At 71.8% G+C, this 102,139-nt stretch carries 94 protein-coding genes and 1 pseudogene; 52 read left to right on the forward strand and 43 right to left on the reverse strand.

Annotated elements, in window-relative coordinates:
- Positions 1-52 precede the first annotated feature (52 nt).
- The 6 genes from ABZW17_RS32765 to ABZW17_RS32790 form a co-directional block, all read right to left on the reverse strand.
- Complete coding sequence (locus ABZW17_RS32765; RefSeq protein WP_354822857.1) at positions 53-949, reverse strand: TauD/TfdA family dioxygenase; 897 nt, start codon at positions 947-949, stop codon at positions 53-55.
- Positions 946-2,259, reverse strand: coding sequence for an LLM class flavin-dependent oxidoreductase (locus ABZW17_RS32770; RefSeq protein ID WP_354822859.1), 1,314 nt, complete (start codon positions 2,257-2,259; stop codon positions 946-948). The genes ABZW17_RS32765 and ABZW17_RS32770 overlap by 4 nt, the downstream gene beginning before the upstream one ends.
- Positions 2,256-3,098, reverse strand: a complete 843-nt coding sequence (locus tag ABZW17_RS32775; protein ID WP_354822861.1) for an ABC transporter permease — start codon at positions 3,096-3,098, stop codon at positions 2,256-2,258. The genes ABZW17_RS32770 and ABZW17_RS32775 overlap by 4 nt, the downstream gene beginning before the upstream one ends.
- On the reverse strand, positions 3,095-3,868 hold the full coding sequence (locus ABZW17_RS32780; RefSeq protein WP_354822863.1) for an ABC transporter ATP-binding protein: 774 nt from the start codon (positions 3,866-3,868) through the stop codon (positions 3,095-3,097). Before ABZW17_RS32780 ends, ABZW17_RS32775 begins: the two co-directional genes overlap by 4 nt.
- On the reverse strand, positions 3,865-4,881 hold the full coding sequence (locus ABZW17_RS32785) for an ABC transporter substrate-binding protein (protein WP_354822865.1): 1,017 nt from the start codon (positions 4,879-4,881) through the stop codon (positions 3,865-3,867). Before ABZW17_RS32785 ends, ABZW17_RS32780 begins: the two co-directional genes overlap by 4 nt.
- Positions 4,882-4,979: 98 nt before the next feature.
- A complete protein-coding gene (locus ABZW17_RS32790; RefSeq protein ID WP_354823033.1) occupies positions 4,980-6,212 on the reverse strand; it encodes an ROK family transcriptional regulator in 1,233 nt (410 codons plus the stop codon).
- A gap of 89 nt (positions 6,213-6,301) precedes the next feature.
- On the opposite strand from ABZW17_RS32790, the gene ABZW17_RS32795 reads away from it, so the two are divergent.
- Both ABZW17_RS32795 and ABZW17_RS32800 read left to right on the forward strand, forming a co-directional pair.
- Positions 6,302-6,637 (forward strand): metalloregulator ArsR/SmtB family transcription factor, encoded by a 336-nt coding sequence (locus ABZW17_RS32795; protein WP_354822867.1) that lies wholly within the window; start codon positions 6,302-6,304, stop codon positions 6,635-6,637.
- A 1-nt stretch (position 6,638) separates the two neighbouring features.
- On the forward strand, positions 6,639-7,118 hold the full coding sequence (locus ABZW17_RS32800) for an SRPBCC domain-containing protein (RefSeq protein WP_354822869.1): 480 nt from the start codon (positions 6,639-6,641) through the stop codon (positions 7,116-7,118).
- Here the strand turns inward: ABZW17_RS32800 and ABZW17_RS32805 are convergent.
- Positions 7,087-8,055, reverse strand: a complete 969-nt coding sequence (locus ABZW17_RS32805) for a transcriptional regulator (protein ID WP_354822871.1) — start codon at positions 8,053-8,055, stop codon at positions 7,087-7,089. The genes ABZW17_RS32800 and ABZW17_RS32805 overlap by 32 nt on opposite strands.
- Before the next feature lie 62 nt (positions 8,056-8,117).
- Here ABZW17_RS32805 and ABZW17_RS32810 point away from each other — a divergent pair, with 62 nt between their 5' ends.
- The 3 genes from ABZW17_RS32810 to ABZW17_RS32820 all read left to right on the forward strand — a co-directional run bounded on the left by ABZW17_RS32810 (position 8,118) and on the right by ABZW17_RS32820 (position 13,543).
- Complete coding sequence (locus ABZW17_RS32810) at positions 8,118-9,251, forward strand: epoxide hydrolase family protein (RefSeq protein ID WP_354822873.1); 1,134 nt, start codon at positions 8,118-8,120, stop codon at positions 9,249-9,251.
- 66 nt (positions 9,252-9,317) lie between these two features.
- Entirely contained in the window at positions 9,318-11,840 is a 2,523-nt protein-coding gene (locus tag ABZW17_RS32815) for a BTAD domain-containing putative transcriptional regulator (RefSeq protein ID WP_354822875.1), read from the forward strand.
- A gap of 506 nt (positions 11,841-12,346) precedes the next feature.
- Complete coding sequence (locus tag ABZW17_RS32820) at positions 12,347-13,543, forward strand: FAD-dependent monooxygenase (RefSeq protein WP_354822877.1); 1,197 nt, start codon at positions 12,347-12,349, stop codon at positions 13,541-13,543.
- On the opposite strand, the gene ABZW17_RS32825 is transcribed toward ABZW17_RS32820, so the two are convergent.
- The 3 genes and pseudogenes from ABZW17_RS32825 to ABZW17_RS32835 form a co-directional block, all read right to left on the reverse strand.
- Positions 13,525-16,881 (reverse strand): tetratricopeptide repeat protein, encoded by a 3,357-nt coding sequence (locus ABZW17_RS32825; RefSeq protein ID WP_354822879.1) that lies wholly within the window; start codon positions 16,879-16,881, stop codon positions 13,525-13,527. The genes ABZW17_RS32820 and ABZW17_RS32825 overlap by 19 nt on opposite strands.
- A 56-nt stretch (positions 16,882-16,937) precedes the next feature.
- Positions 16,938-17,261 (reverse strand): DUF3140 domain-containing protein, encoded by a 324-nt coding sequence (locus ABZW17_RS32830; RefSeq protein WP_354823035.1) that lies wholly within the window; start codon positions 17,259-17,261, stop codon positions 16,938-16,940.
- A gap of 330 nt (positions 17,262-17,591) precedes the next feature.
- Positions 17,592-17,825, reverse strand: a pseudogene (locus ABZW17_RS32835) (class I SAM-dependent methyltransferase); the annotation flags it as partial.
- A gap of 66 nt (positions 17,826-17,891) precedes the next feature.
- On the opposite strand from ABZW17_RS32835, the gene ABZW17_RS32840 reads away from it, so the two are divergent.
- The gene (locus tag ABZW17_RS32840; protein ID WP_354822881.1) at positions 17,892-18,101 is read left to right on the forward strand and encodes a DUF2945 domain-containing protein; all 210 of its coding nucleotides are present in this window, start codon (positions 17,892-17,894) and stop codon (positions 18,099-18,101) included.
- 58 nt (positions 18,102-18,159) lie between these two features.
- Here ABZW17_RS32840 and ABZW17_RS32845 read toward each other — a convergent pair whose 3' ends face one another.
- Positions 18,160-19,290, reverse strand: coding sequence for a helix-turn-helix domain-containing protein (locus tag ABZW17_RS32845; RefSeq protein ID WP_354822883.1), 1,131 nt, complete (start codon positions 19,288-19,290; stop codon positions 18,160-18,162).
- Between the two features lie 162 nt (positions 19,291-19,452).
- Between ABZW17_RS32845 and ABZW17_RS32850 the strand changes: the two genes are divergently transcribed.
- Entirely contained in the window at positions 19,453-20,703 is a 1,251-nt protein-coding gene (locus ABZW17_RS32850) for a YncE family protein (protein ID WP_354822885.1), read from the forward strand.
- Positions 20,704-20,761: 58 nt separating this feature from the next.
- On the opposite strand, the gene ABZW17_RS32855 is transcribed toward ABZW17_RS32850, so the two are convergent.
- Entirely contained in the window at positions 20,762-21,175 is a 414-nt protein-coding gene (locus ABZW17_RS32855) for a DUF5655 domain-containing protein (protein ID WP_354822887.1), read from the reverse strand.
- A gap of 17 nt (positions 21,176-21,192) precedes the next feature.
- A complete protein-coding gene (locus tag ABZW17_RS32860; RefSeq protein ID WP_354822889.1) occupies positions 21,193-21,669 on the reverse strand; it encodes a MarR family transcriptional regulator in 477 nt (158 codons plus the stop codon).
- Between the two features lie 222 nt (positions 21,670-21,891).
- Here ABZW17_RS32860 and ABZW17_RS32865 point away from each other — a divergent pair, with 222 nt between their 5' ends.
- Positions 21,892-22,599 carry a DUF4142 domain-containing protein gene (locus ABZW17_RS32865; protein ID WP_354822891.1) on the forward strand — a complete coding sequence of 236 codons (708 nt, stop codon included), beginning with the start codon at positions 21,892-21,894 and terminating at the stop codon, positions 22,597-22,599.
- A 1-nt stretch (position 22,600) separates the two neighbouring features.
- On the opposite strand, the gene ABZW17_RS32870 is transcribed toward ABZW17_RS32865, so the two are convergent.
- Positions 22,601-24,385, reverse strand: coding sequence for a helix-turn-helix domain-containing protein (locus ABZW17_RS32870; RefSeq protein ID WP_354822893.1), 1,785 nt, complete (start codon positions 24,383-24,385; stop codon positions 22,601-22,603).
- Positions 24,386-24,523: 138 nt separating this feature from the next.
- Here ABZW17_RS32870 and ABZW17_RS32875 point away from each other — a divergent pair, with 138 nt between their 5' ends.
- The 9 genes from ABZW17_RS32875 (at position 24,524) to groL (ending at position 33,649) form a co-directional block, all read left to right on the forward strand.
- A complete protein-coding gene (locus ABZW17_RS32875) occupies positions 24,524-24,754 on the forward strand; it encodes a hypothetical protein (RefSeq protein WP_354822895.1) in 231 nt (76 codons plus the stop codon).
- A 106-nt stretch (positions 24,755-24,860) separates the two neighbouring features.
- Positions 24,861-26,510: a methane monooxygenase gene (locus tag ABZW17_RS32880; protein WP_354822897.1), complete on the forward strand. Its 1,650-nt coding sequence runs from the start codon at positions 24,861-24,863 to the stop codon at positions 26,508-26,510.
- A gap of 84 nt (positions 26,511-26,594) precedes the next feature.
- On the forward strand, positions 26,595-27,623 hold the full coding sequence (locus tag ABZW17_RS32885) for a 2Fe-2S iron-sulfur cluster binding domain-containing protein (RefSeq protein ID WP_354822899.1): 1,029 nt from the start codon (positions 26,595-26,597) through the stop codon (positions 27,621-27,623).
- A gap of 7 nt (positions 27,624-27,630) precedes the next feature.
- The gene (locus ABZW17_RS32890; RefSeq protein ID WP_354822901.1) at positions 27,631-28,800 is read left to right on the forward strand and encodes a toluene hydroxylase; all 1,170 of its coding nucleotides are present in this window, start codon (positions 27,631-27,633) and stop codon (positions 28,798-28,800) included.
- Positions 28,797-29,168: a propane 2-monooxygenase effector subunit MimD gene (gene mimD / locus ABZW17_RS32895; RefSeq protein ID WP_354822903.1), complete on the forward strand. Its 372-nt coding sequence runs from the start codon at positions 28,797-28,799 to the stop codon at positions 29,166-29,168. Before ABZW17_RS32890 ends, mimD begins: the two co-directional genes overlap by 4 nt.
- Before the next feature lie 35 nt (positions 29,169-29,203).
- Positions 29,204-30,241, forward strand: a complete 1,038-nt coding sequence (locus ABZW17_RS32900) for an amidohydrolase family protein (RefSeq protein WP_354822905.1) — start codon at positions 29,204-29,206, stop codon at positions 30,239-30,241.
- On the forward strand, positions 30,238-30,927 hold the full coding sequence (locus tag ABZW17_RS32905) for an iron-sulfur cluster assembly protein (protein WP_354822907.1): 690 nt from the start codon (positions 30,238-30,240) through the stop codon (positions 30,925-30,927). The genes ABZW17_RS32900 and ABZW17_RS32905 overlap by 4 nt, the downstream gene beginning before the upstream one ends.
- The gene (locus ABZW17_RS32910; protein WP_354822909.1) at positions 30,924-31,949 is read left to right on the forward strand and encodes an NAD(P)-dependent alcohol dehydrogenase; all 1,026 of its coding nucleotides are present in this window, start codon (positions 30,924-30,926) and stop codon (positions 31,947-31,949) included. The genes ABZW17_RS32905 and ABZW17_RS32910 overlap by 4 nt, the downstream gene beginning before the upstream one ends.
- A gap of 8 nt (positions 31,950-31,957) precedes the next feature.
- Positions 31,958-33,649 (forward strand): chaperonin GroEL, encoded by a 1,692-nt coding sequence (groL, locus tag ABZW17_RS32915; RefSeq protein ID WP_354822911.1) that lies wholly within the window; start codon positions 31,958-31,960, stop codon positions 33,647-33,649.
- 70 nt (positions 33,650-33,719) lie between these two features.
- Here the strand turns inward: groL and ABZW17_RS32920 are convergent, their stop codons facing one another.
- Positions 33,720-34,319 carry a hypothetical protein gene (locus tag ABZW17_RS32920; protein ID WP_354822913.1) on the reverse strand — a complete coding sequence of 200 codons (600 nt, stop codon included), beginning with the start codon at positions 34,317-34,319 and terminating at the stop codon, positions 33,720-33,722.
- Between the two features lie 128 nt (positions 34,320-34,447).
- Here ABZW17_RS32920 and ABZW17_RS32925 point away from each other — a divergent pair, with 128 nt between their 5' ends.
- The 12 genes from ABZW17_RS32925 (at position 34,448) to ABZW17_RS32980 (ending at position 48,425) form a co-directional block, all read left to right on the forward strand.
- Positions 34,448-35,089, forward strand: coding sequence for a GNAT family N-acetyltransferase (locus ABZW17_RS32925; protein WP_354822915.1), 642 nt, complete (start codon positions 34,448-34,450; stop codon positions 35,087-35,089).
- Positions 35,031-35,540, forward strand: a complete 510-nt coding sequence (locus ABZW17_RS32930; protein ID WP_354823037.1) for a TetR family transcriptional regulator C-terminal domain-containing protein — start codon at positions 35,031-35,033, stop codon at positions 35,538-35,540. The genes ABZW17_RS32925 and ABZW17_RS32930 overlap by 59 nt, the downstream gene beginning before the upstream one ends.
- A 159-nt stretch (positions 35,541-35,699) precedes the next feature.
- Positions 35,700-36,596 carry a DUF222 domain-containing protein gene (locus ABZW17_RS32935; RefSeq protein ID WP_354823039.1) on the forward strand — a complete coding sequence of 299 codons (897 nt, stop codon included), beginning with the start codon at positions 35,700-35,702 and terminating at the stop codon, positions 36,594-36,596.
- 372 nt (positions 36,597-36,968) lie between these two features.
- On the forward strand, positions 36,969-37,811 hold the full coding sequence (locus ABZW17_RS32940) for an ESX secretion-associated protein EspG (RefSeq protein WP_354822917.1): 843 nt from the start codon (positions 36,969-36,971) through the stop codon (positions 37,809-37,811).
- Between the two features lie 16 nt (positions 37,812-37,827).
- A complete protein-coding gene (locus ABZW17_RS32945) occupies positions 37,828-38,298 on the forward strand; it encodes a hypothetical protein (protein ID WP_354822919.1) in 471 nt (156 codons plus the stop codon).
- A gap of 8 nt (positions 38,299-38,306) precedes the next feature.
- Positions 38,307-40,307 (forward strand): hypothetical protein, encoded by a 2,001-nt coding sequence (locus tag ABZW17_RS32950; protein WP_354822921.1) that lies wholly within the window; start codon positions 38,307-38,309, stop codon positions 40,305-40,307.
- Between the two features lie 4 nt (positions 40,308-40,311).
- Positions 40,312-40,659 (forward strand): type VII secretion target, encoded by a 348-nt coding sequence (locus ABZW17_RS32955; RefSeq protein ID WP_354822923.1) that lies wholly within the window; start codon positions 40,312-40,314, stop codon positions 40,657-40,659.
- Positions 40,656-41,201: a YbaB/EbfC family nucleoid-associated protein gene (locus ABZW17_RS32960; protein WP_354822925.1), complete on the forward strand. Its 546-nt coding sequence runs from the start codon at positions 40,656-40,658 to the stop codon at positions 41,199-41,201. The genes ABZW17_RS32955 and ABZW17_RS32960 overlap by 4 nt, the downstream gene beginning before the upstream one ends.
- Positions 41,195-46,033: an RHS repeat-associated core domain-containing protein gene (locus ABZW17_RS32965; protein ID WP_354822927.1), complete on the forward strand. Its 4,839-nt coding sequence runs from the start codon at positions 41,195-41,197 to the stop codon at positions 46,031-46,033. The genes ABZW17_RS32960 and ABZW17_RS32965 overlap by 7 nt, the downstream gene beginning before the upstream one ends.
- 3 nt (positions 46,034-46,036) lie before the next feature.
- Positions 46,037-46,513, forward strand: a complete 477-nt coding sequence (locus ABZW17_RS32970; RefSeq protein WP_354822929.1) for a hypothetical protein — start codon at positions 46,037-46,039, stop codon at positions 46,511-46,513.
- A gap of 53 nt (positions 46,514-46,566) precedes the next feature.
- The gene (locus tag ABZW17_RS32975; RefSeq protein WP_354822931.1) at positions 46,567-47,121 is read left to right on the forward strand and encodes a GNAT family protein; all 555 of its coding nucleotides are present in this window, start codon (positions 46,567-46,569) and stop codon (positions 47,119-47,121) included.
- Complete coding sequence (locus ABZW17_RS32980) at positions 47,118-48,425, forward strand: MFS transporter (protein WP_354822933.1); 1,308 nt, start codon at positions 47,118-47,120, stop codon at positions 48,423-48,425. Before ABZW17_RS32975 ends, ABZW17_RS32980 begins: the two co-directional genes overlap by 4 nt.
- On the opposite strand, the gene ABZW17_RS32985 is transcribed toward ABZW17_RS32980, so the two are convergent.
- Both ABZW17_RS32985 and ABZW17_RS32990 read right to left on the reverse strand, forming a co-directional pair.
- A complete protein-coding gene (locus tag ABZW17_RS32985; RefSeq protein WP_354822935.1) occupies positions 48,383-49,603 on the reverse strand; it encodes an SGNH/GDSL hydrolase family protein in 1,221 nt (406 codons plus the stop codon). The genes ABZW17_RS32980 and ABZW17_RS32985 overlap by 43 nt on opposite strands.
- A 372-nt stretch (positions 49,604-49,975) precedes the next feature.
- Positions 49,976-50,242 carry a hypothetical protein gene (locus tag ABZW17_RS32990; protein ID WP_354822937.1) on the reverse strand — a complete coding sequence of 89 codons (267 nt, stop codon included), beginning with the start codon at positions 50,240-50,242 and terminating at the stop codon, positions 49,976-49,978.
- Positions 50,243-50,477: 235 nt separating this feature from the next.
- Here ABZW17_RS32990 and ABZW17_RS32995 point away from each other — a divergent pair, with 235 nt between their 5' ends.
- Complete coding sequence (locus ABZW17_RS32995) at positions 50,478-52,829, forward strand: alpha-L-fucosidase (RefSeq protein ID WP_354822939.1); 2,352 nt, start codon at positions 50,478-50,480, stop codon at positions 52,827-52,829.
- On the opposite strand, the gene ABZW17_RS33000 is transcribed toward ABZW17_RS32995, so the two are convergent.
- The 3 genes from ABZW17_RS33000 to ABZW17_RS33010 all read right to left on the reverse strand — a co-directional run bounded on the left by ABZW17_RS33000 (position 52,810) and on the right by ABZW17_RS33010 (position 57,717).
- Positions 52,810-54,795, reverse strand: a complete 1,986-nt coding sequence (locus tag ABZW17_RS33000; protein WP_354822941.1) for a UvrD-helicase domain-containing protein — start codon at positions 54,793-54,795, stop codon at positions 52,810-52,812. The genes ABZW17_RS32995 and ABZW17_RS33000 overlap by 20 nt on opposite strands.
- Positions 54,796-54,863: 68 nt before the next feature.
- Positions 54,864-56,348 (reverse strand): glycosyltransferase family 39 protein, encoded by a 1,485-nt coding sequence (locus tag ABZW17_RS33005; RefSeq protein ID WP_354822943.1) that lies wholly within the window; start codon positions 56,346-56,348, stop codon positions 54,864-54,866.
- Between the two features lie 40 nt (positions 56,349-56,388).
- Positions 56,389-57,717: a diaminopimelate decarboxylase gene (locus tag ABZW17_RS33010; protein ID WP_354822945.1), complete on the reverse strand. Its 1,329-nt coding sequence runs from the start codon at positions 57,715-57,717 to the stop codon at positions 56,389-56,391.
- 81 nt (positions 57,718-57,798) lie between these two features.
- Between ABZW17_RS33010 and ABZW17_RS33015 the strand changes: the two genes are divergently transcribed.
- On the forward strand, positions 57,799-58,701 hold the full coding sequence (locus ABZW17_RS33015) for a LysR family transcriptional regulator (RefSeq protein ID WP_354822947.1): 903 nt from the start codon (positions 57,799-57,801) through the stop codon (positions 58,699-58,701).
- On the opposite strand, the gene ABZW17_RS33020 is transcribed toward ABZW17_RS33015, so the two are convergent.
- Positions 58,667-59,221, reverse strand: a complete 555-nt coding sequence (locus tag ABZW17_RS33020; protein ID WP_354822949.1) for a hypothetical protein — start codon at positions 59,219-59,221, stop codon at positions 58,667-58,669. The genes ABZW17_RS33015 and ABZW17_RS33020 overlap by 35 nt on opposite strands.
- Before the next feature lie 16 nt (positions 59,222-59,237).
- A complete protein-coding gene (locus ABZW17_RS33025) occupies positions 59,238-60,527 on the reverse strand; it encodes an NAD(P)/FAD-dependent oxidoreductase (protein WP_354822951.1) in 1,290 nt (429 codons plus the stop codon).
- Positions 60,528-60,696: 169 nt separating this feature from the next.
- Between ABZW17_RS33025 and ABZW17_RS33030 the strand changes: the two genes are divergently transcribed.
- Complete coding sequence (locus ABZW17_RS33030; protein WP_354822953.1) at positions 60,697-61,062, forward strand: STAS domain-containing protein; 366 nt, start codon at positions 60,697-60,699, stop codon at positions 61,060-61,062.
- Positions 61,063-61,111: 49 nt separating this feature from the next.
- On the opposite strand, the gene ABZW17_RS33035 is transcribed toward ABZW17_RS33030, so the two are convergent.
- Genes ABZW17_RS33035 through ABZW17_RS33045 form a run of 3 tightly spaced genes read right to left on the reverse strand, consistent with a single transcriptional unit; the run spans position 61,112 to position 62,090 of the window.
- On the reverse strand, positions 61,112-61,378 hold the full coding sequence (locus tag ABZW17_RS33035; RefSeq protein WP_354822955.1) for a DUF4235 domain-containing protein: 267 nt from the start codon (positions 61,376-61,378) through the stop codon (positions 61,112-61,114).
- Positions 61,375-61,680 (reverse strand): DUF3618 domain-containing protein, encoded by a 306-nt coding sequence (locus ABZW17_RS33040; protein WP_354822957.1) that lies wholly within the window; start codon positions 61,678-61,680, stop codon positions 61,375-61,377. Before ABZW17_RS33040 ends, ABZW17_RS33035 begins: the two co-directional genes overlap by 4 nt.
- A complete protein-coding gene (locus ABZW17_RS33045; protein ID WP_354822959.1) occupies positions 61,677-62,090 on the reverse strand; it encodes a phage holin family protein in 414 nt (137 codons plus the stop codon). The genes ABZW17_RS33040 and ABZW17_RS33045 overlap by 4 nt, the downstream gene beginning before the upstream one ends.
- A 117-nt stretch (positions 62,091-62,207) precedes the next feature.
- Here ABZW17_RS33045 and ABZW17_RS33050 point away from each other — a divergent pair, with 117 nt between their 5' ends.
- The 3 genes from ABZW17_RS33050 to ABZW17_RS33060 all read left to right on the forward strand — a co-directional run bounded on the left by ABZW17_RS33050 (position 62,208) and on the right by ABZW17_RS33060 (position 64,129).
- Positions 62,208-62,669, forward strand: a complete 462-nt coding sequence (locus ABZW17_RS33050) for an SRPBCC family protein (RefSeq protein ID WP_354822961.1) — start codon at positions 62,208-62,210, stop codon at positions 62,667-62,669.
- Positions 62,670-62,756: 87 nt separating this feature from the next.
- Positions 62,757-63,596 (forward strand): aldo/keto reductase, encoded by an 840-nt coding sequence (locus ABZW17_RS33055; protein WP_354822963.1) that lies wholly within the window; start codon positions 62,757-62,759, stop codon positions 63,594-63,596.
- 68 nt (positions 63,597-63,664) lie between these two features.
- On the forward strand, positions 63,665-64,129 hold the full coding sequence (locus ABZW17_RS33060; RefSeq protein WP_354822965.1) for a hypothetical protein: 465 nt from the start codon (positions 63,665-63,667) through the stop codon (positions 64,127-64,129).
- Positions 64,130-64,202: 73 nt separating this feature from the next.
- Here the strand turns inward: ABZW17_RS33060 and ABZW17_RS33065 are convergent, their stop codons facing one another.
- Entirely contained in the window at positions 64,203-65,003 is an 801-nt protein-coding gene (locus ABZW17_RS33065) for a GAF and ANTAR domain-containing protein (RefSeq protein ID WP_354822967.1), read from the reverse strand.
- Between the two features lie 41 nt (positions 65,004-65,044).
- Positions 65,045-65,584: a hemerythrin domain-containing protein gene (locus tag ABZW17_RS33070; protein WP_354822969.1), complete on the reverse strand. Its 540-nt coding sequence runs from the start codon at positions 65,582-65,584 to the stop codon at positions 65,045-65,047.
- Positions 65,585-65,707: 123 nt separating this feature from the next.
- Between ABZW17_RS33070 and ABZW17_RS33075 the strand changes: the two genes are divergently transcribed.
- Entirely contained in the window at positions 65,708-67,225 is a 1,518-nt protein-coding gene (locus tag ABZW17_RS33075; RefSeq protein WP_354822971.1) for a CYTH and CHAD domain-containing protein, read from the forward strand.
- Between the two features lie 37 nt (positions 67,226-67,262).
- Here the strand turns inward: ABZW17_RS33075 and ABZW17_RS33080 are convergent, their stop codons facing one another.
- The 3 genes from ABZW17_RS33080 to ABZW17_RS33090 form a co-directional block, all read right to left on the reverse strand.
- Positions 67,263-68,054 (reverse strand): SigB/SigF/SigG family RNA polymerase sigma factor, encoded by a 792-nt coding sequence (locus ABZW17_RS33080; RefSeq protein ID WP_354822973.1) that lies wholly within the window; start codon positions 68,052-68,054, stop codon positions 67,263-67,265.
- Complete coding sequence (locus tag ABZW17_RS33085; protein ID WP_091310939.1) at positions 68,051-68,500, reverse strand: anti-sigma factor; 450 nt, start codon at positions 68,498-68,500, stop codon at positions 68,051-68,053. The genes ABZW17_RS33080 and ABZW17_RS33085 overlap by 4 nt, the downstream gene beginning before the upstream one ends.
- 62 nt (positions 68,501-68,562) lie before the next feature.
- Positions 68,563-68,892: a plasmid stabilization protein gene (locus ABZW17_RS33090; protein WP_354822975.1), complete on the reverse strand. Its 330-nt coding sequence runs from the start codon at positions 68,890-68,892 to the stop codon at positions 68,563-68,565.
- Between the two features lie 107 nt (positions 68,893-68,999).
- Between ABZW17_RS33090 and ABZW17_RS33095 the strand changes: the two genes are divergently transcribed.
- Positions 69,000-69,962, forward strand: a complete 963-nt coding sequence (locus tag ABZW17_RS33095; RefSeq protein WP_354822977.1) for an LLM class F420-dependent oxidoreductase — start codon at positions 69,000-69,002, stop codon at positions 69,960-69,962.
- Positions 69,963-69,979: 17 nt separating this feature from the next.
- Here ABZW17_RS33095 and ABZW17_RS33100 read toward each other — a convergent pair whose 3' ends face one another.
- Entirely contained in the window at positions 69,980-70,345 is a 366-nt protein-coding gene (locus ABZW17_RS33100; RefSeq protein ID WP_354822979.1) for an STAS domain-containing protein, read from the reverse strand.
- A 295-nt stretch (positions 70,346-70,640) separates the two neighbouring features.
- Here ABZW17_RS33100 and ABZW17_RS33105 point away from each other — a divergent pair, with 295 nt between their 5' ends.
- Positions 70,641-71,372: a GAF and ANTAR domain-containing protein gene (locus ABZW17_RS33105; RefSeq protein ID WP_354822981.1), complete on the forward strand. Its 732-nt coding sequence runs from the start codon at positions 70,641-70,643 to the stop codon at positions 71,370-71,372.
- 5 nt (positions 71,373-71,377) lie between these two features.
- On the opposite strand, the gene ABZW17_RS33110 is transcribed toward ABZW17_RS33105, so the two are convergent.
- Entirely contained in the window at positions 71,378-71,590 is a 213-nt protein-coding gene (locus tag ABZW17_RS33110) for a hypothetical protein (RefSeq protein WP_354822983.1), read from the reverse strand.
- Positions 71,591-71,777: 187 nt separating this feature from the next.
- Here ABZW17_RS33110 and ABZW17_RS33115 point away from each other — a divergent pair, with 187 nt between their 5' ends.
- Both ABZW17_RS33115 and ABZW17_RS33120 read left to right on the forward strand, forming a co-directional pair.
- The gene (locus tag ABZW17_RS33115; RefSeq protein WP_354822985.1) at positions 71,778-71,975 is read left to right on the forward strand and encodes a hypothetical protein; all 198 of its coding nucleotides are present in this window, start codon (positions 71,778-71,780) and stop codon (positions 71,973-71,975) included.
- A 20-nt stretch (positions 71,976-71,995) separates the two neighbouring features.
- Positions 71,996-72,928, forward strand: a complete 933-nt coding sequence (locus ABZW17_RS33120; protein WP_354822987.1) for a Ku protein — start codon at positions 71,996-71,998, stop codon at positions 72,926-72,928.
- Between the two features lie 15 nt (positions 72,929-72,943).
- Here the strand turns inward: ABZW17_RS33120 and ABZW17_RS33125 are convergent, their stop codons facing one another.
- The 7 genes from ABZW17_RS33125 to ABZW17_RS33155 form a co-directional block, all read right to left on the reverse strand.
- On the reverse strand, positions 72,944-73,558 hold the full coding sequence (locus ABZW17_RS33125) for a UdgX family uracil-DNA binding protein (protein ID WP_354822989.1): 615 nt from the start codon (positions 73,556-73,558) through the stop codon (positions 72,944-72,946).
- Between the two features lie 71 nt (positions 73,559-73,629).
- Positions 73,630-73,935, reverse strand: a complete 306-nt coding sequence (locus ABZW17_RS33130; RefSeq protein ID WP_354822991.1) for a DUF3040 domain-containing protein — start codon at positions 73,933-73,935, stop codon at positions 73,630-73,632.
- A 65-nt stretch (positions 73,936-74,000) separates the two neighbouring features.
- Entirely contained in the window at positions 74,001-75,767 is a 1,767-nt protein-coding gene (locus ABZW17_RS33135; RefSeq protein ID WP_354822993.1) for an IlvD/Edd family dehydratase, read from the reverse strand.
- A 90-nt stretch (positions 75,768-75,857) separates the two neighbouring features.
- On the reverse strand, positions 75,858-77,279 hold the full coding sequence (locus ABZW17_RS33140; RefSeq protein ID WP_354822995.1) for a GH1 family beta-glucosidase: 1,422 nt from the start codon (positions 77,277-77,279) through the stop codon (positions 75,858-75,860).
- A 2-nt stretch (positions 77,280-77,281) separates the two neighbouring features.
- Positions 77,282-78,139, reverse strand: a complete 858-nt coding sequence (locus tag ABZW17_RS33145; RefSeq protein ID WP_354822997.1) for a carbohydrate ABC transporter permease — start codon at positions 78,137-78,139, stop codon at positions 77,282-77,284.
- Positions 78,136-79,125, reverse strand: a complete 990-nt coding sequence (locus ABZW17_RS33150; protein WP_354822999.1) for a sugar ABC transporter permease — start codon at positions 79,123-79,125, stop codon at positions 78,136-78,138. Before ABZW17_RS33150 ends, ABZW17_RS33145 begins: the two co-directional genes overlap by 4 nt.
- Positions 79,126-79,129: 4 nt before the next feature.
- On the reverse strand, positions 79,130-80,437 hold the full coding sequence (locus tag ABZW17_RS33155; protein ID WP_354823001.1) for an extracellular solute-binding protein: 1,308 nt from the start codon (positions 80,435-80,437) through the stop codon (positions 79,130-79,132).
- Between the two features lie 250 nt (positions 80,438-80,687).
- Here ABZW17_RS33155 and ABZW17_RS33160 point away from each other — a divergent pair, with 250 nt between their 5' ends.
- The 4 genes from ABZW17_RS33160 to ABZW17_RS33175 all read left to right on the forward strand — a co-directional run bounded on the left by ABZW17_RS33160 (position 80,688) and on the right by ABZW17_RS33175 (position 88,425).
- Positions 80,688-81,683: a LacI family DNA-binding transcriptional regulator gene (locus ABZW17_RS33160; RefSeq protein WP_354823041.1), complete on the forward strand. Its 996-nt coding sequence runs from the start codon at positions 80,688-80,690 to the stop codon at positions 81,681-81,683.
- Positions 81,684-82,100: 417 nt separating this feature from the next.
- The gene (locus tag ABZW17_RS33165; RefSeq protein ID WP_354823003.1) at positions 82,101-85,019 is read left to right on the forward strand and encodes a glycoside hydrolase family 48 protein; all 2,919 of its coding nucleotides are present in this window, start codon (positions 82,101-82,103) and stop codon (positions 85,017-85,019) included.
- A 10-nt stretch (positions 85,020-85,029) separates the two neighbouring features.
- The gene (locus tag ABZW17_RS33170) at positions 85,030-86,562 is read left to right on the forward strand and encodes a cellulase family glycosylhydrolase (protein WP_354823005.1); all 1,533 of its coding nucleotides are present in this window, start codon (positions 85,030-85,032) and stop codon (positions 86,560-86,562) included.
- Between the two features lie 33 nt (positions 86,563-86,595).
- Positions 86,596-88,425, forward strand: a complete 1,830-nt coding sequence (locus ABZW17_RS33175; protein ID WP_354823007.1) for a glycoside hydrolase family 6 protein — start codon at positions 86,596-86,598, stop codon at positions 88,423-88,425.
- 172 nt (positions 88,426-88,597) lie between these two features.
- Here the strand turns inward: ABZW17_RS33175 and ABZW17_RS33180 are convergent, their stop codons facing one another.
- A complete protein-coding gene (locus ABZW17_RS33180) occupies positions 88,598-89,125 on the reverse strand; it encodes a GNAT family N-acetyltransferase (RefSeq protein ID WP_354823009.1) in 528 nt (175 codons plus the stop codon).
- Positions 89,126-89,176: 51 nt separating this feature from the next.
- Positions 89,177-90,448, reverse strand: coding sequence for an ABC transporter substrate-binding protein (locus tag ABZW17_RS33185; protein ID WP_354823011.1), 1,272 nt, complete (start codon positions 90,446-90,448; stop codon positions 89,177-89,179).
- A gap of 167 nt (positions 90,449-90,615) precedes the next feature.
- Here ABZW17_RS33185 and ABZW17_RS33190 point away from each other — a divergent pair, with 167 nt between their 5' ends.
- Entirely contained in the window at positions 90,616-91,566 is a 951-nt protein-coding gene (locus ABZW17_RS33190) for a LacI family DNA-binding transcriptional regulator (protein ID WP_354823013.1), read from the forward strand.
- 50 nt (positions 91,567-91,616) lie between these two features.
- Here ABZW17_RS33190 and ABZW17_RS33195 read toward each other — a convergent pair whose 3' ends face one another.
- Positions 91,617-92,744 carry a lytic polysaccharide monooxygenase gene (locus ABZW17_RS33195; RefSeq protein WP_354823015.1) on the reverse strand — a complete coding sequence of 376 codons (1,128 nt, stop codon included), beginning with the start codon at positions 92,742-92,744 and terminating at the stop codon, positions 91,617-91,619.
- 167 nt (positions 92,745-92,911) lie between these two features.
- Here ABZW17_RS33195 and ABZW17_RS33200 point away from each other — a divergent pair, with 167 nt between their 5' ends.
- Positions 92,912-94,105: an AGE family epimerase/isomerase gene (locus ABZW17_RS33200; RefSeq protein WP_354823017.1), complete on the forward strand. Its 1,194-nt coding sequence runs from the start codon at positions 92,912-92,914 to the stop codon at positions 94,103-94,105.
- A 35-nt stretch (positions 94,106-94,140) separates the two neighbouring features.
- Positions 94,141-95,136 (forward strand): L-glyceraldehyde 3-phosphate reductase, encoded by a 996-nt coding sequence (gene mgrA / locus ABZW17_RS33205; protein WP_354823019.1) that lies wholly within the window; start codon positions 94,141-94,143, stop codon positions 95,134-95,136.
- A gap of 10 nt (positions 95,137-95,146) precedes the next feature.
- On the opposite strand, the gene ABZW17_RS33210 is transcribed toward mgrA, so the two are convergent.
- The gene (locus ABZW17_RS33210) at positions 95,147-96,322 is read right to left on the reverse strand and encodes a cellulose-binding domain-containing protein (protein WP_354823021.1); all 1,176 of its coding nucleotides are present in this window, start codon (positions 96,320-96,322) and stop codon (positions 95,147-95,149) included.
- A 506-nt stretch (positions 96,323-96,828) separates the two neighbouring features.
- On the opposite strand from ABZW17_RS33210, the gene ABZW17_RS33215 reads away from it, so the two are divergent.
- The 5 genes from ABZW17_RS33215 to ABZW17_RS33235 all read left to right on the forward strand — a co-directional run bounded on the left by ABZW17_RS33215 (position 96,829) and on the right by ABZW17_RS33235 (position 101,742).
- The gene (locus tag ABZW17_RS33215) at positions 96,829-98,289 is read left to right on the forward strand and encodes a hypothetical protein (protein WP_354823023.1); all 1,461 of its coding nucleotides are present in this window, start codon (positions 96,829-96,831) and stop codon (positions 98,287-98,289) included.
- Positions 98,290-98,364: 75 nt separating this feature from the next.
- Entirely contained in the window at positions 98,365-99,171 is an 807-nt protein-coding gene (locus ABZW17_RS33220; RefSeq protein ID WP_354823025.1) for an AfsA-related hotdog domain-containing protein, read from the forward strand.
- Between the two features lie 33 nt (positions 99,172-99,204).
- The gene (locus ABZW17_RS33225) at positions 99,205-100,017 is read left to right on the forward strand and encodes a carboxymuconolactone decarboxylase family protein (RefSeq protein ID WP_354823027.1); all 813 of its coding nucleotides are present in this window, start codon (positions 99,205-99,207) and stop codon (positions 100,015-100,017) included.
- The gene (locus ABZW17_RS33230) at positions 100,014-100,715 is read left to right on the forward strand and encodes an HAD family hydrolase (protein ID WP_354823029.1); all 702 of its coding nucleotides are present in this window, start codon (positions 100,014-100,016) and stop codon (positions 100,713-100,715) included. Before ABZW17_RS33225 ends, ABZW17_RS33230 begins: the two co-directional genes overlap by 4 nt.
- Before the next feature lie 25 nt (positions 100,716-100,740).
- Positions 100,741-101,742 (forward strand): NAD(P)-dependent alcohol dehydrogenase, encoded by a 1,002-nt coding sequence (locus ABZW17_RS33235; RefSeq protein WP_354823031.1) that lies wholly within the window; start codon positions 100,741-100,743, stop codon positions 101,740-101,742.
- Positions 101,743-102,139: the final 397 nt, after the last annotated feature.

Below are 102,139 nucleotides of genomic sequence, written 5' to 3' on the forward strand. Positions count from 1 at the left end.
CAGGTAGCTGAACTCGGTTCGTTAGAACACTGTTTCCCACTCACGACCGGCGCTAGGCCACGGAGGTGTAGTGCGAGGCGTCCCCTTCCAGCGACTCGCTCGGCCGCCCGTCGAGGCCCACCGGGACGTCGCCGGCCACCGTGACGCGGTTGAGCCGCCGGGGCAGGCCGTCGTAGTTGTCGATCGCGTAGTGCTGGGTGATGCGGTTGTCGAACAGCACCAGCTGGTCCGGCTCCCACGTCACCCGCACGATGTTCTCCGGCCGGGTGACGTAGGACTGCAGCAGCCGCAGCAGGTCCCGCGACTCGGTCACCGACAGGCCTTCGATCCGCTGGGCGAACCCGCCGACGAACAGGCCGCGCTCGCCGGTCACCGGGTGCACCCGCACCACCGGGTGCACGGTCCGGTACTTCCGCGAGACGAACTGCGCCCGCCGCGCCTGCTCCTTGTCGTCGACGGTCTCCGGCGGCCGGACGTAGTCGTAGTCGTTGGTGTGCACCGCACGCAGCGTGTCGGCGAAGGCCCGCAGCGGCTCCGGCAGGTCGCGGTAGGCCGCGGCGGCGTTCGCGATCAGCGTCTCCCCGCCGTAGGGCGGCACGACCAGGCTCCGCAGCGTGCTGGCCTTCGGCGGGTTGAGGACGAAGGTGACGTCGGTGTGCCAGTGGTTGGCGCGGCCCTGCTCGCTGTCGACGGGCAGGATCGTCGGCGCGCCGTCGACGGCCGGGACCGTCGGGTGGGCCTTGGTCAGCTCGCCGAAGCGGGCCGCGAACCGCTGCTGGCCCTCGTCGTCGAGCCGGACGCCCCGGAACACCAGCGCCTTGTGCTCGTGCAGCGCGTCGGTCAGGAACGCGACCTGCGCCGCGTCGAGGTCCCCGGCGGGGTCGAAGCCGACGATCTCGGCGCCGATCCTCCCGGTCAGCTTGCGGACGTCGGTGCCGATGGTGGTCATGCGGGCTCCTTCACTCGGTTGCGGTTGACGGGCCGCGCGAGGCCGTAGTGCTCGCGCAGGGTGGTGCCGGAGTACTCGGTGCGGAACAGCCCGCGCCGCTGAAGCTCCGGGACGACGAGGTCGACGAAGTCGTCGAGCCCGCCGGGCAGGGTGGGCGGCATGACGTTGAAGCCGTCGGCGGCGCCGCCGCGGAACCACGCCTCCAGCTCGTCGGCGACCTGGACCGGCGTCCCGGCGAAGACGCGGTGCCCGCGCCCGCCGGCCAGCCGCTCGAGGAGCTGCCGGATGGTGAGGTCCTCGCGCCGGGCCAGGCCGACGACCAGGTCGAACCGGCTCTGGCCGCCTTCGGTGAAGCTGCCTACCTCGGGCAGCGGCCCGTCGAGGGCGTAGCCGGTGACGTCGTGGTCGAGCATCTTCGACAGCTGCCGCAGCCCGTAGTCCGGCGTGATCAGCGCGTTCAGCTCGGCCTCGCGTTCGCGGGCCTCGGCCTCGGTGCGGCCGAGGATCGGCGAGATGCCCGGCAGGATCTTGATTTCGTCCGGTGTGCGGCCGTACTTGGCGAGCCGGCCCTTGACGTCGTCGTAGAACGCCGTGCCTTCGGCGAACGTCTGTTGCGCGGTGAACACGGCCTCGGCGTGCCGGGCCGCGTACTCCTTGCCGGTCTCCGACGACCCGGCCTGCACGAGCAGCGGGTACCCCTGGGGCGGGCGTTCGATGTTGAGCGGTCCCTGCACCTGGAAGTGCGGGCCGTCGTGGGAGATCGCGCGGATCCGGCCGGTGTCGGCGTAGACCCCGCTCGGCCGGTCGACGACCGCGGCATCGTCGTCCCAGCTGTCCCACAGCTTCTTGACGACCTCGATGAACTCGTCCGCGCGCTCGTAGCGGGCGGCGTGCGAGGGCCGCTTGGCCAGGTTGAAGTTGCGGGCCTCGTCGATGCCCGCCGAGGTGACGATGTTCCAGCCCGCGCGACCGCCGGAGAGGTGGTCGAGCGAGGCGAACTTGCGGGCCAGGTGGTAGGGCTCGTTGTAGGTGGTGGACGCCGTCGCGATCAGTCCGATGTGGACCGTGGACGCGGCGAGCGCGGACAGCAGCGTCAGCGGCTCGAAGTGGCTGTGCGAGTTGTGCTTCACGTTGCCCCACAGGGCGACGCCGTCGGCGAGGAAGAGCGAGTCGAGCTTGCCGCGCTCGGCGGTGCGGGCGATGTCGGCGTAGTGCTGCAGCGTCCGCGCCCGGTGCGGGTCGGTCGAGGGGTGCCGCCACGCGGCTTCGTGGTGACCGTTCGGCATCACGAACGCGTTGAGGTGCATCATGGCTTCTCCTTGGGGCGCCAGGTGGAAAACCGCCGTTCGAGGACGACGAAGCCGGAGTTGACGAGGACTCCGAGCACCGAGACCGCGATGATCCCGGCGTACATCTGCTGGATCTGGAAGTTGACCTGGCTCGTGTTGATCAGGTAGCCGAGCCCGGCTTTGGCGCCGACCATCTCCGCGGCCACCAGCACCAGGATCGAGTAGGACGCCGCCATCCGGATGCCGGTGAACACCGTCGGGACGGCCGAGGGCAGGATCACCTTCCGGAACAGCCGCGGGCTCGACAGCCCGAGCGAGCGGGCCGCCTTGACCAGCAGCGGGTCGACGGTGTTGACGCCGGCGATCGTGTTGAGCAGCACCGGCCACACGCAGGCGTACACCACGAGGCTGACCTTCGACAGCTCGCCGATGCCCAGCAGCAGCGTGAACACCGGCAGCAGCGCCAGCGCGGCGGTGTTGCGGGCGAGTTCCAGCAATGGCTGCAGGAACCGCGCCACCGGCCGGTACCAGCCGATCAGCAGCCCGAGCGGCACCGCGACCGCGACGGCGATCGCGAACCCGGCGGCGGACCGGCCCACGCTCGCCAAGAGGTGGTCGGCGAGTTCGCCGTCGAGGGCCAAGTCCCACAGGGCCTGCAGGTCCTCCGACAGCGGCGGCAGGAACGTCCGCGTGCCCTCGTCCAGGACGAACCGGGGGACGAGCTCCCACAGCAGCACGAACAGGACGACCGCGGCGGACGCGTGCACCGCGCGGGTGAGCTGCTTCCGGAACCGGCGCGGCTTCGGGGGCGGGTCGGTGAGTCTGGTGTGGACGGTGGGCGCTTCGAGGGTGGTGGTCATCGGGCCGCGCTCCGTTCGTGTTCGGCCGCCTTGCGGACCTCGTCGTGCAGCAGTTCCCAGAGCCGGTGGCGCTGCCGCCCGAACTCCGGACCGGAGCGCACGTCCCCGGTGCGGTCGCCGAGGTCGACGTCGACGACGGCCTTGAGCCGCCCGGGCCGTGAGGTCAGCACCGCCACCTGCTGTCCCAGGTAGACGGCCTCGTCGATGCCGTGGGTGATGAACACGATCGTCTTGCCGGTGCGGCGCCAGATCCGCAGCAGTTCCTCCTGCAGCTGCTCGCGGGTCTGCGCGTCCAGGGCGGCGAACGGCTCGTCCATCAGCAGCACGGCCGGGTCGTAGGCGAGGCTGCGGGCGATCGCGACGCGCTGCTTCATCCCGCCGGACAGCTCGTGCGGGTAGCGGTCCTCGAAGCCGGACAGCCCGACCAGGGCGAGGTATTCCCGCGCTCGCTCGGCCCGCTGCCGCTTCCCGAGCGGCCCGCCTTCGAGGCCGAACTCGACGTTGGTGCGGGCCGTGCGCCACGGGAACAGCGCGTACTGCTGGAAGACGACCCCGCGGTCGAGGCCCGGGCCGCGGACCGGTTCGCCGTCGATGAGGATCTCGCCGGACGTCGGCGTGGTCAGCCCGCCCAGCAGGTCGAGCAGCGTCGACTTGCCCGAGCCGCTCGGGCCGACCAGGGACAGGAACGTGCCGTCGGCGATGTCGAGCGAGACGTCGTCGAGGGCGGTCAGGGCGCCGAAGGTCTTGGTCACCGAGCGGATGCCGATCACCGGGTCACCGCCGGGGCGCCGTCGCGGTAGGGGTTGAACTCGTTGGTGTAGAGCTTCGCGGTGTCGATCTTGTCGTGCTTGAGGTAGCCCTCCTGCTTCAGCCAGGGCTCCCACCGGGTGTAGTCCGCGTCGGAGATCAGGCCGCCGCGGGTGATGCCGACGCTCTTCCAGTACTTGAGCGTGTCGGTGTTTTCGTTGCGGCCACGGGCTTTGATGATCTTCGTGAAGCGGGCGATCACCTCGTCGCGCGGAGTCGTGCGCTCCCATTCGATCGCCCGCGCCACGGCGGAGACGAAGATCTTCGCGGTCTCCGGGTACTTCTTGATGAAGTCGGTGCGCAGCACGTACGGGCCGCCGTTGTAGGGGCCGAACGCGCCGACGTCGGTGAACAGCGGGCGGACGCCGCCGGCGGCCAGGGCGTGGTCCTGCAGGATGCCCTGCAGCGCGGCGACGTCGAGCTGGCCGTTGCGCAGCGCCTGTTCCGCGTTCACCGGCGGGATGACGACGAGCTGCACCTGCTTGGTTTCGTCGTCGGACAGGCCCTGTCCCTTGAGCCAGGTGTCGAGCGCGGCTTCGAGGTTCGCCCCGGCGGTGTTGACGCCGACCTTCTTGCCGATCAGGTCGCGGGCGGTCCGGATCGGACTGTCCTCTTCGGTGTAGAAGCCGATGAAGGCCCTGTCGTCGGAGCCGTAGTAGTTGACGACCGCCTTGACCGGCGCCCCGGCTTCGACGAGCTTGACGACCGCGCCGGTGAAGGCGCCGCCGAAGTCGGTCTGGTCGGTGGCCGCGGACTGGATGTCCTGCGGTCCGCTGATCGTGTTGCCGACCCACTTGAGCTTGACCGGGCCGAAGTAGCCCAGGTCTTCGGCGAGTTCGGGCAAGGTGACGGCGTTGGCGCTGCCCTGGTAGCGCAGTTCCAGCTTCTCGGGTTGGCCGGGCGCACCGGTGGCCGTCGCCGAAGCGCAGCCGGCCAGCAGCAGGGCGGCGGCGAACAGGGGCAGGGTTTTCTTCACGGTTTCGTCCGTTCCGGGAGTCGGTGGGGATACCGCAATTGTCGGCGGCGCCCGGACGGACGGTCAATTTTGCGAGTTCGTGAAATAACTCCGCCGGTTCACGCGCTGCTTGGTGACGAAGCGTGCGGCCACCGGGTCAGAAGGGGACCGAGCGGGTCTTCGTAGAGCACGTCCAGGAGGACCGCGCCCCCGGCGGTGGCCAGCTCGGTGCCCGGGAAGCTCGTGCCCACAACGGTTTCCGCCGGATCCGGGCAGCGGGACCGGTCGCGGACCTCGTCCCGGATGATGGGAAGGCAGCTCGGTACGTGGGCTACACTCCGGTCGACCACCACGAGCACGGCGGGGTTGAGCACGTCGAGGAGAAGGGCGGCCGCCTGGCCGATGAGCTGCGCGCGGTCGTGGAACATCGCCACGGCCGCGGAATCGCCGGACGCGGCGAGCGCGAGCAATTCCGGGAAATCCGGACGCGCGATCATTCCGGTTTCGGCGGCTTTGCGCGCGAGCGTTCCTTCGGAAACGGCCGCTTCGAGACAGCCGCGGCGCCCGCACCGGCACGGCTCGCTGCTGCCGTCGACCCGCAGGTGCGCGACGGCGCCCGCGGCCGAGCGCGGCCCGTGGTGCACCTGGGTGCCGGTGGCGAAGGCGGCGTCGACGACGTGGCCGGTGAACAGCTGCACGACGCTGTCCCGGGCGCGCGGGTGCCCGAAGAGCCGTTCGGCGTGCACCAGGGCCCGCGCGTGCCCGTCGACCTCGACCGCCAGCCCGGTGCTGCCGGCCAGGAGGTCGCGGACCGGGACGTCGTGCCAGCCGAGCAGCGGGTGTTCGACGACGGTGCCGGACGCCCGGTCGACCCAGCCGCCGGTGGCGACGCCGAGCCCGAGCGGCTCGCGGTCCGGGGCGTGCCCGAGCAGCAGGTCGTCGAAGATCTCGGCGGCCCGCGCGAGCAGGTCTTCGGCGGCCAGCCCGTCGTGCGGTTCTTCGTGCTGCACCAGCACGTTCCCGCGCAGGTCGAGCAGCGCGACGGTGGCGTGGTGCACGGCCACGTGCAGCGCGCCGGCGACGTGCCGCCCGGTGTCGAGGTCCACCGGCACGTGCGGCCGCCCGACGCTCTTGCGTGCTTCGGTTTCCGGGAGTTCGCGCAGCAGCCCCAGCTTGGCCAGCTCGGCGGTGTGCCCGGTGACGGCGGCCGCGGACAGCCCGGTGCGGCGCGCGATGGTGCTGCGCGCGATCGGTCCCCGGTCGAGGACGGCCCGCAGCACGGCGCTCGCGCTGGCGCTGCGCCGGGCGCCGCGCGCGTCCGTCCTCTGTGGACGTCCCGCCCGGCTGGTCATGGCCCGATCGTCGCAGATGGAGGGACGCCCGCCCAGCGTGTCCAGGATGCGGGCTTGACGCATACCCATATGGGCATATGATAACCCTCGTGGCACGAGCAGCGACGACAGCCGACACCTTCAACGCGGTCGCCGAACCCCGGCGGCGGGAGATCCTCGACGTCCTGATGGACGGCGAGCGGTCGGTCGGCGACCTCGTCGACCTGCTCGGCCTCGCCCAGCCACAGGTGTCGAAACACCTGCGCGTGCTGCGCGAGGTGGGCGCGGTCGACGTGCGCGGCGACGGCCGCCAGCGGCTCTACCGGCTCAACGGCGCCGCGCTCAAGCCCATCCACGACTGGGTCAGGCGCTACGAACGGACGTGGGCGGCGCGGTTCGCCCTGATGGACGACGTCCTCGAAGAACTCAAGGAACAGGAGCACTGACGTGGAGATCACCACCCCGGCCGACGACCGGATCCTCATCACGCACGAGTTCGACGCACCGAAGCACCTGGTCTACCGCGTGTGGACCACCCCGGAGCTGGTGAGCCGCTGGTGGAGCGGGCACCGCGGGACCACCACCGAGGTGCAGCTGGACCTGCGGCCCGGCGGCCGCTGGCGGTACGTGCTGAAGACCGGCGACGGCGTCGAGGTCGGCTTCCACGGCGAGTACCGCGAGATCGTGCCGGACGAGCGGCTCGTCTACACCGAGGTGTTCGAAATGCCCGGCGTCGACCCGGACGACGTGGACGGCCCGCTCACCACCGCCACCTTCACCGCCCTCGACGGCGACCGCACGCGCCTGGAACTGCTGACCGAAACCGGCAGCAGGGAACTGCGGGACACGATCCTGCAGTCCGGCATGGAGGTCGGGGTCGCGGAACAGATGGTGATCATCCAGGAGCTGGCGGACTCCCTGCGTTAGCCGCGCGCAGGAACCGCTCGCCGACCGCCGCCAGTGCTTCGGCGAGTTCCGGCGCGTCGAGCACCTCGAAGTCCACTTCGAGCAGACCCAGGTACAGCGCGAGCATCGGCGCGTGGTCCGACCCGACCTCGGCGACGCAGCGGCCGGGGCCCTCGGGTGTCACGTCGACCGCGATCGGCAGCCGGGCGCGGACGTGCTCGACCGGCGCGTGCAGCCGCACCCGGGCGTGGAACCGCCAGGTCGCCGCGCCCGCGCTGCGCTGGACGAACTGCACGACGTCGCCTTCCGGGGGCTCCCGCGGCGCGAACCGTGGGCCGTTCGGCACTTTCGGCGTCATCCGGTCGACGCGGAAGGTGCGCCAGTCGCCGCGGGCGGTGTCCCAGGCGACCAGGTACCAGCGCCGTCCCCAGCTGACCAGCCGGTGCGGCTCGACGTCGCGGCGGCTCGGCGTCCGCTGGTGGCTCGTGTAGTCGAAACGCAGCCGCTCGCTCGCGCGGATGGCCGCGGCGACGGCGGTCAGCACGTCGGCGTCGACGGCCGGGCCGGCACCGGGCACCGTGACCGTGGCAGTCTGCAGCGCCCGCACCCGGTGCCGCAGCCGCGACGGCAGCACCTGCTCCAGTTTGGCCAGCGCGCGCACTGACGTCTCGCCGATGCCGGCGACGCCCGCCGCCGTCCGCAGGCCGACCGCGACGGCCACGGCTTCGTCGTCGTCCAGCAGCAGCGGCGGCAGCTGCGCGCCCGCGCCCAGCCGGTAGCCGCCCTGGACACCGGGGGCGGCCTCGACCGGGTAGCCGAGTTCCCGCAGCTTGCCGACGTCGGTGCGCACGGTGCGCGCGGAGACGCCGAGCCGGCCGGCCAGGTCGGCGCCCGTCCAGTCGCGCCGCGTCTCGAGCAGCGCCAGCAGCCGCAGGAGGCGCGCGGAGGTCTGCAACATGCTTCGACGATCGCACGAATCGCGGAAGGAAGTCTTCCGCAATGGTTCCTACCGTGCTGCTCATGACGAACGAAATCCGCCCCTTCCGCATCGACGTCCCGCAGGCCGAACTGGACGACCTCCACCGGCGCCTGGCCGCCGCCCGGTTCGCCGGCGCCGTGCCCGGCGACAAGCCGGACTGGTCCCGCGGCATCCCCACCTCCGAGGTCCGGGCCCTGGTCGAGTACTGGCGCGACGGCTACGACTGGCGGGCCCAGGAAGCGGTGCTCAACGCGGTCCCGCAGTTCACGACCGTGATCGACGGCCAGACCATCCACTTCCTGCACGTCCGCTCGACCCGGGCCGACGCGGTGCCGCTGCTGCTCACCCACGGCTACCCGGGCTCGGTCGCCGAATTCCTCGACGTCATCGGCCCGCTGACCGAGCCGGGCCCGGACGCGTTCCACGTCGTCGTCCCGTCGGTGCCCGGCTTCGGGTTCTCGACGCCGTTGAGCGGCCCAGGCTGGGAGCTGGCCCGGACGGCGGACGCGTTCGCCGAGCTGATGACCCGGCTCGGCTACGACCGGTTCGCCGCGCAGGGCGGCGACCTCGGCGCGGGCGTCACCGGCCGGCTGGCGGCGGTGCACCCCGGCCGCGTCATCGGCACCCACGTCACCAGTGACCGCGGCACGATCGCGCTGGCCGGCGAGCAGCTGCCGCTGCCGGCGGGGCTGTCGGAGGCCGAACAGTCCGAACTGGACGCCGCACGCGAGGCGTGGAAGGCGGGGCGCGGCTACCTCGATCTCCAGTCGCACAAGCCGGAGACGATCGCGGCCGCGCTCACCGACTCCCCGGTCGGCCAGCTGGCCTGGATCGCGGAGAAGTTCGAGGCGTGGACCGGCCCGGACGGCATCGACCGCGACCGGCTGCTGACGAACGTGAGCCTCTACTGGTTCACCCGCAGCGGCGCGAGCGCGGCCCGGTTCCTGTACGAGGCCGCGCACTCGGCGCACGGCTGGCTGGCGCCGTCGGACGTCCCGGCGGGCTGGGCGGTGTTCGACGCCTCACCGGTGGTCCGGCGGATCATGGACCCGGAGGAGAAGATCGCCCACTGGTCGGAATTCGCCGAAGGCGGCCACTTCCCGGCGATGGAGGAGCCGGAGCTGCTCGTGGCCGACATCCGCACGTTCTTCCGCGGTCTGCGACGGCCGTCGTGAGTGGCAAGGCGAGTTCTAACCCGCTTTGCCACTCACGACCGGGGTGCGTGCGCCAGAATCGGGACCGTGCAGTTCGCCATCCTCGGGCCGGTCGAAGCCCGCCGCCCCGACGGGACCCCGGTCGCCCTCGGCGGCCCGCAGCTGCGCGGGCTGCTCGCCCTGCTCGCGCTCGACGCCGGGCGGGTCGTCGGCGCCGAACGGCTCATCGACGGCCTGCACGGCGAGCACCCGCCCGAAGGGGCGGCCGAGGCCCTGCAGTCCCAGGTTTCGCGGCTGCGGCGGCGGCTGCGGGACGGCGGCGCGCCCGACGGCCTGGTCGAGTTCACCCCGGCCGGCTACCGGCTGGCCGTCGACCCCGCCGACGTCGACGTCCACCGGTTCGAACGGCTCACCGCGCAGGCGCGCGAGACCGCCGACCCGGCGCGGAAGCTCGACCTGTTCACCGAAGCCCTCGCGTTGTGGCGGGGACCGGCGCTCGACGGGCTCGCCGACCCGCCGCGCGCGGCCCGGCTGGCGGAACTGCGCCTGGCCGCGGCCGAAGACCGCGTCGAAGCCGGGCTCGCGCTCGGCCACCACGACCGGCTCGTCGCCGGCCTGCGGGAGCTAGCCCGCGAGCACCCGCTGCGCGAACGGCTCACCGCGCAGCTGGTGCGGGCCCTGCACGGCAGCGGCCAGTCCGCCGAAGCCCTGGCGGTGTTCGCCGAGATCCGCGCACGTCTCGCCGACGAACTCGGCACCGATCCCTCGGCCGAGCTCGCGGACGCGCACGCCGCGGCCCTCCGCGCCGCCCCCGCCCCGGCGCGCCGGCTCCCGGTGCCGCTCACCGCGTTCGTCGGCCGCGCCGAACTCGACCGGCTCACCACGGCCCTGCGCGACACCCGGCTCGTCACGCTCACCGGGCCGGGCGGCGCGGGCAAGACCCGGCTCGCCGTCGAAGCCGCGGCCCGGGCAGCGGGCGAGGTCTGCTTCGTCGAACTCGCGACGACCACCGACGTCCCGCGCGCGGTCCTTGCCGCGCTGGGCCTGCGGGAACAGGGCGTGCTGACGCCGGGCGCGGCCGCGGACCCGGCCGACCGCCTGGCCGCCGCGCTCGCCGACCGGCCGCTGCTGCTGGTCCTCGACAACTGCGAACACGTCGTCGCCGCGGCCGCCCGGCTGGTGCGGCGCCTGCTGGGGGAGTGCGCCGGCCTGCGGGTCCTGGCCACCAGCCGGGAGGCGCTGGGCCTGACCGGCGAGACGCTGGTGCCGGTCGGCGCCCTGTCCGCCGGCGCGGCGGAACGGCTGTTCGCCGACCGGGCCGCGGCCGTGGCCCCCGGCGAAGCACCCGACCCCGGCGCGGTGACCCGGATCTGCGCCGCCCTCGACGGCCTCCCGCTGGCCATCGAGCTCGCCGCCGCCCGCCTGCGGTCGCTGTCGGCGGCCGACGTCGCCGCCCGGCTCGGCGACCGGTTCGGCCTGCTTTCCCGCGGCGACCGGACCGCCGAACCACGGCACCGGACGTTGCGCGGCGTCGTCGAGTGGAGCTGGGACCTCCTGGACGCGGAGGAGCGGCTGCTGGCGGGCCGGTTCGCGGTGTTCGCCGGCGGTGCGCGGCCGGCCGCCGTCGAGCGCGTCTGCGATGTCCCCGACACCGTGCTCACCGGGCTGGTCGAGAAGTCCTTCGTCGTATTCGACGGCGGCCGGTACCGGATGCTGGAGACGATCCGCGCGTTCTCCGCTGAGCAGGGCGAAGCCCGGCCCGCGGCGCACGCGAAGTACTTCCTGGACTTCGCGGGCGCCCGCGAGCCGAAGCTGCGCGGCGCGGACCAGCTGACGGCTCTCGCGGAGCTGACCGCCGAACACGCCGACCTGCACGCGGCCCTGCGCTGGAGCGCCGCCGAGGCCCCGGAAACCGCGTTGCGGCTCGTCGCGGCGCTCTCCTGGTACTGGTGGCTGCGCGGTCTGCGCAGCGAGGCGACGCCGATCGCGGACGCCGTGCTCGCCGCCGTCGGGTCCGAACCGCCGCCGGGGCTGGCCGAGGAGTACGTCCTGTGCGCGATCCACGCGTCGGCCACCGACGTCGCGATCGAGCCGATCCGAGCAGCGGCTCGACGGCCCGCTGCGGTACCCGTACCTGTTCCTGCTGTGGGCGTTTTCCCCGCGCACCAAGGCGAAGGAGGGGGAGCGGCTGGCCGCGCTGATCGGCTCCGACGCGTGGTCCCGGGCCTTCGCGCGGATCGGGGACGGCCTCGGCGCGCAGTACGGCGGCCGGATCGCCGAAGCCGAGGCCCACTTTTCGGCGGCACTGGCGGCTTTCCGCGGCCTGGGCGACCGCTGGGGCGAGGCGAGCGCGCTGGAGAAGCTCGCCGAGTTCGCGGACTGGCGCGGCGACCACGCGCGGTTCCGCGCGCTGATGGACGAGTCCGTGCGGCTGGCCGGCGAGCTCGGCGCCACCGAAGACGCGGCCGACCTGCTCTGCCGCCGCGCCGACGGCGTGCTGCGCGCGGGCGACACCGAGGCGGCCCGGGCCGACTACGAAGCCGCCGCCGAGCAGGCGCGCGCCGCCGGCACGCCGTTGACGCTCGCCCGCGCCCGCGGCGGCCTGGGTGAACTCGCGCGGCGCGCGGGCGACCTGGCCGCGGCCCGGCGCTGGTACGCCGCGGCGCTGGGCCTGGCCGCCGACCCGGTGACCGGCGGCGAGACCCGGATCCGGCTGCACACCGGGGCCGGCTGGACGGCGGCCGCGGACGGCCGGCTCGACGAGGCGACCGGACTGCACCAGGAAGCGCTCGCCACGGCGATGGAGCACACGAACCTGCCGGGCGCGGCGCAGGCGATCGAGGGGCTGGCCGGGGTGCTCGCCGACCGCGAGGAGGACGAGCGGGCGGCGTTCCTCCTCGGCGTGGCCGTCGGGCTGCGCGGCGCACCCGTCGCCGGGGACGCCGACGTCGCCGGCGTGGTCGAGCGCGTCCGGGCGCGGATCGGCCTCGCCGCTTACGAGGAGGCGTTCGACCGGGGCCGGGAAACGCCGCCGGAGCAGGCCGTCGAGGAGGCCGGTCAGCGGCGGTTCGCGCTCGGTTCGTGAGCGGTCAGCGGCCGGCGGCAGGGTTCGGGGCATGGACATCCTGATCTCCGGCGCCAGCATCGCCGGCCCCGCCCTCGCCTGGTGGCTGAACCACCACGGCTTCCGCACCACCGTCGTCGAGCGCGCCCCGAGCCTGCGCGAAGGCGGCTACAAGGTCGACATCCGCGGCGTCGCGGTCGACGCCGTCCGCCGGATGGGCCTGCTGGAGCAGGTGCACGCGGCGAGCACGGACATGCGCGGCGCGGCGTTCGTGGACAAGCGCGGCAAGGAGCTGGCCACGCTCGACGCGGACACGTTCGGCTTCCGCCACGGCGACGACACGGAGATCCTGCGCGGCGACCTGGCCCGCATCCTGTACGACGCCACCCGTTCGACCACGGAGTACCTCTTCGGCGACTGGATCACCGGGCTCGACCAGCACCCGGACGGCGTCGAGGTGACCTTCGCCCACGGCGCCCCCCGCCGTTTCGACCTGGTGGTCGGCGCCGACGGCCTGCACTCCGGCGTCCGCGCGCTGGCGTTCGGCCCGGAGGAGGACCACCTGCGCCGGTTCGACGCCTACGTTTCGATCGCGACGGTCCCGAACACCTTCCGGCTGGACCGCTGGGAGCTCCTGCACTCGGCGGCCCCGGGCAAGATGGTGAACGTCTACAGCACGGCCCGGGCGGCCGACGCGAAGGCGGCGTTCTGGTTCACGGCCCCGCCGTTGGCGTATGACCGCCGGGACGTCGACGGCCAGAAGGCCCTGGTGGCGGACCGGTTCGCCGGCCTGGGCTGGGAGATCCCGGCACTGCTGGAAGCCATGCGCTCGGCGGACGACTTCTACTTCGACCCGGTGTGCCAGATCGCGATGGACAGCCTGTCGGAGGGCCGGGTAGTCCTCCTGGGCGACGCGGGCTACTGCGCGTCACCGGCCTCGGGCCAGGGAACGAGCCTGGCCTTGGCGGGCGCGTACGTCTTGGCGGGCGAGCTGGCTGCGGGTTTTGCAGGGGCGTTGGACCGGTACGAGACGGTGATGCGGCCGTTCATCGAGAAGAACCAGGCCCTGGCGAAGACGGCGTTGCGCGGCATCATCCCGCAGTCCCGGGCGTTCGCGTGGTTCAACACCCGGATGATCCGCCTGATGCCCCACCTCCCGGGCCGCAACCGCGTCCTGGAGCAGATGTCCCGCCCGATCCGCGAGGCGGCGAACGCGTTGGAGCTGAAGGATTACGCGCTCGCCAGCTGATCCCAGGCTTTCCGGAAGGCGATGACGAGCTCCCGGGCGCCGTGGGGATTGGCGCCGAGGTACCGCCGGGCGCGGGCCAGCGTCTCGAACCCGCCGGGACCCCGGACCGCACCGACGGCCATCCGCGGCTCGTCGAGCCGGTGGTCGAAGACGTCCAGCAGAACGGCCAGGTATTCGGCCATCACGGCGACATCGAGCCGGACGCCGTCGACGAAGCCGGACTCTTCGTCCCCGGCCCCGGTGGCGGCGATCCGCTCCGCGAAGCTGCGGAGGAGATCCCCGGTCAGCTCGTCGACGGGGTGTTCGTCGAGCACGGGTATGAGCGAGGCCCCCGCCCGCCGATCGGCCGACCGGCTCAGCCGATCCATGGCGGCCCGCGTGGTCCGCCCGAGCTGCCGGCGCACGAGTCGTGCGGCGACGTCGGCCAGTTCGAGCTTCTCCGACGGCTTGTGGTCGCTGATCGCTTCGCTGAGCCGGACCAGTTCCCGCGCGAGCCCACCGGAAATGACGTACGCGAGGGCGGCGAACTGTTCCGGCAGGTCGACCACGCGCCGGTTCAACAGGAGTTTCGCCTGGTCGAAAGTCAGGTAGTCGACGCGGACGATGGTGTCGAAGGCACTGTCGAAGACGGTCCGCATCCCCATGGCGGACAGTTCGAAGTCGGCGAGGGCGTCCTCGGAGACGGAGACGAGGAAGTAGCAGTTGGGCACGTTGAAGACGGCCTTGAGTTCGTTGAGGAACTGCTGCGCGCCCTCGCCGTCACTGATCCGGTCGAGTTCGTCGATCCCGATGAGCACTTTCCCGTCGAGGTTGCGCACGACCTCGGCGGCCAGGCCGAGGAAGGCGCGGAACCGGTCGACGAGCTGGGGGTGGTTGAGCGGGACGTCGTCCCGTTTGACGGAGGTCTTGCGTTTGAACCCGATCGTCGCACCGGACACCGGCGGTGCGCCGAAGGAAAGTTCCCCTTCGGTCGTGCGGCTTTGCAGGTAGCGGAGCTTGTTCCGTTCGCTCCTGGCCTGGTGGAGGAGTTCGGACGCGGTCAGGACGCCCCGGCCGGGACGGTGCTCGGCCCGGGTCTCGCGGAACAGGCGCAGAAGCACCGACTGCGATTCGCCCGCGGCCCGCGTCCCCCGGTTGTCGATCGCCGCGTCGTGGTCCGTCGCGTACGTCTCGACCTCGTCGCACAACCGGCCGAACAGGTGGGTGAGGAAGTCTTTGGACTGGTAGCCGACGGGAGCGTCGACCCGGACGGTCAGGTCCCTCCGCGCCTCCTGCGCGCCGGTGTCGCGCAGCAGCTGCCCGGCACACCACCGTTCGAGCAGGGTGGACTTACCGGCCCCTCGCGGGCCGGCGAGGGCGAAGCTGCCCTTGCTGCGCTGGCGAAGCAGCTGGCGCAGCTCGTTGGTGGCCGGGGTGTCGATGTCGACCACGGCTTCGGACACGATCTTGCTGGTCGACGGCAGTACGGTGTCGTAGGGAGACGAGAGCTCGCCACTCACCTCGGCCGCCAACGGCAGCAGGCCGGCGCCGTAGAGGTATTCCAGCCACTCGTCGAAGGCGCCCTGTGTGCGGGACTCGTTGATCCTGGTGTTTTCGCGCAGTATTTTTCCGAGCTGGTAAGCGACTGCGGCCATGATGCTCACAGTGGACCCGATAAGAATTCCCTGCGGTGTCCCGAACCAGTGGATACCCTGCCAGATTGCGGCTGGTGGCACGGAGAGTGCGAACACGAGATATATCATCTCTGATGCGCTCGTGGTTGATAGGCGAATGCGGATCGGGTGAAAATTATCGAGTAGGGCGATCCCGGCCAGAAGCACTGGGATGCCGGCGGTCAATGTCCAGTGCCAGCCATTGGTCAGTCCTGAACTTTGACCGATGAGCCAAACAAGCCAGGGCAACGCCACGATCCCTGTTGCGATGCTCGTTCCGCTCAGGAGGTGACCCAGCAATCGCCAGGATTCAGGAATTCGTCCGCGTCGCTCGGTGGTCCGGTACTTGTTCCGCGCGGACAGGTAGCGTTGCTCGTAGGAGAACGCCTGCTCGAGCACTGCGTTGCGATCCAGCTCGACGCGATCGCGAAGCCTTTCCGTGGCCGTCGGGCTCAGTTGCCACGTGCGAGCCACCTCGCCGATCAGGTGCCCCAGGACTTTTTCGGGGTGATCTTGCCCGGCCAGCCAGGGGTGATCGACCCTCGTGGTGATCGCGGAGAACTGGGGCATGCGCCACGGTGAGTCCAGCCAGCGTGAGGCATTGAAAGCTTCGGGATGCTGCGGGTACTGCCGGCTGAACGCCGCAAGAACCTCCCGCGCTTCCTCTCGCCGGTAGAGATCGATCAATGCACTGGCGAGCCGCAGGTTCTCCCGGAACATCCGTGGGTCCATCTCGAGCACATGCCGGTGCGCCGCGACGATCTTCGGCGGTGGGGCGTTCTCGGCAATGAGCACACGTGCGCGGCTCACGTTGAGCTGTGGGCTCAGTGGGTCCTTTTGGAGTGCGGAGTCGGACAGTTCCCTCGCAGTGGTGGTGTCTCCCAGCGCAAGCAAGCAGATTACCGATCCCAGCACGACTCTCGGCTGCAGGATATCGATCGAGATCAGTTCTTCGAACACGGCCAAAGCTGCTTCGAAGGCTTCGCGATCATCATTTTCCTCGCCCTGGTTTGCCAATAGCCAGGCATAGGTGGTCAGTACTCGGGGGTCATGGGGAAATCGTAATCCGAGAAGGTCTGCCGCCGCTCTGGCGGCAGAATGGTTCCGATCGACTCGTAGCACGTCGACGCGGACAATAGCTGCGCGGAAGTCGTCGGGATCGAGATCGAGAATTAGTTCGATCTCACTGATTGCGTCGGCGTATTGCCCACGCTCGACCAAGCACAGAGCCCGTTCCACCCGCACTGCCGATGACAGTTGCTGCGAGCGGTCCAACAGATTTTCGGCTTCGTCGAGCCGGCCCGACATACGCAGCGCCGTAGCCTGCCCGGCCATGGCTTCCGCGTTCGCTGGATCCAGCGCGGACGCGGAACGGAAGGCCTCCAGCGCTCGATCGGCGTCCCTCAGTGCGGATCCGCGATCGAGTACGGGAAAGAGGGGATCATCCGGCTGACCGAGCGCCACGATCCCGCGCGCAAGCTCGACATGCACCGACTCCGACACTGCGGAAAGCTTCGCCAGCTCGGCCCGGCCTTCATTCCACCGTCGAAGCAACCACAGCGCACGCACCCGCCCGGCGGCCGCGCGCGCCCCGCCCTTCGGCCCCAGTTCTTCGCAGGCAGCCAGGGCGGCAGCTCCGTCGAACCGGCCGAGTGCCGCGTCGAGGTCCGCGAACGCATCGCTCATGACGGTAGGTACTCGGCCGATGTGGACCTGTTACGCCACCCGGGGGAAGTTCAACCTCATGGAGCAAGCGGATCGTGCCCCCAGTTCATGAGCGAGTGCCGCCACGTCGTGTCCTCGACGTCGCCGGACGGTCGCTGCGCCAGGTGCCGGTGGACGTACCCGACCACCTTCCGCATGTGCGCCAGATCGTCCCCGCTCAGGTCGTCCTTTTTCTTCCGCAGGATCTCCACGATGTGCCGCCCGGACCTGTGCCCGATCGATTCGCTGTTCTTATGCTGCCCGGCCGCCTTCGACTCGTCGGTCTTCAACCAGTCGTCGAGCTGCTTGGCGGTCATGTTGACGCTGTCACCGAACTCGCGGCGGGTTTCTTCGTCGTCCATCCGGGACGGGTACCCGCGGTGGCCGCGCAGCACGCAGGTGAGCAGCGGAAGGGTGAACCCGCCCTCCGCGGTGTCCGGCCGGCCGGCGAGGAACGCCCGGATCCGGCCAAGCGTGTCCGCTCGTTCCCGCGGTGGCATGACCAGCACGCCCGCCCGGGTGGCCAGGGCCGCCACCAGGGAATCGGCGGTGCGGCGCTGCCCGTGCGGGAACTCGGCCCGCGCCAGCCCGGCCACCCAGCCGACCCGGTCGTCCACGACGTTCCACAGCCCGGCCAGCACACCGCCCGGCGCCAGGACCGGGTGATTTTCTGGGCTGGCGACGGCCAGGTCGAACCAGTGCGGGGCGTTGCCGGCCAGCACCGCGTCGACGGACGCGTCCGGCAGCGGGATCGCCTCGGCGCTCCCGGGCCGGGCCCGGACGTCCGGCGCAGCTCGGCCAGCATGGGCGGGTCGGGCTCGACCGCGGTCACGTCGAGTCCGAGCGCCACCAGCGTGGCGGTGAGCTTGCCCGTGCCGGCGCCGAGGTCGAGCACGCGCGGGCCGGGCGCGGGGGCGAGCGCCCAGCGCACCGCGGCGTGCTCATCGCCCGGCCGCGGTGGTGAGCGGGCGGATCCTGGGTACTCCGGCGCCATGAGCAAAGAATTCAAGAAGGGCGACCGCGTCACGTGGGACGCCGGCAACCAGAGCTCCGTCGGCACCGTCGAGGAGAAGATCACCAAGGACACCCACGCCGGCAAACGGGACGTCAAAGCGTCCCCCGACAACCTCCAGTACCTCGTCAAAAGCGAGAAATCCGGTAAGACCGCCGTCCATCACCCGGACAAGCTCCACAAGGCCTGACGCGGATCCGCCAGCCGGCTGCCGGCCGGTCGACGTCGTCGCCGGGAGGGGGCGGAGTTCAGCCGTGTGGGCGACCCTGAGCGAGCCAGTGGTGCAGGGCCCACCACGAGCGCAGCGTGTCGAGGACGCGGCCGCCGCTGTTCTCCGCCAGGGCCACCGGGGTCAGCTCGGCCAGCCGGTCGAGGCGGTAGCGGACCGTGTTCGGGTGCAGGTGCAGCGCGTCCGCCGTCGGGCGGAGGCGCTGGCCGTGGTCGAGGTAGGCCAGGGCCGTCGCGGCCAGCTCGCGGTGGAACGCGTTGGCCGGGTCGAGCGCGCCGAGCAGGCCGGCCGTCAGCAGTTCGCCCAGCAGCGGCTCGGCCGCCAACGCGACTTCGCCCGCCAACGACGCCAGATCGTGGTGGCCGGGCCCGGCGATCCGCGCCGCCGCCGTGCACAGCCGGTGGACTTCGCGCAGCTGCGGCAACGCCGCCGGGGGCGCGACAACCAGCAGGACGCCGTCGGCCAGCGTCACCCCCGCGGGCGGGCGCGCCGCCAGGCCGGTGAGCCTGCCCTCGACCAGCCCGTACACCCCGCCGAACTCCAGCAGCGCCTGTTCGAGCGTGCGCGCCCGCGCCGGGTCGCTGACGTCGGACACCACGCAGGAGTACCGGCCCTCGGGACGCAGGCCCGCCTGCCGGACCTCCTCCGCCGTGGGCGCGTCCCCGGAAACCAGCAGCGTCCGCAGCAGCTGCGTCCGCGCGTCACGCACCGTCCGCGACAGCTGCAGCTCGGCGGCGTGGTAACCCTTGACGATGTGCCGTTCCAGCGCGCCGGTGTAGCGCTCGGCGTCGAGCACCGTCTCCAGGATGACGTCGTCGGGCAGGCCCGCGGCCCGCGCGCGTTCGACGGCGAAGCGGGCCGCGAGCGTCTTGCCGGCCTGGACCCCGCGCAGCAGGTCGGTGAGCGGGACACCCTGCTCGGCGCGGTCGGCGCCGAGCGCCTCGGCGGTGGTGTAGTCGGCGCTGTCGGGGTTCGTGGTGGCGCGCAGCGCGGCCGAGAGCAGGAACCGGACGTGCCGCCGGTTCTCCGCCTCCGGCAGCCGCGCCACCTCGGGCGACTGGCTCCGCGCGGCCTGCACGAGCTCGTCGACGACGGAGTCGTCGGCGGCCATCGCGTCGAGCACCTGCCGCAGCAGTGGCGAGGCCGGCACGGCACCCTCCCGTTGTGGCCGGGCCACAACACCGCGCCGCGGTGTTGGGCGAGCGGCCCTACCGGAGCGGCTCCGGGGGCCGGTTATCGTGACCATACCGGACAGTAACCTCGTTTCCCCGCCCCATCCACCGCACCTCTTCAGTGTCGAAAGGTGTTCCCCGTGCGCAACTCCCGTCGGAAGCGGTCGTACCTCTCGCGCCTGGCCTGCCTCACCGCGTCCGTCGCCCTGCTGGCGGCCGGCGCCGCGGTGCCGGCGACCGGCGCGGCCCTGCGGGAGGTGATGTTCGTCGGCAACAACTGGGACGGCACGGCGGACGTCATCCAGTCCCGCGGCTCCTTCGCCCGCATCGCGCGGGTGAACATCATCCCGGACAAGGACCAGCGGCTGGCGGAGATCTACCTCAACCCGATCAAGCTCGCCTTCTTCCTCGGCATCCGCAACGGCCCCGGCGAGGGGCACGACCAGTTCGTCGACGACATGTACACCACGCCGGACGGCTCGTCGGTGGTGGCGTCGCGGCCGAGTTTCGCCGACGTCGTCTCGATCGACCTGACCACCGGCCGGATCAACTGGCGCTTCCCGGTGTCGGGCTTCCGCTCCGACCACATGGCGGTTTCGCCGGACGGCCGCCGCGTCGCCGTTTCCGCGTCGACGTCCAACACCGTGCACGTCCTGGACATCGTCACCGGGCAGCAGGTCGGTTCCTTCGCCACCGGCGACAAGCCGCACGAAAACGTCTTCACCGACGGCGGCCGCTACATCTGGAACATGTCGATCGGCGAAGTCAACACCGACCTCGACGACCCGGGCTGGGACTTCACCAAGGGGGACCGGCACATCACGATCGTCGACGCCACGACGTTCCGCCAGGTCAAGGTGATCGACATGCGCCAGCGGCTGAACGCGTTCGGCCGCAGCGACCTTTCGAACGCCGTGCGCCCGGTCGCGTTCACGCCGGACGAGTCGAAGCTGTACTTCCAGGTGTCGTTCTTCAACGGGTTCGCCGAGTACGACGTCGCCACCGACAAGATCACCCGGATCAAGGAACTGCCGAAGAACCCGGCCACCAGCGACGACCGCAAGACCTTCGTCAACGACTCGCGCCACCACGGCATGTCGATGAACCCGGCCGGCACCAAGCTCTGCGTCGCCGGGACGATGGACGACTACGCCACGGTCGTCGACCGCGCGTCCCTGCAGCCGGGCCCGCTGGTGCCCGCGGTCAAGCCGTACTGGGCGACGGTGAGCGGCGACGGCAGCGCCTGCATCATCTCCGAAGCCGGCGCGGACCAGGTCACGGCCATCGACTTCGCGACCGGGCAGAAGCTCGTCTCGGTGCCGGTCGGCGACCACCCGCAGCGGGTCCGCCTCGGCCACGTCCCCGAAGGCTGGACAGGCCCGGCTGCCTGACCCCTCGTGAGTGGTAAGGCGAGTTCTAACCCGCCTTACCACTCACGAGCCAGGGCACTCAGGAGGCGGCGAAGGCCGCGGTCAGCCAGCCGCGGACTTCGTCGTCCACATCGGACACCGCGCGCAGGCTCAGCCTGTGCCCCACCCGCGGCCCGCCCGCCCAGCTCGCCGGGGCGATGCGGGCCGTTTCCACCGGCCGGGGCAGCCACAGGTACACCAGCACGTCCCGCGACCGCGGCCGCAGTTCGGCCAGCTTCCGGTCGCGCTTGAGGAACACCCCGACCTTGACGGCGTCCTCGTGGACGTCGCCGAGGGTGTGCAGGTGCCCGACGACGGCGTCGTAGACCGCGCGCTGCCACGGCGGCTTCCCGGCGAACGTCTCGTCGACGGTGCAGCCCGGCACGCAGGTGTGGCCCTGGCCGGTGCGCGCGAACTCGCGGTCGCAGCGCGGGCACGTCCACCGGGTCGGCATGCCGTCCAGGATGGCACTCACAGCGGGGCGGGGCCGAGCGCCGGGATGGTGGCGGCCGCGTGCACCAGCCGCCGGGCCGCGGTGGCCGCGGCCTTCCGCTGCCCGGGTGGCAGCTTCTCCAGCAGCGCGCCCAGCGCGGCGTGCCGCCGGTCGAGCATCCGCCGGACGATCTCCTGCCCGGCCTCGGTCACCTCCAGCGTGACGACGCTGCGGTTGCCGGGGCTGCGGCCGCGGGCCACGTAGCCGAGGGCCTCGAGCCGGTCGGCCAGCCGCGTCACCGAGGACGCGTTGACGCCCATCGCCGCCGCCAGCTGCGAGCTCGGGACCCGGCCGAGGCGGTCGAGGACGAGCAGCAGCCGCGTCTGCGGGAAGGACACCTCGGGCGGGGCCGCGTGCGCGCACTCCCAGGCGATCCCGACCAGGACCACGGTGAGGCCGTCGAGGGCGGCCACGTCCGGGTCGGCGCCCGGGGCCGCGTCTTCGAGGGATTGCATGCCGCAATACTTGCCAATCACAAGAGCATCGGTCAAGATGGACATCCCCGGCGTGGCCGGCGGTTTCCGGCCGGCTCGGCCGCAGCTCCCTTTTTCGTCGGCTGATGCCGTATCCGAAGACGAATCCGTTGACACGCAAGGAAAATTCTCCGGATTTCGCTGAACCTCCGCGTGACGACGTCCGTGTACCCCGTACCCGAACTGTCGTCAGAAGGAGGAACCATGCCGGATCACCGTGGCATGACCGGCCGGGCCAAGGCCCGGACCGCGCTGGTCGTCGTGGTCACGCTCGCCGTGGTCGGCGTCGGCTCGGTCCTGGTGTTCAACGCCAGCGCCCAGAGCGCGCCCGGTTCGACGCAGGCCCAGGTGCCGGCGCACGACATGGCCGGCATGCAGATGGGCTCGGCCGCCCAGGCCGGGACCGGGGACAACGTCCTGGGCGCCGGCCCGGTCACCGAGCTCGACAAGACGTTCCTGGTCAAGGTCCGCCAAGCCGGGCTGTGGGAGATCCCGGCCGGCGACCTCGCCCAGACCCACGCGAGCAGCGAACAGGTGAAGCGCGCCGGCCTGCACCTGCTGGACGGCCACTCGCACCTGGACCAGCTCGTCCGCGAGGACGCGAAGATGCTCGGCGTGACGCTGCCGGACCAGGCCAGCGCCGAACAGCAGGGCTGGGTCCGCCAGCTGACCAATGCCCAGGGCCTGGAGTTCGACAAGCTGTTCGCGAACCTGCTGCGCGCGTCGCACGGCAAGATCTTCGCGACCATCGCCGAGGTCCGCGCGGGCACGCAGAACGACGTCATCCGGCGGCACGCGACGCAGGCGAACCAGACCGTCCTGGACCACATGACGGTCCTGGAGGACACCGGCCTGGTCGACGCGAAGACGATCGCCGACGTCGCCGCGGCGGTGAACCCGCCGGCCAAGTGACCTAGCGGGCCGGGGGCACGATGCCGTATTCGTGGATCTTGCGGTAGATCGTCGCCCGTGAGATGCCGAGCAGCTTCGCCGCCCGGACCTTGTTGCCGTCCGCGTCCTCCAGGCACCGCACGATGGCGTCCCGCTCGATCGACTCGAAGCGGTTGAGCGGCCGCCGGGTCACCGCGTGGAACTCCGCCGGGAGGTCGCCGGGGCGGATGGTGCCGGCGCGGCGGCGCTGGGCCACCTTGCGCAGCACCTGGTGGAGCTGGCCGGTGTTGCCCGGCCACTCCGCCCGCATCAGCAGGTGCAGCGCCGCCGCCGAGCACGTCAGCCGGCCGCCGTAACCGAGCTTGCTCAGCACCAGGGGGACGAGCTCGGCGAGGTCCTCGACGTGGTGGCGCAGCGGCGGCACCCGGACCGTCCGGGGGAAGGACTTCAGCAGTTCGGCCAGCGCCGGCTCGGTTTCGGCCTCCGGCACGAGCGTGACGACCACCCACGGCGGGTCCGGGGCTTCGCGCAGCTGCCGCAGGACCGCGGTCAGCGCGGTGGCGGCCGGGGCGCTCAGGCGCTCGGCGTGCCGGATCACCAGCGTGCGGACGGGTGCTTCGGCGTGTTCGCGCCGCAGCGCCTCCCAGTCCGCGCCGGGCGTCGCGTCGACGGTCAGGAGCCGGGCCGCCGGGTGGTGACGCTGGTGCAGGCCCTTCGCCAGCGTCAGCTTGCCGGTCCCGGGCTCGCCCTCCAGCGCGACCCACTCGCCGCGGTGGTGGCCCGTGTCGAGGTCGTGCCCGCAGCGCAGCCACAGCGGCGCCGATCCGACGACGCCGGGCAGGTACATCGGCAGCATCGGCGTCGGGACGGCGAGGGTTTCCTCGGCCTCGATCAGCTTCACCGACAGCACGCCGCCCGCGGTCTCCGACTCCCGCCGGCCGGCGACCCGGCGGCAGAACACGCGGACGCGCAACCCGCTCGACAGCGACAGCGTCGCCGGGGTCCGGCGGCCCTCGGCCAGCGCCTCGGTCGCGTGGCCGAGCAGCACCGACTGGTCGGCCGGGTCGAGCAGCTGCCGGGCCCGGTCGTTCATCATCACGATGTCCTCGTTGAACGCCAGCACGATGCCCGTCCACCGGCGGCAGGTCTGCAGGTAGGCCTGGAACAGCATCATCTCCCGCAGGTCGCTGTGCCGCAGCAGCGCCTGGCGGATCTGCTCGGCCGTGGACCGCGCCAGCGCGACGAGCAGCCCGCCCGCGTCCTTGTACCAGCAGGTGAGGTCGACGGCGCCGACCTTCTTGCCCGAAATGGGGTGGTGGATCGGGACGCCGGCGCAGGCCAGGTTCTCCAGGTGCTCGGCGTAGTGCTCGTGCCCGAACACCGTCGTCGGGCGGCCGTCCTCCAGCGCGGTGCCGATGCCGTTCGTCCCGACCGACTGCTCGCCGTAGCTGAACCCGGGCACCAGCTCGACGCGCTCCAGGTGCCGGGCCAGGTCGGCGTCGCCGGTCTGCTGGCTCAGCACGACACCGCTCGCGTCGGTGAGGATCAGGCTGATCGGCTGGCCCTCGAACTGCTCGCCCAGCTTGTGCAGCACCGGGTCGGCGCCGCGCATCAGCGGGATGTCGAGGTTCCGGTCGCCGAGGTAGAGCGGGTCGATCCGGTCGGCCTCGACCTGGAACTCCCGCGATCGCCGCCACGAGGCCAGGATCGTCGGCCGGACCGTGTCCGCGGGGACCGCTTCGGCGGTCAGGAACCGCACCCGGGTCCGGGCGAGTTCGTCGTCGGCGACCAGGGCCATCTCGTCCACGTGACCTCCAGTTCCCCGCGGCCCACGTGGGTGCGGGCACACCCGTTGTGCCGCCCGTCCAGCCTAACGGTGCGCCCCGGGATGCCGGTGTCTCAAATTGAGACGCTCCCGGCCGCCCCCCGGCGGTGCGATGGGCCCATGGCCGCCGAGACGTACAACCCCTGGACGATCGTCAACCTCGTCTTCACGCACCTGGCCGAGCAGGGCCTGCACCCGGAGCTCGGCGCGGCGGGCCACCCCGGCGAGCCCGCCGCCGCGCTGCTGCGCGCGTTCGGGATCGTCCCCACCGTCGAGGGTGACGCACGCGTGCAGGCGGGGATCCACGACGAGCTGGCCGGGCTGCGCGCCCGCCTGCTCGACACACCCTGAGCAGCGGTTCTGTCTCAGATTGAGACCCGCGGCGGGCCGTGGCGCCCCTTCAATGGGCAACGCAGGACGCCCCGGGCGGCGAGCTCAGGAGATAAGGAGTTGGTCCATGAGTCGCCAGAGTGTGGCGAAAGCCCACCAGAAGATCCAGGAACTGTCGTGGGAACCGGCGTACCACACCCCGGTTTCGCACTACGGGACCGACTACACCTTCCAGAAGGCCAAGAAGAAGGACCCGTTGAAGCAGGTCCTCCGCTCGTACTTCCCGATGCAGGAGGAAAAGGACCACCGGGTCTACGGCGCCGAGGACGGCGCGATCCGCGGCAACATGTTCCGCCAGGTGCAGGAACGCTGGCTGGAGTGGCAGAAGCTGTTCCTGTCGATCATCCCGCTGCCGGAGATCTCGGCCGCGCGGGCGATGCCGCTGCTGTTCCGCACGGTCCCGAACCCGGAACTGCACAACGGCCAGGCGATCCAGATGATCGACGAGGTCCGCCACTCGACGATCCAGCAGAACCTCAAGCGCCTGTACATGCAGAACTACATCGACCCGGCGGGCTTCAACTCGAGCCTGCGCAACTTCCAGAACGACTACTGCGGCACGATCGGCCGCCAGTTCGCCGAAGGCTTCATCACCGGGGACGCCATCACCGCGGCGAGCATCTACCTCACGATCGTCGCCGAAACGGCGTTCACGAACACGCTGTTCGTCGCCATGCCGGCCGAAGCCGCCGCCAACGGCGACTACCTGCTGCCCACGGTGTTCCACTCGGTGCAGTCCGACGAATCCCGCCACATCAGCAACGGCTACGCGACGCTGCTGATGGCGCTGTCGGACGAGAGCAACCACCAGCTGCTCGAACGCGACCTGCGGTACGCGTGGTGGAACAACCACGCCGTCGTCGACGCCGCGATCGGCACGTTCATCGAGTACGGCACCAAGGACCGCCGCAAGGACCGCGAAAGCTACGCGGAAATGTGGCGCCGCTGGATCTACGACGACTACTACCGTTCCTACCTCGTCCCGCTGGAGAAGTACGGGCTCGTCATCCCGCACGACCTCATCGAGGAAGCCTGGAACCGGATCTGGAACAAGGGGTACGTCCACGAAGTCGCGCAGTTCTTCGCCACCGGGTGGCTCGCCAACTACTGGCGCATCGACCCGATGACCGACGAGGACTTCGAGTGGTTCGAGTACAAGTACCCGGGCTGGTACGACAAGTACGGCAAGTGGTGGGAGAACTACAACCGCCTCGCGACACCGAACGGGCACCACCCGATCGTCGCCGAGGACGTCGGCTACGTGTACCCGCACCGCTGCTGGACGTGCATGGTGCCGTGCCTGATCCGCGAGGACATGGTGGTCGACGAGGTCGACGGCCAGCACCGGACCTACTGCTCGGAGACCTGCCGCTGGACCGACGCCGAGGCGTTCCGGCCGACCTACCAGGGCCGCAACACCCCGAACATGGGCAAGCTGGTCGGCGCCCGCGAGTGGGAGACGCTCTACCACGGCTGGAACTGGGCCGACGTCGTCTCCGACATGGGTTTCGTGCGTGACGACGGCAAGACCATGGTCGCGCAGCCGCACCTGGACCTCGACCCGAAGAAGATGTGGACGCTCGACCACCTGCGCCGGATGCCCGAGGTGCAGTCGCCGAACGTGCTGCTCAACCAGATGACCGCCGAGCAGCGGGCCGCATTCGTGGCCGACTACAACCGCCAGGGCCCGGCCGGCCGCCCGGCACCGCAGGCCTGACACCACCGGTCGTGAGTGGTAAGGCGGGTTAGAACCCGCCTTACCACTCACGAGCCGGCACCGAGCGAGACGGAAGGGCCTGGCATGGCGGAAAAGCACCGCGTCCGGTTCGAGCCGGTCGGGATCGAGATCGACGTCGCCGAGGACCAGACCATCCTGCGCGCCGCCGCCGAGCAGGGCGTCATGCTCATGCACGGCTGCAAGGAAGGGCAGTGCGCGGCCTGCAAGTCGTTCCTCCTCGACGGCGACGACGTCGACCACGACCGGTACTCCACCTTCGCGCTCCCCGACTTCGAGAAGGAGGAAGGCTTCACGCTGCTGTGCCGGGCCCACGCCTACGAAGACCTGACGATCGAACTGCTCAACTACGACGAGGAGATGATCCAGTCCGGCCTGCCGATCCAGGAGGCGACGGCCGAGGTCGTCTCGAACGACAACGTCACCCACGACCTCCGGCACCTGGTGGTGCGGCTCGACGGGGAACTGAAGTTCTTCCCCGGGCAGTACCTGGACTTCGCGATCCCGGGCACCGAGGAGACGCGGTCGTTTTCGATGGCCAACACCTCCGCGCGCGACGGGCTGCTGGAGTTCGTCATCAAGGTGTACCCCGACGGGCTGTTCTCCCGGTTCCTGGACACGCGGGTCGCGGTCGGTGACCGGCTCCGGGTGACCGGCCCGTTCGGGGTGTTCACCTTGCGGGACAACCCGGGCGCGGACCTCGTGTTCGTCGGCGGCGGGGCCGGGATGGCGCCCATCCTGGCGCTGCTGCGGTCGATGGCCGAGCGCGGGATCGACCGGAAGGCGGTCTTCTACTACGGCGCCCGCCGCCGCCACGACCTCTGCTTCGAGGACGAACTACGGGCTCTGGAAGAGAAGCTGCCGAACTTCCGGTACGTGCCGGCGCTTTCCGAGCCGGGTGACGACGACTGGACCGGCGAGACCGGCTTCGTCACCGACGTCCTGCGCCGCGCCGGCCTCGACCTGGGCGGAGCCGACGCCTACGTCTGCGGGCCGCCACCGATGGTGGAGGCCGCGCTGGACCTGCTGCCCGCGCTCGGCGTCGACGGCAAGCGCGTCTTCTACGACAAGTTCACCACCACGGGCGAAGGGTAGGAAACCCATGACAGCCACCTCCGAACGCAGCGTGCCGAAGCCGTCGTTCACCGACGCCGAAGCGGGCGCGAAGGTCTTCCCGGACTCCACGGCCCGCCAGTACAACTACTTCACCCCGGCCAAGCGCAAGCAGAGCCACTACGAGGACGTCACCGTCGAGGTCCAGCCCGACCCGCGGCACTACCTGTCCCAGGGCTGGCTCTACGCCTTCGCCGACGGCAAGGCCGGCTACCCGCTGGAATGGACCGCGCTGAAGGCGTGGGGTTCGGACCGCCCGGTGCCCGAGCGCAGCCCCGGGTCCGGCGGCAAGGGCTACGACTGGCCGGCGCACGGCTGGCACGAGTTCCGCGACCCCAACGAGGAATGGGAGCTCACGCTCTACCGGTACAACGCGAACGTCGTGCGCCAGCTGAACCAGAACATCGACGCCGCCCGCCAGGCCAAGGCGTTCGAGCAGTGGAACCGCAACTGGATCGACTTCGTCGCCAAGCACGTCGGCGCGTGGATGCACGTCGACCACGGCCTCGGCCTGTACCTGTTCGCCAACGCCAACCGCCGCGCCCCGACGAACATGCACAACAACGCCATCTCGGTGAACAGCATGCACCGCATCCGCGCGGCGCAGGACCTGGCGCTGTACAACCTGACGCTCACCGAGGAGATCGAGGGCTTCGACGGCACCGCCCACCTGTCCACCTGGAACGAAGACCCGGCGTGGCAGGGCGTGCGGGAGACCGCCGAGCAGCTGACCGGGATCTGGGACTGGGGCGAGGCGATCTTCGCCGCGAACGTCGTCTTCGAGCCCCTCGTCGGCGAACTGTTCCGCAGCAACCTGGTCCAGCAGGCCGCTCCCGCGAACGGCGACTTCGTCACCCCGACGCTGATCGGCGCCGAGGAGTTCGACTTCTCCGAACGCGACCTCCGCTACACGAAACCGCTGTACCACCTGCTGATCAACGACAAGGAGTTCGCCGACCACAACAAGGCGCTGCTGCAGAAGTGGCTCGAGGACTGGGTGCCGAAGTGCATCGCGGCCGCCCGCGGGCTGCAGCCGCTGTGGTCGCAGCCCGACGCCAAGCCGATCCGGTTCGAGGACGGTCTCGACCGCGTGAAGAGCCGGTTCGCCGGCATCCTGTCCGAATTGGGCCTCAAAGCACCGGAGGAGCTGGGCCAGTGACCATCTTCAAGACGGCGGAAAGCCCGTTCAAGGCGGACAACACCGCGTCCAACATGTGCGGGTTCACCCTGATGAACAACCAGGTGGGCGCGATCATCGCGGAAGTCATGGCCGCCAAGGAAAACGTGACCGTGACCCCGTTGCCGTCGATGATCCGCGTCGACGCCCGCGGCCGGACGGACCTCGTCTATGCCGAGGTCGACGAGGCCGCCGGCGAAGAAGAGGGCTGGTTCAACGCGGCGGAGTTCGAGGAGAGCATGTCCACCCACTACGGGCGGATGATCCACGAAGACGACCGCACGATCATGTTCGCCAACCCCGAGGACGCGGCCGAGTACCTCGACTTCGACCTCAAGCCCATCAAGTAGCTGAAGGCACTCGATCCCGCTCAGGAGGATCAACCATGTACGAAAAAGACGGCGAAAAGTATTTCGTGGTGGACGCCCACACCCACTTCTGGGACGCGAGCCCGGAGAACTGGGTGGAGGGCCAGGAGGAATACGCCAAGGGCTGGATCGAGTGCTTCCACGCCTACCAGGGGCTCGGCCCGAAGGAGACGCACTGGCCGATCGACCGGTTCCAGAAGTACTCGGAGGAACTGATGATGCACGACCTGTTCGAGGTCGGGCACGTCGACACGGCCGTCTTCCAGCCGACCAACCTGCGGCAGTGGTACAAGAACGGGTTCAACACGACCGAGGCCGACGCGGCGCTGGCCGAGAAGCACCCCGGCAAGTTCCTCGTCAACACGACCTTCGACCCGCGCGAGGGCGACGAAGGCCTGAAGGCCCTGGAAGAACGAGTCAAGCGCTACGGCTGCAAAGGCGTGAAGCTGTACACGGCCGAGTGGCGCGGGGACTCGCGCGGCTGGAGCCTGAAGGACCCGGAAGCGGCTCGTTACCTCGAGAAGTGCGAGGAACTGGGCGTCAAGAACGTCCACATTCACAAGGGACCGACGATCTGGCCGCTGGACAAGGACGCCTTCGACGTGTCCGATGTGGACTACGCGGCGACGAACTTCCAGGGCCTCAACTTCGTCGTCGAGCACGTCGGCCTGCCGCGCATCGAGGACTTCTGCTTCATGGCCACCCAGGAGCGCAACGTCTACGCCGGGCTCGCCGTCGTGGTCGGCGGCCTGATGCACGCCCGCCCGAAGTTCTTCGCCAAGGTCATGGGCGAGCTGATGTTCTGGCTCGGCGAGGACAAGCTGATCTTCGGCGCGGACTACGCCATCTGGGAACCGAAGTGGCAGGTCGAGGGCTTCGTCGACTGGAACATGCCGGCCGACGACGAGCTGTCGGACTTCCCGCCGCTGACCGTCGACCAGAAGAAGAAGATCCTCGGGCTGAACGCCGCGCGCCTCTACGACATCGACGTGCCGGAAGAACTGCGGTTGAAGGACCCGGAGAAGGTCGAGCCCGTCGGCGTGCCGAACTCATGACCGCCGTGGTGACCGGGGCCCGCGCCGCCGTGTGGGCGGCGCTGGGCACCGTCCGGGATCCCGAGCTGGACGAACCCCTCACCGACCTGGGTTTCGTGGCCCGCTGCGAGGTGAGCGCGGCGGGCCACGCCGTCGTCCGGCTGCGGCTGCCGACGTACTTCTGCGCACCCAACTTCGCGTTCCTGATGGTCGCGGACGCCTACGACGCCGTCGCCGGGGTGCCGGGCCTGACCGGGCTCGACATCCGGCTCGACGACCACTTCGCCTCCGACGTCATCAACCGCGGGGTGGCCGCGCGGCAGGGGTTCGTCGCGTCGTTCGAGGGCGAGGCCGCCGACGAGCTCGACACGCTGCGGCACGACTTCGTCCGCAAGGCCGTGCTCGCCGGCACCGACCGCGTCTGCCGGTCCCTGGGCCGGGACCCGGCGTCGCTGACCCTCGGCGACGTCCCGCCGAGCCCGGACCTCGACCGGCTGCGGGCCCGCCGCCGCGAACTCGGCCTGCCCGCCGAGGACGGCGACCCGCTGCTGCTGGACCCGGCGACCGGGACGACCCCGGCCGACGCGAAGCGGTATCTCGCCTTCGCGCGGCTGACCCGCACGAGCATGGAGGCCAATTCGGGCGTCTGCCGCGGCATGCTGCGCGCGCGGTACGCCCTGACCAGCGAAGAGGAGGGCACGGGATGAAGGCCGTGCGGCTGCAGAAGTACCACCAGCACCCGGTGATCGAAGACGTCCCGGAGCCGCGCGCCACCGGACCCTTCGACGTCGTGGTCAAGATCGGCGGCGCCGGCGTGTGCCGCACCGACCTGCACATCATCGAAGAACAGTGGGCCGAGAAGTCCGGCGTCCAGCTGCCCTACACGATCGGGCACGAGAACGCGGGCTGGGTGCACGAGGTCGGCCCGGCGGTGACGAACGTCGAGGTCGGCGACACGGTCATCCTGCACCCGACGCCGACGTGCGGGCTCTGCCACGCCTGCCGGGCGGGCGACGACATGCACTGTCCGAACGGCAGCTTCCCCGGCATCAGCAGCGACGGCGGGATGGCGGAGTACCTGCTGACGTCGGCGCGGGCGTGCATCAAGCTCGACCCGTCGACGTCACCGTCCGACGTGGCCGCGCTGGCCGATGCGGGCATCACGGCCTACCACGCGGTCCGCAAGGCCGTGCCGCAGCTCTATCCGGGCACGACCTGCGTGGTCAACGGCGCCGGCGGCCTCGGGCACATCGGCATCCAGTCGCTGCGCGCGCTGACCGCGGCCCGCGTGATCGTCGTCGACCGCAACGCCGACGCCCTCGACCTGGCGTCGACCCTGGGCGCCGACGAGACCGTGCTCGCCGACGGCAAGCAGGTCGAGGCGGTGCTCGACCTGACCGGCGGCAACGGCGCCGAGGTCGTCCTCGACTTCGTGGCCGAGCAGGGCGCCCAGCAGGACGCCTTCGCGATGACGCGGCGCGCCGGATCGCACTTCGTCATCGGCTACGGCTCGAACATCGAGATCCCGACGATCGACATCATCTCCACCGAACGCAACATCATCGGCAACCTGGTCGGTACCTACAACGACCTCGTGGAGCTGATGGTGCTCGCCCAGGCCGGGAAGGTCACGCTCCACACGAAGAAGTACCCGCTGGACGCGGCGCTCGACGCACTGGCGGACCTCGATGCCGGACGCGTGCGCGGCCGGGCCATCCTCACCCCCTAGGAGCAGTCATGGCGAAGGAACTGCGGTTCGGCTCGGACGCCCGCGACCTGCTGCTGGCGGGCGTGGACAAGCTGGCCGAAGCGGTCAAGTCCACGTTGGGACCCAAGGGCCGCAACGTGATCATCGAGAAGATCACCGGCTCGCCGGTGGTCACCAACGACGGCGTCACCATCGCGCGCGAGATCCACCTGAAGAACCAGTTCGAGAACATGGGCGCGCAGCTGGTCAAGGAAGCGGCGATCAAGACCAACGACGTCGTCGGCGACGGCACCACCACGGCCACCGTGCTGGCCCAGGCCATCGTCCGCGAGGGCATGCGGGCGATTTCCGCGGGCGGCAACCCGGTGCTCGTCAAGCGCGGCATCGACCACGCCGTCGGGCTTTTGGTGGCCCACCTGGAGAAGCAGGCACACCCGGTGGTGTCCGAAGAGGACTACGCGCGGGTGGCGGCGATCTCGGCCAACGACGACGACGCCGTCGGCGCGGTGATCGCCAAGGCCCTGCACACCGTCGGCGACGGCGGGGTGGTGACGGTCGAGGAGTCGCCGTCGATCGGGATGAGCGTCGAGTTCGTCGAAGGGTTCGAGTTCGACAACGGCTACCTTTCGCCGTACCTGGTCACCGACCCGGGCCGGCTGGAGGCGGTGCTCGACGACCCCTACATCCTGATGTGCGCGGAGAAGATCACCAAGGTGCAGCAGCTGATGCCGTTGCTGGACAAGGTGATGCGCGCGCCCCGGCCCTTGGTGGTGATCGGCGAGACGGTCGAGGGCACGGCGCTGTCCATGCTGGTGCACAACCACATGAACGGCACCTTCCAGTCGGTCGCGGTGCGCGCGCCCGGCTTCGGCGACCGGCGGCTGCACAAGCTGGAGGACCTCGCCGCGATCGTCGGCGGCGCTGTCCTTTCGCGACAGTCCGGGTTCACCATGGAGACGATGACCCTCGAGCACCTCGGCCGGGCCAAGCAGGTCCGCGTCACCGAGAACCGCACGACCGTCGTGGGCGGCGCGGGTTCGTCGTCCTCGGTCGACTTCCGGGTCGGCCAGCTGCGGGCGGAGCTGGAGCGCGCGCAGTTCGGCGTCGACGAGGACGTCCTGACCGAGCGGATCGGCGCCCTGACCGGCAAGGTCGCCGTCGTGCGCGTCGGAGCGGCCACCCCGGCCGAGCTGAAGGAGCTGCAGCACCGGGTCGAGGACGCCCTGTCGGCGACCCGGGCGGCGATGGCCGAGGGCATCGTGGCGGGCGGGGGAGCGGCGCTCCTGCACGCGGAGAAGGCCCTGGAGGACCTGGGGCTGTCGGGTGACCAGGCGATCGGCGTCGAGATCGTCCGGCGTGCCCTGGCCGAACCGGCGTTCCTCATCGCGCACAACGCGGGCCACCCGGCGCACGAGATCGTCGCGCGCACCCGGGAACTCGGCACCGACGAAGGGTTCGACGCCCTGCACGACCGCTACGGGGACATGATCGCGCTCGGCGTGGTCGACCCGCTGCGGGTGTGCCGGTCCGCGGTGCAGAACGGCGCTTCGGTGGCGGGCCTGCTGCTCACGACGAACTCGCTGATCGCCGAAGAGCAGACCCCGTGGGGTGGCAGCCCGGCGCTGATGACCGAGTTCGGGCCCCTGGACGAGGGGCTGCACCAGCCCTCGCCCGACGCGAGCACGCCGCAGTCCCTCGGGATGGGCCCCTCCGTCGGCTGAGCTCTCCCGGCCCGCGGAGTGAGGAGGTCTTCCCGCCGGTGTCCTGAGCGCCGGCGGGAAGGCCTCCGGCTCAGGGGGCGAGGCCGTGCCGGGCCAGTTCGTGGCCCGCCAGCCGCTCGATGACGGCCCGGTCGCGTTCCCGCCAGCCGGTGGCGACCTCGCCCGCGGACGTCAGCCGGTGCAGCGGCTGCGTCACCAGGGCCCGCAGGGCCAGCAGGTCCAGGCCTTCGTCGCCGAGGGCCCGCAGCCGCGCGGCCGCCGTGGCCCGGCGGGTGAAGTGCCAGCGCAGCGGCAACCACGTCACCAGGAGCGTCAGCACCGGCAGGGCGATGATGATCGCCGCCAGCCACCACGCCAGGTTTTCCACGGCCTCGATCTGCCAGTGGCCCGCGTCCGTGAGCTTGGTGCCGACGTCCGAACCGCCGTGCAGGGCCTTGGCCAGCGCGTCCCCGACGAGCGGGATGCCGTCGGCGGAGTTCGCGGCGGAGTCGAAGGTGCCGCGCAGGCCGGTGCCGGCGTCGACCAGGCCGTCGCCGGGCGCCCGCAGCTTCATGACCTGGTCGTACACCGAGGTCCCCAGCCACACCGCGAGGACGACGAGCAGCACGGCCAGCAGGTCGCTGACGAGCTGGGCGGTGCGGCGGATCGGCCGTTCGGCGTAGAGCTGCATCGGGGGTGCCTTTCGCGGTGGGGGAGCGCGGCCACGGCAACGTACCCGCGGCCCGGCCGGCCGAACCGCGCGGCCGTTCCATGACGACGGTCATGGCGTTTTCCGGTCCGGTGTGCTCTCATGGTTCTATGACCACTGTCATGGAGGTCGCGGACCGCTCGCAGGTCGCCGCGGTGCTCGCGGCGTGCTCGCCGGACAGCCTCCGGCGCCGGTTCATGATGGGTGGCCCCGCCCGTCCGGCCGACGTTTACCAGCGCTACCAGCGGTTCCTGCTCGCCGGACCGCCGGAGGGCGTCGCGTTGCTCGCCGTGTGCGGCGGCGTTCCGGTGGGGCTGCTGAACTTCGTCTCGGAGACGCCGGGGGAGGCGGAGATCGGGATCCTCGTCGCGGACGCGTGGCAGCGGCAGGGGATCGGCAGTGCGCTGAGCCGGTGGCTGTGGGCGTCGGGGCGCTGGCCGGGCTGGACCGTGCGCGCCACCGTGCAGGCCGGCAACGCCGGCGCCGAGGCGCTGCTGCTGGGCCAGGGGTTCCGGCCGGTGCCGTCCTACTCGCGCGGTGAGCGTGACTTCGCGCTGGTCGTGCCGGACTGGGCTACCATGACGGACGTCATGAAGGAGGCAGCCGATGACGAGGACGCCCCGCGAGCGGATGGTGCTCAGTGCCGCGCAGCTGGTGCGGATCCACGGTGTCGGGGCGACCGGCATGCGGGACGTGGTCGCCCACGCCGAAGCACCCCGGGGATCCCTGCAGCACTACTTCCCGGGCGGTAAGGACCAGCTGATCGCCGAAGCCGTCACCTGGGCCGGCGACTACGCGGCCCGCCGCGTCGCCCGCGTCGCGGCGAAGCTTCCGGATCCGACGCCCGGCAAGCTGTTCGCGGCCATGGCGGCCCAGTGGCGCGACGAGTTCACGACATCCGGCTTCGACGCCGGCTGCCCCCTGGTGGCCACGGTCGCCGACACGGCGGCAACCAGCGACAGCCTCCGCGAAGCGGTCGGCAAGGCATTCGAGGGCTGGCAGCGCCCGGTCGCGGCGACACTCGAGCAGCTGGGGGTGCCTCCGGCGCGCAGCACGTCCCTGGCGGTGTTGATGCTGAGTGCGCTGGAGGGGGCGATCGTGCTGGCGCGGGCGCACCAGGACGTCGCCCCGCTCGACACGGTGGTGGCGGAGCTGCGGCCGCTGCTCGACGGCGCTGTGGATCGCCGCCGCCGTCGGGCTTGAGCTGGAGCGACGCGGCCACTGTGTCGTGCTTCGGTTGTCTGGGTTTTCTTTGCCTGCTTACGGTTTTGGGCCTCTGAGCTTGGCGGGGTGGTTGCACCCGTTCGTGTGATGAACAGGTGTTCGGGTGGGCGGTATTGTGGTGGCGTGGCTCGAAACGTGATGCAGGAAGCCGAGGCGGTGGCGCTGGCCGACCGTGTCGGTGAGCTGCTCGCGACCATCCGGACTGCGGAAGCCTCCCTGGGTGCTCTGCTGGTGGAGATCGAGCATCGCGGGGTGATGGAGTTGTTCGGTTACTGTTCCGTGGCGCGGCTTTTGGAGCATCTGGCCGACATTCCGAAGGTGGCGGCGGAGCGGGTGGTGACCCGTGCCCGCGCCCTCAACCCTGGTCGTGCCCTGGACGGTACCCCGATCCCCGCCCTGGCCCCCGCCACCGGCGTGGCCGCTCGCTTCGGCCGTTTGAGCAATCCGATGATCGATGTGATCGTCGGGTCCTTGGCCGACGTTCCACCCGAGCATCGCGCCTCTGCCGAGGCGGAGCTGCTGAGGTTTGCTGCCGAGGCCGGTCACAGGCAGGTCGCTGCCCTGGGTGCGCGGATCGTGGCTCACCTGGACCCTGATGGCCCGGCTCCGGAGGACGCCGACCCTGTCACCTCGGCCCGTGAGCTGTCGTTGCGGCGGAAGCGGACGGGGGTCATCCCGGCGGTCCTGGGCGAGAAGAGCGAACCCCTCAACCTTGGTCGTCTCCGCAGGTTGATCTCCGCGTGTCTCCGCCGCGCCTTGTTCCTGCGGGATCGGGGTTGCGCGTTCCCGGGCTGTCACCGCCCACTCCGGCATTGCCAGGGCCACCACATCCGCCACTGGGCCGAGTGCGGCCCCACCAACCTCGGCAATCTGGTGTTGATGTGCGCCCACCACCATCGGCTGCTGCATCGTTCGGGCTGGGAGGTCCGTATCGCCGCCGACGGTCTCCCGGAGTTTCTGCCGCCGCTGTTCTTGGACAGGCGCCGAAAACCTCGGCGTAACAACCTGCACGAGCCGCTGCCCTTCGCGGCGTGACCACGGGGAAGGCCCGCAGCCGGACGGCTGCGGGCCCAAACCCGCGCCCACGACTTCACGGCACCCGTCGTATCCCACCATCGCGCCCGCCGGCCGCTTTCCAGCCCGCGTGTCCCGCCCAGCTCCGCCGCCCCTACCGCCTTCCCGCAGCTCGGCAGTGAACTTTCCGTGAACTCACCCCCGGAGACCGCAGACCAGCAGCAGAACCCCAATCACACGTTCGAGGGACAATCGCCTCTTGCCCCACCGATCCCCGGGATCGTGGTCTTTCGGGCATCCGGGTGGCGGTGCCGACGCGGGCCGCTGCTGCACTGCTACTGTTCGTCAGGGAACTTGCTTGAAGGCTTGACGAAAAGGATCCGGCGAGGGGAAATGGCGGAGCGGTTCGAGTTCGTCCTCGAGGTCTTCGAAGCCCTCGTTGTCGGCCGGGCGACCGGGGGCGATGTACAGCGTTATCCCCTCCGGGCCGGGCACCTGCCCAGTGATCCCGTGCGGTTCGTGCGGGTGGCCCGGCAGGTTTACGACGCCCTTGAAGAACGGCGGCTCTCCGTCTCCGGTGAACTCCACCCCGGGGTGCGGGCCGCTTTCGAGCTGCTGGCCGAGCCGCGGGTGTCGGTGGCCGTCAGCGGGATCGATGGGCTGGGGGCCGATGTTGCCGTTCTCGTCGTCACCGACGGGGCCCAGGCGCTCGGGATCACCCAGGCGCCCGACACGGATGACCTGCTGTTCTCCCTCTTCGCCGACGAAGACCTCGTCGAGGTCGTCACCGGGGTGCTTCCGCCGGCCCCCGCCGCCACCACCGGGCGGCACGTCGTGCACCGGGCGGCCGGGCGGGAGGTCTCGGCCATGACCGCCAAGCGGATCGCCGACGCCGAATTCGACGAAGAAGAGACCGATGCTTTCGGGATGATCGAGGTCAAGGCCGTCGTGCGGCCCGGGCGGCGGCCGCCCGCTCCCAAGTCCTCCGATGTCGCCGTGCTCGAACGGGTGCTGGCCGAACCGCGGCTCGGGGGTGGGCACATCGCCGTCACCGCGCAGGGACGGCGGGGGGAGCGGCTGGCCGGTGAGCCGCTGAGCTGGCTCGACACCGCCGATGGCCGGTACCTCGTGCACACCCGGACCGGGGACGCCGGGGAGCTGACCGCCGAATACGTGCCGGCCGGGCGGGCCGATCTCGCGCGGGCCATCCGCGACGCGATCGCGGCCGTCTACTGAACCGGGGAGGAGTCCGATGACCACCGAAGAGACCGCGGCGACGCTTCAGGCCGTCCAGGCCACCATGCAGCTCCAGGCCGCCACGACGCCCGAGACCAAGACCATGGCCGCGCTCCGGGTCGGGCTCGCCGGTGCGCAGCTGAAGCGGCTCGCCCAGACCGGTGGCTTCGCCATCGACGACACCACCGGCAACCAGCTGATCGAGGCGCTCGAAGGCGTGCTCGAGTCCCTGGAGGCGCGCTGGGCCGCCCTGCAGCGGCTGCACGACGCCCCGGCGATGAGCCGGACCGCCACCGGCCAGTGGGTGTCCGCGCACATGGTCAGCACCGCCGCCGACGAGCACGGGCTGGTCACCCAGCTGCAGGCCGCGCGGCAGGAGTTCCCGACCTACATCGAGGCCATCAAGCTGGCCAAGCAGAACTACAAGTCCCGGGAAGAGACGACGCAGAAGACGTTGACCTCGCTCCCGGCCGCCGACCAGAGCTGAGGGAGACCGTGGCACCCACCGCCGAGTCCGTCTCGGACCCGTCGTCGCCGGACTACGACCCGCGCAGTCCGCTCTACGACGTGACCGCCGATACGTCGTCGAAGTACTACGTCGGGCCGCTGACCACGGACAAGTCGCCGTCGGGCGACCAGATCCGCGAGATGGCCACCAAGCAGGTCGACGACGAGATCCGGCGCGGCTGGCTCGGCCCGGTCGTCGACCCGGTGCTGCGCGACAAGAAGATCCAGGAGCTCTACCAGCAGCACCTCGACGACGCCAAGCACGGCCTCGACGAGGGCCTCACCATGCGCGAGACCGGCGGGGCGCCGCGCACGCTGTGGAACAACGCCAGCCACGAACAGATGAACGAAGCCATCACGCAGGATGCCAACCCGGCGACCGTCGCGGAGACTTCGGAAGAGTGGGTGCGCGTCGGCAACGACCTCGGCACCCATCAGAAGACCCTGGCCGACGCCATCAACGCCAGCACCAGCAACTGGCAGGGCGGCGCCGGTGACGCCGTCCGCGAGCACCTCGCGGGGGTCGGCAAGTGGCTGGGCGCGACCGCGCAGGGCGCCACCCTCGCCGGCCGGCAGCAGGAGATCCACTCCCAGGCGCTCAACGAGACCCAGCGGCAGATGGCCGCGAACCCGCCGGTGCAGTTCGACCTCCAGTCGACCAACCAGCGGCTGATGTCGATGACCGACCCGGTGCAGTACGCGGCCGCCGCGGGCGAGGCCATGCAGACCTACCGGGCGCAGCAGGCCGCCCGGGACCACGCCGCGCAGATCCTGACCCAGTACGACGAGACCATCGGCGGCGCGGTCGCCACCCCGCGGTTCCCGGCCCCGCCGAAGCTGCCGACGGCCACCGCGACCAGGCAGAGCGTGGCCGCGCAGGGCGGCGGCGCCGGGGCGGGCACGGACGCGCAGCCGCTGCTGGCGCGGACCGCGATGGACGGCGTGACCCCGCGGACCCCCGCCGACGTGAACGCGGCGGCCCTGGACGGCAGCGGTGCGGGCGCCGGTGGCGCGGGCGGGGCCGGCATCCCCGGCGGCGGCCCGGGCAGCGGCTCCGGCTTCTCCGGCAGCGGCATCCCGGGCGACGGCAGCGGCTCCGGCATCCCGGGACCCGGCGGTCCCGGCAGTGGCATCCCGGGCAGTGGCATCCCCGGCAGCGGCTTCTCCGGCGCCGGCATCCCCGGCGGCGGCAGCGGCGCAGGCGGCGGTGCCGGCTTCACCCCGCCGAGCTTCGACACCCCCGGCGGCCCGTCCGGCGGCAACTTCAGCGGCGCCGGCATCCCCGGCTCGTCGCTGCCGCACTTCGACGACTCGACGTCGTCGTCCGGCTTCACGCCGTCCGGCATCCCGGGCGGCGGGGGCACCGGCGGCAGCGGCTTCACCCCGCCGTCGATCCCGAACATCCCGGACGTCTCCGGTGGTGGCGGCGGTGGCATCCGCGGCGGCAGCCCGATCCCCGGGTTCACCCCGCCCGGCATCGACCCGATCACCGGCCTGCCCACCGGCACCGGCCCCGGCGGCATCCCCGGCGGGGGCACCGGGACCGGCAAAATGCCGACCATCGGGCGCCTCGGCGGCATCAACGGCGAAAGCATCGCGAGCCGGCTCGGCGGCATCGGCGGCGGCGGTGGTGCCGGGGGCGGGTCCCTCGGTGGCATCGGCGGCGGCGGGGCCGGTGGTGGTGCGGCCGGTGGCGGCGTCCGCGGCACGGGTGCGGGCAACCTCAGCGGTGGTGCCGCCTCCGGCGCGGCCGCGGAAGCCGAAGCGGCGGCGGCGCGCAACGCGATGTCGGGCCGCGGGGCGGCCGGCGCGGCCGGGTCCCCGGGCATGGGCGGCATGGGCGCCGGGGCCCGCGGCGGCAAGAAGGACGACGACAAGGAACACAAGTCGGCCGACTACCTCGAGAGCGACGACCCGAACTTCTTCGCCGGAGAGCAGGTCGTGGCACCGCCGGTGATCGGCGACTGGAAGAACCAGGATTGGAAGTGAGCGCATGACGGCCGCCGGCTTCGAGGTCGAACCGGACGACTTGGTCGCGCACGCGAGTCACGTCGAGAGCCTGGTCGAACGGCTCACCACGGCGTCGCAGGCGGCCGACACGGCGATGTCCGACCACGCCTACGGGCTGCTCTGCGCGTTCCTCCCGCCGATCATCCGGCCGACGAACGAGAAGGCGAAGGAGTCGCTGACGGCGTCGGCCGAAGGCGTGGGCGGGCTGGCCGACAACGTCCGGACCGCGGCGCAGTCCTACCGTGACGGCGAAGACGCCAACGCGCAGCCGTTCGAACGTCAGCTCGCGGCGTCGGCGCCGCGCGCGGTGGAAGCGAGGACCAAGGAATGACCGGCCCGAACGGCCTGGGGGACCTGATGCGGGACCCCGACGAAACCATCCGCCGGATGGACGACTGGGCGGCCGGGTTCGCGGCCAAGGCGCAGCGGTACCAGACGGCGCAGGAGCAGACCGAGCGGCTGCGCCTCACCGCCACCAGCTCCGACGGCGCGGTCAGCGTCACCGTCGGCGCGGACGGCACCGTCACGGACCTGACGTTCTCGAACAAGGTCAAGTCGTTCCCGCTGGACGAGCTGTCGCGGCAGATCCTGGCGACGATGCGGCGCGCGCAGGCCGGTATCGCCGACAAGGTCGCCGGGGTGATGGCCGAGCAGCTCGGCGACGAGGACCGCGAGACCCGCGGCGCGCTGCTGGACAACCTGCGTGGCCGCTTCCCGAACCCGGACGAACCGGACGAGCAGCCGCCCGCGCCGCCGACACCGCCGCCGCCCGCCCCGTCCGGTGGCGCCGCGACGCCGCCGCCCGCCCCGGGCGCCCCGCAGCCGCCGCGCCGGTCCGCGCCTTCCGACGATGAGGACAACAATCCGTGGTGAATCCGCTGGTCGCGGAGACGAAGGATTCCACGAAGGCGTACTCGGGCATCTCCCTGCTGGAGTCGGCGAACGACCTGAAGTCGGCCATCGAGAGCGGCGACTGGGCGTCGGTGGCGATGGGCGCGGTCGGGACGGCGCTCGACGCGCTGTCGATGGCCATGGACCCGTTCGGCGCGATCCTCGCCGCCGGCGTCGGCTGGCTGATGGAACACGTCGGGCCGCTCAAGGAAGCCCTCAACGGTCTCACCGGCAACGCCGACGAGATCGCCGCGCAGTCCGAGACGTGGAAGAACATCGCCACCGAGCTCGGGAGCGTCGGCGAGGACCTGACCGGCATGGTCAAGGCCGACACCGTGTCGTGGACCGGGAACGCGGCCGACACGTACCGCCAGCGCGCGCAGGACACCGTGACGCTGCTGGAGACCGCGCAGAAGGGCTGCGAAGGCGCCTCCAGCGGGGTCAAGACCGCCGGTGAGGTCGTCGCGGCGGTCCGGGCGCTGGTCCGGGACATCATCGCCGAGCTGGTCGGGCACCTGATCAGCTGGGCGCTGCAGGTCCTGTTCACCCTGGGCATCGGGTTGACGTGGGTGGTGCCGCAGGTCATCGGCGCGGTCGCGAAGACGGCGTCGAAGATCGCGGACCTGGTGAAACGCCTGGTCACGGCGTTGAAGGCGCTGATCCCGCTGCTCAAGCGGGCGGGCGACCTGTTCGCGGACGCGGCGAAGGCGTTGAAGAAGATCAAGCCGGGCAAGGCCGCGCCGCCGCCGAAGCACGCCGACATCAAGAGCGGCCCGAAGGACATCGGCGGGCCCAACGGCAAGGGCGGCCCGGACGCACCGCCGCCGAAGACCGACGGCACGACGCCGTCGGGGGCGAAGGGGGACGGCACGACGCCGTCCGGCGCGAAGGGCGACCCGCCGCCGAAGACCGACCCGCCACCCGCCTCGAAGGGCCCCGACGAAAACCCGAAGGGCCCGGATCCGACGCCCGGCGGGGGCTCGACCACGCCCTCGGGTGGGGGCAAGGGCGGCGCCGGCAGGGGTTCCGGCTCGTCCAACAAGCCGGACAACCCGCGCGACCGCGGCGTGGGCCCGGACGACCGCGTCTGCAAGTCCGACCCGGTGGACGTCGGATGCGGCGACGTCGTCCTGGAGCAGCGCGACCTCGAGCTGCCGGACCCGCTGCCGCTCGTGCTCGACCGCACGCACATCTCGTCCTACCGGGCCGGACAGTGGTTCGGTCCCACTTGGACGTCCACTGTGGACCAGCGGCTGGAGCTCGACGACGAGCACGTCTGCTACTTCTCCGCCGACGGCCTGGTCCTGGTGTACCCGCACGCGGAGACCGGCGTCCCGGTGCTGCCGCTGGAGGGCCCGCGGCGGCCGCTGACCCGCACGGCGACCGGCTACACGCTGCACGACCCGCTGTCCCGGCGCACGCTCACCTTCGCGCCGCTGCCCGGCCGCGGTGCCGCCCTGCAGCCGCTGCAGCGCGTCGAAGACCTCGGCGGCGCCGTCGTTTCCTGCACCTACACGCCGTCGGGTGCGCCCGCGAGCCTCACGCACTCCGCGGGCTACGAGGTGGCGCTCACCACCGACCGCGGCCGCGTGGTGGCGGTCGACGTCGTCGACGGCGAGACCGGCTACCGCGTCCGCACCACCCGCTACGACTACGATCCGCGCGGCCGCCTGGTCGCGGTGGTCGACTCCTCCGAGACGCCCGTGCGGTTCGAGTACGACGACGCGGGCCGGATCACCGGCTGGCACGACCGCAACGGCGTCTGGTACCGGTACGTCTACGATGACAGCGGGCGGTGCGTGGTCACCGTCGGCGACGGCGGTTTCCTCGACGGCCGGTTCGCCTACGACCCCGCGCGGCGCGTCACGAAGTTCACGAACTCCCTGGGCCACACCAGCGAGCACCACTTCAACGAGCTCGGCCAGCTCGTGCGCGACGTCGACCCGCTCGGCGCGGTCACCGCCTTCGAGTGGGACCGCTACGACCGCCTGCGGAGCCGGACCGACCCGCTCGGCCGGACGACGCTGTTCGAGCACGACGAGACCGGCGCACTGCGCGCGGTCATCCGGCCCGACGGCAGCCGCGTCGCCGTCACCCGGCACCACGACGGCGCGCTCGACATCGCAGTGGAAGCCGCCGGCCGCGTCTGGCGGCGGCACTACCCGGCCGGCCGCGCGCCCGACCCGTACACCACCCTGCCCGGCATCGCCGACGGGTCCGCCGAAGACGCGCCGAGCCCGGACGAGCCCGGCACCGCGGCGGCCACGGCCGTGCGCGAGCGCGGGGACGGCACCGACCTGTTCGGCCGCCCGAAGGCCGTCGTCGACGCCGCGGGCGGGCGGTCCGCGCTGCGTTGGAGCGTCGAAGGCAAGCTGCTGGCCCGCACCGCGCCGTCCGGCGCGCAGGAGGCGTGGCGCTACGACCGGCAGGGCAACGAACTGGGCCACACCGGCCTGCTCGGCCAGGCCGAAGCCCGCGAATACGGCCCGTTCGACCTGCTGACCGCGGTGACCGACCCGACCGGCGCGCGCACGGCGTACACCTACGACACCGAGCTGCGCCTGGTCGCGGTGACCAACCCGGCCGGGCTGACCTGGCACTACACCTACGACCCGGCCGGGCGCCCGGCCGCCGAGTCCGACTTCGACGGCCGCGTGACCCGCTACACCCACGACGCCGCGGGCCGGCTCGTGCGCTCGGAGTCCGGCGGCCTGGTCGTCGAGTACGCCTACGACGTGCTCGGCAACGTCGTCTCCCGCCGCACCGCCGACGAGCACACGACGTTCGCGCACGACCCGGTCGGCCGGCTCGCCGGCGCGGCGAACGCCGAGTCCCGGGTGGACATCGAGCGCGACGACCAGGGCCGCGTGCTCGCCCACTCCGTCGACGGCCGGACGATCTCCTTCGGCTACGACGACGAAAACCACCTCGTGCGCCGCCGCACTCCGTCCGGAGTGGACAGTGTGTGGCGGTTCGACCCGGACGGCGTCCCGGTCGCGCTGGAGACGGCCGGCCAGTCGATCCGCTTCGGCCACGACGGCGGCGCCGAAACCCGGCGCGTCTTCGGGGACGTCGTGCTCGAGCAGGCTTACGCGGGGGAGCGCCTCACCGCGCAGGCGGTCACGGTCTCCGGGCGGCGGGTGCACACCCGCGGCTACGAGTACCGGCCCGACGGCGAACTCGCCGGGGTCGACGACGACGCGACCGGCCCGGTGCGCTACCAGCTCGACGCCGCCGGCCGGGTCACCGCGGCGACCGGCCCGAACCGCGCCGAGCAGTACCGCTACGACGGTGCCGGCAACATCACCGGCACCGCCCGGGAACGCCGGTTCTACACCGGCACCCGGCTCACCGCCTCGGACACGACGGCTTACGAGTACGACGCCCACGGCCGGCTCGTGGCCCGCCGCGACGCCACCGGTGCCGTCTGGCAGTACACCTGGAACGCCCTCGGCCGGCTCACCGGTGTCGTCACGCCGGACGGCAGCCACTGGCGCTACCGCTACGACCCGCTCGGCCGGCGCACCGCGAAGCAGCGGATCACGGCCGGTCCGGGCGGTGCTCCGGTGGTGGCCGAGCAGGTGCTGTTCACCTGGGACGGCACCACCCTCGTCGAGGAACAGGCCGGCACCCGGGTCACCACCTGGGAGTACCACCCCGACGACGGCAAGCCCCTCGCCCAGCTGGCCGCCGGGCGGCTGGCCACGGTCGTCACCGACCAGGTGGGCACGCCGATCGAGCTGGTCGACGCGGCCGGGGCACTCCTGTGGCGCGCCCAGGCGGACCTGTGGGGCAACGACCTCGGGGACCCGGCGGGCACGCCGCTGCGCTTCCCGGGCCAGTACCGCGACGCCGAAACCGGCCTGCACTACAACGTCTACCGCTACTACGACCCGGCGACCGGCCGGTACCTCAGCCCGGACCCGCTCGGCCTGGACCCGGCGCCGAACCCGGTGGCGTACGTGGCGAACCCGCTCCTCGCGGCGGACCCGCTGGGGCTCACCGCGACGGTGTCGCCGTGCGGCAAGGTCAAGGACGACCGGGTCCCGAAGCGCCAGCGGTCCGAGGACGACTCGACGAGTGCGTCCGGCTCGGGCTCGAACAAGCGACCCAACACCGGCAAGGACTACAAGCCCGGGGACATCGTCAACGACGACCTCAAGGACCCGGCGATCGACAAGTACAAGAACTTCCCGAAGGACGACCCGGACAACCCGCTCGGCAGGCGCCTGAAGGACTCCGAGGGCAAGACGAAGGTCAAGCGGTCCGAGGACGTCGGCGAGGCCGGGGCGCACGACTACCTGAAGAAGGTCACCGGCAAGGACGACCTCGACATGATCACGCCGTCGAAGACGAACCCGCTGCCGGCCGGCAAGTACGGCACCAAGCCGGGCGAGCCGTGGCCGAACGCGGTCGCCTTCAACGGCAACAACGTCGCCGACGTCGCCTACTGGGACGGCAAGACCATGCACGTCGTCGAGGCGAAGGGCAACGGGTCGACGCTGACCGGCGGCCCGATGCACGGCCGCGTGCAGAAGTTCGACCCGGACTCCGGTGCCCCGGTGCCGCCCGCGAACCGGCCCAACGACCACCGGATGGACCAGGGAAGCACGGAGTACCTCAAGGACGTTGCCGCGAACATGAAGAACAGCAAGCCGGAAAACGCGACCTACGACGGCCGCGGCGAAGTCGGGACGTCGATCTGGAACGCCATCCACAACGGCCACCCGCCGGTCAAGTACGTTCCGGTCAACACGACGGTCGGCCCGGACGGCAAGGCAGTCGTCAAGGTGACGCCGGGGTACGGGGAGTAGGACATGAGCTACGCGCTGGTCTTCCGCGCGATGTCGTTCGACGAGTTCCGGGCGCGGGTGGCCGCCGACCCGGCGGTGGCGGCGTTCCGCGACGCGGGCGGGGGCGAGCCCACGCCCGAGGTGGCGGACGCCGTGGCGCGCACGGCACTGGCGATGGGCGAGGAGGCCGGCCGCACCGGCCACGCGTCGGCGGGCGGCGACTGGTTCCGCGAGGAGCTGTTCGACGGCGTCCTGGCCGGTCTGCTGGGCGCCGACGTGGCCGACCACCTGCTGTCGCGGAACCTCGAAGGCATCGTCTGGAACGACTACCCGATGGTCGGCTTCGTGCTCGCCGACGAGCTCGAAGAGGCCCTCGCGAAGGCCGGGGACGAGCGGCCCGGCGACCTCGACGAGGACGACGCCGAAGTGCTCGACGAGGTGTTCGCGGCCCTGCGCAAGGTGGCCGCCGCCGGGCAGGACGTGGTCACCGTCTACGCCTGAGCAGTCCTTTCGGGGTCTCGACAGCGGGCGCCCGGGCGGGCGACACTGGGCCGATGACCGGCCTGATCACCGGAAGCCGTGTCCGGCTGCGGCCAGCTGCCGCCCCGGACGCCGCCCGGTTCGAGGAGATCCTGTCGCACCCGGAAGTCGCCCGCTGGTGGGCCGACGCCGAGGAGCCGGTGGCCGCCCAGGTGTCCTACCTGCTGGACCCCGACGAAGGCACCACGACCTACGCCATCGAACACGACGACCTCGGGAACACTGTCGTCATCGGCATCGAACTGGCCTTCGAGGAGGCCGATCCGCAGTACCGCCACGCCGGGATCGACATCGCGGTGCACCCGGACTTCCAGGGCCGCGGCCTCGGCACGGACGCCATCCGCACGCTGGCCGAGCACCTGTTCACGGTGCGCGGGCACCACCGGCTGGTGATCGACCCGGCGGCCGGCAACGAAGCGGCGATCCGGCTCTACGGGTCGCTCGGCTTCCGGCCGGTCGGCACGATGCGCTCCTACGAGCGCGGTCCGGACGGCAGCTGGCACGACGGGCTGCTGATGGACCTGCTCGTGGACGACCTGGTCCCGGCCGCCGCACTAGCCGGCTCGTGAGCGGCCGCGCGGTCGCGGCCCGGCCCTTGCGGCGGGTTGCTGTGGCGAGCGCGGTGGGGACCACCATCGAGTGGTACGACTACTTCATCTACAGCACGGCGACGGCGCTGGTGTTCGGCAAGCTGTTCTTCACGACGCTGTCGCCCGCATCCGGCACCCTCGCCGCCTTCGCGACGCTCGGGGTCGGGTTCCTGGCCCGCCCGGTCGGCGGGATCCTCTGGGGGCACTTCGGCGACCGCGTCGGCCGCAAGGCGATGCTGGTGCTGTCGCTGCTGCTGATGGGTGTCGCCACCGTCGGCGTCGGACTGCTGCCGACGTATTCCGCGATCGGGGTCTGGGCGCCGATCCTGCTGCTGGTCCTGCGGTTGCTGCAGGGACTCAGCGCGGGCGGCGAATGGGGCGGGGCCGCGCTGATGGCGGTCGAGCACGCGCCCGAAGGCCGCCGGGGCCGGTTCGGCGCGTTCTCGCAGATCGGCGTCCCGGCCGGGTTGATCCTGGCGCAGCTGATGTTCTTCGTCCTCGGCCGCACGCTGACCGACGCGCAGTTCGCCGCGTGGGGCTGGCGGGTGCCGTTCCTGGCGAGCATCGTGCTCGTCGCCGTCGGCCTGGTGATCCGGCTGCGGATCGAGGAAAGCCCGGTGTTCTCGCAGCTGCGGGAGACCGAAGCACGCAGCAGCCGTCCGATGGTCGAGGTGCTGCGCGAGCGGCCGCGGGCGCTGCTGGTGGCGTCCGGCAGCTTCGTCGCCAACACCGCGATCGGCTACATCTTCCTGGCCTACCTGCTGTCCTACGGCACGTCGGTGCTCAAGATCGACCGCACCACGCTGCTGGTCGTCGTGATCATCGGCAGCGTGACGTGGCTGGTGAGCATCCTCGTCTCGGCGGCGTGGTCGGACAGCGTGGGCCGCAAACCCGTGTACCTGGCCGGTTCGGTGCTCCTGGTGGTCTGGCCGATCCCGTTCTTCCTGCTCGTCGACACGAAGGCCACGGTGTGGCTGATCGTGGCCGTGATCGTGCTCAACATCGGCCTCGGCGCCACCTACGGGCCGCAGTCGGCGTTGTTCGCGGAGCTGTTCGAGCCGCGCTACCGCTACAGCGGGGCTTCGTTCTCCTACGCCGTGGGCGCGGTGCTGGGCGGCGCCTTCGCGCCGTCGATCGCGGTGTCGCTGCAGGCCGCCACCGGGACCTCGTTCTCGGTGTCGCTCTACCTGGTGGGGGTGGCGGTGCTCAGCCTGGTCGCGGTGCTGTTCATCCCGCGGGATCAGAGCCGGTCGAGCCGGACGGCGGCGGCCATCCGCTCGTAGCCGGCGTCGCCGGGGTGGAGGTGGTCGCCGGAGTCGTAGGCGGGCAGCATCCGGAGCGGGTCGGCCGGGTCGCGGACCGCCGCGTCGAAGTCGACGACGCCGTCGAAGACCCCGCCGGTGCGGATGAAGCTGTTCACCGCCTGGCGGGTCGCTTCGAGGGTGTCGTCGTAGACGCGCCAGCCCTTGAACGGCGTCAGCGTGCCGCCGAGCACCCGGATGCCGCGCGCGTGCGCCTGCGCCACCAGCTGGCGGTAGGCCGAGGTGATCGCGGCCGGGTCGGTCTGGTGCGGGTCCTGCTGGATGTCGTTGATGCCCTCCAGCACAATCAGCGTCCGCACGCCGCCGACGCCGAGCACATCGCGGTCGAAGCGGGAAAGCGCGTTCTGGCCGGCGCCGGAGCCGGGGACGTCGAGCAGCAGCCGGTTGGCGCTGATGCCCGCGTTGAGCACGCCGAAGCGGCCGTGCAGCCGGTCGGCCAGGTAGTCCGGCCAGCGGTGGTTCGCGCCGGCGGCCGAGCCGACGCCGTCGGTGATGGAGTCGCCCAGCGCCACGATCGAGGCTTCGGCACCGCCCTGGACGTCGACGCCGGAAACGTAGTGCCAGACGGACGTCTGCTCGGTGTAGGGCGCGCCGGACTCGCTGGCGGCGAAGTCGCCGTTGCGGGTGAAGTACGACGTCTGCGCCGCGGCCGGGTGGTAGGTCACCGGCCCGGACTTCGCCGGTACGTACGTCGTCACGAGCAGGTTCGCGTCGGCGGGGACCCGGAGGTTCACCGGATCGCTCAGCGCCTCGGCGCCGGCGGGCACGACGACGTCCGGGGCGCCGCCGAAGGTCAGGGACCGCAGGGTGCCCGGCACGGCGTCCGGCCCGGTGCCCTGGACCGCGACGGTGACGTGCCCGAAGGTGAGGGGAGCGGCCCCGAAGGCGTTGGACAGGTGGACGCGGGCGCGCCCGCCGCCCGCGCTGGTGTGCACGACGTTGCGGATCGAGTAGCCGGGATAGCCGTCCGGGGTGTTCGGCACGGCGGCCGCGGGCGCCGTGGCCCACGTCCCGGCCCAGCCGCCCACCGCCTGCTGGGCCGGCTGCGGGAGAAGGCTTTCCGGGTTCGCGCTGCCGGCCGTCGTGAGGAGCCCGAGACCGGCCAGGACGGCCGCGCTGACGGCCAGGAAACGTCGCATGATCCCACCGTCGCGCGCGGGTCCGCGCGGCGGCGACCGCTGATCAGGTGAGGCACCGGACAAGATCGGGGACAGGCCGGGGGCGGGCCCGTCCGGGATTCTGGGGATGCCGGACGGGCCCGCGCGAGGTGGCCGTTGCCGCGACGGCCGCTCGCCGGGGCACCCGGTCCCGATCGGGCGGAGGCTGGCCCGGATCGTTGCGTCGTGGTGACCCGGAGGGCGTGTGCGAGACGCCCTCACCCCAAGCACGGCCCGCGGCCCGCCCCGGTTCAGCTTTCGCGCCGGGTTTCTCACTCCGTTTTCGAGCAAAGCCCTCGTGAGTGGGAAACAGTGTTCTAACACTGTTTCCCACTCACGAGGGCTGCGGGAGGCTCAGGCTGCGGCGGCGGGGAACCCGGTCAGGGCGCGGTGGCCCGCCTCGGTGAGTTCGGCGGGCGCCCACTGGCCGGGGGCGACGAGCCGGGTGGCTCTCACCAGGCCGGCGTGGGCGAGGTCGTGGGCGGTGTTCTGGTCGCAGCACGACAGGCCGTCGACGCGGAGGTCGGGTTCGCAGCTGCAGCGGAGCTCGGCACGGCCTTCGGCGACCGCCTTGAGCATGGCGATCGCACGGCGGCTCAGCGCGTGGGGGAGGGTGGACATCGGTCTGGCCTTTCGGTGCGGCTGGTTCGGCGCGAGTGCTGCAGCTCGTTACCCAGTGATACGCGGCGAACACGAACATGGTTCACAACGATCGCTCCGGTTGGCCTCTTGACACGGCGGGGGCCACCAAGCAGGCTCATTCATCGGATGAATCAGTTCCGCCAGCGGCAGATCGGTCCTCTGGGGCCGAACTCTGCCGTCATTCCGCCGTAGTCATCCGATCCCTGGAGGCTCAGTGCCGACCTTCCCCCGCCGCCAAGCCCTCGGCATCGCCCTGGGCGGAGCCGTCGCGCTCAGCGCGGCCGGCCGCACACCCGCCGGCGCCGCCGGACCCGTGGACGCCGCCGCCGACACCGCCGACACCCCGATCGTTCCGCCCCCGCCACCCGTGCCGGTCGCCCTCGACACGTGGTTCACCAACGACGGCATCGACAGCGCGTCGGCCACCGGCGGGGACTTCGACGGCTCCGGCTACACCTTCCCCGCCGAGCACGTCCCCGCCGGGCAGACCGTCACCGTGGGCGGTGTCCCGTTCAAGCTCGGCTCCGCGGCCGCCGGCGCGAAGAACAACGTCGCCGCCACCGGCCAGCGGATCGACTTGCCGAAGGGCCGCTACTTCGTCGCGTACTTCCTGGTCGCCGCCAGCTACGGCGCGGCGGGCGGCGCGGCGACCGTGCACTACGCCGACGGCAGCACGAGCACCGGCTCGCTGTCCGGCCCCGACTGGTACACCGGCAGCGGCGCGCTCGTCTCGCCGTTCCGCTACGCACCCGGCGGTGTCGTCGACAACAACCCGGTTTCGCTGGCCACCGGCCAGGTCTGGATCGACCCGGCCCGCGAAGCCGTCGCGCTGACCCTGCCCACGACGGCGAACCCGGCGCCGAACGTCTCCAGCCTGCACGTCTTCGCGCTCACCCTGCAGCCGGTCGCCGTGGGCCGCTCGGCGCTGGTCCTGGACGGCCGGTCGACGGCCAACCTGCTCACCGACGGCGGGCCGCAGGCCGCCGAAGCGACCATCGTCAACGCCGGGACCGTGTGGCTCGGCGCGGGCGACCGGGTGAGCGTCACCGTCGACGTCCCCGGCGGCCGGACGACCGTGCCCGCGGCCATCCGCGCGCTGGCGCCGGGGGAGCAGGCGACGGTCCGGCTCGGGCTCGCCCCGAACGCGTCCGTGCCGCCCGGGACCACGACGAACGGCCAGATCCGCGTCACGGCCGGCCGCGGCACCCTCGCCACCCAGCAGGTGCCGATCACCCTCGGCGTCCCGGACTTCCGGCCGGCCGACGCTTCGCTCTCGACGCACCGCGCGCCCTACTGGTTCAACGACAGCAAGTTCGGCATCTTCATCCACTGGGGCGTGTACGCCGTGCCCGCGTGGGCGCCGGTCGGGCAGCAGTACGCGGAGTGGTACTGGCAGAACCAGCAGGATCCGAACGGCGCGACCTACGCCTACCACAAGCAGAAGTACGGCGAGAACTTCACCTACGACGACTTCATCCCGCAGTTCACCGCGGCGAAGTTCGACCCGCGCAGCTGGCTGAAGCTGATCGCGGACGCGGGAGCGGAGTACTACGTCCTGACGTCCAAGCACCACGACGGCTTCGCGTTGTGGGACACGAAGGTCAGCGACCGCAACTCCGTGAAACTCGGCCCTCGCCGGAACGTCGTCGCCGAGCTGTTCGCCGCGTCCCGGAAGTACACGCCGCAGCTGCGCAACGGCCTGTACTTCTCGCTGCCGGAATGGTTCAACCCGGACAACCCGTGGATGGGCCACGCGCCGCGCAACCCCTACACCGGCGCGCCGCTGCCCTACACCGGGTACACCGCGGGGAAGGACTTCGTCCGCGACTACCAGGCGCCGCAGGTGCTGGAGCTCGTCTCGGAGTTCGACCCGGACGTCCTGTGGTTCGACATCGGCGGGGTCAACGACACGCGCGCCACGATCACCGAGTACTTCAACCGCGCGAAGAACCGCAAGCGCCCCAAGGACGTCACCTACAACGACCGCGGTGGCATCCCCGACCACGACTTCACCACCCCGGAGTACACGACCTACCCGAACACCGTGGTGGCGAAGTGGGAGGCGAGCCGCGGCCTCGACCCGTTCTCCTACGGCTACAACCGCGCGACTCCCGACGACAGGTACATGACGGCGGAGGAGGTCGTCCGGACGCTCGTCGACATCGTCTCGAAGAACGGCAACTTCCTGCTCGACATCGGCCCGGACTTCGACGGCACGATCCCGGCCGTCATGCAGCAGCACCTGCGCGACGCGGGCGCGTGGCTGAAGGTCAACGGCGAAGCCATCTACGGGACGACGTACTGGTCACGGATGGCGCAGCTCGGCGACCTGCGGTTCACAGTCAAGCAGAACGAGGCGTTCTACGTGCACTCGCTGGTGGCGCCGGGCAGCAGGCTGGTGGTCGACGCCCCGGTGCCGATCCGCGGCGGCGACCGGGTGTCGCTGCTCGGGTACCGCGGAAACCTGCACTGGAGCGTCGAAAACGGCTCGCTGGTGATCGACGTCCCGGCCGCGGCCCGCCAGGCCGGCCGCTACGCGTGGGTGTTCAAGATCGCCTGGAGCTGACCGGCCGTTCCGCCAGCAAGAGCAGTTCCCGCGGGACCGGCCCGGGGTGGACGACACCGAGCGACCGGGTGGCCCGCGTCATGGCCACGTAGAGGTCCCGGGGTCCGTGCGGGCCGGCCGCGAGGACGGCGGCGGGGTCGGCGATCACCACCGAGTCGAACTCCAGTCCCTTGGCCTCGGCCGGGGTCAGCAGCACGACGTCGTCCACCGGGTCCGGCGGCCGCCGCAGCGAAAGGGCGGCCGCCAGCTCGCCGGCCGCCGGCGCGATGATCGCCAGCTTGCCCCCGGTGTGCGCGCCGGCGAGTTCGGCGAGCACACCGGGCACGTCGGCGGCGGCCAGCCGCCACGGCCGCTCTCCGCTCGCCCGCACCGACGTCGGCGGCCGCACCGCCGGGTGGTGGACGGCCAGCACCGCCGCCGCCGCGTCCATGATTTCCCGCGGGGTGCGGTAGCCGACGGTCAGCTCGGCGATCCGGTGCGGCCGCGGTACCCGGTCCCACGACGTGGCACCCGCCGCGCTCCCGGTCTGGGCCAGGTCCCCGACGACGGTCATCGACCGGGACGGGCAGCGGCGCAGCAGCATCCGCCAGTCCATTTCGGACAGTTCCTGGGCCTCGTCGGCCACCACGTGCCCGAACACCGGCACGCTCGCCCCGATCAGCGCGGCGGCCTCGTCCAGCAACGGGATGTCCGCCGCGCTCCACGGCCCCTCGACCACCTCCGCCGGGGTCAGGGGCGGCCACAGTTCGTCGAGCACGTCCCGGATCCCGGGGTCGGCGAGCAGGGCCGTCCGCAGCGCTTCCCGGTCGGCCTCGTCCAGCAGCGTGTGCGGGGCGCCGTCGTCCTCCGGGCCGAGCACCACGCCCGCGGCGGCGAGCGCCCGCAGCCCGGCCTCGTCGAGGCGGCCGTCCGGGCTGCCACCGTCGAGCGCCTCGCCGGTCTCGGTGAACACGACCGACTCCATCCGGCCGGCCAGGTCCCCGGTCAGCGTGGCGACGACCTCCCGGTGGAACACGTGGCGGGCCTGGTTGTGCGGCAAGCCGGTCTCCCTGGCCGTCCGCACGGCCCGGCGCAGCGCCGCCGGGTCCAGCCGCAGCGCCTGCTGCTCGAACTCGACGTCCACCGCTTCCCCGGGAACCCGGACCGTGGCACGGACGCGTTCGGCCAGCCGGGACGCCATTTCCGCACGGCCCTTGCGCGCGGCTTCCGCGGCGGTGTCGGTCCGGGTGACCGGGACGCCGGGCACGAGGCCGGACACGGTCGCCGTCACCACCCGGTGCTCGCCGAGGCCGGGCAGCACCTGGCCGATGTAGTCGAGGAACACCCGGCTGGGACCGAGGACGAGCACGCCGCGCTCGCGCAGGTGTGCGTGGGTGTAGAGCAGGTACGCGACCCGGTGCAGGGCGACGGCCGTCTTACCGGTGCCCGGGCCGCCCTGCACGACCAGGACGCCCCGGGCGTCGTCGCGGACGATCCGGTCCTGCTCGGCCTGCAGCGTCGTGACGACGTCCCGCATGCGCCCGGTGCGCTCGGCCGTCACCGCGGCGAGCAGCGCGGCCTCGCCGACCAGCCCGTCGTGCGGCCCGTCGGGATCGAGCAGTTCGTCGTCGAGGGCGACGACGGTCCGGCCCCGGGTGGTGATCCGCCGCCGGCGGACGACTTCGCCCGGCTCGGCGGCGGTCGCGGTGTAGAACGGCCGGGCGGCCGGCGCGCGCCAGTCCACCAGCAGGGGTTCGTCGTCGTCGGTGAACAGCCCGAGCCGTCCGATGTGGAGGCGCCGGCCGCCGGTCAGGTCGAGCCGGCCGAAGCACAACCCGTCCTCGACCGCCGCCAGCCTGGCCGCCTCGGCCTGCCACACCTCCGGCGCGTGGCCGCGGGCGAGCGCGGCGGCGGTCTCCTCCCGCAGCGCGTCGAGGCGGGCGTAGAGGACGTTCAGGTGGTCCTGTTCGGCAGCGAGTTCCGGCATGCCGGAGAGCGTGCCCGCGCTCTCGCGAAAAGTGCAGTCTTGTTCTTCTTGACAGCCTCAGCCGCGCCTCAGTAGTACCGCCGCAGCTGCGGCCACGCCTCGGACCAGGGCCGCGTCAGCGTGCACAACGACACCACGACACCTTCTTCGTCGTTGTGCACGCCGTCGGCGTTGTGATGCTTGGCGACCGCCCGGCAGCCGGTGATCAGGCGAGCCGCCGGCGTGCCGGGCCGGATCCGCCCGACGAACAGCACCGGGCCGACCAGGCGGTCCGGCGGCGGGCCCCAGTCCGCGTACGACATGTGCGGCGAATACACCGGTGGCAGGCCGCGCTCGGGGCCGTAGCGCTCCAGCGCTCCGGCTTCGCCGTAGTTGCCGGTGACGATCACCGCGGTGTCGCGTTCGGCGGCCGGGATGCGGGCCCAGGCGCCCGCCACCGTGCCGGCGAAGTCCGGCCAGCCGACCTGCTCGCCCGGTTCCTTGTTCAGGGCCAGCAACGGGCCGTTCAACGCCGACGCCGGCAGCACGGGGAGTCCGATGAGGACGGACACGGCCACGCACACCACGGCCGCCGCGCCGGTGAGCACCCGCCGCGGCGCTCCGCCGCGGGACAGCCACCGCAGCACCGGCTCGGCGCCGAGTGCGACCAGCGGCAGCAGCAACGGCACCGAGTAGTACGGCTTGCCGCCCACGACCAGGAGTTCGGCGCAGACCACCGGGTACGCGACGGCCAGCGGGCGGGCCCAGTGCAGGCCGGGTTCGCGCCACGGCCGCACCAGCCCGGCGATCCACACCGGCACCAGCACCGGCGAGAGCAGGACCAGCTGCATCGGCACGAACAGCAGCCGGTTCTCGCCGCCGTCGTCCTCGCTGATCCCGCCGGCGACGGTGAGCATCGGCCAGCCGTGCGACGCCTGCCAGAGCACCACCGGGGCCGCCAGGACGACGGCGACCCCGATCCCGGCCGCGAGCCACCAGGTCCGCAGCACCCGCCGCGGCCCGGCGACGGCCACGCCGACGCCGAGCCCGGAGAGCAGGAGCAGCACCAGCCACTTGTTCGCCAGGCCGAGCCCGGCGGCCGCGCCGACGGCGAGCCACCACCGGCCGTCGCCGGTGCGCAGCAGCCGCAGGCCGGAGAGCGCGATCAGCGACCAGAGCAGCACGTCCGCCGAGTTGGTGGCCAGCATGTGCGACACGACCAGGACGTAGGACGACAGCGCCGTCGCCAGCGCGGTGAACAGCTGGACCCCGCGGCCGCCGCCGGCCTCGCGCGCGATCAGCGCGACGACCACGACGGTGGCCACGCCGAGCAGGGTGGCCACCACCCGCAGGCCGGCCGGGGTGTCGCCGAACAACGCCGTCGACGCCCGGGCGAGCCACGGCGTGAGGGGCGGATTGTCGACGTATCCCCAGTCCGGCCGGCGGCCCGCGGCGACGAAGTACAGTTCGTCGCGGTGGAACCCGTAGCGTCCGGACAAGGCCGTCAGCACGACGGCCTGGACCGCGACGACGATCCCCACCGGCAGTGCGGCGAACCGCGGCAGCGCCCCCATAGCAGCCTCCCCTCGGCGTGCCCGGATGCTACGCCGGTGATCACGGCCGGGGGAGTGCTCCGACGAATTCGCCGCCCGCGTCGGCGACCAGCTCGGCCAGGGTCTGCGCGCGACGCAGCGGCGTGAACTCGACGCCGCCGCGCGGCGACACGGTGAAGCCGTACACCGCCGGGCGCGGCAGCGTGTTGTACGCGTAGTGCGCGCCGAAGTAGTACGCGCCGGTGTCGTGGGCCACGACGAAGTCGCCCGGTTCCAGCAGCGGCAGCGGCCGTTCGCGGGCGAGGAGGTCGCCGGCGAAGCACAGCGGCCCGGCGATGTCCTGCGGCACCTCGGGGCCGGTCTTCGGGGCGCCGGCGGCGTCGAACGCGCCGAGCCGCAGCGGCCAGTGCGCCGGCTGGAGCACCGTGCGGGCGGCCACCTGGGCGCCCGCGTGCGTCACCGCGATGTGCCGGCCACCGGCGACCTTCGTGTACTCCACCGCGCTGACGAGGAAGCCGCTCTTCGCCAGCAGGGACCGGCCGAACTCGGTGACGAACGCGTAGCGGCCGTCGGCGAGGGACGGGACCCGCGCCAGCAGCGTCGCGACGTAGTCCGCGTAGGCCGGGCGCGGCTCGTCGGAGGTGAAGTCGACCGGCAGCCCGCCGCCGAGGTCGAGGCTGGTGACCTGCCGGTACCCGGCCTCGGCGTTGATCTCCTCGGCGAGTTCGTGGACCGCGGCGACGCCCTCGGCCATCAGCTCCGGCGGGCAGCCCTGCGAGCCGACGTGGACGTGCAGCCGCGTCAGCCACGGCCGGCACGCGAACGCCTCCAGCAGCAGGCCGCGGTTTCCGTTGTCCCGCACCGGGATGCCGAACTTCGACGCCGCGGTGGCGGTGCTGGTGTCGCCGATCCGGCCCGCCCCGACCTGCGGGTTGATCCGCACGCCCAGCACGGACCGCGGCGGGGTCGCGCCGACGAGCGCGTCGAGCCGGGCGAGCTCCTGGAAGTTGTCGGCGTTGACCGCCGTGCCCTCGGCGAGGGCGTGGGCGAGCTCGGCGGTGGTCTTGGCGGGGGAGTCGAGCACCAGCCGCGGGCCGCGGAGGCCGGCGGCTTCCGCGACCGCTGTCTCGCCCGGGCTCGCCACCTCCGCGTCGACCCCGAGATCGGCGAGGAACCGCAGCAGGGGCGCGAGGCCGCACGCCTTGGCGGCGACGGTGTGCTGCACGCGGCCGAGGGGCGCGAACGCCTTCGTCAGGTCTTCGACGGCCTCCCGGACGCCGGCGAGGTCGACGAAGCCGGCCATCGGAGCGGCGAGCCGCCGGTCCGCCGCGGCGGCGACGGCGAGCAGCTTCCGGTCGGTGCGGGTCAGGGGCGCGCTGGTCGTGGTCACCGCTCCAGGACAGCAGCGGGCGGACCGGCCAGTCCAAGACCTCGTCCCGATGAAGTCATAGGCAAGCCCTATAATTGCTGCGTGGACCTGCGCCGATGGCACTACTTCGCCGTGCTCGCCGAGGAACTGCACTTCACGAAGGCGGCCGCCCGCCTGTTCGTGTCGCAGCCGTCGCTGAGCCAGCAGATCCGCGCCTTCGAAGCGGAACTCGGCGTCGCCCTGCTCGACCGGACGGGCCCGCGCTTCGCGTTGACCGAGGCCGGCCGCGTCGCGGCGGCGGAGGCGCGTGACCTGCTCGCCCACCTGGAACGGGCCCGCGGCGCGGTCGCCGCGGCCGGCCGGGGTGACGCCGGCCGCCTGCGCATCGCCTACACGCGCTCGGCACCGGGCCCGCTGGCCGGCGACCTCGTCGCGGCCTACCGGGAGCGGCACCCGGGTGTCGAACTCGCCCTGGAGACGGGCTGGACGAGCCTGAACCTGGCCCGCCTGGCGGCGGGCGAGATCGACGCGGGGTTCGTGCGGCCCCCGGTGACGGCCCCGGGCATCGAGGTCGCGGTGGTCGGCTCCGAGGAGGTCCTGCTCGCCCTGCCCTCGGCCCACCCGCTCGCCCGCCACCGCGGCCGCGTGCGGCGGTCGTGGATCGCCGCCGAGCCGGTGGTGTTCTGGCCCCGGGAGAACGGCCCCGGCCAGTACGACGCGATCAGCGGCCAGGTCTGGCCGGGCGGGCTGCCCCCGATCGTCCGCGAGGAACCGGAGGACGAGCAGCTGATGCGCGCGGTCGCCGAAGGCGCGGGGATCGCGGCGGTCCCGGAGCATCGCGCCCGGGCCCTGCGCCGCCGCGGGGTGGTGCTGCGGCGGCTGGGGGCTCCGGTTCCGCGGATCGACCTGGGCCTGGCCTGGCGGGCGGGGCCGGTGTCCCCGCTGGTGCGGGCGTTCGTGGAGCTGGCCGCTAGCCCAGGCCGAGGGCCGATCGCACCGCCGTGACGACGTCCGGGTGGCCCAGGGGCAGCGGCGGCGGTACCCGGTCGTCCGGGCGCTCGCCGCTCGACGCCACCACCCGGACCTCCGTGCCCGCCTTGCGCAGCTTCGAGACCACGTCGTCGTGCTCGGCCAGCCAGGCGTCGTTGGCCGCCGCGGCGTCGCCCGACGGGAGGAACGCGTCCGACGCCGGGTCGACCAGCAGCAGGTGCCCCGCCGCGCCCGGGTGCCGCTCCACCAGCTGCAAAGCCTCCGCCGCGACCGGGCCGCCGGCCACGACGGCGATGTCCGGGTCGCCCGGACTGGCGTCGCCGAGGACGTCGTCCGCCTCGGTGAGGGCGCCGCCCGCGGGCACGCGGCACCAGAAGACCGCCCGCTCGTCCGTCAGCGGGCGCCAGGTCGCCGGTAGCTCGTCGTGGTTGGCGGCGCCCGCCGGGTCGAGCACGATCACCTTCGGGCCCGATGCGTCGCCCGCGGTCACCACGGACGGGCCTTCGGAACGGACGGGGTCGGTTGCGGCAGCCATGAGTTCTCCTGGGAGGTCAGCGGCGGGGGAGTTCGGGGGCGTCGGTGTCGAGCGGCACCGCGCCGGACCGGACGAGTCCCAATTGGACGGTCTGGCGGCCGGTTAAGGCCTCGAGGACCCAGTCGGCGGCCGTGCGGACCCGGTTGCCGGGCATCGCCATCAGGTGGTAACCGCGCGTCACGGCCTTCGCCGGCCGGCCCGACAGGGGCACGTGCAGCGGGTTGGCCGCGGCGGCGCCGGCCCCGAGGTCGACGACGAAGCCGAGGTCGTGGTGGCGGTAGGTGCCGGGCCGGCCGTGGCCCAGGGACGCCGCCACGTTGCGGCCGGCGAGCTTGCCCTGCCGCTCGGCGTGCTGCGCGGTCATCGCCGTGTACTGGCCCGGGCGGGTGAGATCGGGCACCGCGGCCGCGTCGCCGCAGGCGAACACGTCGTCGTGGCCCGGCACGTTCAGCTGCGCGGTGACCACCAGCCTGCCCTTCGCGGTCTCGAGCCCGAGCTCCGCCACCAGCGGGTCCGGCCGCACGCCGACGCACCACACGAGGGTGCGGGACGGCACGGCGTCGCCGTTGGTGAGGGTGACGCCCTTGGCGTCGGCATGGTCCACGGAAGTCTTCATGAGCACTTCGACGCCGCGGGAGCGCAGGACTTCGTCGGCGGTCCGGGCGAGGCGCTCGTCGAGTTCGGGCAGCAGCCGCTCGGCGACGTCGAGCAGCAGCCAGCGGACCCGCTGCCCGGCCAGCTCGGGGTGGCGCCGGGCGAGCGCCGCGGTGAACGCGGGACCCTGCGCGGCCACCTTCGTGCCGGTGTAGCCGGCGCCGACCACCACGAACGTGCAGCGGGCGTCGCGCTCGGCCGGGTCCTCGGCCGCGGCGGCCAGTTCGATCTGCCGCGTGATGTGATCGCGCAGGTACAGCGCCTCCGGCACACCGCGGAAGCCGTGCGCGTGCTCCGGGACGCCCGGGATCGGCAGCAGCTTGTTGACGCTGCCCGCGGCCAGCACCAGCCGGTCGTACCCGATCCGGTGCTCCCGGTCCTCCGGGTCGGTGTAGGTGACGCTCCGGCCGGCGAAGTCCACGCCGGTCGCGGACCCCAGCACCAGGCGGACGCCGGGCAGGGTGTCGGGGATCGAGACGGTGACCCGCCGGGGGTCGAGGATCCCGGCCGCCACTTCGGGCAGCAACGGCAGGTAGAGGAAATAATCGGTCGGGTTCAGCACGACGATTTCGACGTCTTCCCCCGCCTCTTTCCGCAGGGTCTTCGCGGCGTGGTAGCCGGCGAAACCGCCGCCCACGATCACGGCACGCATGGATCTCCTTCCGGGGCCGGATTTCCGTCCCGAACGGATTACCCGAGGTCGGAGCCGGGAAACGCCCGGGGTTGACCTCACCGCTCAGGGGCGTACGGTCAGTGGTGTTGGCTGTTGTTCAGACACGTGCTCCGGTCAGCGCCCCTGCACCACTGAAATAGGGAGCGCCATGCACGACTTCCGCACGATCTACGAACCCTCCGGCCTGACCGTCACCACCACCGAGCGCCCGGGCGGCATCCGCGTCCTGACCCTGGTGGGCGACATCGACGCCGCCACGGTCGGCATCCTGGACGAAGCGCTCGCCACCGGCGAACGGCTGGTCGCCGACCTGACCCGGGTGTCCTTCCTCAGCTGCGCCGGTGTCCGGTCGCTGCTGGAGGCGAACGCCCGCACCGAACTCGCCGTCGTGCTCGGCGGCCACGCGGTCACCCGGTCGCTCGAGGCCACCGGGGCCGACCTGGTGCTGACGATCCACCCCGGTGTCGGGGCCGCGCTCGTCGGCATGGGCCCCGGGCTCGGCGGGACGGTGTGACCGCCGGCCGCCGAGCCGTCGGAGTCGTCCTCCGAGACGTCCACTGTGGTCAGTCGTCGCCGGGCCAGTCGCCGGTGGCCTTGCGGTAACCGGCGGCTCCGGCCCGCTCGGTGGCGGCCTTGACGGCACCGAAGATCGCCCCCTGCACCGCCGCCGCGATGACCACCTGACGCCAGGTGTAGTCGCGGTCGGTGGCGTCGGGGGCGTCTTCTTCGCCGGCCACCCGTTTCCACACCTGCTTGAACACCTGGCCGGCGAGGATGCCACCCATCGCGCCCACCACCCAGCTCAACGGCTTGTACAGCGTCTTGGTCACGAATTCCTCCGGCGCAGGATCAGGCGGATCAGGATCAGCAGGCCGAGCACCCCGGCGAACACCGGCACCGGGTTCGCACGCACGGCGTCGGCGCCCTGGCGGAACTTGACCGCGGTCGGTTCGTTCGTCACGCCGGCGACCTTCGCGGTCGCCTGGTCGAGCTTTTCGTCGACGTTCTCCTTGACCCTGGCCTTGACGTCGAGCTTCTGCCCGAGCGCGGCCAGGGTTTCGGTGAGCTCTTCCCGGGTCGTGTCCCGGTCGAGCCGCGCCTCCTCGGCGTTCTTGGGGAAGTCCTCGCTCATGTCCGCACTCCCTGCTTCACCGTGTCGACGTCTTCGCGGACGCCGGTGATCGCTTCTTCCGGCACCGGCGGCACCCCCTGCGTCACTTCCTTCTTGCCGACCAGCGCCGCGATCCCGGCGACCAGGAACAGCGCGACCGCGACGAGCACCGCCGCCAGCCAGCCGGGCACCGCCAGCGCGAGCGCCAGCACGGCCGCCGCGACCAGCGTGCCGGCCCCGAGGAACGCGAACAGGCCCGCCGCGCCGAACAACCCGGCGCCCAGGCCCATCTTCTTGCCCTTGCGCTGCAGTTCGAACACCGCGAGCCGCATCTCGTCCCGGACCAGCCGCTTGACCTCGTCGGTCAGGTCGGTGACCAGTTCGCCGACCGAGCGCTCGGCCGCCGGCTTCTTGTTCACTTCTTCGATCACGGAACACCTCCTTGCCTGGCCGGCGGGTACCCGGGGGCGGACGGGATCAACCGCGCCGGGTTTGGCCGCCGTGGCACCGGGTAGCCGAATCGTGCCCACACCGACGAGGAGGAGTGCATGAGCACGATCACCGAAATCGTGGACGTGGAAGTCCCCGTTTCCACCGCCTACAACCAGTGGACGCAGTTCGAGGAATTCCCGCAGTTCATGGAAGGCGTCGAAGAGATCCGCCAGCTCGACGCCACCCACACCCACTGGGTGACGCGGTTCGGTGGCGTGACGCGCGAATTCGACGCGACGATCACCGAACAGCACCCCGACGAGCGGGTCGCCTGGACGTCGGACTCCGGTCCGGACCACGCCGGCGTCATCACCTTCCACCGGCTCGACGACGCGCACACCCGGGTGACGGCCCAGATGGACATCGACCCGGAGGGCTTCGCCGAGAACGTCGCCGACAAGCTCGGCGTCCTCGACCGGCGGGTGAAGGGCGATCTCAAGCGGTTCAAGGAGTTCATCGAGCAGCGCGGCCGCGAGACCGGCGGCTGGCGCGGCGACGTGGCCCGCCCGGGGCAGTGACCCGGACCGGGTGAGATCCGGCGGCGGGGCGGGTGGATCCCGCCCCGCCGCGTTTCGCGTCCGGCCGGCCCCGGGTACGCCGCCCGCATGACGACCACCACCGCCGGCGTTCCCGCCGTGGAGCTGAACAACGGCGTGCGCATCCCGCAGTTCGGCTTCGGCGTGGCCGAAATCCCGCCCGAAGAGACCACCCGGGCGGTGCGAGCGGCGCTGGAGGCGGGCTACCGCCACATCGACACCGCGCAGCTGTACCGCAACGAAGCCGCCGTGGGCGCCGCGATCGCCGAATCGGGCTTGTCCCGCGAAGACGTGTTCGTCACGACGAAGCTGGCGAACGACGCGCACGGCCACGACAACGCGATCACCGCGCTGGAAGGCAGCCTGCGCCGGTTCGGGTTCGGCCACGTCGACCTCTACCTGATCCACTGGCCGCAGCCGGCCCGGGACACCTACGTCCGGACCTGGCTGGGGTTCGACGACCTCCTGCGGGCGGGCAAGGTCCGCGCCATCGGCGTCTCGAACTTCCAGCCGGCGCACCTCGACCGCCTCGCCGCGGAAAGTGACACCGTGCCCGCGGTGAACCAGATCGAGCTGCACCCGGCGTTGCAGCAGGCCGGCCTGCGCGAGTACCACCGCGCGCACGGCATCGCCACCGAAGCGTGGAGCCCGCTCGCCCGTGGCGGAGTCCTCGGCGACCGCGTGCTCGCCGGCCTGGCGGAGAAGCACGGGCGGACCACCGCGCAAGTGGTGCTGCGCTGGCACGTCCAGCTCGGGACCATCGTGTTTCCCCGGTCGGTGTCGCCGCGGCGGATGCGGGAGAACCTCGACGTGTTCGGCTTCACGCTCGACGACGAGGACATGGCGGCGATCGCCCGGCTGGACGAAGGCCGCCGCACCGGACCGGACCCGGGCACCTTCACCGCGTGACGGCGGCGTTTCCCTGCGCGACCTGCCGGGTATTCCTCCGGCAAGGTCCCCCGGGAAGGAGCGTCCGCATGACCACGAACGCGTATCTGTCGTTCCTCGCGATCGGTATCGCGCTGGTCCTGATAGACGGGCAGATCATCTACCGCAGCGGCCGCCGGTACCTGGAGAACTCCTACGGCGATCCGGCGGCGGGCGCGTCGATGACGCGCCTGGTCACGGTCCTGTTCCACCTCGCCACGCTGGGTGTGCTGGCCCTGATCTCGACCATCGACATGGGCAGCAGCGACCTGCCCGGCGTGGTCGGGCGGATCGGCGTGCTGCTGCTGATCCTCGCCTTGGCCCACGCGATCACCCTCGGTGTCCTGGCGCGCATCCGCGGTGAGCAGGAGGTCGAGGCGGTCGTCCAGCGCGGCCCCCGGCCGGCGGTGCAGCCGGAGCAGGGCACCACGGTCACCCCGGTGCCGGGGCAGGACGGCCGCTACCCGGCCGCCGGCCCGTCGCTGGAGAACCGGTCCCCATACACGGCTCAGTAGGCCCTCAGCAGGCCGTAGCGCGCTCGAGGGCGGCACATCCGGCGCCGGATGTGCCGCCCTCTATCGCGCTCGGTCAGGCTTCGGAGGCGGGCAGGTCGACTTCGGTGTGCCGCGTGGCCAGCGTCCGCGCCAGGTCGGCGAGTTTGACGTTGAGGTCCTGGGACGCGCGGCGCAGCACGTCGAAGGCCTCGTCGGCGGTGATGCCGCGGCGCTGCATCAAGATGCCCTTCGCCTGCCCGATGACGTCGCGGCTGTCGACCGCCCGGCGCAGGTGCTCCGACTCCAGTTCGGCCGAAACCACGGCCCGGGTGTGGGCGAGCGCCAGCGACGCGTGCGTCGCCAGCAGCAGCGCGATGTCGATCGCCGGGCCGCCGAATGCGCCCGGGGTGCGCGAATAGATGTTGAGCGCGCCCGAAAGCCGCGGCGGACGGGCGTCCGGGACCAGCGCGGTGGCCAGCACCGAGTGGTAGCCGTGCCGGGCGGCGGCCGGGCCGAACGCCGGCCAGCGCGGGTCGCGCCCGAGGTCCTGGGACCAGCCGACGGCCGGGCCGTCCGGCCGGGCCGATTCGACGCACGGGCCTTCGCGGTGGTCGTACTGCACCTGGTCGAGCTGTTCGGCGACCGGGTCGGTCTCGATCGGGGTGTGGTACGTGCCGTCGGCGTCACGCAGGGTGACGCTGACCAGGTCGGCGTCCGGGACGAGGGCCGCGGCGGCCCCGACGACCAGCTTGAGGACCCCGCCGACGGTGGGTGTCGCGTCGAGCAGCGTCCGCGTCAGGTCGGTGAACTGCCGCGCCAGGGGGCCCGGCTCGAATTCACCGTCCTGCCCGAACCAGGCCCGCTCCCGGGCCCATTCTTCTTCGCCGACGCTCATCCGTCCTCGCTGCCTTCCGTCGGGGGTGGCCGACCTCCCATTCAACCCGATGCCGGCGGGTTCAGGGCGGCGCGGGCCCGGTCGACGAACCCCGGGCCCGGCCAGAGCTGGTCGGCCTGCGGCATCCGGTCGGCCAGGTCCGGGTGCGGCACGGTCGCCGCGGCCTCCCTGGCTTCGAGCACCTCCCGGCCCAGCTCGGCCTGCCGGCCGGGGGAACAGGTGCGCCCGATCTTCCGCACGGCCGCGGGCCCCTCCTCGCGGACGTGCCGCCGGACGGCGCGGATCAGCCCGCCCAGCAGGCGCTCGAACCGGGTTTCCTGCGGCCCGGTGCCCTCCAGCTGCCGCATCAGGCGGTCCGCTTCGGCGAGGTCGCCGTCGCCGTCACCGTCAGCGTCGACGTCGAGGAACGGCTCCTCGGCGACGGCGTGCCGGACCACCGCCGCGATCAGGTGATCGGCGAGGTCCCGGCGGTTCTCCGGGCTGCCCTGGCCGAGTTCGAGCTCGGTGCAGAGCCGGTCGAGTTCGCGGTGGTCGCCGTCGAGGACGGTCGTCAGGTCGGTTGCGGGCGGGCTGCCGTTCATGCACTCTCCTGGTCCGGACAAAGGTTTCCGCAGGGATACCCGCTGCCGGAGCGCCGAATCCCGTGTCGGGGGCGAGGCGGCCGGGTACCCACCGGGGAAACCCGGATCCCGAGGAGGACGACCATGGCCGCGCCGGCACCGGTGCCCGAACGCGAACGCAAGTACGAAATCGTCGCGGGCAGCGGCGTCCCGCGCCTGGTGGGCGTCGGCGGCGTCGCCACCCAGGACGACCCGGTGGAGCACGTGCTCGACGCGTCCTACTACGACACGGCCGGCTACCGGCTGGCCCGCGGCGGCATCACCCTGCGGCGGCGCGTCGGCGGGCCCGACGCCGGCTGGCACCTCAAGCTGCCGGTGTCCGCCGACGAGCGTGCGGAGATCCGGATCCCGCTGGGCGGCGACCCCCTGAAGGTGCCCGGCCGGCTGCGGCGCCTGGTGCGGGCCTACACGCTGGGGGAGAAGCTGGTACCGGCCGCGCACCTGCGCACCGACCGGTTCGCCCACCGGCTCGCCGACGCCGGCGGGCACACCATCGCCACCCTCACCGACGACCACGTGACCGGGGAGGCCGGCGGCGCGACCGCGCGGCTCGACGAGTGGCGCGAACTGGAGCTGGAGCTGGACCCCGGGACGGACCCTTCCCGGCTCGGCGAGTTCGACCGCGCGCTGCGGAAGGCCGGGGTGACGGCGGCGCCGTGGCCGTCGAAGCTGCGCCGCCTGCTCGGCGACCGGCTGCCGGCACCGCCGCGCACCGGCAAGAAGCCGTCGGCGGGTGACATCGTGCTGGCGTCCCTGCGCGAGCACCACGGCCGGTTGCGCCGGGCGGACGTCGGCGTGCGGCTGGACGTCGACGACTCCGTGCACCAGATGCGCGTCGCCATCCGGAAGCTGCGGAGCACGCTTCGCACGTTCGGGTCAGTCGTCGACAAGAAGGCGACGGCGTCGCTCGTGGCCGAGCTCAAGTGGCTCGGCGGGCAGCTGGCGCCGGCGCGGGACACCGAGGTCACCGAGGAGCGGCTGCGCGAGCAGCTCGACGGCGTGCCCTCGGAGCTGGTGTTCGGGCCGGTCCGCCAGTTCCTCACGCGGCAGTTCGCCCGCGAAGCCGAGGAGGGCCGGACCCGCACGATGGCGGCGTTGACCGGCAAGCGCTACCTGGAGCTGCTGCGTGCGCTGGACGCCCTGCTGGCGGAACCGCCGCTGACCGCGAAGGCGCGCAAGCCCGCGAAGGCCGGCCTTCGCCGGCCGCTGCGGAAGGTGGCCGAGAAGCTGAACCGCGCCGAAGCGGCGGCTGACGGCCTTTCGGGCGACGAACTCGGGACGGCGCTGCACGCCGTCCGCAAGAAGGCGAAGCAGGCCCGCTACGCCGCCGACGCCGTGAAGCCGGTGTACGGGAAGAAGCTGGGGAAGTGGCGCAAGAACGTCAAGGCCGTCCAGGAAACCCTGGGCGCGCACCAGGACACCGTGGTCGGCCGGGACGTCCTGCGCCACCTCGCCGTCGCCGGGCACGGCGAAGGGCAGAACACGTTCGTCTTCGGAGTGCTGCACGCCCAGGACAGCGGCCGGGCGGCGGAGCTGCGGGAGACGTTCGCGGGACAGTGGCGGCGGTTGCGCAAGGGCGGCCGTCCCGGCTGGCTCCGCTGAGGGGCGCCGGAGCGGGAGGCGGCCTCCGGGCCGCCTCCTAGCCGTCCCCGGTGAGCTTCCCGCGCAGCTGCTCCAGCGTCTGCGACAGCAGCCGGGAGACGTGCATCTGGGAAATCCCGACCCGGTCGGCGATCTGGGTCTGCGTCAGCCCGCCGAAGAACCGCATCACCAGGATCGCGCGCTCGCGCTTCGGCAGTTCCTGCAGCAGGGGCTGGAGGGCCTCGTGGTTCTCGACCATGGCCATCTCGTGGTCCGGTTCCCCCATGGTGTCGGCCAGCGACAGCGCCTCGGCGTCGTCGTGGACCGGCTTGTCGACCGACAGCGCCTGGTAGGCGTTGCCGGCGAGGAGCCCTTCGCGGACCTCGTCGACGTCCAGGCTCAGGTGCTCGGCCAGCTCGGTCGGCGTCGGGGCGCGGCCGAGGCGCTGCGACAGCACCGCCGAGCCCTGGCTCAGCGACAGGTGCAGCTCCTTGAGCCGCCGCGGGACCCGGACGGACCAGCCGGTGTCCCGGAAGTGCCGCCGGACCTCGCCCATGATCGTCGGCACGGCGAAGGACAGGAAGTCGTGGCCGCGGGTGGGGTCGAACCGGTCGACGGCGTTGATCAGGCCGATCCGCGCCACCTGGACCAGGTCCTCCCGCGGCTCGCCGCGGCCGGAGAACCGGGTCGCGATGTGCTCGGCCAGCGGCAGCAGCTCCGTCACGAGGGTGCTCCGCACGACCTCCCGGCGCGGGTCGTCGGCGTCGAGCTCGCCCAGCTCCTCGAACAGCGGTTCGCAGTGGGCGTATTCGTCCGGGCGGTGGAGGAGGGCTTTGCGCTCGCTGCTCACGCGCTCGTTCCCGGGTTCAGCACCAGCTCGATCGTGACGATGCCCGCGCCACCACCCGGCAGGACGTCGCAGTGCGCGGTGACCGACCGGCTGAGGGTGGTCAGGACGTGCCAGCCGAACGTGCGGTCGCTCGGCGGCCGCGGGTCGGTCGAGCGGGTGGAGACGATGACGTGCAGCCCGTCCGGCGCGAGCCGGAAGCGGCACTGCAGCTGCGAGCCGAGTTCGGCCAGCTGGACGAGCTGCGCGCACGCCTCGTCGACGGCCATCTTGGCGTCGGCGATGGCGTCCAGCCCGAAGTCCGCGCGCGACACCACGCCGTGCGTGAGCATCCGGACCAGGGGGATCTGCTCCGCCATCGCGGGGAGCCGCAGCTCGACGAGTTCGTCGAGGAGCTCGTCGACGGTCGGCTTGCCGCCGAACGAGCTGTCGCTTCGAGTTTCTTCCATGCGGGAGGTACTACCCATCTGGGGGAAAGCGGATACTTCGTGATCAGGGGTTTCGGGTTTCGTCACCGGCCCAGGGCCCGTTCGAGTTCCTTCTTGGTCATCGTCGAGCGGCCGTCGATGCCGCGTTTCTTCGCTTCGTTGTAGAGCTGGGCCTTCGTCGGCCCGCCCGGTCCCTTCCGGTTGCCGGAGCGTTCGCCGCCGCGCTGCTGCGGCGACTTGTCGTCGAGCGAAGACTTGCTGGCCTGCCGGGACTCACCCGACTGCGCGCGGTTCTTGTTCACCGTCCGGGCCGCGATCTCCTTGGCCCGTTTCGTGCTCGCCCCGCGGTCCTCGGCCGAGTCCTTGATGTGCTCGTACTGGCGTTCGCGCTTGCCGCTCCACGACTGAGGCATGCCCGCTCCCTTCGGCTCGCGGGATGAGTACCCGTCCGGTCACGGGGTAAACGTGGTTACCCACCGCGGTGCCCGGGTACGCGGGGGGCCGACGGAAGGAGGCGCCGATGCGGATCGGCTACACCCTGATGACCGAGCAGGCCGGCCCGAACGACCTGGTCCGGTACGCCGCCGGAGCGGAACAGGCCGGCTTCGACTTCGAGGTGATGAGCGACCACTACTCGCCGTGGCTGGCCGAGCAGGGCCACGCACCGTACGCGTGGAGCGTCCTGGGCGCGGTGACGCAGGTGACCGAGCGTGCCGAGCTGATGACCTACGTGACCTGCCCGACCATGCGCTACCACCCGGCGGTGGTGGCGCAGAAGGCGGCGACCGTCCAGGCGCTCTCGGGCGGCCGGTTCACCCTGGGGCTCGGCGCCGGGGAGAACCTCAACGAGCACGTCGTCGGCCGCGGCTGGCCGCCGGCCAACGTCCGGCACGACATGCTCGCCGAGGCCGTCCAGATCATCGGCGGCCTGTTCGACGGCGGGTACTTCGACTACGAGGGCAAGCACTTCCGCGTCGACTCGGCGAAGCTGTGGGACCTGCCGGAGACGCGGGTGCCGATCGGGGTCGCGGTGTCCGGCTCGCAGTCGATCGAGCGGTTCGCCCCGGTCGCCGACCTGATGATCGCGGTCGAGCCGAAGAAGGAGCTGTCCCAGAAGTGGGACGCGACCCGGCTCGGGCCGCCGACCCGCAAGGTCGGGCAGCTGCCGGTGTCGTGGGGCACCGACAAGGATGCCGCGGTCGGGCGCGCGCACGAGCAGTTCCGCTGGTTCGCCGGCGGCTGGAAGGTCAACGCCGAGCTGCCGGGGCCGGCCGGGTTCGCCGGGGCGACGCAGTTCGTCCGCGAGGACGACGTCGCCGGGTCCATCCCGTGCGGCCCGGACCCCGAGCCGATCGCCGAAGCGGTGCGCGAGTTCGCCGAGGCCGGTTTCACCGACGTCGCGCTGGTCCAGATCGGTGGTGACCAGCAGGACGGCTTCCTCGACTTCGCGGAGAAGGAGCTGCTCCCCGCTTTGCGCGGCTAGGACCGCACCGCCGGACGTCACGCCGGCGCGGGGGCGGGCCGGCGTTCGGCCACCGCGAGCCGCCGGTCCGCCCCGGTCACCCGCAGCGCCCGCCGGACGACCGGGTTCGGCCCGGTCACGACGAGCAGCTCGGTCCCGCCGTTGGCCGCCTGGAGCGCGGCGTGCAGGAGCACCGCGACGCCCGCCACGCCGAGGAAGTCCACTTCGGACAGATCGACGGCCAGCCGCTCCGGCGTCGCCCACAGGCGGTCGGAGAGCAGCGAGGCCAGGTCGCCTGCCGTCACGCTGTCGAGGGCGCCGCGCGCGGTGATCAGCACCGCATGCGGGGCCGGCCACGTCGTACGCAGCCGTAGGCCCGGCTGCCGGGCTCGGGGGAGGTTCATGGCGGTTCGCCACCGTCCTGGTACGGCGCGGGCCCGCGGCGCCGCGCTCCGGGGAGCTCGAGGCGGCTGCTGGTTGAACCGTTTCCCGAGCCTAGCTGCGCGTGCAGGGCTCGCAACCGTCGTTGCTCCGAACGGGCGCGTGCCGCGCCACGGCGGTGACCGCTCGTGCCCGGACTCCCCGGGATGCAGTAATCTCGCGCTGGACCCGTTAAAGCGCTAGCGGCCCACTAGTGGCGCGCGCCCGGGTCCTCCCTGGTCTAGAGCGCCCTGAGAAAGAAGAAGGGGCGTCACCACGATGACGGGCGGCGATGAGCGGCTCACCGCACGGCTGGACGAAGTCACGCTCGCGATGGAGTCGCTGACCGCGATGCTGGACAGCGAACTCGATCTCGGCCAGATGCTGCAGGCGGTGTGCGACCACGCCGTGCAGGTGGTGCCGGGGGCCGACATGGCGAGCATCACCCTGGTGCGCGACGGGGTGCCGGAGACGGTGGCCAGCACCGACCAGCGGGCGGTGAACTTCGACCGCGAGCAGTACCGGATCGGGGACGGCCCGTGCCTGCGCGCGGCCGAGACCGGCCAGCCGGTCCGGGTCGGCGTCGGCGCGGTGGGGGACCTGTGGCCGCAGTTCGTGTCCGCCGCCGAACAGCTCGGCGTGGCCAGCTTCCTCGCCGCGCCGCTGACGGTGGACGAGGACATGTCGGGCGCGGTGAACCTGTTCGGCTTCGGCGAGCACGGGTTCAGCGAGCTGGGCACCAAGATCCTCGAGCTGTACACCGCGACCGTGGTGATCGGCCTGCGCAGCGCCCGGCGCTACTTCGCGGCCCGCGAGCTGGTCGACCAGCTCAACCGGGCCCTGGAGACGCGGGCGGTGATCGACCAGGCCAAGGGCATCCTGATGGCCGCGCACCGGATCACGGCGGAGGAGGCGTTCCAGCGCCTGGTGAAGCGCTCTCAGGACGGCAACCGGAAGCTCCACGAGGTGGCGGCGGAGTTCGTGACGGCGGTGGCGACGACGAAGTCGTGAACTGGCTAGCCGGCGGCCACTTCGTCCGGTGGCGCCCCCGACCCGGCGGCGGGCGGTTCCGCGTGGTGCTTGCTGCGCTGGCACGTCGTGCAGACCAGGGTGCGGCCGAGCACGGTGCCGTCGTCGGCGACGACCTTGGCCACGTGCATCGTCGGGAACCCGCACACCTCGCAGGGCAGTGACCCGTCCTCGCGGCTGATGCGGAGCTGGGTGCCCATCCGGCCTCCTGTGTGACGTGGGTCTCACCACCTTGCCCGCGTCGGGGCCGGGGCCTCGGCGAATTCACTCGTTCGGCCTAGTGTCGGCCGTCTCGGGTGGCCCGATCGGTGACTCCTGTGTCGCGTGCGGTGATCCGGGGTAACCCGCCCGCGAACGGATCACCGGAAGTGCCGGAGGGGAGCGAACATGCGAGACAAGCGCAACGATCTGCGGCCGGTGGCGGACCTCCTGCTCGACGGCGGGGACTCGCCCGACCAGGCTCGGCTGCGGCGCAAGGCGGCCAGGACCGTGGCCGCGCGGGCCAAGGACCCCGAGGACTGCGCGCGGCTGCTGGAGATGCTGGGGCTGCACCGCACCGGCACCCGCGCCAGCGACGTCGCCTGACGCGGACCGGGGAGGACGACATGGCCCGACCGGTGTGGAGCGGCGCGCTGAGCCTGGGACTGGTCACCGTGCCGGTGGAGCTGTACCCGGCGGTGGCGGACCACACGATCCACTTCCACCAGTTCGAACGCGGGACGTCGGACCGGATCCGCAACCGCCGCGTCAACGAGCGCACCGGCGAAGAGGTCGCCCGGGACGAGATCGTCAAGGGCTACGACCTCGGCGGCGGCGACCACGTGCTCGTCGAACCGGACGAGCTGGACGAGATCGCGCCCGAGCGGTCCCGCCGGATCGACATCGAGCAGTTCGTCGGGCTCGACGAGATCGACCCGTGGTTCTTCGACAAGACGTACTGGCTCAAGCCGGCGAAGGAGGACTTCGCCAAGGCGTACGGCCTGCTGCTGCGGGCGATGGACCGCAGCGAGAAGGCCGGCGTCGCGAAGTTCGTGCTGCGCGGCAAGGAGTACCTCGCCGCCGTCCGCGCCGGCGAAGGCGTCATGGTGCTCAACACGTTGCACTTCGTCGCGGACCTGCGGAAGCCGAAGGACGTCATGGGCAAGCTGCCGGAGCTGCCGAAGCCGCGGCCGAAGGAGCTCGACATGGCGCTCGCGCTGGTCGACGAGATGACCGCGCCCTGGAAGCCCGAGGACTACCGCGACGAGTATTCGAAGCGCGTCGAAAAGCTGATCAAGGCGAAGGAAGCGGGCAAGGAGATCGCCCACGAGGAGGAGCCGGAGCCCTCCGCCGAGGTCGTCGACCTGTTCGAGGCGCTGTCGCGCAGCGTCAAGAACCGCAAGGGCGGCGGCAAGGAACCGAAGAAGAAGGCCGCGAAGAAGCCGGAGCTGGCCGGACTGTCCAAAGCGGACCTCGACAAGCTGGCCCGCGAACAGGGCGTGAAGGGGCGTTCGAAGATGACGCGGGCGCAGCTGGAGAAGGCGCTGAAGGCATCCTGAGGGCGCCACCGGCGCTCACTCGAGCAGCTTGCCCGCGGCCTTCAGATCGGCGACGAAGGCCGCGTAGGCGTCGTCGCGGTCCGGGGCCCGCAGCACCGCCGACGGGTGGACGGTCGCCACCGCGGGCGACATCAGGTCCGGCGCCTCCAGCGGCTCCCCGCGGTGGGCGGTGAGCCGGAACTTCGGGCCCAGCAACGACTGCGCGGCCGTCGCGCCCAGCAGCAGCACCAGGTCCGGCCGGACCGCGCGCACCTCGGCCAGCAGCCACGGCCGGCACGCGACCACTTCCGTGCGCCCCGGCTTCCGGTGGATCCGGCGCTTCCCTTCGCGCTTGAACTTGAAGTGCTTGACCGCGTTGGTGACGTACAGCGACTGCCGGTCGAACCCGGCTTCCTCGAAGGCGCGGTCCAGGAGCTTCCCGGCAGGCCCGACGAACGGCTCGCCCGCGAGGTCCTCCTTGTCACCCGGCTGCTCGCCGACGACGAGGACCTTCGCCCCGGCCGCTCCTTCGCCGAACACGGTCTGCGTGGCGTCCTGGTACAGGGGGCAGCCGGTACAGCCGGACGCCGCCGACCGCAGGCGGTCCAGATCGGTGGTGTCCGGCGGCTCGGCACCGCGGGAATCCGGCATGGGCCGGGAGATTCCCCGTCCGTGGTGCGGGTAAACGTGCCCGGCCCGGGCGGCCGTCGCCGGGGGCCGGGTCAGGCCGAGCCGGCCGTCGCCGCACCGTCCTCAGTGGACTCGCGGACCGACTCGGCGCGGGCGATGTGCCAGGCCACCAGCGCACCCGCGCTCACCGTGCCCCAGAGCACGAGTGCGGCGTCCCTGGCGAAGAGGCCGACCACGAGCATCACCGCCGCCGTGACGTCGCAGAGCACCAGGAGGAGGTTCCACCGCCTCGGCGAGCGGAGGGTGCGGCCGCTGAAGGCCGCCGCGAACGCGGGATCGCTCGCTTTGAGCTCCGCCTCGATTTCACGCAGGGCGTGGCGTTCACGATCCGGGAGCATGGGGGGCCTCCTCGCCTCGGCTACCGGGCTGGATACCCGTTTTCCGCGCTTCCGAAGCGGCAACCTCAATGGTTGTCGCGCGGAATCCCCTTGGTCGCCGCGATCCGCTGGTAGGCCACCGCCGGGCGCAGCACCATGCCGTCGCAGAGCTGGTCGACCATCGACCGCTGGATCTCCTGCCACGGCGTCTGGGACTCGGGTACCGGGTAGCCGCCGGCGTCGGCCAGCTCCTGGTGCCGCCGGGCCAGCTCGTCGTCCGGGAGCAGGACGTCGGCGGTGCCGGCCCGCAGGTCGATCCGGACGCGGTCGCCGGTGCGCAGCACGGCGAGCCCGCCGCCCGCGGCCGCTTCGGGGGAGGCGTTGAGGATCGACGGCGACCCGGAGGTGCCCGACTGGCGGCCGTCGCCGAGGCAGGGCAGCTCGTGCACGCCCCGTTTGATCAGCTCCGCCGGCGGCCGCATGTTCACCACCTCCGCGGAGCCGGGGTAGCCGAGCGGGCCGGTGCCGCGCATCACCAGCAGGGTGTGCTCGTCGACGCCGAGGTCCGGGTCGTCGATGCGGGCGTGGTAGTCCTCGGGGCCGTCGAACACGACCGCGGTGCCTTCGTAGACCCCGCCCGCCAGGTACCGCTGCCGGAACTCGGGCGAGATCACGCTGGACTTCATGATCGCGGCGTCGAAGAGGTTGCCCGTCAGCACCAGGAAGCCGGCGTCGGCGGTGAGGGCGGTGTCGAACGTGCGGATGACGTCCCGGTCGCCGGCTTCGGCGGTGCGGCAGTTGTCGCCGAGGGTGCGGCCGTTGACCGTGCGCGCGTCTTCGTGGATCAGGCCGTGCCGCATCAGCTCGTGCACCACGGCCGGGACGCCGCCGGCCCGGTGGAACTCCTCGCCCAGGTACTTGCCCGCGGGCTGCAGGTCGACCAGCAGCGGGACGGCGTGGCCGAGCCGCTGCCAGTCGGCCAGGGGCAGGTCGACGCCGATGTGCCGGGCGATGGCGCCGACGTGGATGGGGGCGTTGGTCGAGCCGCCGATCGCCGAGCTCACCACGATGGCGTTCTCGAACGCTTCGCGCGTCAGGATGTCCGACGGCTTGAGGTCTTCGCGGACCATCTCGACGATCCGCAGCCCGGTCCGGTAGGCCGTCCGCGCCCGGTCGCGGTGCGGCGCCGGGATGGCCGCGCAGCCGGGCAGGCTCATCCCGAGGGCTTCGGCGAGCGCGTTCATCGTGGACGCCGTGCCCATCGTGTTGCAGTGCCCCGGCGACGGCGCGGACGACGCGACGAGCTCCATGAACCCGGCGGCGTCGATCTCACCGGCGGCGAGCAGTTCCCGCGCCTTCCACACGATGGTGCCGGACCCGGTGCGCTCGCCGTTGTACCAGCCGTTGAGCATCGGGCCGCCGGAGAGCACGATGGCCGGGATGTCGACGGTCGCGGCGGCCATCAGGCACGCCGGGGTCGTCTTGTCGCAGCCGGTGGTGAGCACGACGCCGTCGATCGGGTAGCCGTAGAGGGTTTCGACCAGGCCGAGGTAGGCGAGGTTGCGGTCCAGGGCCGCGGTCGGGCGCTTGCCCGTCTCCTGGATCGGGTGCACCGGGAACTCGATCGCGATCCCGCCCGCCTCGCGGATGCCCTCCCGGGTCCGGTCGGCCAGCTGCAGGTGGTGGCGGTTGCACGGGGTGAGGTCGGAGCCGGTCTGGGCGATCCCGATGACCGGTTTGCCGGACTGCAGCTCCTCCCGCGTCAGGCCCCAGTTCAGGTACCGCTCGAGGTAGAGCGCGGTCATCCCGGGGTTGCCGGGGTTGTCGAACCAAGCTTCGCTGCGCAGTCCCATACCGGCCAGTCTGGCAACGGCGGTTCCGGAATGCACCCCCCGGGCGGCCGTGGCGGGCACCCGCGCCGGTGCCCGCCACGAACTTCCCCCTCAGCCCAGGCCGTTGAGGCCGATCACCCGGGAGTACCAGTGCGCACTCTGCTTCGGCGTCCGCCGCTGGGTCTCGTAGTCGACGTGGACCAGCCCGAACCGCTTCGCGTAGCCCTCGGCCCACTCGAAGTTGTCCAGCAGCGACCAGTAGAAGTAACCGCGCAGGTCGACCCCGGCCTGGATGGCGTCGTGGCAGGCCCGCAGGTGCGAGTCCAGGAACGCGACGCGGTCGGTGTCGACGATGTCACCGCCGTCGCCGACGACGTCGGGGTAGGCCGCGCCGTTCTCCGTGATGTACAGCGGCACCGGCCGGTAGCCGCGGTGCACCTGCAGCAGCGACTCGGTCAGCCCGGCCGGCTGGACCTCCCAGCCGGAGTCGGTGCGCGGCGCCGCCGGGTCCGGGACGAAGTGCACGTCGGCGGCGCCGACCCACTCCGGGCCCGCCGGCTCGCTGCCCGGCACCGGGCGGCCCGCGACGCGGTAGTCGCGGTAGTAGTTCACGCCGAGCCAGTCGACGTGGGCGGCGATGACGGCGGCGTCCTCGTCGCGCACCACGTCGCCGAACCCGAACGGCTCGAGGTCGGCGACCAGGTCGTCGGGGTAGCCGCCGCGCAGCACCGGGTCGAGGAACAGCCGGTTCTGCAGGCCGTCGATCCGCCGGGCCGCGGCGACGTCGGCCACGTTCGCCGGGTCGTGCGGGGCCACCGGGTACAGGTTCAGCGTGATGCCGGCCGGGGTGCCCGGGGCGTGCCGCCGGATGATGTCCATCGCCAGCCCGTGGCCCAGCAGCAGGTGGTGGGTGGCGGCGACGGCGGCCGGGTGGTCGGTGCGGCCGGGGGCGTGGATGCCGCCCGCGTAGCCGAGCATGGCCGCGCACCACGGCTCGTTGAGCGTCGACCAGCTGGCGACCCGGTCGCCCAGGCACTCCAGGACGGTCTCGGCGTACTCGGCGAACCGGTACGCGGTGTCCCGGTTCGTCCAGCCGCCCTGCTCCTCCAGCGTCTGCGGCAGGTCCCAGTGGTAGAGCGTGGCCCACGGCTGGACCCCGGACTCGAGCAGGCAGTCGACGAGCCGGTCGTAGAAGGCGAGCCCGGCGGCGTTGGCCCCGCCGCCGTCCGGCCGCACCCGCGGCCAGGCCAGCGAGAAGCGGTAGGCCCCGAGGCCGAGCCGGCGCATCAGGCCGACGTCTTCGGAGTAGCGCCGGTAGTGGTCGGCCGCCGGTTCGCCGTTGTCGCCGCCCCGGACCGCACCCGGACGGCGGGCGAAGACGTCCCAGACCGAGTCGGTGCGCCCGTCGGCCGTCGTGGCCCCTTCGACCTGGAACGCCGCGGTCGCGGCACCCCAGACGAAGCCGGGCGGGAACATCAGCGCGGCGTCTTCCCGGAACTCGGTCGCCCGAACGCTGTCGGGTTCTACGGACATGTTCACCCTTTCACGGCACCTTGCATGATCCCGGCCACGATCTGGCGGCCGAGGAGGACGAAGACGATGAGGATGGGGATGGTGGCCAGGGTCGTGCCGGCCAGGACGAGCGAATAATCGACGTAGTAGCCGCTCTGCAGCTTCTCCAGGGCCACCTGGACGGTGGGGTTGCCGGCGTCCAGCACGACGAGCGGCCACAGGAAGTCGTTCCACGACATCATGAACGTGAACATCGCGAGGATCGCCGCGGCCGGGCGCACGGCGGGCAGGCAGACGTTCCAGAAGATCCGGATCATGCTGCAGCCGTCGACGCGCGCGGCCTCGATGAGCTCGTACGGCAGAGCGTCCACTGTGTACTGCCGCATCCAGAACACGCCGAACGCGGTGACCAGGTTGGGCACGATCACCGACTCGAGGTGACCGGCCCAGCCCAGTTCCGACATCGCGATGAACAACGGGATGATGCCGAGCTGGGTCGGCACGGCGAGCGTGACGACGATGAACACGAACAGCCCGTTGCGGCCCCGGAAGCGGAGCTTGGCGAAGGCGAACCCGGCCAGCGACGAGAACAGCACCGTGGTCAGCGTGACCGTGCCGGACACGATGACGCTGTTGCCCAGCGCCTTCCAGAACGGCACCGTGTCGAACACCCGCTGGGCGTTCGCGAAGAAGTTGCCGCCGGGCAGGAAGGGCGGGATGCGCTCGCTGAGCATCCCGCTGTCGCGGCTGGCCACCAGGAACGACCAGTAGAACGGGAACAGCGAGCCGAGCACGAAGATCGCCAGCACGACGTAGGTCGCCTTGCGCGGCTTGCCGAGCGTGGCGACGCGCTGGCGCAGCCCGGTCTGCAGGGTTGTCATTTCTTCTTCACCGCCGGAGTACGGGCGAGCCGGCCGGTGAGGAAGAAGTTCACCAGCGCGATGAGCACGATGATCAGGAACAGCACCCAGGCGATCGCCGAGGCGTAGCCCAGGTTGTAGTTCTCGAACGCCGATTGGTACAGGTACAGCGTCACGGTCTGGAACTGGTTGCTCGAACCGCCGTTGTTCGACCCCGGCATGGCGTCGAACAGCTTGGGCTCGGTGAAGATCTGCAGGCCGCCGATCGTCGAGGTGATGGTGACGAAGATCAGCGTCGGGCGCAGCAGCGGCAGCGTGACGTTGAAGAACCGGCGCCACGTGCCGGCCCCGTCGATCAGCGCCGCCTCGTGCAGTTCCTTGGGGATCGCCTGCATGGCCGCCAGCACGATCAGGGCGTTGTAGCCGGTCCAGCGCCAGTTGACCATGATCGCGATGGCGACGTGGCTGCCGAAGCGGCTGGCCTGCCAGTCGACCGGGTCCAGCCCGATGGTCTGCAGCACGCCGTTGATCAGCCCGTACTTCGGGCCGAAGAGGTTGGCGAAGATGATGCCGATGGCGACGAGGCTGGCCGCGTACGGCAGCAGGATGCCCACCCGCCAGCCCGTCGCGCCGCGCAGCCGGGCTCCGAGCAGCGCCGCCAGCAGGACCGCGATGATGATCTGCGGGACGCTGGAGAGCAGGAAGATGCTGATCGTGTTGGTCAGCGCGTTCCAGAACTGCGCGTCGGCGAAGAGCTCCTTGAAGTTGTCGAGCCCGATGAAGTCGGGGTCGTCGCTCCCGGCCTTCCACTTGAACAGCGAGACGTACGCGGTGTAGAGCAGCGGGAACAGGCCGACGATCCCGAACACGATGAAGAACGGTGCGACGTACAGGTACGGCGAGACCTTGACGTCCCACCGGCTCAGCCGGTGACGGAAGGTGGGCCGGGGAGACACGCGCTCCCCGGCCTTACTCCCTTCTGGCGCGACCTTGTCGAGGACGGTCATCGGCTCAGCGCGTGATCTTCTTCGCGGCGTCGACCATCTGGTTCCAGCCGTCCGCCGCCGACTTGCCCTGCTCGACCGCCTGCAGCGCCGGGCTGGACGCGTTCTCCTGGATCTGGCCGTCGCCCGGGCCCTTGTACTGCGGCTTCTGGACCTTCTTGGCCTGCTCGGCGAACAGCTCGCCGGCCTTCACGCCGCCGAAGTAGGCGTCGGTGTAGCTCAGCAGGGCCGGGTCCGACAGCGCCTTGACCTGGCTGGGGAAGGTGCCCTTGGCCTGGAACGCCTTGATCTGCTGCTCCGGGGCGGTGAGCCAGGCGGCCAGCTCGGCGGCCTCCTTCGGGTGCTTCGACTGCGTCGGCACGGTCAGGTACGAGCCGCCCCAGTTGCCGCCGCCGCCCGGGAAGGCCGCGGTGACGGCCCACTTGTTCGCGTTCTCCGGGCCGGCCTGCTCCTTGATCACGCCGAGCATCCACGCCGGGCACACCTTCGTGGCGAACGCGCCCTGCTTGAAGCCGGTGTTCCACTCGTTGCTGAACGCGGTGAGCTTGGCCGACTCGCCCTTGGCGACCGCGTCGGTGACCTTGGTCCAGGCGTCCTTGATGCCCTGGTTGGACTCGACGGCGAGCTTGTCGTCGGTGCCGATGTAGCCCTCGGGCAGCTGGTTGACCATGGCGTTGAAGTTCTGCGCGGCCGAGTCGAACCAGGCCTTGCCGCCGGTCTTCTTCACGTAGTCGGCCCCGGCGGAGAAGTAGCTGTCCCAGGTGGCGAACAGCGGCTTGACGGCCTCGGGGTCGTCCGGCAGGCCGGCGGCCTTGAACAGGTCCTTGCGGTAGCACATGGCCAGCGGGCCGATGTCGGTGCCGTAGCCGATGACCTTGCCGTCCTTGGTCTTGGCGGCGTCGTACTTCCAGCTCAGCCAGCGGTCGGGGGAGGCGTCGGCGGGGCCGATCTTGCTCAGGTCGTTGAACTTCGAGCCCTTGTCGAGCACGTCGGAGAGGTGCCCCTCTTCGACCGCCGCGACGTCGGCGAGTCCGGAACCCGCGGCCAGCTTGGTGATGAGGTCCTGGTGGTAGGGCCCACCCTGACCGACCTTGCGGGGGGTGATCTTGATGTTGGGGTGCAGTCGCTCGTATTCCGGGATGAGGCCCTCGTAGCCGAATTCGTTGAACGTCGACAGCGTCAGTTCGACGTGCTCGTTCGGCGCCGCCGCGGCCGGGGTCTGCTGGTCACCACCGCCCCCGTTGCAGGCCGTGGCGCCGAGCGCCGTCATCGTGATGCCCAGTGCCAGGACCAGGCCGTTCCGGATCGTTCTCACGTGTCCAACCACCTTGTTGACGGGAATGAGCGCTCTCACTGCTGGGAGCCGATCTGGGAGCGCTCCCAGGTGTGGCAGAGTCTGCTGGGGGCGTTCACCGGTGTCAAGAGGTCGTAACCGGAGTGTTTCCTGCGAGGAGCGCTCCCGGACGTCCGCTTGCGTGAACGTTAAGCTGAGGCGGTCCGGGTGGTAGTGGGTGAGCGAGGGCGGTGCCGTGGGGCCTCGAGCAGGGGATGAAGAACGGCCGACACTGGAGGACGTCGCGGCGTTCGCCGGCGTTTCGCGGTCGACGGCGTCGCGGGCGCTGAACGACGACGCGTACGTCAGTGCGGCGGCGCGCGAGAAGGTGCTCGCCGCGGCCCGTGACCTGGGCTATTCCCCGAACCAGGCGGCGCGGTCGCTGGTCACGCGCCGCACCGGCGCGATCGCCGTGGTGCTGTCCGAGCCGGAGGCCCGGCTGCTCGACGACCCCTACCGCACCGCGGTCATGCGGGCCGGCTACCGCGAGCTCGCCGACGTCGGCCGCCAGATGGTGCTGATCTTCAGCGACACGCGCGAGGACCTGAGCAAGACCGTGCGCTTCCTCGAGGGCGGCCACGTCGACGGCGCGCTCGTCTTCGCGCCGCACCGCGCCGACCCGCTGCCCAAGGCGCTGCGGCTGCTGCGCATCCCGATCGTGTTCGGCGGGCAGGCGGCCGGCATCCGGCGCGGCGTGCACGTCGTCGACTTCGACAACGAGGGCGGCGCCCGGCTGGCGGTCCAGCACCTGGTCGCGGCCGGGCGGCGGCGGATCGCCACGATCGCCGGCCCGCAGGACCAGAGCGCCCCGATCGACCGGCTGGCCGGCTGGCGCAAGACCCTGCTCGACGCCGGGCTCGACCCCGCCGACCTGGCCGAAGAGGCCGACTTCACGCTGGCCGGCGGGGCGAACGCGATGTCCGCGCTGCTGGCCAGGCACCCGGACGTCGACGCGGTGTTCGTCGCCAGCGACATGATGGCGGTGGGTGCCCTGCGCACCCTCGACGCGGCGGGCCGCCGCATCCCGGACGACGTCGCGGTGGTCAGCTTCGACGACAACGCCACCCTGGCCCCGGCCATGGACCCGCCCCTGACGTCGGTCCACCAGGACCCGCGCGAGCAGGTGCACGCGATGGTCGAGATCCTGCTGCGGCTGCTCGACGACCAGGACCTCAAGCCCCGCCAGCACGTCCTCCCGGTCTCCCTGGCGGTCCGCGCCTCGAGCTGACCGCCCCCGGGTCGACCGCCGGGGTGCGCGTGTCGGCCATCCGGACACGCGTGTCGGCCACCTGGGTGCGTGCCGGCGCGCCCGGCCGCGATCAACTCCCGGTGTGCTCGGCAAGTCGACGTTGCCCGCTCGGTGGGAGCCTCTGCACTCAGGTGTACACGTTTGGCGCTAAATAACGTTTCACTGAACGCAGCGTCACCGCTGCGCTACGCCGATCGGGTGACAAGACGACGATCGGTGGGGGCTGTTCAGGAGCGTTCAGCGGGCCGGCGTTCGCCCGGCGCGCAGGTGTGACGTCCGGGCCCGCGGTGTCCTTCTGACTCGATTCTTTACATCCAGGTTTCCGGCTGGCTACCGTCTGCGCCTGGAAGCGCTCCCAGATCGCTGGCTCCCTACGGACAAAGGAGTTCCGCAGCCATGCGTTCCTCTCCCCGAAAGCGCGCCCGTGCGCTGGCACTGGCCTCGGCCGTGCTGGCGATCACGGGCGCGGTGGTCGCCCCACCACCGGCGCTCGGCGCCGACATCGCCTGTTCCGTCACCTACACCACCAACGACTGGGACACCGGGTTCACCGCCAACGTCTCGCTGCGCAACGACGGAGCCCCCTTCGACAGCTGGAAGGTCGGCTGGACCTTCCTCGACGGCCAGAAGGTCCAGCAGGGCTGGAGCGCCACGTTCGCCCAGTCCGGCGCCGCGGTGACCGCGACGAACATGTCCTACAACGGCCACCTCGGCACCGGGGCCAGCACGTCGTTCGGCTTCAACGGCACGAAGGGCTCGGCCAACCGGCCGCCCACCGACTTCTCGGTGAACGGCACCGCGTGCACCGGCGCCAACAAGGCGCCGACGGTCACCCTGACCGCACCGAGTTCAACCGGCACGTACTACGCCCCGGCGACGATCCCGCTGGCCGCCACGGCCGCCGACAGCGACGGCACGGTGAGCAAGGTCGAGTTCTACGCCGGCGACACGCTGCTGGCCACCGACACGGCCGCGCCGTTCGAGGGCAGCTGGGGCAACGTCCCGGCCGGCACCTACTCGGTCACCGCGAAGGCCTACGACAACAAGGGCGCGAGCACGACCTCCAGCCCGGTCAGCGTGAAGGTGCTCTCCGGCCCGACGATCGTCGCCAGCCCGGCGACCGCGCAGGTCAAGCAGGGCGGCACGACGACGTTCGCGGTCTCCCTGGCCGGCGCGCCGACGGGGTCGGTCGCCGTCGCCGTCGCGCGCACGGCCGGCAGCACCGACCTCACCGCGAGCCCGGCGAGCCTCACCTTCACCGCGGCGAACTGGAACGTCCCGCAGAACGTGACGGTCACCAGCGCCGACAACGGGGGAGACCTGGGCAGCGCGACCTTCACCGCGAGCAGCAGCGGCTACACCGCGGCCACCGTGACGGTCAACGAGATCTCGTCGTCCACTTCGGACTACCAGCTCGCGTTCCTCACGCAGTACAACAAGATCAAGGACCCGAACAACGGCTACTTCCGCAAGTTCGGGAACATCCTGGTGCCCTACCACTCGATCGAGACGCTGATCGTCGAGGCGCCGGACCACGGCCACGAGACGACGTCGGAGGCGTTCAGCTACTACCTCTGGCTCGAAGCGGCGTACGGCCGGGTGACCGGTGACTGGGCCCCGTTCAACCAGGCGTGGACGTCGATCGAGACGTACGCGATCCCGTCGGCGGCGGACCAGCCGGGCAACAGCGGCTACAACGCGAGCAAGCCCGCCACCTACGCGGCCGAGTACCCGAGCCCGAAGTCGTACCCGTCGCAGCTGCAGTCCGGCGTGTCGGTCGGCAGCGACCCGATCGCGGCCGAGCTCAAGGCGGCCTACGGTTCCGCGGACGTCTACGGCATGCACTGGCTGCTCGACGTGGACAACATCTACAAGTTCGGGCACTGCGAGGACGGCACGAACACCGCGCCGGCGTTCATCAACACCTTCCAGCGCGGCTCGCAGGAATCGGTCTGGGAGACGGTCACCCAGCCCAGCTGCGACCTGCTGAAGTTCGGCGGCAAGAACGGGTACCTCGACCTGTTCACCGGCGACTCGTCCTACGCCAAGCAGTGGAAGTACACCGACGCGCCCGACGCGGACGCCCGCGCCGTGCAGGTGGCCTTCCAGGCCGAGAAGTGGGCCGGCGCGCAGGGCAAGAGCGCCGACGTCTCGGCCGTGGTGAAGAAGGCGTCGAAGATGGGCGACTACCTCCGGTACTCGCTGTTCGACAAGTACTTCAAGAAGATCGGCAACTGCGTCGGGGCGTCGAGCTGTGCGGCCGGCACCGGCAAGGACAGCGAGCACTACCTGATCTCGTGGTACTACGCCTGGGGCGGTTCGATGGACTCGTCCAGCGCCTGGGCGTGGCGGATCGGCGACGGCGCGGCGCACCAGGGTTACCAGAACCCGCTGGCCGCGTACGCGCTGTCCACCGACCCGGGCCTGAAGGTGACCTCGGCGACCGGTGCGCAGGACTGGGCGACCAGCCTCGGCCGGCAGATGGAGTTCCTGCAGTGGCTGCAGTCCTCCGAAGGCGGTCTCGCCGGCGGTGCGACCAACAGCTGGGACGGCCAGTACGGCACCCCGCCCGCGGGCACGCCGACCTTCTACGGGATGTTCTACGACTACCAGCCGGTCTGGCACGACCCGCCGAGCAACCAGTGGTTCGGCTTCCAGACCTGGGGCATGGAGCGGATCGCCGAGTACTACCAGGCGACCGGTGACGCCCGGGCGAAGAAGATCCTCGACAAGTGGGTCCCGTGGGCCATCGCGAACACCACGGTCGGCGCCGGCGGGAGCTTCCAGATCCCGTCCGACCTGACCTGGAGCGGCGCGCCGGACACCTGGAACGCCACCAGCCCGGGCGCGAACACCGGCCTGCACGTCTCGGTGAAGAACTTCAGCCAGGACGTGGGTGTCGCGGCTTCGCTGGCCAAGACGCTGCTGTACTACGCGTCGGGATCGAGCAACGCCCAGGCGAAGACGGTCGGCGAGCAGCTGCTCAACGCGCTGACGGCGAACGCCGACAGCAAGGGCATCGCGGTGCCGGAGACCCGGACGGACTACAACCGGTTCGACGACACCTACAACGCCACGACGGACCAGGGGCTGTACGTGCCCCCGGGCTGGACCGGCACGATGCCGAACGGCGACCCGATCAACGCGAACTCCACGTTCCTGTCGATCCGTTCGTTCTACAAGAGCGACCCGCAGTGGCCGAAGGTCCAGGCCTACCTGGACGGTGGCGCCGCGCCGACGTTCACCTACCACCGGTTCTGGGCCCAGTCGGAGATCGCCACGGCGTTCGCCGCGCACGTCGCCCTGTTCGGCTGAGAGGCACTTGATGAAGCGACTGCTTTCACTGGTGGTCGCCGCACTGGTCGGGGGCGCCGTTCTCACGGCGTCCCCGGCCGCCGCGGCGCTTCGGACCACCGCGGCGGCCGGCACCGGCACCGGGTTCTGGCACGCCAGCGGATCCCAGCTGGTCGACTCGACCGGCGCGCCGGTCCGGATGACCGGGATCAACTGGTTCGGCGCCGAGACCGCCAACTACTCGCCGCACGGGCTGTGGAGCCGCAACTACAAGGACATGCTCGACCAGATGGCCGGGCTCGGGTACAACACGCTGCGGCTGCCGTACTCGAACCAGCTGTTCGACAGCGGTTCGAAGCCGGTCAGCATCGACCAGGTGCAGAACCCGGACCTGCAGGGCCTGACCGGGCTGCAGGTGCTGGACAAGATCGTCGCCTACGCCGGCGTCAAGGGCATGCGCGTGCTGCTGGACCGGCACCGGCCGGACTCCGGCGCGCAGTCCCCGCTCTGGTACACCAGCGCGTACTCCGAAAGCCGGTGGATCTCCGACTGGACGATGCTGGCCCAGCACTACAAGGGCAACCCCACGGTGATCGGGGCGGACCTGCACAACGAACCGCACTCCATCCAGGGCGGCGGGGGAGCGTGCTGGGGCTGCGGCGACACCGCGACCGACTGGCGGCTCGCCGCCGAACGGGCCGGCAACGCCGTGCTGGCGGCGAACCCGGACTGGCTGATCGTGGTCGAGGGCGTCGACTGCGTCAGCGGCACCGGTGACCCGCAGTGCGGCTGGTGGGGCGGCAACCTCTCCGGGGCGAAGCAGTTCCCGGTGCGACTGTCCAAACCGGACAAGCTGGTGTACTCGGCGCACGAGTACGCGACGTCGGTGTTCGCCCAGACGTGGTTCTCCGACCCGGCGTTCCCGGCGAACCTGCCCGCGCTGTGGGACCACTTCTTCGGCTACCTGCAGAAGCAGAACATCGCACCGGTGCTGCTCGGCGAGTTCGGCTCCACGCTCGCCGACCCGCGCGACAAGGTCTGGCTGCAGGAACTGATGAAGTACGCCGGCAGCGGAACGTCCGGGATGAGCTTCACGTACTGGTCGTGGAACCCGAACTCCGGCGACACCGGCGGCATCCTCAACGACGACTGGACCACGGTCAACCAGACCAAGCAGGCGATCCTGCAGCCGTACCTGATCCCGCCCGTGGGCTCCGGTGGCGGCCCCGGCGACCCGCCGCCGCCCGCGGCGAGCTGCGCGGTCACCTACCACGTCGACAACACGTGGCAGGGCGGGTTCATCGCCACCGTGACCCTGAAGAACACCGGATCGTCCGCGCTGAAGAACTGGGCGCTCGGCTGGACCGTGCCGGCCGGCACGCAGATCACCGGCGGCTGGAACGCCACGGTCTCGCAGACCGGGCAGCAGGCGACGGCGAAGGCGCCCACCTGGGCACCCGACCTGGCCGGCGGCGTGTCGGTGTCGATCGGCGTCCAGTCCACCGGCCCCTCGACCGGCGCACCGGGCGGCTTCGCCGTCGGCGCGACCGCCTGCACCACCTGACCCACCCCACCGAACAACAAAGGAGCGCACTCGATGAAGAGTGAATTCTGGTCCGCGAAGAGGAAGTCACGGTTCGCCGTGGCGTCCTCGGTGACCGCGGCGGCGATGACCGCCGGCTTGCTGGTGGCCGGGGGCAGTCCGGCGGGCGCCGCCACCGGCTGCAAGGTCACCTACACGGTCAACCAGTGGGACACCGGCTTCACCGCCAACATCGCCGTGACCAACCTGGGCGACTCCGTCTCGTCCTGGAACGTCGAATGGGACTTCGCCGGCAACCAGCAGGTGCAGCAGGGCTGGAGCGCCACGTTCAGCCAGAGCGGCAAGCACGTGAGCGCGAAGAACCCGTCGTGGGGCGGGAACCTGGGCACGAACGCCACGGCCAGCTTCGGCTTCAACGGCTCGTACTCGGGCACGAACGCCGTCCCGACGTCGTTCTCGCTCAACGGCGCCCACTGCGACGGCACCCCGGGCGGCACGACCACGACGACGCCGACCACGCCGACGACCCCCACCACCCCGACCACGCCGACGACCCCGACCACGCCCACCACCCCGACGACGGTCACCACGACGCCGCAGCCGGGAACCCACGTGGAGAACCCGTACGCCGGGGCCAAGGGGTACGTGAACCCGGACTGGTCGGGCGAGGTGAGCGCGGCGGCCGCGGCCAAGGGCGGCACCCTGGGTGCCCAGATGGCCAAGGTGGCCAACACCTCGACCGCGGTCTGGCTGGACCGGATCGCGGCGATCGCCGGCACCACGGACTCGCGGGGCCTGCGCGGGCACCTCGACGCGGCGCTGTCCCAGGCCGGTGGCGGCACGCCGGTGACCATCCAGATCGTCGTCTACGACCTGCCCAACCGCGACTGCGCGGCGCTGGCGTCCAACGGTGAGCTGAAGGCCGCCCAGAACGGCCTGGCCCGCTACAAGAGCGAGTACATCGACCCGATCGCCTCGATCATGGCCGACCCGAAGTACGCGCCGCTGCGGATCGTGGCGATCGTCGAGCCGGACTCGCTGCCCAACCTCGTCACCAACACCTCGATGGCGACCTGCGCGGAAGCGCAGTCCAGCGGGGTGTACACGCAGGGCATCCAGTACGCGCTGAACAAGCTGCACGCGATCTCCAACGTCTACAACTACCTGGACATCGCGCACTCGGCGTGGCTGGGCTGGGACAGCAACTTCCAGCCGTTCGTCAACCTGGTCAAGCAGACGCTGCAGGGCACCACGGCCGGCGTGAACAGCATCGACGGCTTCATCAGCGACACGGCCAACTACACGCCGCTGACCGAGCCGAACCTGCCGGACCCGAACCTCAACGTCGGTGGCCAGCCGCTGAAGTCGTCCACGTTCTACCAGTACAACCCGTACTTCGCCGAGGTGCCGTTCGCCACCGCGATGTACAACGCGTTCGTCTCGGCCGGCCTGCCCAGCGGCATCGGCATGCTGATCGACACCTCGCGCAACGGCTGGGGCGGTTCGGCCCGGCCCAGCGGGGCCTCGGGGTCCACAGTGGACACCTACGTGAACTCGGGCCGGATCGACCGGCGGCTGCACCGCGGCAACTGGTGCAACCAGAGCGGCGCCGGGCTGGGACTGCGCCCGACGGCCTCGCCGGCCGCGCACTTCGACGCCTACGTCTGGATCAAGCCGCCGGGTGAGTCCGACGGCGCGAGCACCCAGATCCCGAACGACGAGGGCAAGGGCGCGGACCCGATGTGCGACCCGACGTTCCACGGCAGCCAGCAGGCCAACGGCGGCAACCTGACCGGCGCGCTGCCGAACGCCCCGCTGTCGGGCAAGTGGTTCGAGACCCAGTTCGAGGAACTGGTCCAGAACGCCTACCCGGCGGTGCAGTAACCGGCTCCGGGCCGGGCGGTGCCGCGCAGCCGCCGTCCGGCCCGGTCTCCACCACGGCACCGGCGGGAGCCCGTCCCGCCGGCCGCCACCGTCCCGCCCGGCCGCCCTGACCGGCCGGGCGGGACAGCGGGCCGGCCCGGCGCCGACGGGACGCCGGGCCGGTCCGCGCGCCTCAGCCGAGGTCCTTGCGGAAGCTGAGCCGGTCCAGTCCCGGCCCGTCGTAGTCCGGCTGGACCGGCACCCCCTCGAACTCCTTCGGCCCTGGTTCGGTGACGAACCCCATCCGGGTGTGGAACGCGTGCGAACCCTTGTTCACCGGCGACGTGATCGCCCGTACCACCGAGCGCCCGTGCGCGCGGCTGTAGGCGAAGAAGCGCTCGTACAGCGCGGCGCCCAGCCCGCGCCCGCGTTCGGCGGGATCGACCCCGACGAAGTGGATGTAGCTCTCGGCCGGGCGCGCCGGCGAAAGGAACCCGATCAGGAACGCGACGATCCGGTCGTCGGCGGTCACCAGGGAACTGCTGTCGGTGAAATGCTGGAACATCAGCTTCGGCAGCAGCAGGGCCCGCTGGCGGGAGCCGTCCGCCCCGCCCATGCCGCCCCACCAGACGTCCAGCAGCGCGAGGACGGGCAGGTGGTCGTCCGGAGTGGGCCGGCGCACGCCGAAGCCGTGCCAGGGCGCGGGCAGGGGAGTGGTCATGGTGGCCACCCTGCCCGGTCCCGCCGGCGGCGGCCAGCGGGTTTCCGCCGCTCAGGGCACGAGCCGGTGCACGCCGATCAGCACCTGCTGCCAGACCGCGGCCGGATCGGCGCCCTGCTCGACCGATTTGAGCGCGGGCGCGATCACCGTCTCCTGGATCTTGCCGTCGCCGGGCCCCTTGTACTGCGGCTTCCCGACCTTGCGGGCCTGCGCGACGAAGACCTGGCCGCTCAGCGCGCCGCCGAAGTAGCCGTTCATCTCGCTGAGCAGGTCCGGGGAGGTGAAGGCGTCGACCTGGCTGGGGAAGTTGCCGCTCACCCGGAACGCGTGCAGCTGCTGCTCGGGCGCGGTCAGCCAGGCGGCGAGCGCGGCGGCCTCCTTCTGGTGCGGGCTCGAGGCCGGCACGGTGAGGAACGACCCGCCCCAGTTGCCGCCGCCGTCCGGGAAGGCGTCGGTGAGCGCCCACTTGCCCGCGTTGCCGACCCCGGCCTGCTGCTCGATCACGCCGAGCATCCACGAAGGACAGACCTTCGTGGCGAAGGCGCCGGTGCGCAGCCCGTTGTTGCCGTCGGCGGCGAAGGCGGTGAGGCCGGCCGACTGGCCCTGCTGCACCGCGGCGGTGACCTGGTTCCAGGCGTCCCGCAGCGCGGTGTTCGTCTCCAGCGTCGGACGGTCCTCGCGGTCGAGGTAGCCGACCGGCAGCTGGTTGACCTTTGCGGTGAAGACCTGCGCCGCGGAGTCGAACCAGGCTTTGCCGTGCGAGCGTTTGACGTACTTTTCGCCGGCCGTGAAGAAACTGTCCCAGGTCGCGAACATCGTCTTGACCGAGCCCGGGTCGGTGGGCAGGCCGGCCGCCTCGAGCAGGTCCTTGCGGTAGCACATGGCCAGCGGGCCGATGTCGGTGCCGTAGCCGACGAGCTTGCCGTCCTTGCTGCGGCCCGCCTCGTACTTCCACTCCAGCCACCGGCCGGGTTTCACGTCGGCCGGCCCGACCTCGGCCAGGTCGGCGAACTTCGCCGACTGCGCGAGCACGTCGGCCAGGTGGCCTTCCTCGACCGCCTGGACGTCGGCGAGCTGGCCGCCCTTCTGCAGCTTGTCCAGCAGGTCCTGGTGGTACGGCCCGCCCTGCTCGGTCCGGACCTGGCGGATGGTCAGCCCGGGGTGGGTGAACTCGTAGCCGGGGATGAGGTCGTCGTAGCCGAACTCCCCGAACGTCGCGATGGTGAGCGTGATGCGTTCCGGCGTGCCGGGCCCGCAACCCCCGGTCAGGACGAGCAGGACGGCGGCGGTGGCGATCGCCAGCTGTCTTCGGATCTGCCTCATGCGCGCGCACTCCCCGTTCGCGGCCCGCTCCCGGCCTCCGTTGGCTGGGAGCGCTCCCGGACGAAGTCTTGTTTCCCGAGGTGGCGGGTGTCAAGGTTCGCGACGGCGGGTGTCCGGGCGGACACGGTCCGCGGGCCGGGGCTTTTGTGGTGCAACGAAGGGGTGCGATGAAGCGTCCGACGATCACCGACATCGCGCGGGAGGCCGGCGTCTCCAAGGGCGCGGTCTCCTACGCCCTCAACGGCCGCCCCGGCGTCTCCGAGGCGACCCGGCAGCGGATCACCGAGATCGCCAGGGAGCTCGGGTGGGCACCCAGCAGCACCGCCCGGGCCTTGTCCGGCGGCCGCGCCGGGGTGACCGGCCTGGTCCTCGACCGGTCCCTCGAGGTGTTCGTGCCGGCCCTGCTCGACGGGTTCGAGGGCGAGCTGCTGCTGCAGGTCGCCGCCGGCCGCGACGCCGCGCTGGCGATCCACCGCCGCTGGCGGGCCGAGCGGAAGGTCGACGGCGTGCTGCTCACCGAGCCGGGGTGCGCGGCGGAACTGGTGCGGATCGGCCTGCCGGCCGTGGTGCTCGGCGGCCCGGGCGGGGTACCGGGCGTCCCGTCGGTGCTGGTGGACGACGTCACCGGCGCGCTCGAGGCCCTGGAGTACCTCGCCGCACTCGGCCACCGGCGGGTCGTCCGGATCGCGGGCGCGGCGGCGTTCGCCGACCCCGCGGCGCGCCGGCGTGCCTTCACGACGGCGGCGACCGGGCTGCCGCACCCGGGCACGGTCCACCCGGAACCCTCGGCCGACGCGGTGCGGCGGGTGCTGGCCGCGCGCCCGCGGCCGACGGCGCTGCTGTGCGACACCGACGACCTCGCGGTGGCCGCGCTCGCCGCCGCGCGCGAGCTCGGCCTCGCCGTGCCCCGCGACCTTTCGGTCGTCTCGTGGGACGACACCCCGCTCTGCCGGCTGGTCCGCCCGGCGCTCACCGCGATCCGGCGGCCGCTGGCCGAACTCGGCGCGCTCGCCGCCGCCGTCCTGCGGGACGTGCTGGCCGGCGAGCGGGTGGGTGACGTGTGCGCGTCCCGGCCGCGGCTGATCACCCGCGGCAGCACCGGGCCCGCGAACGCGTGAAGGCCGCCCTGCGCGGCAGGGCGGCCTTCCCGGGTGTCCACTTCGGACGATCAGCTGCCCTGGCAGGTCGGCGAGGGTGCGGCCGTGCTGCCGGTCGTGTTCACCACCAGCCCGAAGGTGGTCTGGCCGTCGGCGGCGATCCCGCCGTTCCAGTCGGCGTTGCGGACCGTCACCGCCGAGCCGGACTGGTTCAGCGTGCCGTTCCACACCGTGTTGACCGTCTGGCCCGCGGGCAGTGTCCAGCCCACCTGCCAGCGCGAGTACGCCGAGGTCCCGTGGTTCATCACGGTCACCGTGGCCTGGTAACCGCCGCTCCAGGTGTTGGTGATCTCGTACATCGCCATGCACGAGCCCGGCGGGGTCGTCGGAGTCGTCGGCGTGGTCGGGGTCGTCGGCGTGGTGGGCGTCGTGGGCGTGGTCGGGGTGGTCGTCGGGCCGGTCGGCGTCGTCGGGGTGGTGGTCGGGCCGCCGCCCTGGTCCTTCACACCGGTGACCTCGCCGTGCCCGCCGTCGAACACCACGTCCGAGCAGCCGTAGAACGTCTCGGAGCTGTCCGAGCGCTTCCACACCGAGTAGATGATGTGCCGGCCCGACTTGTTCGACGGCAGCGCGCCGCTCCACTTGTACTGGCCGTCCACCGTGCCGACCTGGCCGGTCACCGGCGGGTGGTCCACCGTCAGGAACGGCTGGTCTTCCAGCGAGTCCCAGGTCAGCGGCTGGTTCGGGTTCCAGCCGTCCTTCGTCACGTACGTGTAGAACCAGCCCGGGTGGGCGGCCCACGCGTTGTAGGAGAAGTCGAACTGGGCGCCGGAGGTGAGGTGGGTCAGCGGCCACGCCCCGACGCCGTCGAAGCCCGCGTAGTTCGGGTTCCCGCCCGAGCACAGCTTCCCGTCGGGGATGAACCCGCGGGTGCGCCCGGCGCCGTCGGACCGCAGCACGGCGAACCAGTTGTACAGCGAGTTGGCGCCGCTGACGCCCACCGCGGCCGCGCAGGCCGGGTTGATGGGCTTGATCTCGCCGGTCGAACTGAGCCCGTCCTGCCAGCACAGGAAGGTCCGGCTGCCCGGTTTCATCATGGCGCCGTGCGCCTCGGCCGTGCCGGTGTTCAGCAGGATGGCGGTCAGGCTCGCCAGCAGCACGGTGACGGCGGCGAGGATGGTACTTCGTCTCCTGGTCACGTCATTCCCTTCATTGGGTAGCGTGCGTCGAAGACTGGGAGCGCTCTCACGGCAAGGATACGCGGTGGTGGTCACTTCCGGAACAGCCCGCGGTGAGCGCGGCGGCCCCCTTGGCCTACCTTGGCGCAGGGCGGGCGAACCGGGCCGGCCGTGGCGAAAGGCAGAGAGTGGACAGTCCGTCATCGGTTCCCGCCTGGGTGCGCGCCGAACCCGCCCGGCTCCTCGGGTTCGCCCGCGGCGCGGTGCACCCCGGCGGCGGGTTCGCCTGGCTCGACGACGCCGGGCGGCCGGTGCTCGACCGGCCCGTCGAGACCTGGATCACCTGCCGGATGACGCACGTCTTCGCGCTCGCGTCGCTGCAGGGAGCGGACACCGGCGACCTGCTCGCCCACGGCGTCGCGGCGCTGACCGGCCCGCTGCGGGACCCGGAGCACGGCGGCTGGTACGCCTCGACGGCCCTGCCCGAGAAGCGCGCCTACGAGCACGCCTTCGTCGTCTTGGCCGCCGCGAGCGCGGCCGCCGCCGGTGCCGAAGGGGCGGACACTCTGCTGGCCGAGGTCCTCGACGTCGTCGAACGCCGGTTCTGGGAACCGGGCCCCGGCCGCGTCGCCGACGGCTGGGACCGCGGCTGGACGCGGCTCGAGGACTACCGCGGCGCGAACGCCAACATGCACACCGTCGAGGCGTTCCTGGCCGCCGCCGACGTCACCGGCGACCCGGTCTGGACGGCCCGCGCACTGTCCATTGTGGAGCACCTGGTGCACGGCGAAGCCCGCGCGCACGGCTGGCTGCTCCCGGAGCACTACGACGCGGACTGGCACGGGCTCCCGGAGTTCAACCGCGCCGCACCCGCCGACCGCTTCCGCCCGTTCGGCGCGACGATCGGGCACCTCTTCGAATGGGCGCGGCTGGCCGTCCACCTCGGACACGCGCTCGGCGACGGCGCGCCGGCGTGGCTCCTGCCCGACGCGGCCGCCCTGTTCGACACGGCGGTCCGGCACGGCTGGGCCGCCGACGGGCGGCCGGGCTTCGTCTACACCACGGACTTCGCCGGGACGCCGGTCGTGCGCACCCGGCTGCACTGGGTGGTGGCCGAGGCGATCGCCGCCGCTTGGACGCTGCACCGGGAAACCGGCGACCCGGCGTACCTCGCCCGGTTCCGGGAGTGGTGCGAGCACGCCGAAACCTGCTTCGTCGACGGCGAACTCGGTTCGTGGCACCACGAACTCGACCCGGAGAACCGTCCCGCCGCGACGGTGTGGGCCGGCAAACCCGACGTCTACCACGCCTACCAGGCGACCCTGCTGCCCGAGCTGGCGCCCGCGGCGTCGTTCGCGGGCGCGCTGAGCCCGCGCCGTTAGACTGCGCGGGTCGTCCCTTCTCGGCTAGGAGAACCATGTCGCCTTTCGTCGCGGCCGCGGACCGGTACGCGGGCATGCCGTACCGGCGGGCCGGGCGCAGCGGGCTGAAGCTGCCCGCCGTGTCCCTCGGCCTGTGGCACAACTTCGGGGACGACAAGCCCCTCGACGTCCAGCGCGCGGTGCTGCGCCGGGCGTTCGACCTCGGGGTGACGCACTTCGACCTGGCCAACAACTACGGCCCGCCGCCGGGCGCGGCCGAGGCGAACTTCGGGCGGCACTTCGCCGCCGACTTCCGCCCGTACCGCGACGAGATCATCGTGTCGTCGAAGGCCGGCTACCTGATGTGGGACGGCCCGTACGGCGAGTGGGGCTCGCGCAAGAACCTGCTGGCCAGCCTGGACCAGAGCCTCGCCCGGACCGGCCTCGACCACTTCGACGTCTTCTACTCCCACCGCCCGGACCCGGAGACGCCGATCGAGGAGACCATGGGTGCCCTCGACACCGCCGTCCGCTCGGGCAAGGCGCTGTACGCCGGCATCTCCAACTACTCGCCCGAGCAGACGTCGGCCGCGCTGGCCGCGCTGGCCGACCTGGGCACGCCGCTGCTGATCCACCAGCCGTCCTACTCGATCCTCAACCGGTGGGTCGAGGACGGCCTCCTCGACACCCTGGACGAGCACGGCGTCGGCTCGATCGCGTACTCCCCGCTGAGCCAGGGCCTGCTGACCGACCGCTACCTCGACGGCATCCCGGCCGACTCGCGAGCGGCCGGCGCCAGCCCGTTCCTGACCCGCGACCGCCTCACCGAGGACACGCTGACGACCATCCGCGCGCTCGACGACGTCGCGAAGCGGCGCGAGCAGACGCTGGCCCAGCTGGCCATCGCCTGGGTCCTGCGCCGCGGCCGCGTGACGTCCGCGCTGATCGGGGCCAGCAGCGTCGCCCAGCTGGAGAACACCGTCGCGGCCACCGCGAACCTGGAGTTCACCGACGACGAGCTGGCCGAGATCGACCGGATCGTCCGCGGGTAGCGGCCGGCCGTCAGCAGCCGATCCGGGAGGAGCCGACGGCGACGTCGTCGAACCACAGCGTGTCGGCGTCGCCGGCGTAGCTCTCCCAGCCGAGGCGCAGGTCCGTCAGGGCCGGGTGCCAGGCGCGGGCGAGCCACTGCTGGTCGATGTCCGCGGTCGGGACGCCGTCGACGACCAGGCCCGGCACCTCCGCCGAGTTCAGCCACGTCCGCAGCTGGCCCGCGGCGCCGTCGACCTCGAACTCGAAGCAGGACCAGGTGCCGGTGGCCAGCGGGACGCTCTGGGCGACGCCCGCCGGGCTCTGCGCCGGCAAGGTCGCGTCGTCGGACTCGCGGTTCCACTGCAACGCCCGGTTCTGCCCACCGGCCCGCAGGTCGCGGCCGCCGTCCGCGGTGTCGCGCAGGGCCATGAACGCCACGTGGCCGGTGGGCAGCGCGGTCGTGTGGCGGACCCAGAACCGGCCGAACAGCCGGCCCGAGCCGAGGCCGCCGAGGCTGGTGCCGAGGAACGCGTGGTTGCAGTAGCCGCCCTGGCCGGTGACCTTGACCGAGCGGCTGCCCGAGTGCGCGACCGTGCTGTCGACGGCGACCGTGCCGGTGCCGGTGCAGTTGGCCGCGCCGACGGTCCAGCGGCCGCCCGGGGTGCCGCCGGTCTGCTGCTCGAAGTCGTCGCAGATGGTGGCGGACGCGCAGCCGGCGGGCGGCGGCCCGGACGTGGTCGTGGTCGGCGTCGTCGGCGTCGTCGGCGTCGTGGGGGTGGTCGGGGTGGTCGTCGTCGGGGGAGCGGGGTCGCCACACGAGACGCCGTTCAGCGCGAAGTCGGTGGGCGTGGCGTTCGTCCCGCTGTAGGTGCCCTGGACGCCGAAGGAGACCGAGCCGCCGGCCGGCAGCGAGCTGTTGTACGGCAGGCTTTCGGCGGTGACCGCGGTGCCGGACTGCCGCACGGTGGCGTTCCAGGCCGACGTCACGGCCTGGTTCCCGGCGTAGTGCCAGGTGAGCGACCAGGAGGACAGGGTGGTGCCGCCGTTGGTCACCGCGATGTCGGCGGTGTAGCCGGTCTGCCACTGGTTGACGCGGTAGGCGACCGAGCACGCGGGCGCGGCGGTGGCCGGCCCGGCCACGACGACCGCGGTGGTGCCCGCCGCGGCGAGGCAGAGCGCGGCGAGGGCGCCGGCGAACCTGTTCATCGGGTCCTCCCGGGACGCGGACAGGGGCGCCGTGGCCTGCACCACGACGCCCCTGGGTGGTGGCCGCGTTCTGGCGAGGCGACCTGGCATGGGAGCGCTTCCAGCCGCGGTGAAGGTAACCCCCGCGTGACGCTCTTGTAAAGTGCGACCCGGACGCGGCGCGATCCGGTGGTCCGTTTTCCGGAACCGGGCCGAGCACAGTGTCCACTGAACACTACTGAACGGCCGAATCCGTTGTGGCGTAGGCCATGTCCCCGGTTGCGCTGTGCCACCGGCCGTCGGCCCCGGACACCGCCGTTGGGGTGGTTTCCGGAATTCCCGGCCATGATCACGAGGGCGGCGTCGCGGCCCCCTGTGCTGGGAGCGCTCTCAGGTTCACTCTTGTTGCCTACTCACCCTCCCGGGAACTGCCGGGTTCCGTCCCCCGTGACGTCCTGGGCTCCCGCCGTCACGCTGCGGTACTGTCGTCCGTGTGCACCCGTACGCCGGAAATCGTTGGATGAACGATGAGTCGACAGGCCAAACCAGGGAGTAAGCCGTACCGTGCACAACTGCGCGAACGGCTGGCCGCCTTGGGCTTCTCCGAGGAGGCGATTCCGGCCCGGGTGGCGCACAACCTGATCGTCGAGTGCCGGATCCCGCCGCGCACGGCGTGGCGGCTGGCGTCCGAGCTCTCGCTGGACGTCGCCGCACACCAGTACAACGCCGTCACCGGCGACCCCCGCGCGGGCATGCGCGGCACGCGGATCTGGGAGTACGAGCAGTGGCCCGACCGCGGTGTCCGGCCCACCGTCGCCGCGCTGCGCGTGCTGGCGCAGGTCTACGGCACCGGCTGGAAGTGCCTGCTCGGGCTGCGTGACCTCGAGCAGCTGCCGGCCAAGGACCTCGCCGAGTTCCACGCCGAGCCCGAGCCCGAGCAGGCGGCCGTCGTGGTGGCCGAGCCCGGGGTGCCGCCCGCGCGCACCTCCGCCCGCGCGGACGCCCGGTCCGACGCGGAAATCGGGGCGAACGCCCTCGATGACGCGATCCTGCTGACGAAAACGAACGTCGACGACGTCCAGATCGGCGACCTGTGGTCGGACCTGGACTTCCTCGGCGCCGCCTACACCCGGACCGCGCCCGACTCGATCCTCGGCCAGCTGGCCGTGATCGAAGAACGCACTTCCGCCCTGCTCAAGGGCCGCCAGCGGCCGAAGCAGACCCAGGACCTGCTGCTCATCGGGGCGAAGTCGAGCGCGATGATGGCGTGGATCGCCGGCGACCTCGGCCGCTACCGCCTCTCGCGCGAGCTCAACTCCGCGGCCTGGCTCTACACCCAGTACGCCGACGACTTCCTGGCCCGGCGCTGGGTGCGCACGTCCCAGGCGCGGGTGGCGTTCTGGGCGGGCAACGGCATCGAGTCCGCGAAGCTCGCCGCCGACGGGCTCAACTACCACGCCCCCGGCCGGCTCACGGACGCGCCGCTGATCCTCGCCGAGGCGCGCGGCTGGTCGTCGGTGCAGGCCGAGCCGCAGGTGCTGGACGCGATCGCGCGCTGGACGTCCATCGAGGACCCGGACGTCGGTGCCGGCGGCGACGACCGGTTCTTCAACATCACCAAGGACCGGCGGCACTACATGGCGGGCAACTCGCTGCTCACGGTCGGGCAGGCGACGGCCGCGCTGCGCGAGTTCGCGACCGCGCGCGAGTCCTTCGAGAAGCTGTCCCTGGAGAACCGCTGGGAAGCCATGGATCCGATGATCCGGATCGACACCGGCCGCGCCCACCTGCGGCTCGACGACCTCGAAGCCGCCGCTGCACAGGTGGGTCCCCTGCTGGAGGCGGGGGTGGGCAAACAGCCCGACATGGTGCGGGCCATGCTGAAGGCCATGGCCACCGATTTGTCCGCACCGCGCTGGCGTTCGGCCACGGCGGCCCGCGACCTCGTCGAGGCGCTCCTGGACGCCCACGCTTCGGCGCGTCCGTGAGCGTGACATCCGGGGCTTCGCGCTCCGGAGCCCCGACCAGAACTGCCCGACCCGACCCGGACGGAGGCTGCCCACGTGGCACCCGACGATGTCTCGTGCCCGCCGCTGACCCCCAGACGGGAGATCCCGGCCCTGGACGGCCACACCCGGCGGGACGTGGTGGTGGTCGCCGACCGCTTCGCGCGGTTCGCCCGCGGGGACCGCGTGCTCACCCTGTCGGGCCTGCTCGGCCTGTTCGACTCCGGGGCGCTGCGGGCGTCGGGCTGCCACTGGGTCGTCCACCTGGGCCAGGGCATCGACGGCACCGACGGCGACCTGCTCGAGGCCGCCTGTGACAAGACCGAAGGCGTCGTCTGCCTGGCGGACCCGCAGGCGTTCCGGCAGGCGCCCGAACGGCCGAAGGTCGTCCACAAGGACCGGCCGGAGAACGTCCTGCTCGCCGGCGTGCACAGCCCGGTGCCCGAGCACTGCCGGGCCGAGCTGCGGATCCACCGGGACAACGAACTGGTGCTCGACCACCACACCGGCGAGCACGTGCAGGGCATCGTCATCATCGAGGCGATGCGGCAGATCTGCATCGCCCAGTTCGAGACCGCCGTCCGCCCCGGCCTCGCCCCCGCCGCCTACGCCGGGGTGTGGAAGCGGATCGACCTGTCCTTCGAGGACTTCCTGTTCCCGCTGCCGGCCACGGTCGAGTCGCTCATCGTCGAGTCCGACCTCGGCCGGGACACCAACCTGAAGTTCCGCGCCACCACGGCGGTGCGCCAGCAGGGGCGCACCGTGGCCACCGCGGCCATCGAGTACTCGATGATCGCGCAGGGCCGCATCGACACCCTCGAACGGCGCAAGGCCGACCAGGCCACCCGGGCCTACCTCGGCTGAGCCCGCCCCCACACCGAAGGGAACCACCGCACGATGTCCGACGTTCGGGAGCAGGACCGCTCCGCGTCTTTCGCCCAGGGCCTGAAACTCATCCAGCAGCTCGGCGGGGTGGACCGGCCCGCCGTGCTGGACCTGTTCGAGAGCATCGGGGAAGCCGAGTTCGGCGAGCAGTGCGTCGGGTTCATCTACGGCGACGTCTACCACCGGCCCGGGCTGCCGCTGCCCGAGCGGCAGCTGGCCACGGTCGCCGCCCTCACCGCGCTCGGCTACGCGGGCTCGCAGCTGCAGTTCCACGCCAAGGCCGCGCTCAACGTCGGCTGCACCCGCCGCCAGCTGGTCGAGGCCGTCATCCACGTCAGCTCGTTCGCCGGCTTCCCGGCCACGCTGAACGCGCTGACGGCGCTCAAGGCGGCCTTCGAGGGTCTGCCGGAAGACGAGCCGGCGGCGCCGGACGAGCCCGGCGTGCCGTGGGCGGGCATCGAAGACCGCTACGAGCGCGGCCTGGCCGCGATGAAGGCCGTCGACGGCGAAGCGGGGGAGAAGGTCGCCGCGGCGCTGGCCGACATCGCCCCGGACCTGGCCACCTACATCGTCGAGTTCACCTTCGGCGAGGTCTACACCCGGCCGCACCTGAGCCTGCGTCACCGCGAAATCGTCACGATCGCCGCGTGCGTCGCCCTGGGCACCGCGCTGCCGCAGCTGAAGGTGCACATCCACGGCCTGCTCAACGTCGGCGGCACCGAGCAGGAGGCCGTGGAAACCGTGTTGCACCTGGCGTTCTACTGCGGCTTCCCGGCCGCGCTCAACGCCATCGCGGCCGCACGGGAAGTGTTCGCGCAGCGGTGACCGGGTTCGGGAAACTGCGCGTGGTCGCGCTCGACTGCGACGGCGTGCTCATCGACGACACCTACCTGGCCATGATCGCCCGGTTCGTCACCGAGCACGGCGGGGTGTACGACGCCGCGGCCGAGCGGGACGTCATCGGGCTGCGCGACATCGTCGTCGCGGAGAAGATCACCGCGTTGTGCGGGCTGGACCAGCCGGCCGAGGAGACGCTGAAGCAGCTGTGGGCGGCGCGGCAGGAGTACCTGGCCGAGCACCCGATCCGCGTCGCCGAGGGCGCGCGGGACTGCCTGGCGGCGCTGGCGAAGCTGCCGGTGCGGCTGGTCTGCTACGGCGGGCGGACCCGCGAGCACACCTTCGACCACCACCTCGGTGACCTGGTGGACCTGCTCGACCCCGAGGTGCCGTACGTGAGCATCAACGAGCACCGGCCGGGTGTCGGCCACATCGCCCGGACCGTGTTCGGCGTCGCCTTCGACGAGATCGTGTTCGTCGACGACGTCAGCCGGGTGGCCGAGGACGCCCGCGCGCACGGCGCCGGATTCGTCGGCTTCCCGTCGAGCCCGGCCCACGCGCGGCAGCGGGAGTTCATGGCCGGCTTCGGGGTGCGGCACTTCGCCGCGTCGCTCGGCGAACTGACCCCGGAACTCCTGGCGATCGTCGACGGGGAGCTCGCGACTTCGACACACTGGGCTCGTTGAGGATTCCCGCACCCCAGGAGCCGCTGTGAAGTTCTTTTCCCTGCCCCGTCCCGGCGCCGAGCTCGTCCCCGGCGAGCGTGACGTGCCCGAACCCGGCCCCGGACAGGTCCTCGTCCGGCTGCGCGGGTGGGCGCTCAACGCCCGCGACCTGATGATCCTCAAGGGCTTCTACCCGAAGCCGGTGAAACCGGACGTGATCCCGCTGTCCGACGGCGCGGGCGAGGTCGTCGCGGTCGGCGACGGGGTGCGCGCCTGGTCCGCGGGCGACCGGGTCGCGGCGACGTACTTCCCGGCCTGGCTGTCCGGCCCCGGCACGCCGGAGAAGACCGCGGACGACCTCGGCGGCACGCTCGACGGCGTGCTCGCGGAGTACGCCGTCTTCGCCGAGGACGCCCTGGTCGCCGTGCCCGCCCACCTCGACTACGCCGAGGCTGCGACGCTGCCCAGCGCCGGGGTGACGGCGTGGCGGGCCGTCGTCGAAGAGGGCCGCCTGACGCCCGGGCAGACCGTGCTCACCCTGGGCAGCGGCGGCCTGTCCACGTTCGCGCTGCAGTTCGCCGCGCTGGGCGGCGCCCACGTCGTCGCGACGTCGAGCTCGGACGCGAAACTGGAGCGGCTGCGGGCGCTCGGCGCCGCCGGGACACTCAACCACGGGACCACCCCCGAGTGGGGCGCCGCCGTGGCCGAGCTGACCGGCGGCGGCGTCGACCACGTCGTCGACGTGGGCGGTGGCGGCACGATCGGCCAGTCGATGGTCGCCGCCCGCTACGGCGGGCACGTCAGCGTGGCCGGCGTGCTGACCCACGAAGGCGGCGCCGACCCGATCCTGGTGCTGGTCAAGCAGCTGACGCTGCGGGGGCTCACCAACGCCTCGCGCGAGACGTTCCTGGCGATGAACCGGGCCGTCGAACGGACCGGCCTGCGGCCGGTGATCGACCGCCGGTTCGGCTTCGACGAGGTCGCCGACGCCGTCAAGCACCTGGAGTCCGGGACCCACATCGGGAAGGTCGTGCTGGAGAGCGCCTGAGCGCTCGCTGTCCGCCGGGTAAGTTTTGCCGGCCCGGATGGGTATTTTCGGTACCCGGGGATGGTGTTTCCGCAGGTCGGCACGGGTGTGCGCGGGCGAAAAAGTCCCCTTTGGGCAGGAATGGCGGCTACCCGCGCCACCAGGGAGAGTGGTGGTTACCGGGACACCGCCCGAGCAGGCTGCGGCTGCTCGGGCCGGGTGCCCGGACTGGGGGCGCGGGGAGGGGGTTTCAACCGCCTGGGGGTGGGTTGAAACCCCCTTTCCCCGCGCGTGTGCCACAGCAGGTCGTGAGTGGTAAGGCGGGTTCTAACTCGCCTTACCACTAGCGTGATCGCCAGCCACACCGGCCAGCCGAGCACGCCGTGGAAGACGGTCAGCAGCCCGAGGTCGACGCCGA

The sequence above is a fragment of the Amycolatopsis sp. NPDC004625 genome, assembly GCF_040609695.1.
In the GTDB taxonomy this organism is placed as follows: domain Bacteria; phylum Actinomycetota; class Actinomycetes; order Mycobacteriales; family Pseudonocardiaceae; genus Amycolatopsis.

What these genes read in the sequence shown, in the direction of transcription:
- ABZW17_RS32875 (WP_354822895.1), top strand. Translation starts at nt 24,524, where the DNA reads ATGGCCGCCGAGACGTACAACCCCTGGACGATCGTCAACCTCGTCTTC.
- ABZW17_RS33145 (WP_354822997.1), bottom strand. Translation starts at nt 78,139, where the DNA reads ATGACAACCCTGCAGACCGGGCTGCGCCAGCGCGTCGCCACGCTCGGC.
- ABZW17_RS33215 (WP_354823023.1), top strand. Translation starts at nt 96,829, where the DNA reads ATGAGTCGACAGGCCAAACCAGGGAGTAAGCCGTACCGTGCACAACTG.
- ABZW17_RS33140 (WP_354822995.1), bottom strand. Translation starts at nt 77,279, where the DNA reads ATGTCCGTAGAACCCGACAGCGTTCGGGCGACCGAGTTCCGGGAAGAC.
- ABZW17_RS32810 (WP_354822873.1), top strand. Translation starts at nt 8,118, where the DNA reads ATGACGAACGAAATCCGCCCCTTCCGCATCGACGTCCCGCAGGCCGAA.
- ABZW17_RS33085 (WP_091310939.1), bottom strand. Translation starts at nt 68,500, where the DNA reads ATGGAAGAAACTCGAAGCGACAGCTCGTTCGGCGGCAAGCCGACCGTC.
- ABZW17_RS33190 (WP_354823013.1), top strand. Translation starts at nt 90,616, where the DNA reads ATGAAGCGTCCGACGATCACCGACATCGCGCGGGAGGCCGGCGTCTCC.
- mgrA (WP_354823019.1), top strand. Translation starts at nt 94,141, where the DNA reads ATGTCGCCTTTCGTCGCGGCCGCGGACCGGTACGCGGGCATGCCGTAC.
- ABZW17_RS33055 (WP_354822963.1), top strand. Translation starts at nt 62,757, where the DNA reads ATGACGACCACCACCGCCGGCGTTCCCGCCGTGGAGCTGAACAACGGC.
- ABZW17_RS32935 (WP_354823039.1), top strand. Translation starts at nt 35,700, where the DNA reads ATGCAGGAAGCCGAGGCGGTGGCGCTGGCCGACCGTGTCGGTGAGCTG.
- ABZW17_RS33125 (WP_354822989.1), bottom strand. Translation starts at nt 73,558, where the DNA reads ATGCCGGATTCCCGCGGTGCCGAGCCGCCGGACACCACCGATCTGGAC.
- ABZW17_RS33180 (WP_354823009.1), bottom strand. Translation starts at nt 89,125, where the DNA reads ATGACCACTCCCCTGCCCGCGCCCTGGCACGGCTTCGGCGTGCGCCGG.
- ABZW17_RS33095 (WP_354822977.1), top strand. Translation starts at nt 69,000, where the DNA reads ATGCGGATCGGCTACACCCTGATGACCGAGCAGGCCGGCCCGAACGAC.
- ABZW17_RS32975 (WP_354822931.1), top strand. Translation starts at nt 46,567, where the DNA reads ATGACCGGCCTGATCACCGGAAGCCGTGTCCGGCTGCGGCCAGCTGCC.
- ABZW17_RS32905 (WP_354822907.1), top strand. Translation starts at nt 30,238, where the DNA reads ATGACCGCCGTGGTGACCGGGGCCCGCGCCGCCGTGTGGGCGGCGCTG.
- ABZW17_RS32860 (WP_354822889.1), bottom strand. Translation starts at nt 21,669, where the DNA reads ATGCAATCCCTCGAAGACGCGGCCCCGGGCGCCGACCCGGACGTGGCC.
- ABZW17_RS33110 (WP_354822983.1), bottom strand. Translation starts at nt 71,590, where the DNA reads ATGGGCACCCAGCTCCGCATCAGCCGCGAGGACGGGTCACTGCCCTGC.
- ABZW17_RS32960 (WP_354822925.1), top strand. Translation starts at nt 40,656, where the DNA reads ATGACCGGCCCGAACGGCCTGGGGGACCTGATGCGGGACCCCGACGAA.
- ABZW17_RS33070 (WP_354822969.1), bottom strand. Translation starts at nt 65,584, where the DNA reads ATGAACGGCAGCCCGCCCGCAACCGACCTGACGACCGTCCTCGACGGC.
- ABZW17_RS33020 (WP_354822949.1), bottom strand. Translation starts at nt 59,221, where the DNA reads ATGGCTGCCGCAACCGACCCCGTCCGTTCCGAAGGCCCGTCCGTGGTG.
- ABZW17_RS33090 (WP_354822975.1), bottom strand. Translation starts at nt 68,892, where the DNA reads ATGCCTCAGTCGTGGAGCGGCAAGCGCGAACGCCAGTACGAGCACATC.
- ABZW17_RS32920 (WP_354822913.1), bottom strand. Translation starts at nt 34,319, where the DNA reads ATGCAGCTCTACGCCGAACGGCCGATCCGCCGCACCGCCCAGCTCGTC.
- ABZW17_RS32890 (WP_354822901.1), top strand. Translation starts at nt 27,631, where the DNA reads ATGACAGCCACCTCCGAACGCAGCGTGCCGAAGCCGTCGTTCACCGAC.
- ABZW17_RS33130 (WP_354822991.1), bottom strand. Translation starts at nt 73,935, where the DNA reads ATGCTCCCGGATCGTGAACGCCACGCCCTGCGTGAAATCGAGGCGGAG.
- ABZW17_RS32765 (WP_354822857.1), bottom strand. Translation starts at nt 949, where the DNA reads ATGACCACCATCGGCACCGACGTCCGCAAGCTGACCGGGAGGATCGGC.
- ABZW17_RS32880 (WP_354822897.1), top strand. Translation starts at nt 24,861, where the DNA reads ATGAGTCGCCAGAGTGTGGCGAAAGCCCACCAGAAGATCCAGGAACTG.
- ABZW17_RS32985 (WP_354822935.1), bottom strand. Translation starts at nt 49,603, where the DNA reads ATGCGACGTTTCCTGGCCGTCAGCGCGGCCGTCCTGGCCGGTCTCGGG.
- ABZW17_RS32855 (WP_354822887.1), bottom strand. Translation starts at nt 21,175, where the DNA reads ATGCCGACCCGGTGGACGTGCCCGCGCTGCGACCGCGAGTTCGCGCGC.
- ABZW17_RS32925 (WP_354822915.1), top strand. Translation starts at nt 34,448, where the DNA reads ATGACCACTGTCATGGAGGTCGCGGACCGCTCGCAGGTCGCCGCGGTG.
- ABZW17_RS33075 (WP_354822971.1), top strand. Translation starts at nt 65,708, where the DNA reads ATGGCCGCGCCGGCACCGGTGCCCGAACGCGAACGCAAGTACGAAATC.
- ABZW17_RS33105 (WP_354822981.1), top strand. Translation starts at nt 70,641, where the DNA reads ATGACGGGCGGCGATGAGCGGCTCACCGCACGGCTGGACGAAGTCACG.
- ABZW17_RS32840 (WP_354822881.1), top strand. Translation starts at nt 17,892, where the DNA reads ATGAGCAAAGAATTCAAGAAGGGCGACCGCGTCACGTGGGACGCCGGC.
- ABZW17_RS33115 (WP_354822985.1), top strand. Translation starts at nt 71,778, where the DNA reads ATGCGAGACAAGCGCAACGATCTGCGGCCGGTGGCGGACCTCCTGCTC.
- ABZW17_RS33210 (WP_354823021.1), bottom strand. Translation starts at nt 96,322, where the DNA reads ATGAACAGGTTCGCCGGCGCCCTCGCCGCGCTCTGCCTCGCCGCGGCG.
- ABZW17_RS32955 (WP_354822923.1), top strand. Translation starts at nt 40,312, where the DNA reads ATGACGGCCGCCGGCTTCGAGGTCGAACCGGACGACTTGGTCGCGCAC.
- ABZW17_RS33060 (WP_354822965.1), top strand. Translation starts at nt 63,665, where the DNA reads ATGACCACGAACGCGTATCTGTCGTTCCTCGCGATCGGTATCGCGCTG.
- ABZW17_RS32790 (WP_354823033.1), bottom strand. Translation starts at nt 6,212, where the DNA reads ATGACCAGCCGGGCGGGACGTCCACAGAGGACGGACGCGCGCGGCGCC.
- ABZW17_RS32910 (WP_354822909.1), top strand. Translation starts at nt 30,924, where the DNA reads ATGAAGGCCGTGCGGCTGCAGAAGTACCACCAGCACCCGGTGATCGAA.
- ABZW17_RS33170 (WP_354823005.1), top strand. Translation starts at nt 85,030, where the DNA reads ATGAAGCGACTGCTTTCACTGGTGGTCGCCGCACTGGTCGGGGGCGCC.
- ABZW17_RS32945 (WP_354822919.1), top strand. Translation starts at nt 37,828, where the DNA reads ATGACCACCGAAGAGACCGCGGCGACGCTTCAGGCCGTCCAGGCCACC.
- ABZW17_RS32770 (WP_354822859.1), bottom strand. Translation starts at nt 2,259, where the DNA reads ATGATGCACCTCAACGCGTTCGTGATGCCGAACGGTCACCACGAAGCC.
- ABZW17_RS33120 (WP_354822987.1), top strand. Translation starts at nt 71,996, where the DNA reads ATGGCCCGACCGGTGTGGAGCGGCGCGCTGAGCCTGGGACTGGTCACC.
- ABZW17_RS33135 (WP_354822993.1), bottom strand. Translation starts at nt 75,767, where the DNA reads ATGGGACTGCGCAGCGAAGCTTGGTTCGACAACCCCGGCAACCCCGGG.
- ABZW17_RS32970 (WP_354822929.1), top strand. Translation starts at nt 46,037, where the DNA reads ATGAGCTACGCGCTGGTCTTCCGCGCGATGTCGTTCGACGAGTTCCGG.
- ABZW17_RS33185 (WP_354823011.1), bottom strand. Translation starts at nt 90,448, where the DNA reads ATGAGGCAGATCCGAAGACAGCTGGCGATCGCCACCGCCGCCGTCCTG.
- ABZW17_RS32940 (WP_354822917.1), top strand. Translation starts at nt 36,969, where the DNA reads ATGGCGGAGCGGTTCGAGTTCGTCCTCGAGGTCTTCGAAGCCCTCGTT.
- ABZW17_RS33150 (WP_354822999.1), bottom strand. Translation starts at nt 79,125, where the DNA reads ATGACCGTCCTCGACAAGGTCGCGCCAGAAGGGAGTAAGGCCGGGGAG.
- ABZW17_RS33040 (WP_354822957.1), bottom strand. Translation starts at nt 61,680, where the DNA reads ATGAGCGAGGACTTCCCCAAGAACGCCGAGGAGGCGCGGCTCGACCGG.
- ABZW17_RS33025 (WP_354822951.1), bottom strand. Translation starts at nt 60,527, where the DNA reads ATGCGTGCCGTGATCGTGGGCGGCGGTTTCGCCGGCTACCACGCCGCG.
- ABZW17_RS33030 (WP_354822953.1), top strand. Translation starts at nt 60,697, where the DNA reads ATGCACGACTTCCGCACGATCTACGAACCCTCCGGCCTGACCGTCACC.
- ABZW17_RS32805 (WP_354822871.1), bottom strand. Translation starts at nt 8,055, where the DNA reads ATGTTGCAGACCTCCGCGCGCCTCCTGCGGCTGCTGGCGCTGCTCGAG.
- ABZW17_RS32825 (WP_354822879.1), bottom strand. Translation starts at nt 16,881, where the DNA reads ATGAGCGATGCGTTCGCGGACCTCGACGCGGCACTCGGCCGGTTCGAC.
- ABZW17_RS33065 (WP_354822967.1), bottom strand. Translation starts at nt 65,003, where the DNA reads ATGAGCGTCGGCGAAGAAGAATGGGCCCGGGAGCGGGCCTGGTTCGGG.
- ABZW17_RS32990 (WP_354822937.1), bottom strand. Translation starts at nt 50,242, where the DNA reads ATGTCCACCCTCCCCCACGCGCTGAGCCGCCGTGCGATCGCCATGCTC.
- ABZW17_RS33100 (WP_354822979.1), bottom strand. Translation starts at nt 70,345, where the DNA reads ATGAACCTCCCCCGAGCCCGGCAGCCGGGCCTACGGCTGCGTACGACG.
- ABZW17_RS33000 (WP_354822941.1), bottom strand. Translation starts at nt 54,795, where the DNA reads ATGCCGGAACTCGCTGCCGAACAGGACCACCTGAACGTCCTCTACGCC.
- groL (WP_354822911.1), top strand. Translation starts at nt 31,958, where the DNA reads ATGGCGAAGGAACTGCGGTTCGGCTCGGACGCCCGCGACCTGCTGCTG.
- ABZW17_RS33175 (WP_354823007.1), top strand. Translation starts at nt 86,596, where the DNA reads ATGAAGAGTGAATTCTGGTCCGCGAAGAGGAAGTCACGGTTCGCCGTG.
- ABZW17_RS32885 (WP_354822899.1), top strand. Translation starts at nt 26,595, where the DNA reads ATGGCGGAAAAGCACCGCGTCCGGTTCGAGCCGGTCGGGATCGAGATC.
- ABZW17_RS33005 (WP_354822943.1), bottom strand. Translation starts at nt 56,348, where the DNA reads ATGGGGGCGCTGCCGCGGTTCGCCGCACTGCCGGTGGGGATCGTCGTC.
- ABZW17_RS32775 (WP_354822861.1), bottom strand. Translation starts at nt 3,098, where the DNA reads ATGACCACCACCCTCGAAGCGCCCACCGTCCACACCAGACTCACCGAC.
- ABZW17_RS32830 (WP_354823035.1), bottom strand. Translation starts at nt 17,261, where the DNA reads ATGGACGACGAAGAAACCCGCCGCGAGTTCGGTGACAGCGTCAACATG.
- ABZW17_RS32820 (WP_354822877.1), top strand. Translation starts at nt 12,347, where the DNA reads ATGGACATCCTGATCTCCGGCGCCAGCATCGCCGGCCCCGCCCTCGCC.
- ABZW17_RS33050 (WP_354822961.1), top strand. Translation starts at nt 62,208, where the DNA reads ATGAGCACGATCACCGAAATCGTGGACGTGGAAGTCCCCGTTTCCACC.
- ABZW17_RS32865 (WP_354822891.1), top strand. Translation starts at nt 21,892, where the DNA reads ATGCCGGATCACCGTGGCATGACCGGCCGGGCCAAGGCCCGGACCGCG.
- ABZW17_RS33225 (WP_354823027.1), top strand. Translation starts at nt 99,205, where the DNA reads ATGTCCGACGTTCGGGAGCAGGACCGCTCCGCGTCTTTCGCCCAGGGC.
- ABZW17_RS32900 (WP_354822905.1), top strand. Translation starts at nt 29,204, where the DNA reads ATGTACGAAAAAGACGGCGAAAAGTATTTCGTGGTGGACGCCCACACC.
- ABZW17_RS33165 (WP_354823003.1), top strand. Translation starts at nt 82,101, where the DNA reads ATGCGTTCCTCTCCCCGAAAGCGCGCCCGTGCGCTGGCACTGGCCTCG.